The sequence below is a fragment of the Pedobacter sp. MC2016-24 genome, from assembly GCF_015223055.1.
Taxonomy (GTDB): Bacteria; Bacteroidota; Bacteroidia; order Sphingobacteriales; family Sphingobacteriaceae; genus Pedobacter.
The window spans coordinates 1-115,343 of sequence record NZ_JADFBX010000006.1 but is presented as its reverse complement, the minus strand read 5'-3'; the positions used below and the strand labels follow the sequence as shown (position 1 = coordinate 115,343).

General features: G+C 40.9%; 105 protein-coding genes and 2 pseudogenes (1 of these 107 running past the window's edge). 32 read left to right on the top strand and 75 right to left on the bottom strand.

All coding sequences use genetic code 11. The annotated features are described in order from the left end of the window. Nucleotides 1–146, top strand: the 3' portion of a protein-coding gene (locus tag IM797_RS15980; RefSeq protein WP_194128152.1) for a GIN domain-containing protein. The gene continues 424 nt to the left of window position 1, outside the view; 146 of the gene's 570 nt are visible here — the last part of the coding sequence; its start codon lies beyond the left edge, outside the window; its stop codon occupies nucleotides 144–146. A gap of 123 nt (nucleotides 147–269) precedes the next feature. Here IM797_RS15980 and IM797_RS15975 read toward each other — a convergent pair whose 3' ends face one another. The 3 genes from IM797_RS15975 to IM797_RS15965 form a co-directional block, all read right to left on the bottom strand. After that, nucleotides 270–485 carry a helix-turn-helix transcriptional regulator gene (locus tag IM797_RS15975; RefSeq protein WP_194128151.1) on the bottom strand — a complete coding sequence of 72 codons (216 nt, stop codon included), beginning with the start codon at nucleotides 483–485 and terminating at the stop codon, nucleotides 270–272. 1 nt (nucleotide 486) lies between these two features. Then, on the bottom strand, nucleotides 487–1,104 hold the full coding sequence (locus tag IM797_RS15970) for a DUF2975 domain-containing protein (protein WP_194128150.1): 618 nt from the start codon (nucleotides 1,102–1,104) through the stop codon (nucleotides 487–489). Between the two features lie 115 nt (nucleotides 1,105–1,219). Continuing rightward, on the bottom strand, nucleotides 1,220–1,702 hold the full coding sequence (locus IM797_RS15965) for a hypothetical protein (protein ID WP_194128149.1): 483 nt from the start codon (nucleotides 1,700–1,702) through the stop codon (nucleotides 1,220–1,222). Nucleotides 1,703–1,770: 68 nt separating this feature from the next. Here IM797_RS15965 and IM797_RS15960 point away from each other — a divergent pair, with 68 nt between their 5' ends. Then, complete coding sequence (locus tag IM797_RS15960) at nucleotides 1,771–2,121, top strand: VOC family protein (RefSeq protein WP_194128148.1); 351 nt, start codon at nucleotides 1,771–1,773, stop codon at nucleotides 2,119–2,121. Nucleotides 2,122–2,159: 38 nt separating this feature from the next. Here IM797_RS15960 and IM797_RS15955 read toward each other — a convergent pair whose 3' ends face one another. Together IM797_RS15955 and IM797_RS15950 are read right to left on the bottom strand one after the other, a co-directional pair. Next, nucleotides 2,160–3,257 (bottom strand): DUF6688 family protein, encoded by a 1,098-nt coding sequence (locus IM797_RS15955; RefSeq protein WP_228098899.1) that lies wholly within the window; start codon nucleotides 3,255–3,257, stop codon nucleotides 2,160–2,162. A 333-nt stretch (nucleotides 3,258–3,590) separates the two neighbouring features. Continuing rightward, nucleotides 3,591–4,241 carry a hypothetical protein gene (locus IM797_RS15950; protein ID WP_194128147.1) on the bottom strand — a complete coding sequence of 217 codons (651 nt, stop codon included), beginning with the start codon at nucleotides 4,239–4,241 and terminating at the stop codon, nucleotides 3,591–3,593. A gap of 198 nt (nucleotides 4,242–4,439) precedes the next feature. On the opposite strand from IM797_RS15950, the gene IM797_RS15945 reads away from it, so the two are divergent. The 3 genes from IM797_RS15945 (at nucleotide 4,440) to IM797_RS15935 (ending at nucleotide 7,604) form a co-directional block, all read left to right on the top strand. Then, nucleotides 4,440–5,639, top strand: a complete 1,200-nt coding sequence (locus IM797_RS15945) for an FAD-dependent monooxygenase (protein WP_194128146.1) — start codon at nucleotides 4,440–4,442, stop codon at nucleotides 5,637–5,639. Nucleotides 5,640–5,780: 141 nt separating this feature from the next. Further along, the gene (locus IM797_RS15940) at nucleotides 5,781–6,683 is read left to right on the top strand and encodes an AraC family transcriptional regulator (RefSeq protein WP_194128145.1); all 903 of its coding nucleotides are present in this window, start codon (nucleotides 5,781–5,783) and stop codon (nucleotides 6,681–6,683) included. Between the two features lie 60 nt (nucleotides 6,684–6,743). Further along, nucleotides 6,744–7,604, top strand: coding sequence for an SDR family NAD(P)-dependent oxidoreductase (locus IM797_RS15935; protein ID WP_228098898.1), 861 nt, complete (start codon nucleotides 6,744–6,746; stop codon nucleotides 7,602–7,604). Nucleotides 7,605–7,753: 149 nt separating this feature from the next. Here IM797_RS15935 and IM797_RS15930 read toward each other — a convergent pair whose 3' ends face one another. The 5 genes from IM797_RS15930 to IM797_RS15910 all read right to left on the bottom strand — a co-directional run bounded on the left by IM797_RS15930 (nucleotide 7,754) and on the right by IM797_RS15910 (nucleotide 12,615). Continuing rightward, complete coding sequence (locus IM797_RS15930; protein WP_194128144.1) at nucleotides 7,754–8,155, bottom strand: hypothetical protein; 402 nt, start codon at nucleotides 8,153–8,155, stop codon at nucleotides 7,754–7,756. A gap of 7 nt (nucleotides 8,156–8,162) precedes the next feature. Next, nucleotides 8,163–8,483 (bottom strand): hypothetical protein, encoded by a 321-nt coding sequence (locus tag IM797_RS15925; RefSeq protein WP_194128143.1) that lies wholly within the window; start codon nucleotides 8,481–8,483, stop codon nucleotides 8,163–8,165. Beyond that, nucleotides 8,458–9,234: a DNA-formamidopyrimidine glycosylase family protein gene (locus IM797_RS15920; protein ID WP_194128142.1), complete on the bottom strand. Its 777-nt coding sequence runs from the start codon at nucleotides 9,232–9,234 to the stop codon at nucleotides 8,458–8,460. Before IM797_RS15920 ends, IM797_RS15925 begins: the two co-directional genes overlap by 26 nt. Nucleotides 9,235–9,238: 4 nt before the next feature. Next, a complete protein-coding gene (locus IM797_RS15915) occupies nucleotides 9,239–9,403 on the bottom strand; it encodes a DUF3606 domain-containing protein (protein WP_194128141.1) in 165 nt (54 codons plus the stop codon). A 425-nt stretch (nucleotides 9,404–9,828) separates the two neighbouring features. Beyond that, on the bottom strand, nucleotides 9,829–12,615 hold the full coding sequence (locus IM797_RS15910) for a TonB-dependent receptor (protein ID WP_194128140.1): 2,787 nt from the start codon (nucleotides 12,613–12,615) through the stop codon (nucleotides 9,829–9,831). 237 nt (nucleotides 12,616–12,852) lie between these two features. Here IM797_RS15910 and IM797_RS15905 point away from each other — a divergent pair, with 237 nt between their 5' ends. After that, complete coding sequence (locus IM797_RS15905; protein ID WP_194128139.1) at nucleotides 12,853–13,587, top strand: DNA-formamidopyrimidine glycosylase family protein; 735 nt, start codon at nucleotides 12,853–12,855, stop codon at nucleotides 13,585–13,587. A gap of 6 nt (nucleotides 13,588–13,593) precedes the next feature. On the opposite strand, the gene IM797_RS15900 is transcribed toward IM797_RS15905, so the two are convergent. From IM797_RS15900 to IM797_RS15855, 10 genes are all read right to left on the bottom strand, one after another. After that, nucleotides 13,594–14,844, bottom strand: a complete 1,251-nt coding sequence (locus IM797_RS15900) for a YdcF family protein (RefSeq protein WP_194128138.1) — start codon at nucleotides 14,842–14,844, stop codon at nucleotides 13,594–13,596. A 157-nt stretch (nucleotides 14,845–15,001) separates the two neighbouring features. After that, a complete protein-coding gene (locus IM797_RS15895) occupies nucleotides 15,002–16,372 on the bottom strand; it encodes a RagB/SusD family nutrient uptake outer membrane protein (RefSeq protein WP_194128137.1) in 1,371 nt (456 codons plus the stop codon). A gap of 10 nt (nucleotides 16,373–16,382) precedes the next feature. Further along, nucleotides 16,383–19,679, bottom strand: a complete 3,297-nt coding sequence (locus IM797_RS15890; protein WP_194128136.1) for a TonB-dependent receptor — start codon at nucleotides 19,677–19,679, stop codon at nucleotides 16,383–16,385. Nucleotides 19,680–19,765: 86 nt separating this feature from the next. After that, nucleotides 19,766–20,791, bottom strand: a complete 1,026-nt coding sequence (locus IM797_RS15885; protein WP_194128135.1) for a FecR family protein — start codon at nucleotides 20,789–20,791, stop codon at nucleotides 19,766–19,768. A gap of 112 nt (nucleotides 20,792–20,903) precedes the next feature. Continuing rightward, nucleotides 20,904–21,452, bottom strand: a complete 549-nt coding sequence (locus IM797_RS15880; RefSeq protein ID WP_194128134.1) for an RNA polymerase sigma factor — start codon at nucleotides 21,450–21,452, stop codon at nucleotides 20,904–20,906. 303 nt (nucleotides 21,453–21,755) lie between these two features. Continuing rightward, nucleotides 21,756–22,739, bottom strand: a complete 984-nt coding sequence (locus IM797_RS15875; protein ID WP_228098897.1) for an ABC transporter permease — start codon at nucleotides 22,737–22,739, stop codon at nucleotides 21,756–21,758. 5 nt (nucleotides 22,740–22,744) lie between these two features. Then, nucleotides 22,745–23,692 carry an ABC transporter ATP-binding protein gene (locus IM797_RS15870; protein ID WP_194128133.1) on the bottom strand — a complete coding sequence of 316 codons (948 nt, stop codon included), beginning with the start codon at nucleotides 23,690–23,692 and terminating at the stop codon, nucleotides 22,745–22,747. 4 nt (nucleotides 23,693–23,696) lie between these two features. Continuing rightward, nucleotides 23,697–24,554 (bottom strand): NEW3 domain-containing protein, encoded by an 858-nt coding sequence (locus tag IM797_RS15865; RefSeq protein ID WP_194128132.1) that lies wholly within the window; start codon nucleotides 24,552–24,554, stop codon nucleotides 23,697–23,699. A 166-nt stretch (nucleotides 24,555–24,720) separates the two neighbouring features. Continuing rightward, nucleotides 24,721–24,993 (bottom strand): hypothetical protein, encoded by a 273-nt coding sequence (locus tag IM797_RS15860; protein WP_194128131.1) that lies wholly within the window; start codon nucleotides 24,991–24,993, stop codon nucleotides 24,721–24,723. A gap of 11 nt (nucleotides 24,994–25,004) precedes the next feature. Continuing rightward, entirely contained in the window at nucleotides 25,005–25,244 is a 240-nt protein-coding gene (locus IM797_RS15855; RefSeq protein ID WP_194128130.1) for a hypothetical protein, read from the bottom strand. A gap of 215 nt (nucleotides 25,245–25,459) precedes the next feature. On the opposite strand from IM797_RS15855, the gene IM797_RS28740 reads away from it, so the two are divergent. The 3 genes from IM797_RS28740 (at nucleotide 25,460) to IM797_RS15840 (ending at nucleotide 26,528) form a co-directional block, all read left to right on the top strand. Then, a complete protein-coding gene (locus IM797_RS28740; protein ID WP_194128129.1) occupies nucleotides 25,460–25,660 on the top strand; it encodes a PLDc N-terminal domain-containing protein in 201 nt (66 codons plus the stop codon). Nucleotides 25,661–25,796: 136 nt separating this feature from the next. Further along, the gene (locus IM797_RS15845; RefSeq protein WP_194128128.1) at nucleotides 25,797–26,240 is read left to right on the top strand and encodes a DoxX family membrane protein; all 444 of its coding nucleotides are present in this window, start codon (nucleotides 25,797–25,799) and stop codon (nucleotides 26,238–26,240) included. 84 nt (nucleotides 26,241–26,324) lie between these two features. Then, nucleotides 26,325–26,528 carry a DUF3606 domain-containing protein gene (locus IM797_RS15840; RefSeq protein ID WP_228098896.1) on the top strand — a complete coding sequence of 68 codons (204 nt, stop codon included), beginning with the start codon at nucleotides 26,325–26,327 and terminating at the stop codon, nucleotides 26,526–26,528. Between the two features lie 127 nt (nucleotides 26,529–26,655). On the opposite strand, the gene IM797_RS15835 is transcribed toward IM797_RS15840, so the two are convergent. From IM797_RS15835 to IM797_RS15780, 12 genes are all read right to left on the bottom strand, one after another. Beyond that, nucleotides 26,656–27,159 (bottom strand): hypothetical protein, encoded by a 504-nt coding sequence (locus IM797_RS15835; protein WP_194128127.1) that lies wholly within the window; start codon nucleotides 27,157–27,159, stop codon nucleotides 26,656–26,658. 43 nt (nucleotides 27,160–27,202) lie between these two features. Continuing rightward, nucleotides 27,203–28,669 carry a YgcG family protein gene (locus IM797_RS15830; RefSeq protein WP_194128126.1) on the bottom strand — a complete coding sequence of 489 codons (1,467 nt, stop codon included), beginning with the start codon at nucleotides 28,667–28,669 and terminating at the stop codon, nucleotides 27,203–27,205. A gap of 96 nt (nucleotides 28,670–28,765) precedes the next feature. After that, nucleotides 28,766–30,328 (bottom strand): glycoside hydrolase family 31 protein, encoded by a 1,563-nt coding sequence (locus IM797_RS15825; RefSeq protein WP_228098895.1) that lies wholly within the window; start codon nucleotides 30,326–30,328, stop codon nucleotides 28,766–28,768. 53 nt (nucleotides 30,329–30,381) lie between these two features. Further along, a complete protein-coding gene (locus IM797_RS15820) occupies nucleotides 30,382–31,932 on the bottom strand; it encodes a DUF4832 domain-containing protein (protein ID WP_194128124.1) in 1,551 nt (516 codons plus the stop codon). A 22-nt stretch (nucleotides 31,933–31,954) separates the two neighbouring features. Next, complete coding sequence (locus tag IM797_RS15815; protein WP_194128123.1) at nucleotides 31,955–33,079, bottom strand: acyltransferase family protein; 1,125 nt, start codon at nucleotides 33,077–33,079, stop codon at nucleotides 31,955–31,957. A gap of 11 nt (nucleotides 33,080–33,090) precedes the next feature. Beyond that, the gene (locus IM797_RS15810) at nucleotides 33,091–33,960 is read right to left on the bottom strand and encodes a PKD domain-containing protein (protein ID WP_228098894.1); all 870 of its coding nucleotides are present in this window, start codon (nucleotides 33,958–33,960) and stop codon (nucleotides 33,091–33,093) included. 27 nt (nucleotides 33,961–33,987) lie between these two features. Continuing rightward, the gene (locus IM797_RS15805; protein ID WP_194128122.1) at nucleotides 33,988–35,505 is read right to left on the bottom strand and encodes a RagB/SusD family nutrient uptake outer membrane protein; all 1,518 of its coding nucleotides are present in this window, start codon (nucleotides 35,503–35,505) and stop codon (nucleotides 33,988–33,990) included. 4 nt (nucleotides 35,506–35,509) lie between these two features. After that, nucleotides 35,510–38,782 carry a SusC/RagA family TonB-linked outer membrane protein gene (locus IM797_RS15800; protein ID WP_228098893.1) on the bottom strand — a complete coding sequence of 1,091 codons (3,273 nt, stop codon included), beginning with the start codon at nucleotides 38,780–38,782 and terminating at the stop codon, nucleotides 35,510–35,512. A gap of 315 nt (nucleotides 38,783–39,097) precedes the next feature. Then, complete coding sequence (locus tag IM797_RS15795) at nucleotides 39,098–40,222, bottom strand: FecR family protein (protein WP_194128121.1); 1,125 nt, start codon at nucleotides 40,220–40,222, stop codon at nucleotides 39,098–39,100. A 157-nt stretch (nucleotides 40,223–40,379) separates the two neighbouring features. After that, a complete protein-coding gene (locus IM797_RS15790) occupies nucleotides 40,380–40,967 on the bottom strand; it encodes an RNA polymerase sigma factor (protein WP_194128120.1) in 588 nt (195 codons plus the stop codon). A 224-nt stretch (nucleotides 40,968–41,191) separates the two neighbouring features. Continuing rightward, complete coding sequence (locus IM797_RS15785) at nucleotides 41,192–41,710, bottom strand: antibiotic biosynthesis monooxygenase (protein ID WP_194128119.1); 519 nt, start codon at nucleotides 41,708–41,710, stop codon at nucleotides 41,192–41,194. A 107-nt stretch (nucleotides 41,711–41,817) separates the two neighbouring features. Further along, entirely contained in the window at nucleotides 41,818–42,198 is a 381-nt protein-coding gene (locus IM797_RS15780) for a hypothetical protein (RefSeq protein ID WP_194128118.1), read from the bottom strand. Nucleotides 42,199–42,605: 407 nt separating this feature from the next. Here IM797_RS15780 and IM797_RS15775 point away from each other — a divergent pair, with 407 nt between their 5' ends. Beyond that, nucleotides 42,606–42,854 carry a hypothetical protein gene (locus tag IM797_RS15775; protein WP_194128117.1) on the top strand — a complete coding sequence of 83 codons (249 nt, stop codon included), beginning with the start codon at nucleotides 42,606–42,608 and terminating at the stop codon, nucleotides 42,852–42,854. Nucleotides 42,855–43,101: 247 nt separating this feature from the next. Here IM797_RS15775 and IM797_RS15770 read toward each other — a convergent pair whose 3' ends face one another. From IM797_RS15770 to IM797_RS15705, 14 genes are all read right to left on the bottom strand, one after another. After that, on the bottom strand, nucleotides 43,102–44,106 hold the full coding sequence (locus IM797_RS15770) for a GRP family sugar transporter (protein WP_194128116.1): 1,005 nt from the start codon (nucleotides 44,104–44,106) through the stop codon (nucleotides 43,102–43,104). A gap of 11 nt (nucleotides 44,107–44,117) precedes the next feature. After that, a complete protein-coding gene (rbsK, locus tag IM797_RS15765; protein ID WP_194128115.1) occupies nucleotides 44,118–45,077 on the bottom strand; it encodes a ribokinase in 960 nt (319 codons plus the stop codon). Nucleotides 45,078–45,111: 34 nt separating this feature from the next. Continuing rightward, nucleotides 45,112–49,323: a glycosyl hydrolase gene (locus IM797_RS15760; protein ID WP_194128114.1), complete on the bottom strand. Its 4,212-nt coding sequence runs from the start codon at nucleotides 49,321–49,323 to the stop codon at nucleotides 45,112–45,114. A gap of 9 nt (nucleotides 49,324–49,332) precedes the next feature. Beyond that, on the bottom strand, nucleotides 49,333–51,570 hold the full coding sequence (locus IM797_RS15755) for a hypothetical protein (RefSeq protein ID WP_194128113.1): 2,238 nt from the start codon (nucleotides 51,568–51,570) through the stop codon (nucleotides 49,333–49,335). A gap of 38 nt (nucleotides 51,571–51,608) precedes the next feature. Further along, the gene (locus IM797_RS15750; protein WP_194128112.1) at nucleotides 51,609–53,342 is read right to left on the bottom strand and encodes a RagB/SusD family nutrient uptake outer membrane protein; all 1,734 of its coding nucleotides are present in this window, start codon (nucleotides 53,340–53,342) and stop codon (nucleotides 51,609–51,611) included. A gap of 100 nt (nucleotides 53,343–53,442) precedes the next feature. Then, nucleotides 53,443–56,736, bottom strand: coding sequence for a TonB-dependent receptor (locus tag IM797_RS15745; protein WP_194128111.1), 3,294 nt, complete (start codon nucleotides 56,734–56,736; stop codon nucleotides 53,443–53,445). Between the two features lie 266 nt (nucleotides 56,737–57,002). Beyond that, nucleotides 57,003–58,184 carry a FecR family protein gene (locus IM797_RS15740; protein WP_194128110.1) on the bottom strand — a complete coding sequence of 394 codons (1,182 nt, stop codon included), beginning with the start codon at nucleotides 58,182–58,184 and terminating at the stop codon, nucleotides 57,003–57,005. A 55-nt stretch (nucleotides 58,185–58,239) separates the two neighbouring features. Continuing rightward, complete coding sequence (locus IM797_RS15735) at nucleotides 58,240–60,909, bottom strand: glycoside hydrolase family 78 protein (RefSeq protein WP_194128109.1); 2,670 nt, start codon at nucleotides 60,907–60,909, stop codon at nucleotides 58,240–58,242. Between the two features lie 61 nt (nucleotides 60,910–60,970). Beyond that, the gene (locus IM797_RS15730; protein ID WP_194128108.1) at nucleotides 60,971–61,561 is read right to left on the bottom strand and encodes an RNA polymerase sigma factor; all 591 of its coding nucleotides are present in this window, start codon (nucleotides 61,559–61,561) and stop codon (nucleotides 60,971–60,973) included. A 127-nt stretch (nucleotides 61,562–61,688) separates the two neighbouring features. Further along, nucleotides 61,689–62,270: a TetR/AcrR family transcriptional regulator gene (locus IM797_RS15725; protein ID WP_194128107.1), complete on the bottom strand. Its 582-nt coding sequence runs from the start codon at nucleotides 62,268–62,270 to the stop codon at nucleotides 61,689–61,691. A 70-nt stretch (nucleotides 62,271–62,340) separates the two neighbouring features. Then, nucleotides 62,341–63,090, bottom strand: a complete 750-nt coding sequence (locus IM797_RS15720) for an SDR family NAD(P)-dependent oxidoreductase (RefSeq protein WP_194128106.1) — start codon at nucleotides 63,088–63,090, stop codon at nucleotides 62,341–62,343. Between the two features lie 77 nt (nucleotides 63,091–63,167). Next, nucleotides 63,168–64,433 (bottom strand): RNA polymerase sigma factor, encoded by a 1,266-nt coding sequence (locus tag IM797_RS15715; RefSeq protein WP_228098892.1) that lies wholly within the window; start codon nucleotides 64,431–64,433, stop codon nucleotides 63,168–63,170. A 2-nt stretch (nucleotides 64,434–64,435) separates the two neighbouring features. Beyond that, entirely contained in the window at nucleotides 64,436–64,777 is a 342-nt protein-coding gene (locus tag IM797_RS15710) for a YciI family protein (RefSeq protein ID WP_194128105.1), read from the bottom strand. Between the two features lie 10 nt (nucleotides 64,778–64,787). Then, nucleotides 64,788–65,381, bottom strand: coding sequence for an FMN-dependent NADH-azoreductase (locus tag IM797_RS15705; protein WP_194128104.1), 594 nt, complete (start codon nucleotides 65,379–65,381; stop codon nucleotides 64,788–64,790). A gap of 368 nt (nucleotides 65,382–65,749) precedes the next feature. On the opposite strand from IM797_RS15705, the gene IM797_RS15700 reads away from it, so the two are divergent. The 3 genes from IM797_RS15700 to IM797_RS28735 all read left to right on the top strand — a co-directional run bounded on the left by IM797_RS15700 (nucleotide 65,750) and on the right by IM797_RS28735 (nucleotide 68,849). After that, nucleotides 65,750–66,208 (top strand): hypothetical protein, encoded by a 459-nt coding sequence (locus tag IM797_RS15700; protein WP_194128103.1) that lies wholly within the window; start codon nucleotides 65,750–65,752, stop codon nucleotides 66,206–66,208. Nucleotides 66,209–66,410: 202 nt separating this feature from the next. Continuing rightward, nucleotides 66,411–68,618 carry a hypothetical protein gene (locus IM797_RS15695; RefSeq protein WP_194128102.1) on the top strand — a complete coding sequence of 736 codons (2,208 nt, stop codon included), beginning with the start codon at nucleotides 66,411–66,413 and terminating at the stop codon, nucleotides 68,616–68,618. A 171-nt stretch (nucleotides 68,619–68,789) separates the two neighbouring features. Beyond that, nucleotides 68,790–68,849 (top strand): DUF6496 domain-containing protein, encoded by a 60-nt coding sequence (locus tag IM797_RS28735; protein ID WP_370583089.1) that lies wholly within the window; start codon nucleotides 68,790–68,792, stop codon nucleotides 68,847–68,849. A 14-nt stretch (nucleotides 68,850–68,863) separates the two neighbouring features. Here the strand turns inward: IM797_RS28735 and IM797_RS15690 are convergent, their stop codons facing one another. Further along, entirely contained in the window at nucleotides 68,864–69,262 is a 399-nt protein-coding gene (locus tag IM797_RS15690; protein WP_194128101.1) for a PleD family two-component system response regulator, read from the bottom strand. A gap of 312 nt (nucleotides 69,263–69,574) precedes the next feature. Here IM797_RS15690 and IM797_RS15685 point away from each other — a divergent pair, with 312 nt between their 5' ends. Then, nucleotides 69,575–69,922 carry a hypothetical protein gene (locus IM797_RS15685; RefSeq protein WP_194128100.1) on the top strand — a complete coding sequence of 116 codons (348 nt, stop codon included), beginning with the start codon at nucleotides 69,575–69,577 and terminating at the stop codon, nucleotides 69,920–69,922. Between the two features lie 123 nt (nucleotides 69,923–70,045). Here IM797_RS15685 and IM797_RS15680 read toward each other — a convergent pair whose 3' ends face one another. Further along, nucleotides 70,046–71,050 carry a hypothetical protein gene (locus IM797_RS15680; RefSeq protein ID WP_194128099.1) on the bottom strand — a complete coding sequence of 335 codons (1,005 nt, stop codon included), beginning with the start codon at nucleotides 71,048–71,050 and terminating at the stop codon, nucleotides 70,046–70,048. Nucleotides 71,051–71,252: 202 nt separating this feature from the next. On the opposite strand from IM797_RS15680, the gene IM797_RS15675 reads away from it, so the two are divergent. Beyond that, nucleotides 71,253–72,116, top strand: coding sequence for an AraC family transcriptional regulator (locus tag IM797_RS15675; RefSeq protein WP_194128098.1), 864 nt, complete (start codon nucleotides 71,253–71,255; stop codon nucleotides 72,114–72,116). A 73-nt stretch (nucleotides 72,117–72,189) separates the two neighbouring features. Next, nucleotides 72,190–72,906: an FAD-binding oxidoreductase gene (locus IM797_RS15670; protein ID WP_194128097.1), complete on the top strand. Its 717-nt coding sequence runs from the start codon at nucleotides 72,190–72,192 to the stop codon at nucleotides 72,904–72,906. Between the two features lie 77 nt (nucleotides 72,907–72,983). On the opposite strand, the gene IM797_RS15665 is transcribed toward IM797_RS15670, so the two are convergent. From IM797_RS15665 to dinB, 3 genes are all read right to left on the bottom strand, one after another. Beyond that, nucleotides 72,984–73,385 carry a hypothetical protein gene (locus IM797_RS15665; protein ID WP_194128096.1) on the bottom strand — a complete coding sequence of 134 codons (402 nt, stop codon included), beginning with the start codon at nucleotides 73,383–73,385 and terminating at the stop codon, nucleotides 72,984–72,986. Between the two features lie 106 nt (nucleotides 73,386–73,491). Further along, the gene (locus tag IM797_RS15660) at nucleotides 73,492–76,431 is read right to left on the bottom strand and encodes a DNA polymerase III subunit alpha (protein WP_194128095.1); all 2,940 of its coding nucleotides are present in this window, start codon (nucleotides 76,429–76,431) and stop codon (nucleotides 73,492–73,494) included. Nucleotides 76,432–76,435: 4 nt separating this feature from the next. After that, nucleotides 76,436–77,593 (bottom strand): DNA polymerase IV, encoded by a 1,158-nt coding sequence (dinB, locus tag IM797_RS15655; RefSeq protein WP_194128094.1) that lies wholly within the window; start codon nucleotides 77,591–77,593, stop codon nucleotides 76,436–76,438. A gap of 267 nt (nucleotides 77,594–77,860) precedes the next feature. Here dinB and IM797_RS15650 point away from each other — a divergent pair, with 267 nt between their 5' ends. Then, nucleotides 77,861–78,412: a ClbS/DfsB family four-helix bundle protein gene (locus tag IM797_RS15650; protein WP_194128093.1), complete on the top strand. Its 552-nt coding sequence runs from the start codon at nucleotides 77,861–77,863 to the stop codon at nucleotides 78,410–78,412. Between the two features lie 248 nt (nucleotides 78,413–78,660). Here IM797_RS15650 and IM797_RS15645 read toward each other — a convergent pair whose 3' ends face one another. Continuing rightward, nucleotides 78,661–79,635: a DUF6624 domain-containing protein gene (locus tag IM797_RS15645; RefSeq protein ID WP_194128092.1), complete on the bottom strand. Its 975-nt coding sequence runs from the start codon at nucleotides 79,633–79,635 to the stop codon at nucleotides 78,661–78,663. A 331-nt stretch (nucleotides 79,636–79,966) separates the two neighbouring features. Between IM797_RS15645 and IM797_RS15640 the strand changes: the two genes are divergently transcribed. After that, the gene (locus IM797_RS15640) at nucleotides 79,967–80,281 is read left to right on the top strand and encodes a hypothetical protein (protein ID WP_194128091.1); all 315 of its coding nucleotides are present in this window, start codon (nucleotides 79,967–79,969) and stop codon (nucleotides 80,279–80,281) included. Between the two features lie 40 nt (nucleotides 80,282–80,321). On the opposite strand, the gene IM797_RS15635 is transcribed toward IM797_RS15640, so the two are convergent. Then, nucleotides 80,322–80,846, bottom strand: coding sequence for a hypothetical protein (locus IM797_RS15635; protein ID WP_194128090.1), 525 nt, complete (start codon nucleotides 80,844–80,846; stop codon nucleotides 80,322–80,324). 276 nt (nucleotides 80,847–81,122) lie between these two features. Between IM797_RS15635 and IM797_RS15630 the strand changes: the two genes are divergently transcribed. The 3 genes from IM797_RS15630 (at nucleotide 81,123) to IM797_RS15620 (ending at nucleotide 83,619) form a co-directional block, all read left to right on the top strand. After that, entirely contained in the window at nucleotides 81,123–81,980 is an 858-nt protein-coding gene (locus IM797_RS15630) for a DUF695 domain-containing protein (protein WP_194128089.1), read from the top strand. A gap of 155 nt (nucleotides 81,981–82,135) precedes the next feature. Continuing rightward, nucleotides 82,136–82,693, top strand: coding sequence for a hypothetical protein (locus IM797_RS15625; protein WP_194128088.1), 558 nt, complete (start codon nucleotides 82,136–82,138; stop codon nucleotides 82,691–82,693). A gap of 161 nt (nucleotides 82,694–82,854) precedes the next feature. Next, the gene (locus tag IM797_RS15620; protein ID WP_194128087.1) at nucleotides 82,855–83,619 is read left to right on the top strand and encodes a hypothetical protein; all 765 of its coding nucleotides are present in this window, start codon (nucleotides 82,855–82,857) and stop codon (nucleotides 83,617–83,619) included. Nucleotides 83,620–83,819: 200 nt separating this feature from the next. Here IM797_RS15620 and IM797_RS15615 read toward each other — a convergent pair whose 3' ends face one another. Continuing rightward, the gene (locus tag IM797_RS15615; RefSeq protein WP_194128086.1) at nucleotides 83,820–84,311 is read right to left on the bottom strand and encodes a hypothetical protein; all 492 of its coding nucleotides are present in this window, start codon (nucleotides 84,309–84,311) and stop codon (nucleotides 83,820–83,822) included. Between the two features lie 245 nt (nucleotides 84,312–84,556). On the opposite strand from IM797_RS15615, the gene IM797_RS15610 reads away from it, so the two are divergent. Beyond that, nucleotides 84,557–85,135: a Crp/Fnr family transcriptional regulator gene (locus IM797_RS15610; protein WP_194128085.1), complete on the top strand. Its 579-nt coding sequence runs from the start codon at nucleotides 84,557–84,559 to the stop codon at nucleotides 85,133–85,135. A gap of 83 nt (nucleotides 85,136–85,218) precedes the next feature. Next, a complete protein-coding gene (locus tag IM797_RS15605; protein ID WP_194128084.1) occupies nucleotides 85,219–85,632 on the top strand; it encodes a VOC family protein in 414 nt (137 codons plus the stop codon). A 1-nt stretch (nucleotide 85,633) separates the two neighbouring features. Here IM797_RS15605 and IM797_RS15600 read toward each other — a convergent pair whose 3' ends face one another. After that, on the bottom strand, nucleotides 85,634–86,233 hold the full coding sequence (locus tag IM797_RS15600) for a DUF6266 family protein (RefSeq protein ID WP_194128083.1): 600 nt from the start codon (nucleotides 86,231–86,233) through the stop codon (nucleotides 85,634–85,636). Between the two features lie 565 nt (nucleotides 86,234–86,798). Beyond that, nucleotides 86,799–87,260, bottom strand: coding sequence for a hypothetical protein (locus IM797_RS15595; RefSeq protein ID WP_194128082.1), 462 nt, complete (start codon nucleotides 87,258–87,260; stop codon nucleotides 86,799–86,801). 266 nt (nucleotides 87,261–87,526) lie between these two features. On the opposite strand from IM797_RS15595, the gene IM797_RS15590 reads away from it, so the two are divergent. Continuing rightward, nucleotides 87,527–89,287 (top strand): hypothetical protein, encoded by a 1,761-nt coding sequence (locus IM797_RS15590; protein ID WP_194128081.1) that lies wholly within the window; start codon nucleotides 87,527–87,529, stop codon nucleotides 89,285–89,287. A gap of 369 nt (nucleotides 89,288–89,656) precedes the next feature. Here IM797_RS15590 and IM797_RS15585 read toward each other — a convergent pair whose 3' ends face one another. The 7 genes from IM797_RS15585 to IM797_RS15555 all read right to left on the bottom strand — a co-directional run bounded on the left by IM797_RS15585 (nucleotide 89,657) and on the right by IM797_RS15555 (nucleotide 100,620). Next, nucleotides 89,657–90,643, bottom strand: a complete 987-nt coding sequence (locus IM797_RS15585) for a glycoside hydrolase family 43 protein (protein WP_228098891.1) — start codon at nucleotides 90,641–90,643, stop codon at nucleotides 89,657–89,659. Between the two features lie 87 nt (nucleotides 90,644–90,730). Beyond that, the gene (locus IM797_RS15580; RefSeq protein WP_228098890.1) at nucleotides 90,731–91,933 is read right to left on the bottom strand and encodes a PQQ-dependent sugar dehydrogenase; all 1,203 of its coding nucleotides are present in this window, start codon (nucleotides 91,931–91,933) and stop codon (nucleotides 90,731–90,733) included. Between the two features lie 63 nt (nucleotides 91,934–91,996). Next, on the bottom strand, nucleotides 91,997–92,866 hold the full coding sequence (locus IM797_RS15575; RefSeq protein WP_194128080.1) for a sugar phosphate isomerase/epimerase: 870 nt from the start codon (nucleotides 92,864–92,866) through the stop codon (nucleotides 91,997–91,999). Nucleotides 92,867–92,892: 26 nt separating this feature from the next. Continuing rightward, nucleotides 92,893–94,239 (bottom strand): Gfo/Idh/MocA family protein, encoded by a 1,347-nt coding sequence (locus IM797_RS15570; protein WP_194128079.1) that lies wholly within the window; start codon nucleotides 94,237–94,239, stop codon nucleotides 92,893–92,895. 35 nt (nucleotides 94,240–94,274) lie between these two features. Next, nucleotides 94,275–95,924: a RagB/SusD family nutrient uptake outer membrane protein gene (locus IM797_RS15565; RefSeq protein WP_194128078.1), complete on the bottom strand. Its 1,650-nt coding sequence runs from the start codon at nucleotides 95,922–95,924 to the stop codon at nucleotides 94,275–94,277. A gap of 11 nt (nucleotides 95,925–95,935) precedes the next feature. After that, complete coding sequence (locus tag IM797_RS15560) at nucleotides 95,936–99,331, bottom strand: TonB-dependent receptor (protein WP_194128077.1); 3,396 nt, start codon at nucleotides 99,329–99,331, stop codon at nucleotides 95,936–95,938. Between the two features lie 134 nt (nucleotides 99,332–99,465). Beyond that, nucleotides 99,466–100,620, bottom strand: a complete 1,155-nt coding sequence (locus IM797_RS15555) for a FecR family protein (RefSeq protein ID WP_194128076.1) — start codon at nucleotides 100,618–100,620, stop codon at nucleotides 99,466–99,468. 260 nt (nucleotides 100,621–100,880) lie between these two features. Between IM797_RS15555 and IM797_RS15550 the strand changes: the two genes are divergently transcribed. Then, entirely contained in the window at nucleotides 100,881–101,471 is a 591-nt protein-coding gene (locus IM797_RS15550; protein ID WP_194128075.1) for an RNA polymerase sigma factor, read from the top strand. Between the two features lie 181 nt (nucleotides 101,472–101,652). Here the strand turns inward: IM797_RS15550 and IM797_RS15545 are convergent, their stop codons facing one another. Next, on the bottom strand, nucleotides 101,653–102,228 hold the full coding sequence (locus IM797_RS15545; protein ID WP_194128074.1) for a TetR/AcrR family transcriptional regulator: 576 nt from the start codon (nucleotides 102,226–102,228) through the stop codon (nucleotides 101,653–101,655). A gap of 214 nt (nucleotides 102,229–102,442) precedes the next feature. Between IM797_RS15545 and IM797_RS15540 the strand changes: the two genes are divergently transcribed. Continuing rightward, nucleotides 102,443–102,847, top strand: coding sequence for a DUF2147 domain-containing protein (locus IM797_RS15540; RefSeq protein ID WP_194128073.1), 405 nt, complete (start codon nucleotides 102,443–102,445; stop codon nucleotides 102,845–102,847). Nucleotides 102,848–102,895: 48 nt separating this feature from the next. Further along, nucleotides 102,896–104,467 carry a GMC oxidoreductase gene (locus IM797_RS15535; protein ID WP_194128072.1) on the top strand — a complete coding sequence of 524 codons (1,572 nt, stop codon included), beginning with the start codon at nucleotides 102,896–102,898 and terminating at the stop codon, nucleotides 104,465–104,467. Between the two features lie 259 nt (nucleotides 104,468–104,726). Here the strand turns inward: IM797_RS15535 and IM797_RS15530 are convergent, their stop codons facing one another. Further along, nucleotides 104,727–105,077: a helix-turn-helix domain-containing protein gene (locus tag IM797_RS15530; RefSeq protein ID WP_194128071.1), complete on the bottom strand. Its 351-nt coding sequence runs from the start codon at nucleotides 105,075–105,077 to the stop codon at nucleotides 104,727–104,729. A 104-nt stretch (nucleotides 105,078–105,181) separates the two neighbouring features. On the opposite strand from IM797_RS15530, the gene IM797_RS15525 reads away from it, so the two are divergent. Continuing rightward, the gene (locus IM797_RS15525) at nucleotides 105,182–105,925 is read left to right on the top strand and encodes an SDR family oxidoreductase (RefSeq protein WP_194128070.1); all 744 of its coding nucleotides are present in this window, start codon (nucleotides 105,182–105,184) and stop codon (nucleotides 105,923–105,925) included. A gap of 120 nt (nucleotides 105,926–106,045) precedes the next feature. On the opposite strand, the gene IM797_RS15520 is transcribed toward IM797_RS15525, so the two are convergent. From IM797_RS15520 to IM797_RS15490, 7 genes and pseudogenes are all read right to left on the bottom strand, one after another. After that, nucleotides 106,046–106,522: a CYTH domain-containing protein gene (locus tag IM797_RS15520; RefSeq protein WP_194128069.1), complete on the bottom strand. Its 477-nt coding sequence runs from the start codon at nucleotides 106,520–106,522 to the stop codon at nucleotides 106,046–106,048. Beyond that, nucleotides 106,513–107,283, bottom strand: a complete 771-nt coding sequence (locus tag IM797_RS15515) for a CHAD domain-containing protein (protein WP_194128068.1) — start codon at nucleotides 107,281–107,283, stop codon at nucleotides 106,513–106,515. Before IM797_RS15515 ends, IM797_RS15520 begins: the two co-directional genes overlap by 10 nt. Nucleotides 107,284–107,498: 215 nt before the next feature. Further along, on the bottom strand, nucleotides 107,499–108,260 hold the full coding sequence (locus tag IM797_RS15510; RefSeq protein WP_194128067.1) for a hypothetical protein: 762 nt from the start codon (nucleotides 108,258–108,260) through the stop codon (nucleotides 107,499–107,501). A gap of 238 nt (nucleotides 108,261–108,498) precedes the next feature. After that, the gene (locus IM797_RS15505; protein WP_194128066.1) at nucleotides 108,499–108,816 is read right to left on the bottom strand and encodes a MazG-like protein; all 318 of its coding nucleotides are present in this window, start codon (nucleotides 108,814–108,816) and stop codon (nucleotides 108,499–108,501) included. Nucleotides 108,817–108,836: 20 nt separating this feature from the next. Next, nucleotides 108,837–109,175 carry a nuclear transport factor 2 family protein gene (locus IM797_RS15500; RefSeq protein WP_194128065.1) on the bottom strand — a complete coding sequence of 113 codons (339 nt, stop codon included), beginning with the start codon at nucleotides 109,173–109,175 and terminating at the stop codon, nucleotides 108,837–108,839. 98 nt (nucleotides 109,176–109,273) lie between these two features. Further along, a pseudogene (locus IM797_RS15495) lies at nucleotides 109,274–109,462 on the bottom strand (helix-turn-helix domain-containing protein); the annotation flags it as partial. Between the two features lie 273 nt (nucleotides 109,463–109,735). Next, nucleotides 109,736–110,107 carry a helix-turn-helix domain-containing protein gene (locus IM797_RS15490; RefSeq protein WP_194128064.1) on the bottom strand — a complete coding sequence of 124 codons (372 nt, stop codon included), beginning with the start codon at nucleotides 110,105–110,107 and terminating at the stop codon, nucleotides 109,736–109,738. A 204-nt stretch (nucleotides 110,108–110,311) separates the two neighbouring features. Here IM797_RS15490 and IM797_RS15485 point away from each other — a divergent pair, with 204 nt between their 5' ends. The 3 genes from IM797_RS15485 to IM797_RS15475 all read left to right on the top strand — a co-directional run bounded on the left by IM797_RS15485 (nucleotide 110,312) and on the right by IM797_RS15475 (nucleotide 112,950). Next, the gene (locus IM797_RS15485) at nucleotides 110,312–110,659 is read left to right on the top strand and encodes a nuclear transport factor 2 family protein (protein WP_194128063.1); all 348 of its coding nucleotides are present in this window, start codon (nucleotides 110,312–110,314) and stop codon (nucleotides 110,657–110,659) included. Between the two features lie 303 nt (nucleotides 110,660–110,962). After that, entirely contained in the window at nucleotides 110,963–112,261 is a 1,299-nt protein-coding gene (locus tag IM797_RS15480) for an ATP/GTP-binding protein (RefSeq protein WP_194128062.1), read from the top strand. Continuing rightward, complete coding sequence (locus tag IM797_RS15475) at nucleotides 112,246–112,950, top strand: RloB family protein (RefSeq protein ID WP_194128061.1); 705 nt, start codon at nucleotides 112,246–112,248, stop codon at nucleotides 112,948–112,950. The genes IM797_RS15480 and IM797_RS15475 overlap by 16 nt, the downstream gene beginning before the upstream one ends. A 79-nt stretch (nucleotides 112,951–113,029) precedes the next feature. Here IM797_RS15475 and IM797_RS15470 read toward each other — a convergent pair whose 3' ends face one another. Beyond that, nucleotides 113,030–113,590: an NADPH-dependent FMN reductase gene (locus IM797_RS15470; RefSeq protein ID WP_194128060.1), complete on the bottom strand. Its 561-nt coding sequence runs from the start codon at nucleotides 113,588–113,590 to the stop codon at nucleotides 113,030–113,032. Between the two features lie 206 nt (nucleotides 113,591–113,796). On the opposite strand from IM797_RS15470, the gene IM797_RS15465 reads away from it, so the two are divergent. Then, nucleotides 113,797–114,390 carry a DUF4468 domain-containing protein gene (locus IM797_RS15465; protein WP_194128059.1) on the top strand — a complete coding sequence of 198 codons (594 nt, stop codon included), beginning with the start codon at nucleotides 113,797–113,799 and terminating at the stop codon, nucleotides 114,388–114,390. 351 nt (nucleotides 114,391–114,741) lie between these two features. Here IM797_RS15465 and IM797_RS28415 read toward each other — a convergent pair whose 3' ends face one another. Then, nucleotides 114,742–115,002: a YHS domain-containing protein gene (locus IM797_RS28415; protein ID WP_228098889.1), complete on the bottom strand. Its 261-nt coding sequence runs from the start codon at nucleotides 115,000–115,002 to the stop codon at nucleotides 114,742–114,744. Between the two features lie 19 nt (nucleotides 115,003–115,021). Further along, nucleotides 115,022–115,343, bottom strand: a pseudogene (locus tag IM797_RS15455) (transporter); the annotation flags it as partial.

Here is a 115,343-nt window from a genome sequence, read left to right as displayed (position 1 = left end):
TGTATACATCCATCAGCGATAATGCCCATCTAAAACTTAGCGGATCAACCACCGACCATAGACAGGCGATCGTTCCCACGCCAAATTTAAATCTTGACGATTTTGAAATATTGGACTTTATCCATCAAACCTTAGTTGAAAAATAGGTAAAAAAGTAAGCGGTGAATGATCCTCCAACCACTCACCGCTCAATCTAAATTAACGCTCTCGGATATAAGACGCTTATTTATCAGAAATATTGTGCAGCTGTTGAATTTAGTTTGATTAATTTACTTCATTTCTGAAGACACGTATTCCAGTATATCGCCAGGCTGACAATTCAATACCCGACAAATGGCAGACAGTGTATCCAACCTAACTGCTTTTGCCTTTCCTGTTTTTAAGATAGATAGGTTTGACATGGTAATTTCTACTTTGTCGCTAAGCTCGGTAAGTGACATCTTTCGCTTTGCCAGCATGACATCCAGATTTATTACAATAGGCATATTAAATCACCAAGTTTTGTTCCTGCTGTAAAGATACACCTTTCTTATAAACCTGAACAATAATATACACAATGACAATCGTGCCTATCGAAATATAGCCGAATGCGCCTGTACTAAAATTATATCTATAGGTCTTAGATGTCAGATCTGACACCAGCCAGTATAGGTAAAACGACCTTAAAGTAGTAAAAATCAAACCGACAATCATCACCTGATATAACCTTACCATCCAATTTGAAATGTCTTCATAAAAAGGCTGAAACAGATTAATCTCCTTAAAAATCCTGTAAGCGTAATAAACTACAAAAAGTGAAACCAGCAGACCAAAAAAATCAGTTGTTTGTCTTGGAAGAAACAACCATTCAACCAGATTTGCATTTTCATAATTTAGCCTCCCCATCAGCTTTACATCCGATAAAGGCTGAGCTGTGTCAACAACTCCAGCAATTCTATTAGACCTACCAATCACATTCAGTCCGATTGTTTCTGTAAACATTTGATAAAACGAAAAAATGAGTCCAATTAAATGGGCAGCAAGACTCATCGTTAATAAGATTTTGATAGATTTAACAAGCGCTCCAGCACCGCCCGGATGCTTTCTAAATTTTAAGGTTTCCATGATTTAGTAATATATTGTCAGACAAATATAAAACTATATATTATAAAACAATATTTATTTATTGAATTACAATAAATAATACATCCATATCAATATGAACTATTAAAAATAAACCCTAGTTTTTTAGGTGGGCCGGCTTGTGGTTAAGCTGTAACTGGCCATCATTTCCTTTTACAAGATATAGGTCTAAGCCCGGTCTGGATTTTGTATATTCCATTGGTGCCTCACATTCACCAGAATGCGCGATACTATCTGTATAAAAACGCACTTTTAAACTGTCAACAAAATAATATCTACCAAAAACAGTGGTAAAACAATCGTTACCATACCAAGCTTCATAGGCACTAACAAAATGTATGTTGTCCTTAAATCTTATGGTATTTCCAACCCATTCACCAGCCTGTTTTGCATCGATGAGTGTGTGATCTGAATCATCCACTGAAAGTCCGATTAGCTTTTCTGTGTGAAATTTTTTATTCATCAATGTATTTGGAAAATGTTTTTGCACAGCGGGAGCTGTATGATTTTTTTTCTCTGGCTTTGGTGTACACCCGTATGCGAAGGCGGCCAAAAATATTGTTGTGATGAATGTTTTCATAGATTTAAGATGCTCATTTTATTCTTAATCCATAATCATTTTTTATTTTGGTGCAAGATTTACAATTCATGAATGTTAAAAGAATCGTTACGAATATATCCACACATAACCTTGATGCAGCTAAACAATTCTACCAGGACATACTTGGACTGAATTTACTAATGGACCACGGTTGGATACAAACCTATGGATCTGATGAACTCCAAAGCATACAGATCAGCTTTGCCATGACAGGGGGATCTGGCACGCAGGTACCTGATTTATCTATTGAAGTGGACGATATTGCTGAAGTTCTTAAACGAATCAAAGAAGCCGGAATCCCCATTGAATATGGACCGCTTGATGAACCCTGGGGTGTTCGCAGATTTTTTGTGCGCGATCCTTTTAACAAATTAATCAACATATTGTCACACATTTAACCAATGACATCAAGGTGCTATAGCTTTCAGGGGTTGATTTAAGCAGGTGTTGACATTGCATATTGTCTGTTGATCCGCTGTTCAGGTTTTTCTGTAAAGAGGTATAAACAAATTAGAAAAAACCATTCTAAAGGTTTCATCAGCAGGTAAGTTAAGTTTGACATGCTTTCATTATTGATCCTTCTGGATAAATTATAACCATACACATCATAATTGCGTCGAATAACACGATGAATTGCTGGAGAAAAATCCTGGATCATTTCTTCAAAAGCATTTGCGATCAGCAATTGACGGTTTACCACAATCGTTCTGCCAGCCCTAAAACCCAGTCTGATGGGCTTTACTATTTTTGGATTTCCAGAAACGGCTACCGTACACAGGTAGTGTCCCCTATGGTCAAGAACCGGTGGATGCATTTGCCTTGAAAATCTCCAGGTAGTGGTTTCGGTGAACACCTTTACCATGGAATCCGGATCCTGGCCTAGTAATAAAAGCAGCACCGTAACAGCCAGCAAGAGCGGAATAATCAGGATTACTGCCCAAAATGGCAGATTACTTTTTTGAGCAAGAAAAAGATTCAACCTGTTCAGGAATTTATTGGTATACATCCGGTCATGCGCAGCAATCATACCTTTCTTCACAACCCCCACGATCAGAAGAATGGCTATAAAAATTCCCAAAACCGGCGTAAACACAAACAGCACCGCATGACCTGAACGACTATAACTTTCAATACTACTCGTATCATGAACCGAGACTTGTAGCAAGACCAATATGTTAATGACAATGCCCGTAATGATAAAACTGAGACAAAGTACATTAGCCAGTGGCGGTAATTGGCTTCCTTTAGTCCACAACAAGAATACTGCGGCATGAAAGGCCACAAAATAAGAGACTAAAGAGATGATGTGTTTCCCACCAAAAGGGATGTAACATAAACCATCCACCGGGTCTATCGCAGTATGATATTCTGCCTGGTGAATCATCAATCCGATACACATTGCCCCAATTGAAAGCAAATAGCAGGTAGCTAATATCAGCTCCGGAACCGGAATGTCCTTTTTTACGCCCTTTAGCGTGACCACGGTCACACTGAGGATTAAAACAAAGAAGAAGAAGATTAAAATAAAAATCATAGGTTTAACGCGTATAGTCAATTTTCAAATGCTCCGGCAGCAGAATTAAGCCATCTGGTCCGATGGCAAAACCATTGCTAAAAGAACCATTCAGGAGAGATTAGAACGTTTAGTCATTAACCTTGTAATCGTCTTGATGTTTCATTTTAGCAATGTAGTTTTGTTTCGGGAAGCACTTTGGCTTCAGAGCGCATTGTATTTTAGCAATTCTTATTAAAATTTGACAAATCGGATCTTGTTAAAACTCTGATAACAAATATAAGTTCCGATTTTAAAACTAAAGAATTTTATCTCACAATATTGTGAGATATATCTACAATACGTATTCCGGAGCTATCCGGCCAATACAATTTTTCTGAACATGAGCTTTTTACCATCAATGATATCAAAAACGTAAACAATGTTATGTTCGCCTTCACTGACATATTCTCCATCACTATCAGTCCCATTATTACGAAAGGCCATATTCAGTTGAAGCATTTTCGATTCCTCATCATAACTGGCATGCAAGGTGTATGGACTGGATGGATCTGGGAATTCATGAGTCGAAGCGTTGTGTTTTTGATATAAATCTGCCGATTTCAATTTCAATACGGCCCGAATAAATTTCGAATCAAAAATTTGCTGATAGCAGTGATCAAAATCCCTTTCATAAAATAACTCCGGATTGGGTACTTCCTGGTTTCGGGCATTGGTTTCCACGTCAGTTAATTTACAAAGCGCTAAAATGGAGGATCCCTCTGCAGTAAGAGGAAAACTAAAATAACCTTTTAGCTTCTCCTTATCTTTATGATATACTGCCATTCTGAAGTCTTTGAAGCTATCTATCCAATTTTCACTTAAACTATCGGCATTTGCTGTTGACCCCTGCAACTGACTGCCCGCCTGCACTGTATCTCTGTTGCTTTTGCTTTCCTTGTTAGCGGAGTTTCGACAGGAAGAGACCAGTATACAGCAGGTCAAGACCCAAACTATTTTTTTCATAATTCTAAACTTTAATGTTGAACAAGAACTCATGCTAATTTACACATCCTGAAGCAAACCTGGCATCATTCAATTTTCGGTACTTCATCAATGAAGAAAAACTTTATGGTATTTTTGGTGTTGAAGACAAATGTTCTGAATAAAAACAAATGGCTGCAGCACAACTAGCATACGAGCGAAATTTAAACAACCAGAAATATGAAAAATAAGGTAAAAAAAGTGTTGGTATCCGGAGCCAGTATCGCTGGTCCAACACTGGCTTTCTGGCTGACCAAATACGGATTTGATGTGACTTTGATAGAACGTTCAAAATCATTACGGCTTGGCGGCCAAAATTTGGACATCAGAGGTGCAGGACGTGCTATAGCAAGGATGATGGATATAGAAAAAGAAATCCTGAAAGCAAATACTGGTGAGATCGGTCTTCAATTTGTAAACCGTGACAACAAGATTGAAGCAGCATTTCCGATGGGTGACGGTGATAGCTTTACCAGCGAAGCTGAAATCCTGAGAGGCGACCTGGTCAATATTCTATACAACAGAACAAAAGACCAGGTAAACTATATTTTTGGTAAATACATTAAGACCATAAATCAGGATGATTCAAGCGTTAAGGTAACTTACAGCGATGGAGAAAATGCAGTATTTGATCTGCTCATTGCTGCAGATGGTGTCCGCTCTACCACAAGGCAACTCCTTTTTGGTGATGAACCTAAAATTAAATTTGTTGGGCTTTATAATGCATGGTATACCATCCCTAAAAAAGAAACAGATACAAAGTGGGCACGCTGGTACACAGCTCCAGGATCAAGGGTGTTGTTGATCCGACCAGATAATCATGGCACGATGCGGGCTTCGTTCTCTTTCCTTTCAGACCGTATGGGTTATCAAGAATTGCCAGACGGGGAACAGAAGCAATTATTAAAGGAAAAACTTTCAGGTGCCGGATGGGAAGAGCGCCGTTTAATGGAAGAGATCGAAAAAAACGATGACGTATATTTTGATGGTATCAGCCAGATACATGCCCCAAGATGGTTCAATGGCCGTTCAGGTATGATTGGCGATGCAGCTTATTGCCCTACTCCCCTAACGGGTATGGGCACCACGTTGGCCATGGTTGGCGCTTATTTATTAGCCGGAGAACTTTCCCGGCACGACAAACATGAGGATGCATTTCTTGCTTATGAAAAACGCATGCGTCCATATGTTGAAGACGTCCAGCAGCTACCGCCTGGGGTACCCTGGCTGGCTCATCCAAAAACCAGGTTTGGTGTATCGCTGGTTAATACCGTAGCCGGAATTATGGCAAGCCGTCCAGTAAAAATAATCAGCAAACTCTTTGTCAGTAAAGAAAAGGATATCACTAAAGACAAAATAGAATTACCAGATTTTAATTAAAACGTATGCTCTGACTGTAACCTAATATGAAAACCGTTGTTAGTGATAAAATCAGATCAACTCTCTTAAGTTAGCAATAGAAGTTTTATCATCAACCACAAGCTTTACTCAAATATAGTTTGAATTGTGTAACTTTGCCTCATGCCACGTAAGGAAACATTAGAAGATTTTTACAAACAAAAGTTTAATTGGTTGCCTGAGAATCTCAGTCAGGATATCGGGCACTTCAATGTCTTTAGGACTGAGGACTGCTATATGCCCGGAGCAAAGCCGGTCCAATACAGTCGTCGGGATTTTTATAAAATTAGTTTATTCATTGGTAAAGGCGTAGTACATTATGCCGATAAAAGTATAGAATTAGACGGAACAGCATTGATTTTCTTTAATCCAATCGTTCCCTATACTTTTGAGAACCTGAACAACACACATTCAGGCCGGTTCTGTATTTACAAAGAAGCTTTCTTTACCGAGGCGCAGCGCAACAATGTCAATCAATTGCCGATGTTTGCTCCCGGGGCAAATCCCATCTACATATTGAATGAAGCCCAGCAAGCGTTCGTATTTGCTATTTTCGACAAGATGATTGCAGAACTCAATTCTGACTACATCTATAAATACGATCTATTACGCAGTTATGTTACTGAATTGATCCACTATGCAATGAAGATACAACCTTCGGACCGGCTATATCAGCACCCGGATGCCAACTCGCGGATTACCTCGATCTTTACAGAGCTTCTTGAACGACAGTTTCCCATTGAATCCCCATCGCAAAGATTCGGGCTACGTTCAGCAAAGGATTTTGCAGACCAACTCTCTGTACACGTAAACCACCTCAACCGGGCTGTACGTCAAACGACTGGAAAAACCACAACGGACCATATTATGGAGCGGTTGGCCAGCGAAGCAAGGGCACTTTTACGCCATACAAACTGGAATGTTTCCGAAATCAGTTATTGTCTGGGCTTTGAAGCACCCACCCATTTCAACAACTTTTTCAAAAAACAGACCAACACTACTCCTTCGGCATTTCGAATTGTTTGAATTTCGTAACAATTGGTTTGATTGACGTATAGTTTATTTGTTGTTTCAGGGTACTTTTGTATGCTCAAAGCAATACGGAATATGAAGAACATCAGAACTTGGTTTATTACAGGCGCGTCTAAAGGACTTGGCCTAATCCTGGTAAAACAATTACTTGAAGCAGGTCAGAACGTTGCTGCAACCTCGCGCGACTTAGACGCACTGATCACTGCAGTGGGTATTACTGCACCCAACTTCCTCCCATTACAAGTTGACCTTGGCAATGAGGATAGCGTTGGATGCGCAATACATCAGGCTAATTTAGCCTTTAAAAGTATTGATGTTGTGATCAACAATGCCGGCTATGGCATAGGTGGCAGCATTGAAGAATTAAGCGATCGCGAGACGCGCAACAGCTTCGAAATAAATGTTTTCGGAACGTTGAATGTAATCAGGTTGGTAATGCCATACATGAGAAGCCAAATGTCAGGACACATCATCAATATATCATCAATAGCTGGCATAACAGCCATGACGGGCTGGTCAGTTTATGCAGCCACTAAATATTCGATTGTAGGATTATCTGAGGTTCTTGCTCAGGACGTTGCTGAATTTGGAGTCAAAGTTACTGTTGTTGCTCCAGGAGCATTCCGCACCAATTTCCTACATCCGGATTCCATCAACGTTGCAAAGCACACCATTTCGGAATATACCACAATGCATCGTGCACAGGAAATGCTACTGAAAAACGATGGTAAGCAAAGTGGCGATCCAGAAAAAGCTGCAGCTGCGATCATTGATACTGCTCATATGGAAAATCCACCACTGTATCTTTTGCTCGGCGAAGATGCATACAACCGTGCCATGGCCAAACTGGATAAGCTAAAGGCAGATTATTTACTGAATGAGGAGCTTTCTAAAGCAATGGCGTACAACGGATGAAACCTTATTAATATTAACGGCTTTGATTTCAATAGAAACCAACTACTCTCATAGCTGGCATCCTAATATCACGATGTTACTTTATCGCAAACGAATACATTTAGTATCTTGTTAAATTTATAGAGCGCCGTAATTGGTGTGTTCAAGTGTCAAAATTCGTCAGCAGTAGATCGTAATTCAAGTTCCATCAATGAAAACACAACTAGATTATTGACCGTATCCAATCTAAAATTGACCCTATCTTTTTTTAGAATATCGGTACGCGTTCCGGCGCAGGTATTGCTATATCCAAGGGTATACTCAAAAACAACCTGCCCTTTTCCGGTACTCGAATTTATAGAAGTATCATTGATTTCCAGTTTAACGATTTCCGGGAATTCGCTTTCTTTGATATGAAAGGATAACAATGCATTTTTTAACTTGACTAAACTTTCCTGATTCCCTTTTATAGCACCAAACAGCACTTCGTTTATTAGTCCCCTGAAATCCAGCCCCTGATTGAACAGCATTTGATGAAGATCTTCCGGACAGTTAAATTTTACTTGAGTCATTGGGACACTAAATTAGCGAAAAATACGGATCCATTACAATTTCGCTATCCTGACCGTTGTAATACAGTTCATGCATCAACGCCCTGTTCTGGTATATCCTAAAACAAACTTTCACGCCATTCATGGCATCAGCTTTCATAAGTGCTAAAGCATACGCATTCAATTTTTTAACAAAAACCGGTACCGTTACGCCGGTTCTAACATAAACATCAAAAGAGACGTCCCCGGAAAAAGAACTTACTTGTAAAATTTCATCAAAACGGTTAACCAGCAAAAGATTTAAATTCTCCGTGTGGTTTTCCTTAAACTGTGTATAACAATTGCTCATCGGTAAAATAAGTTTTTCTTGCACCTTTTTTCTCTATTTGAATCTCTGCCCCCGTCGGGCTCTTACTTAAATCTGAACGGTGAACCCTTAAAAAATCCTTTACTTCTCCGTTTAACGCTTCGCATAATTTTTTGCCGATGTCAACGGTTTCTTTACATAATACGTGGTTAATCGCCCGCAACAATTCATTTACAGCCGACTCGGGAATGAATTTAGCGATGGAAAAAGGAGATATTTTCGCTTCCCAAAGAATCTCATCTGCATAGGTATTGCCAATTCCTCTGATCAATTGCTGATCCATCAGTAAAGTTTTAATCTGCACTTTCTTTTTCCCTAACAATTCCCTTAGGTATCCCTCGTTCAAAGCAAGCGCATCCGGCACCTCAGACAGTTCCGGATTGAGTGTAGGGGTCGCCTGTTTTTGAAAGTCGCATAATGCAAAACCATCGCCACCTTTGAAATGAAAGGATACAATCTGGAATTTCACTTCCTCATCTGGGTTTAAGGGCCTAAGCTCACCATGAAGCATTAAGTGCAAACCCAATACAGCCTCATTTTTAAAATGTAACTGCAAAGTTTTTCCACTCCTGCTTACTTTTTCAAGCTGATGACCTTCCAGGGTATTCTTCAACTCCTGAATAGAAACATTCAATTTCTTAGCCACTTTAACTTCCAGGGTTTCCAGGGTTTTGCTTTTGAATCGTTTCTGCAGGTTGGCTGCAAAAACTTCCAGATCAGGTAATTCAGGCATGAGTTTACTTATTAAAATATTTTTGCACTTCGGCAACTTCATTACCCGTTGTTTTCATAATTTCCCGGAGCAGATTTGGACGGATACCAAATTTTACAGCCCAGTATTCCACCTGATAGTTCTCTGTAATGTTACCCATAAATGGGTTGATGTTCTTTTTGCGTTCCATATTCATAAATTTGGTTTCTCAATAACACCGAAAGCGTTCAGTTGTTTCCAATTATTTTCCTTGTCGGGGATAATCAATGAACCCATCCAATAGCATGTCACTTTTTATTTGGTATCCAAACAAAAGACATGGGTTGCATAACACTGTTTCCTGACAATCTTGTTGGTGATTTTCGCCAGAGCTTTTGTAAAACTGATGCCGATGAAGACCGAAACTCCGGTATACTGGAGGATGCGCTGGCTGAGTTTACATGTGATTTGTTCAAGATCATAGCGTTATGGTTTTACGTTAAATTGAAAACACAAATATAAACTAATATTATTAGTAATAAAATATTAAAACTAATTATTTTAGCATTTAAGATCTTGACAATTCTTTTCAAAAGTTATTGTAAATTCAATGATGGATTATTTAAAATAATGCGTTTAATCTGGGTCGACACGGAAGTTCCTTCCACCAAATCTGGATAAATTATAACTAAGGTTTAATGAAAACACCCGCGTTTGCTGCCTGTTGCGGCTATCCACAATCGTATTTCCGGAAACCGTCCGCGAAACATTATTACCCTGTCCAAGCAGGTCATTCCCACTAACTTTCATTTGCAGGGACTTGTCCTTTAAAAACCTTTTTCCCAAACCAACGTTGACCAGCAACGGATTTGAATTGGACAGTACATAACCATAGTTGAGCCTTTTTGTAGCTTCAAAATCTACAAAATAAGACTTCCTGATCGTCATCTGCCCAGATAAATTCATATTTATATCGCTATTGTCGCGGACAACCTGGTCAGCAGCGGCATCGTTGTGTCTGATATTGTAATTGATCCCAGCATTGACATTCAGTTTCTGAAGGTTTAAATTTCCACGTAAAGATGTTCCAATGGTTGTTGTTCTGAAAAAGGCTGGAGCACTAATCTGACCAATTCCGATAGACTGATATTCGGAAGATCCCAGCAAAGCGCCAGCACTGTTATTATTTGTTAAAGAATAGCTAAATTGAGTAGTCAACGAGATTTTTTTGAACGATAGATTGCCATTAACCCGTTGAGAGAAATTGAGCCCCCTACCATAGGTCTTTTGGTTGTTAAAAATGACAGCCCGATTTGAAAAACCCAGACTACCTGAGTAACCAATTGAATATCTGTTTTTCTTAATTGGTATATGCACAACATAATTGCCGCTAACCTGATAGTTGCCGTTTACATTCTCATACCGGGTAACCTGCTTTAAACTATTTAAGGTATCAGACAATAATGTCACGTGACTCATAATCTCGTTTTGGGTGACAGCTGCATTTATGGCAGTCTGGATAGAAACACCAGATTTGAGGTGGCTGTAATTAAAGCCCGTATTTAAATTGTGGTTAAATGACGGTTTGAGATCGGGATTACCGACCAGGATATTTTGAAGGCTCTGCGAATTTCTCAGGGGCTGTAACTGGTTAAGTGTTGGATTTTGGTTAGAGCCATTATAGCTCAGAGAAAGTATTTTCCCCGGAGTAATCGTTCGGCTAAAATTTATCGAAGGAGAATAATTGAATGTATTGTTTACTGTAGTTTCTCCCAGTCTCCTATCGCGATTGGTAAGCAAATTAGGGCTGGCATTGAAGCCGATGTTGTAGCGCATTTTTCGAGATCCATAGTTGTAATTTATTCCCAAACCCTGATTGAATGAAATGCTGTTAAAGGATGTACTCAAGGAGTCAACAAAAAAAACCTCATCACTCCTATTGTCAAAGACAAAAGTAGAAACCTGATTTTCAGACCAGACTGCTGCACCGCTGTAGTTGAAATTCAGGCTCTGATGGCCCATGCTGTCCTTAGGCTTTTTCAGACCAAGGCTGTACCTAAGAACGAAATTAATTCTGCGGTTACTGGTCTTACTATTCAAATCCCGCTTCAACAGTGAATCTTTGAGCACTGCATCTGTATTTTTGTCGTAATACAAAGTGTTCGTGCTGATCTGCTGGTTCCCCCGGGTGTTGTTCACCGAGAAGGAAGCCGTTACAGAAAATATGTTTTTTACGTTCTTCAGTTTTTTTGACAGCGCGATCCCTCCCATAATTGAGGGCGATGAGTTCTCAGCACTATTGCTATTTTTCAGATCCTGGCGCAGCAGCCCGGATTGCTGACTAAACGAAATATTTTGACTGGTTGAATTACCGTAACCACCATTCACATTTGCCTGAATAAAAATCTTCTTATCATTATAATCCATATTCCATCTGAGGTTGTGTTTGCTACCGCCATTGTCTCCGTCACTTTTGTTATTGTTGATAAAACTGCCCTCCGGTGTTATCGATTCCGTGACCTGTTCCCTTCCATAGGCAGTACCATTGTTGCTAAAATCATAACCAAAACCGCCCTTGCTATTTTTACCTAATTTATCATTATGGTTTAAGCCAAGTCCAAATGACCGGGCACGCCCAGCTCCATTATTTGAGGTACTGGCAGAAATATTTGCTGAACTCTGCTTATTATCATTCCAGAGATTCAGCCTGGAGTTTCCGCCGATCATATTGTTCGTTCCGCCATTACTGGATAAGCCCCCGAATACCCCTTTGTTCATCCCAGGTTTGGTAATGATGTTCAGCATCTTTATTGGCTCGCCCATTTTCAGACCGGTAAAATTCGCTTCGTCTCCGAAATCATCTATCACCTGGATTTTGGAAACAATACCAGCAGGAAGTTTTCCGATAAAGTCTTTCACATTATTCGTAAAAAAATCTTTGCCATTAATGCGCAGCTTGACCATTTCTTTATCCATCACTTTGACGTTGTATTCATCATCAACCTCCAGTCCTGGAAACTGTTTCAGCAGATCTGCCACATTATCGCCCTCATTAACCCGAAAGGCCGATGCATTATACTCAACCGTGTCCTGCATAAATCTAATCGGGTTGGGTTTGGCATTGATCACCACTTCCTTTAACATTTGGCTTGACATTTTTAACTGGACGGCATCCAGCCGTTTGTGCGTTTCCTTTTCAGCAAACGTATAGCTGGCATGAATCGCCTGATAACCGAAGGCCGAGATCTGAATCGAAAACCTTTCAGCGTTGATCTTCGATACATTAAATTTGCCGTCCTGGCCAGTCTCAGCCTTCAAAGTATCTTTACCTGTCACGATCAATACTTTAACATTTGGAATCCCGGTCCTGGTGCTGTCAGTAACTATACCTGAGACCCTCCGGTTATATTGTGCAGATAGCATGAATATGCTGCAACAGACCAATAAAAGTGTAAAAACACAGATTTTTTTTAACAAAACAGAGCGTATAAAGTCATTCGTCCAGAGAAGCTGATTCTTGCTCCACCGTTCGAAATGGGTGATTATTCTTCTAATATATCGTTTAATCCTGAAATTACAGATTCCAGCTATCATTTGATTCAAGATCCAACCGAAACTATCCAATCACTTAGTTGTTGTCCAATACCAAATATCACTTATATGCCAGAAGGACCATCTATAGTAATTTTAAGAGAACTCGTGGAAGCACTTCATTTGGAAGAACAACAAATTATTGCTGTTGGCGGAAATACCAAAATTGATAAAGAAAGGATGCTGCACCAAAAGGTAACTGCTTTTAGAAGCTGGGGCAAACATTTTTTGATTTGCTTTGAGGGATTTGCCTTACGAATCCATCTCATGATGTTTGGCAGCTATAGAATTAACGAGCGTAAAGAATCAGCAGCCAGACTAAACCTGTCTTTCGAAAACGCGGAGCTCAACTTTTACACATGCGCTTTGAAATATATAGAAGGTGACATCAATGAAAGCTACGATTGGTCTGCCGACATCATGTCCGATCAATGGGATCCTAAAAAAGCATTAAAGAAAATCAAAACCAAGCCAGAGGCACTGATCTGTGACATTTTACTAGATCAGCAGATTTTCTCCGGCCTGGGTAATATCATTAAAAATGAAGTATTGTACCGGGTGGGCATACAACCTTTAAGCGTTGTGCAGGCGATCCCAATTGCTAAGTTGAAGCTATTAATTACACAAGCCAGTCAATACAGCTTCGATTTCCTAAAATGGAAAAAAGCATATGTGCTTAAAAAACACTGGCTGGTAAATACTAAGAAATTATGTCCGCTCAGACATCCGTTGGAGAAAGGACATTTGGGAAAAACCAAAAGGAGGACATTCTTTTGCCCGATTTGCCAAAAGTTGTATGTATGAGATCATCTATGGATCCATAGGTTCATCATAATCAATCTGTAAGGACATTACATTCGGATAAAACTCTAATGCGGTGTCCGATAAACGGGCTCCAATCCGATATGGCTCGTAACCGAGCTCCGCAACACAGCGTTTCAGCATCACATCGCTGATATACATACTTTGCGACTTCACGGTTACCACAAGCGCCTTCTGATCCATGGGCATACCATATCGGAACATGATTCTGGCCGCATTACGTAAGTTTGTGGTGGTATGCCGTGCGTGTGGTTCCATAATAATGGCATTTTCAGGAATCTGCAAAGTTTGCATCAAAAACTTTTTCATCTCAAAAGCCTCACTGTATTTGGTTTTATATGGATGTACCCTTCCTCCTGAAACCATGATGAAAGGTGCAACTCCAGCCCGGTACTGGTTTGCAGCCAGACGACAGCGCAACATCCCGCCAGCACTCAGTTCAACATCACGTTCTTCAGGTCCTTCACCAGGTACCAATATCAAGCTATATTTATAGGCTGCGAAGTTTGTCTTCTTTATGGCCAGCAACGTAGCTTTATTCACTGTATTCACCATCGGCTCATAATCTGCTGCATCATTCCGCTCGTTGATTTCCAGGGCAATCAGGGAAAACTCCATGGAAGGCTCAAAAAACAACCCATCTTTAGTATTCAGGCTCAATAAGGCATTGGTGTTAACCAGTTCAGGATAGCTTTTATCTTTCACATCAAAACCGATCGAATCTATCTTCGGATAATTGGGTTTTGCCCCCTCTACATATACGCCAATAGAAAAGTTAATTGCCCTTGCATCTTGTTCCCAGGCTTTAAGCAACAAATCTAATGGTTTCAAATGCCCATACATACCATAACAACCAGATGGGATCACCTGGCTCTTTACCATGGTAGCCAATGCAGTGTTCTGCTTAAAAAGAAAACTCAATCGGTTACTCACAGCTGTAATTTCATCGGCAGTAAACTTAAAAGCAGCAGCAAAACAAGCTATATTGCTCTGGCAATTTTTTAGTGCATCCTTTATTTTTGCCTCCCTCACTTTAAATAAGTCGTTCATCCCCGGATCATTTTGAACCAGCTTTTTTACAGCCTGATCTTGTTGTAATAAAGTAAGCAGATAATAGTTTTTATACTGCACAGCATTATGGGTGCTTTGGAGCACATATTGCCTGCCAGGCCCCTCGGTTTGCGCCCATACATTCAGGGCACAAAGCCAGCAGCAAATCAAAAGGAAAAAAGATTTCATATCAGGTATTTTAGAATCCATTCAAATGTAAAATTAGGTAAATCGTTATGCTGTTATGTTATGCAACCATCATTCTGAATTCATTTCAGAATCTTTGAAGCTTGTTTAGCAGATAGTGAGAGGTGCTGAAATAAATTCAGAACCTCTCAGGCTTCACTTAATTATAACCTGTATTTTGCCAACCACTCTTATCATTAATGTTGTCAATTTCTACCTGCGGAACCGGATAAATACTCCTGAAAGTCGGGATGCCAGGAAAAATAGTACCCATTTGATTTGTCCTCACAATATCAAACCAGCGGTCAGCCTCCAGGGCCAGCTCCAATCGTCTTTCCAGATATACAGCAGTACGAAACTCAATCTGTGAAGTAAGCGTGGTTTGTGTTTTGATGGAAGCTCCAGCATTGGAACGTACTGCGTTTAGCGCTTTAAATGCTTCAGTATTTCCATAAGCAGTCTCATTCAGCGCTTCCGCATACATCAATAAAACATCTGCACAACGTACAACAGGAAAGTCGCTGCTGGTCTCATTGTTTGCCTGGGGTGCATTAAATTTACCTGGTCTGCCACCTGTACCTGTAATGGCTACAAGCGCCTTGCGGTTATCTGTAGCCTCAAATAAGGATTGAGGAATGCTAATGATGTTTGTATTGTTATTATTTCTGTAGCGATTATCCTGATGAACAAATTCTTTTACCCCACCTGCCAGGTATTGAACCGCAAAAATAACATCCTTGCTAGTTTTGAGGTTATTGGGAAAAGTGGTGCTTTGTGGTACAGTAGCCAATATTGTTCCGGCATAAATAGCTGCTACCACGGGTTGCAAAGTAGAAGCTACCAAATCAAATCTTTTCTGGTAAAGATACACCTTACCCAATAGTCCGGCCGCTGCATAACTGGTTGCCCTTCCCCTTTGTACATCCGGCCAGCTTGTTGGAAGTTTGACCGCAGCATCGGTTAAATCATCAATCACCTGCTGGTAAATTTGTGCAGCCGTAGCGCGTGAATTTTGCCTTGCCTCTTCGGTTTTTTGAACCTTCAGCACCAGGGGAACATTGCCCCACAAACGCGTAAGGTTAAAATAGTTTAAGGCCCTGATAAATTTTGCCTGCCCAATGATCTGATTTTTAGTGGTCTCATTCATGCTGATGGCAGGTGCCCGGTCTAAAATGATATTACAGCGATATATAGCCCGGTAACTACCCAGCCATGTTCCGGTAAGAATACTATTGGCAGATGTTTCAGAGAATACTTCAATCTGATTGCGGACGCCAGCTCCAGATCCAGGATCATTATCGATCAGGTTATCGCCTCTGAGTTCAGCTAAGGTTAACAGGTTATTTCCATAAAGACTGTCCGTTTGTAAAGCGTCATAGCAACTGATCAGCCCACCTTGTAATCCTTTTTCATCATTATAAAATGTGTCTTCAGTATAAGAATCAAGTGGCTTTAAGTCCAGAAATTTTTTGCAGGATGTAGCCGTCATCATTAAGCCACACGTAAGGATTGATATAATAAATGTTTTCATCTTTCTGATTTTATAAAGTAATGTTAATGCCTATTGATGTTGTTTTAGCTGTTGGATACACCCCATAATCTTCTCCGTTTGTAGTGGCATCGGAACGGTTGGTAACCTCTGGATTGTACCCTGTATACTTGGTAAAAGTAAAAGGATTTTGCATCGCCACATATACCCTGACTTTAGTCAGCGATATTTTTTTGATCAATCCCAAAGGCAAGGTATAACCCAGAGCAATGTTACGGATACGCAAATAAGATCCGTCTTCAATATGCCAGGTAGATGTGGTACCATTACTTCCTTTAGCTGCACGGTTGGCCCTTACATCCTGCCCACTTCCCGGATTACTTTCTGAAATCCAGCGGTCCAGCGAACTGACCATGTTATTCATGTTTCCTTCCTTATTGGCAAAATATCTACGGGAAAGGTTAAGGATTTGATTCCCATAAACACCTTGCATGGACACACCTACATCTATCCCTTTGTATTCTGCTGAAGTGGCAAAACCATAAGTAAACTTAGGCAGATAATTGCCAACAATTTCGCGGTCTTTGGTTAAATCAATAACCCCGTCACCATCAACATCCTTAAACTTAAAATCACCAGGTTTAGAAGTATTCAGATCATAGTTACCTTGTGTATCGGTATAATGCGGATAGGCATTTACTTCAGCCTGATTCTTGAATACGCCCAAAACTACCGGTAAATAATAAGAACCAATAGGTTCCCCCACCCTGGTAATAAAATAAGCATTGGCTACCGATCCTGTTTTAATGATATCGGCGTTTCCAGGTCCCAGTGCTACAACTTTATTTTTGTTTTTAGAAAAGTTCCCATTTGCACTCCATTTAACTGCACCAAATTGTTGCTGAGTACCTAAATTGATATCGATCCCTTTGTTATTCACTTTTCCAATGTTTTTCAATTCAGTAGAAAAACCGGTAGAAATTGGCACCGGTACATCCAAAAGCAGGTTATTGGTATTACTATTGTATACATCAACAGATAGCGTCAGTTGATTTTTAAAAAATGCAGCATCAAATCCAATATTCAACTGGGCTGTTTTTTCCCATTGCAGGTTATCATTTGGCTGGGCAATTGGTGCTACCCCATTTACAACACCAGGTGTCGTCCCACCGAATACATAACCATAATTGAGCATCGCACCTTGTGCAGCATAATTTGGTATGTTAAAATTACCGGTTAAACCGTAGCTGGCTCTTAATTTCAGATCTGAAATAAGTTCAGACGTCTTCAAAAACTCTTCTTCAGACAATCTCCAGCCAAGTGAGGCAGATGGGAAGTACCCCCATTTGTTATTCCTTCCAAATTTTGACGAACCATCAGCCCTTACCGAACCAGTAAATAGATATTTGCTTTTATAGCTGTATTGCAATCTGGCTATACCTGAGGCCAGTGCCCACTGTGTTCTGGTCGCGGTACCATTCGTTACAATACCGGCCTTTATAAATTCAACCTGATCACTAATAAATCCTTTGGAGGCAAAAGCGTAGTTACCACTTAAGTCATCCTTTTGTGTAGACCAGCCCACTAACGCGTTGATGCTATGGTCGCCAATAGTCTTGGCATAATTTAAGGTCTGCTCCAATAGCCAGTTTGTTTCTTTTGTGGTACGCGAAGAGCCAGTTGCATCTGACAATGGATTTCCTGCGGTATTAGACTGCGGGAAGGTAGACGGTCTGAAAGTATCCTCGGCACTGTTAAACAGGTCAATTCCCAGCTGGATTCTATATTTTAAATTCTTGATGACTTCGGCTTCCACAAAGGCACTACCGGTCATTCTGGTAGTAGCTACATCATCTTTTTGCAACATGGCCAGGGCTACCGGATTCCAGGCCTGTGTTTCTCCATTTCCACTTGCCGTGGTGTTGTTTGGCAAGGTGGTGATGGTGCCCGGACTCCAGGAGTTTTGGGCAAAATTATAACTGCCATCGGCATTGTATACTGGGAAAATTGGAGAATAATGCAATGCAGAGGCAACAATACCACCGCCATTAGCATTGTAAGCACCATTGGCATTTACCTTTTTTTCATTGATGACCGAAGGACTGAAGTTAACACCATATTTGAAAACCCCTTTTTTTCCTTCCAGATTTAACCTGCCGCTGTAACGCTTAAAGCCGCTATTTAAAATAATCCCATCCTGGTTAAAATATTCCAGGGAGCCGTAATATTTTAACAACTCACTTCCACCTGCTGCAGAAATAGAATGGTTTTGTACAGGGGCTGTCCTAAAAACCTGATCCTGCCAATCGGTATTGGTTAAACCCTGCTGCCCTTGCAGATAAGGCAAAACCTCCAGCGGCATCACCGTATTTGTATTATTGGCTGTATTAAACAGGCGAACGCCATTATTGTCGCTTACACTAAAGCTAACTACAGGCAAGCCCAAAGCCACATTTTTTCTATTGATGGCTTCCATGGCATCAGTATAAGAATTGTTTCTTGAATCCAGAACCATTTGTGCATACTGGTAGGCATCCATCATTTTTATTTTATGCGCCAGTGTCTGCCATCCCGTATAGCTGTTTACACTGATCGTTGACACCCCATTCTGGCCCTGCTTGGTTGTAATCAGTACCACACCATTAGAGCCTCTTGAGCCATAAATCGCTGCAGATGATGCATCCTTTAAAACCTCTATAGAAGCGATATCGTTTGTATTCAGTGAATTGATATTGTCGTTTGAAATCGGCACTCCATCAATTACGTACAAAGGATTAGAACCGGCTGTGATCGTTCCAACCCCGCGCACTTTTATAGACAGTGCACCACCAGGTGCTCCGGATCCTTGTGACACCTGTACACCGGCCATTTTCCCAACCATGGCCTCCGCCGCGTTACTGATGGGCTGGTTTTCCAGGTCGCTGGCCTTGATGCTGGCAATCGACGTAGTTACGTCCTTCTTTTTCTGACTACCATACCCCACAACAACCACATCTGATAATGAATTTGAGGCAGGATTAAGCTGGATCAGCAAGGTTGCCTGTTCTCCAGCTTTCAGGATATAATTGTCAATGGTTTTTGTGGTAAAACCGATAAAGGAGGCACTGATGGTGTAAGGTACATTTGCAGAAAGGCCTTTGATTAAAAACTTGCCTTCGCTATTCACCATTACCCCGCGCTTTTCGTTGGTTTTTGTGTTGAGTAAAAGTATGGAGGCCCCTAATAATGGCTGCCCGGTTTCATCTTTTACAATCCCGGTGATCTCTGATGTTTGTTGAGCCCAGGTCTTTGCCGAAACTGATAACATCAGTAGGCAAAAGAACAAATGTGTAGTAAGTTTTCTAATCATAATTTGTTGTATTTGGTTTTTTTGGCAAAAAGATTCCCATTACTGCTTTTTTTAGCAGTTCAGTTGTGTTTAATATTTTTCTGGTTTTACTTTCTAATCAGGTAACCTTCGGCTGTTTTAATTTGATTCAGATTGTTTAGTTCGGCTATTTCTTCAAGTATGGATGCTATGGATTGTGTTGGCTTTAAACTTCCTGTAAACGACATCTCAGCTACATCACTGCGGTCGTAAATGATTTTAACTTTATATTGTTTTTCAAGCCTGGCAAAAACATCAACTAAAGAAGCCTGCGTAAAGTTTAGCTCCCTCAGTGCATTTTCCGCTTTAATAGATAAATTTCTGGAATCTGAAACTTTTATGGTATTGATCAACTTATTGTACACCAGTTCTTTCCCGGGCAACAACACCTTACTAAAGGCAGAAATCTGATGTACAGAATCCACGTTTTTTACCCAAACCTTACCTGTGTGCAACTGTACCTTAATAAACCTGCTCTTTTCTAAAGCTGTAATGGTAAAAGATGTGCCTAGCGCAGTGGTAGAAATTCCTTTAGCATACACTACAAACGGATGTTCCTTGTCTTTTGTAACCTGGAAAAAGCTTTTTCCATTTAAATACACTTCCCGTTTATTTTTCACAAAAGGAACAGCATATCTCAATTCGGCTCCCGGATATATTTTAACCGTCGAATGGTCCGGCAGGGTAAAGAATTGATTATGCTCTGTATAATTCATGACAGACTTCCAGTTTATCGTACTTGTTTTATCGATGCTTACCGGCTTGTTTTTAGCCAGGCCAATAGGTGCTTCCTTGCGTTTGAAATTGAACAAGCCAACTGTGAGTACGGCAGCCACAATCGCTGCAGCCGATGCTACCTTAATCCATTTCAGGCGATAAACTTTGCCAAAAGTCTCTTTTTTTATTGCGTGAAGCATCTCCCCGGTTTTCAGCTCGTCTATTGTAGCATCAGCTGTCTGATCCCATTCATCTTTGCTTAATAAATGAGCAGGCAGGTCGTCTACTTTATTCAAATAGGCCATTACCTGCAGCTTTTCTTGAGGGCTACATTGTCCTTTAAAAAATTTATCCAACAGTTGATCAGACGCGCTCATATTACCAATACGATTCAATTCGGCATAAACCCGTAACGGATAAAAAATATTTTTTTAAAATCGGCGGGATTATCTTTTCAGCGTATTAAAGCATTGAAAACTTTGAGCACAGCTACCGGAGATATTTGACAACAAGGATAAACATGGGCAAATAGGCATAACCATTAAGCTGCTTTAAGGCTAGTGAAATATGCTTTTCTACGGTTCTGGGAGAAATAGAAAGTTGCTCTGAAATTTCTTTATAAGAATAGCCCTGCAAACGGTTTAAAATGAAAACTTTTTTACGTGTTGGTGGTAGCAGACTTAAAGCCACTTCCAATTGCTGATTGGTTTCAAAATTTTGATTCTGGTCAGCAGCGTCTTCAGAAAGCCGGTTGTAGTAAAGTTTAAGATTCCGTTCATCATTTGCCTGCTTTTTAAAATAATCCAGCAGCGTGGTTTTCGCGATCCGGAACAATTGATGGTCAAGCTCAATCGTTTCAGACAGCGTATGTTTAAACCCCCATAATTTTATAAAAGCAAGCTGGGTTAGTTCCTGAGCCATGTCTTCCGAAGCCGTCTTTTTCAAAAAATAAGCATATAGTTTTTTATGAAACAGTTTAAACACCATTTCAAAAGCCAGATGATCACCCTTTTTAATATTTTGGATATAGTTTAACATCACTGCTCAAAACTATTTGGTATATGTAATCTTAAATTAAATATAGTGTTAATTTTAGTTTAAATTACAATTCTGTTCATCCAAAAAATTGCTATGCTAAGTTTATCTCAGGATTTAAAAAAAGAAAGGCCAATATGCATGGCGAAATACGAGTGCTAACATCCCTGCTTGCGACGGGATAACGGCAATTTTGACAAGCATTATATCGTCATTATGAACACAATCGACACTCGACACGGGCGTCTTCCTGAGTTTGGCTCAAGACCTCAATATCACGTTTGCACCCTTACTCCGACATACCTATTAGCTTCTGATCTCACGACGCATAAACAAGTAATAAGACAGGGCAAAACAAGCTATTGTTGCAGCAATTAACCCCGTTACTTGTGGCCATACGATTACAAGGCTTTCTCTGAAAGGCAGCGGAGCAGGTATTGCCCCAGACATTTGTTCCATAGTCATGGGACCAAGACTTCGAACTGAGGGCATCAGCATGGTGGTAACGGCATCTGTATAAAGCTGGTTGGGAGCTATCCGCAACAGATTCAGAATCATTTCATTGTACCACTGTATTTGCTCCTGCGACAGAAAAGCCGGATCAGGTAAAAAGGACCTGATCAAAAGGTTGATGACAATTTGGTAAAACACAGTAAAAAAAAGCCATACACCTATAGCCGTAAGCGCAGAAGTTGCCGCTTGCCTGAATTTAATGGAAAGTACAATCGATAAGCTCAACCAAAATGCAACATACGTAACACTGATCACAATGAAACCAATTATCCGCATGAGTTCTTGCGGCTCTATCCTCACTCCCGTTAAAACCAGGCCCCCTCCTATCATCAGCATGGATAAAACCAAAAACAAAGCCCCAACCATAATCAAACCACTCACAAATTTAGCCAGCAACACATTGTCCCTGTAAATTGGCTGTGCCATCAGTCTGGTAAGCGTACCACCGTTCTGCTCCGCATTAATCGCATCAAAACCTAAACTGATACCTAATAAAGGTGCCAGAAAACTTAGAAACACATGAAAAGGTGGAATAGAATTATCAGTAGTAGTTAGTAGTTTAAGATATAAATAAGTACGATCCGGATCATTGGCATTGCCCATTGCCGAGCGGATATTCCCAATAGATACATACATTGATGCCACAAAGGTCAGGGCAATCAACCCAATTAGTACGATAAATCGCCAGCTCCGGATATGATCGGCCATTTCCTTACGAAGCATGACACTAAAAGGGCTGGCAGCACGAAGTTTTAAAGCATGTAGTTGACTGTTCATTGTCTTCAGTTAATGTCCTCAAAATATTTCTGATAGATGTCATCCAGACCATAATCTTTTTGATGTACACTCAGGATGTTATACCCCTGCTCCACAAAAAAACGAACCAGGGCCGGTGTAATTAACTGCTTACACTCAAATTCTATGGTATCATTGTCGATGGTGATCCGGCGTATTGTTTCCCATTGCCTCAGTTCTTTTTCCATCGGCCAGGATTGGGGAATGGAGTTTGCTAACTTAATCGAAACGATAGGCCCACTATGGCCAAACAAACGATCAGACAGGCTATCAATATTGCCTTGAGCTAATAGCTTTCCTTTCACAAAAATACCCACCCGATCACAAACTTGTTGTACATGATGTAAGTGGTGTGAGGAAAGCAGAACAGTCAAGCCCTGTTCTTTACTCAATCGCTTAATCAGCGTCAAAAAATCCCTTACACCACTTGGATCAATTCCCAGCGTAGGCTCATCAAGAATGATTACCTCAGGCTGCTTAATCAATACTTCGGCAAGCCCCAAACGCTGTTTCATCCCCCTTGAGAAAGCTGAAGTTTTCTTGTGCAAAGCCGAAGAGAGCCCTACCACCGCCATCAACTCTGTGCTCCGTTTAACTACGTCATTTTCAGGCAGCCCATTTAACCTTGCAATGTATACCAGGTTTTCAAGTGCAGTCATATGGTCATAAAAGCCTAAACTATCTGGCATGTAGCCCACTTTTTTCTTCACAGAAATGGGATTACGAGTAGCATTGAAGCCACAAACGAAAGCAGATCCGTTTGTTGGATCGGTTAGCCCGAGCATCATCAGTATTGTTGTCGTTTTTCCAGCACCATTTGGTCCCAATAATCCGAAAATCTCACCCTTATGAATGTCAAGATTCAAATCTTCAACGGCTCTTTGTGAGCCGTAACATTTCGTTAGGCTCTTAAGTTGTATAATAGCATCTTTCATCGCTCTATCGTCTACCGTACTTACGGATCAGATAATAAACCAGTGTAACTGCCAGCAGGATCACCAAAATACCGATCCAGCCAGAAAGCAATGAAGTTGTCACTACCATCCTAAATGCGGCCGGTGAATTCGCATTGCTATTTGTTGCGGTAAAGGTAGCGGCATAATCTCCTGCAATTGTCTTATCAGGAACTTTAATCTTCGCCGTTACGGCCATGCTTTTTCCAGGCTCCAATTGCTTGATCTTCGCAGGTTCAAAAGTAGCTTCCCAGCTTGCAGGTAATTGAGCGGATAAGTCGATATCATTTAAACGCAGTGTGCCGGAATTTTTAATATCCAAATGAATTTCCTTGTGACTACCGGAAGTAAGTTCTTCACTCAACTTTCCCGAGGGTGTACTCAAGGTCAGTCCATAGGAGCCTTTAACCACCGCCTCCAGATTCAGCGAGAGGGTGTCCGCGTTCGACATTGCCTTAACCGGCAGGCTATATTTACCAGGTGAAGTACTTGCTGTTGCATTCACTTCAACAGCTACATCTCTTGAAGCTCCCGGATCCAGGTTTAGCGAAGTAACCTGGCTTCCATCAACCTTGTAACTAATCATCCAACCAATGGGCAGGTTTGTTTTAAATTCAAAAACGGCCGCTTTAGCAGATCCATTATGTAAAGTTGCATTATAACGAAACGTTTCGCTTGTCGCCCCCTCGATATTGAGCAGCTTTGCTGTAAAAGAAGATTTCCCGTCGATATTAATGACCGGATTCTGGGCGCGTACAGTCAGGCTAAATACAAAAATAACCAGGAAAAATAATAGGGCCTTAGGAATTGATAGATGGTGGCTAAGTGAGAAATTTGTTAACATAATCCAAACACTAGAATTTATAATAATAGCTTAAAAAAAATGTTTTGTTCAATGGTTTAATTTGACAGAACAAATCAAAAAAACAAAACATTTTTTTCAAATAGATTTAACATTTTTTAACAAAATTCTATGCGGATTGGATCATCAGAACCGTTCTTACCGTAAATTATATATTCTTAGGATTATAAGCTCCTTGTTCGCGATCACTTTTGTAATTCATCGCATCGTCCCCCTCGGTATTCTCCCTGTCACCAGGCTGATCTGCCAGCTTTGTTGGTTTCTCTTCTTTGTTTATTTGATCATCACCACGGGCTTTTGCTTTCTTTGAATCGCCGGTATACGCGTCATCACGCAATGAATCTGCACCCTGTGTCCCTGTATTATCAAGACCGTCCCTTGGACCATCTGGTAAAGAAAGATTAACTGCTTTTTTAGTCATAACTTTAAATTTTACACCTCATTATCCATAGGATGGTGATTAGACCCCGGATTCGTGCCATCCAATTCACCCAAACCCTGATTTTTCTCTGTTCCCTGTTCCAGTTGATCCTGCTCGGCTACCGGCGTAAAACCAGGATCAATTTCGCCATTTTCAAAAACCGCATCATTATTCAAAATTACCGATGCATCATCTTTTACTTGGTCATCAGGAGCAATGTTCTCTCTTTCTTTATCTTCTTGATTTTTCATTTCGAATGTATTTACTTCTACATTAACAAATGATTTGGTGCAATGTTTCATTCTGAATTTAAACCCTGGAATTCGATTTAATAGAAATGATCTGTTAAAGCTTTTTAATGTTAAAAAGTGAGATAAATTCGAGATTTTATATCAATCCAAGGTTTAGCTACATTATTTAACAAAATTGATCTGTCAAAAGCAACATATTTTGTAAATTAGATCCTATGACCGATTTCAGTAATCTTATTTATTTCCTGGTGATTATTAGTGCTGTACTTAATCTTTTTACAGTATTTCAGATCTCAAAACTACCCGATAGTGATCATCGTTTTAAACGTTATTGGACAAATATCGTCTTGTTCTTGCCAATATTCGGTGCGCTTATTTACCATTTCAATAAAAAGACAAATAATGAAAATGATTAGCGTGTAATCCTATAATTTATTTTCACCACACATCTGCAAAAAATAACCAGATGGATATTCAGGTTTAATTTCTTAAACTGGTTTAAGTTTTCCAGAATGGAAAGCCATTACCTTTATCGATCTTAAACTTAGATAAATGAAAACGAATTTGATTCAGTTGTTTGTAAGGTTCGCCGTAGCAACAGCTTTTTTATCCGCAGTCGCTGACCGTTTAGGTTACTGGGGTGCGCCAGGAAGCAATAATGTTTCTTGGGGAAACTGGGAAAACTTCGTCTCCTATTCAAATCAACTAAATTTCTTCGTGCCTCAACAATTTGGGTTATTGTTAGCAATTTCCGCCACGGTTCTGGAATTTGTTTTAGCCATATTACTAATTATAGGCTATCAGACACGACGCTCTGCTATAATTGCTGGGATACTATTGCTACTTTTTGCGACGTCAATGACTTTTTCATTGGGCATCAAGTCTACCTTTAATTATTCTGTTTGGATAGGCGCAAGCGCCTGTTTTTTATTGGGAACGATTGAAAGTTATTTGTATAGCCTGGACAATTACTTCTTAAAAAAACAAAAACAATAGTTTCAATCGGAATCAAAGTCTAAATCTGCTTCTTTAAAAAAGATAAAAAAACCGGTCACGCTGGATAAAACAAGTTGCCCCAGTATGGTGTTAACTAGGAAACGAGTGGAAATGGGTAAAGATAAAAAAACTAAAAAAACTGGAAGTTATACAATTGACCTAGGCCAGGAATATGAACTTAAATATTGGACAAGTCAGTTGAAAGTGACCAATGACCAACTGAAAGAAGCGGTCGCCGAAGTGGGAAACTCGATCGATGCGGTTAAAGTTTATCTCGGTAAAGCTTAATTATTAGGGACATTAGTGGGTATTTTCAAGTTTTACCATCAATCAAATTTTCAACGGCAGTCAGATATCTAGATATTTTTAAACCTAGACCTCAACAACTCCGCCTTTACATTCTATAATCAGAAAACTATAAATGCTTGAAATATTCTGTGATTTCATAAATCCAATCACCACCGTAAGCAAATAAAATAGAAACAATAAAGAGGATGACCAGGTATACAACGATTTGTTTGAGTAGTTTGTGTTTTTTGGCATCCCTGAAAAAGTAAAAATTAACGATCATGAAGATTAAAGCTGTAATAATGCCTGAAGGAATGCCTAGCCAAATTGCAATAAAGACTGTGAATAGGGAAACCGGAAAAGCGACATAAAAAAAGATAGCACCAATGATTGAACTGAGCGCCAGAAACAAAAGCCCTCTAAAAGTATGCCTCCCCATTAGCCCGAACATCAACAAAAACAGCGCAATAGCTAAGGTTAAATAAGTATATCCAAATTCTTCTATCAAACTAGCTTTGCTGTACTCTACAGGAAAAATAACGCAGGTACTGATCAGTAATGTAAAGAGACCTGCAATCAGTAAAACTTTTCTTGTAGTCGAAATTTTGGTAAATAAACTGATTATTCTCATATGCATTGATTTTACAACAGACCAAGATAGCATTTAACTTTTACTACCAGCTACTTCCGGAGCCACCGCCGCCGGAAGATCCTCCTCCCCAATTGCCAGAAGAGCTTGAAGAACCCAAAGAACTGCTTGATTCACTTGATGACGAGGCATTAGAACCGCCGACCGAAGAACTGCCAGCCAGCATGCCTTTAAAGAAATTCCTATTAGGTTTTCTTGAAGTCGACTCTTTAACAACTCCAATCCAACCACAAACCTGACAGGTATATTCAATTGTTGCCAGTCCACCACGCGTTGAACTTGCCTTTTGTTCAACCACGCTGTTTGTTTTCGTAGCAGTCATGCTCCGGCATTTTTTACAACGTCGGACTTTGGTGAGCTGGTTTGCATAAGCTAGTTTCATCACCCCCGCATTTCCCGCGCCCTGCCATAGGTCGTAGGAAACCGAACCGAGCTGTTCCTCCATTTGCTCTGTTTTGCTAAGTTGCTGATTCCTACCCTCCCTGACCAATGTCATTTGGCCTGTTCCGTCAGGAGATTCGTAAGGTTCATAACGTAACTTTCTTAATCTACTTTTCATCACAATGTAGCTGATAATCAGAAAAGGTAGCGGAAATAGCATGACATAAAAAGCAATATTTCTGGTAACCAGGTTTAGGTTTTGATATTGTTGAATACGGGTATCTCCGCGCTGGCCCAGCTTTAACACTTTACTCAAAGCGAAACTAAAAAAGATACTCCAGCAGCAATAGGTAATCAACAAAAACAAACTCCACCTCACAATAACTGGTGTTGCAAGGCTTAAAACAGCCACAATAATCAAGGGCATAAATAACAAAAATGGAAGCCATAAAAAGGAGTTGGCATGCGTAACATATTTTCCTTTTTCGGATAAAGCATACCAGCTAAAAATCATGATGTAAACCAGAAAAAACAGGATATCCTGAAATACAATCCACCCCATCTCCGGATAGAGATGATCTTGATCTAAGGACTGATCTATCCCAGTGTTGATGATAGAGACCACCAATTCAAGTCCTTTTACCACCCCTGTATTATAATCGCCCTTCTTAAAATATGGGACCATCAAACCTTCCTGAATTCTTTTGCAAGTCATATCCGGAAGCACACCTTCCAAACCATAGCCAATCTCAAATTCGATCCTGCGCTGATCTTTGACAATCAAGACAAGTAAGCCATTGTTCTTTTTACGGTTACCTACGCCCCACTTTCTGAGTAATGCTGTGGCAAAGTCTTTAGGCAATTGGTTGCCAATAGAGTTAAGTAAAACCACCGCGACCTGTGCCTTGTCCCGCTGATCCAGAGGTTTAAGTAGCAGATTTAGTTTTAAAACAGTCTGTTCATCGATAATATCGTCTGCATTACTTACATAACCAGTTCCATTTGGATAAGGATTGACTACCTTATCCAATCCATCCTGAGCATTTACAGGAAAACTAAAGAAAAACAGGATCAATAACAGTACTGGTGTAAAAATGTTGCGTAACGCCATCAAAAAATCATGAAATACCAAATCCAAACTTACTTACAAATTATGATCTTATGATCTCATTTTTGCATTATTTGCACCGGTATCTTTGAGAACAAATCAGTTCTGATTTAATCGTTCAAATACCGGCAACCTATCCTGTGCTACTTCCGTAGTCATGGTTCGCGGACCTTTGATCTTCTTACCTAAATCATCCCTCCATGTCCCTTTTGGAAGATAAATCTTTTTTGTATCACCTATGGCAAGTACCGGAGCAACCAGATATTTGTTACCCAACATAAACTGTCCATTTACATCTGCAAAGCCCTGATTGGGGAATTCGTATTCCATATTGCGGACAATAGGTTCGCCCGTTGCGGCGGACTGCTCTGCCAACTGTAGAATGTAGGGCGTATATTTTGCACGAATATCAACAGCCTTTTTAACAGCCGCCAGATTCTCCTTCGACAATATCCTCCAGGGCGCAACCGAGAACTGCATCATTGGCATCAATGCTGCACACTGGGCCGACCGTACCACCAAGGCTTCGTCCAGTTTATCTTTACCGATGAATGAGCCATACTCCCCACCACCGATCATATCCGGACAGGTAAACTGGTACCCCAGTAAGCCAGCGGTAGTCAAATGTGGTATTAACTTTTGCAGATCTTCCCAATTGTGTTTTTTATCACGTAAACGTTGAACCAGTGGCTCGCCGCCCATCTTCCACATCGCACGATACTCGTTAAGTGGATAGTACAAACCCATTTCGCCCCAAAGCCTGCTGTGCTCATTTGGTGTCACTTTTTTAAATGCCAGACCATTCGAAGGATAAAAATCAGCATCCCCGGCATCAAACTTAAAGCCATCTAAATGGTAAGTATTTACCATGTGATCTAAACGACCTTTAAACCATTTTCTGGAATCCGGATTGGTAAAATCAAGAACCGAGCTGTAGCCATTCCACCAGGGAATCAATGCAACCTTCTCTGCCTTTTCCCAAGTTCTCCCGCTGTCTCCTTCGTTATCAAACAGCAGAAACTTCCTGGCCAGCAACTCCCTAAAAACCTCGGTATCGGGCGATACAAAAGGGCTCACCCACAACATCACTTTAAAACCCAAATGATGTAGCGTATCGATCATGGCGGTTGCATTGCTAAACCTATCCGATCTAAAATCAAACCGACCATAATAATCGGCCCAATTGTCATCGATCATGATCACCCCAGGTGGAAATCCATGATCAATGATCGCCCTGGCATAACTCAAAATATCTGTTTGGTTTTGATTATAAACCAGCTCTATCCAGGTGTTGTACTGGGGTTTGCTAAACAACAAAGTATCAGGCAATTTATTTTTTGAGGGGAAGAACCGTTTGCAAGCATGGCCAAATGCTTCACGCAGATTTCTTCCAGCAGAATCAATCGTTATCGCAGCATTCACATTGCTGATGAGCAACTTATTGCCACTAAAAGCAAACTTAAAAGGCTCCTCACTCCAAATGAATCTGCCTTTAGTAGATACCAACAAAGGCACAGCCTGGTTTCCACGGGTATCGCCGTACATATCCAGACTGTAACCGTCTTTAAAAGGCATCAGTTGACCATCGTTTACAGCTCCACCATACCATTTCTCGCCATCTTTAATGGTCACGATGGTCTGTGCGCTAAGCTTCATAGCCATAAGGCCTGTTATCACCAATAAAAATAAACCCTTTATCAAGACCCTTCTCATATTTATTGAACTTTTAGCATATGATTCAACTTATTGTAACCCGTTGCCGCTTCCCAAACCTCAAGATTAGCCAAACGAATGCTAAACTCCGGCTTTGCTGCAATACTTGCATAGGCATCTGGCAGACTCAGCAATAGCTCATAATCACCGGCAGGAAAATCAGAAGGAATTTTAATGCTTTCTGTTATCTTATTATCACCACTATACCATTTCCTGACATCCGCAGCCAGGTCAAATGACTTTACTTCTCCTGTTTTTGAATTTCGTAACATCAGTTTTGCCGGGCGCTTATTATAAGGTGATGCATACCCTGCATTTTTGATGTTCAAGATAAAATTTAAGTCGGTACCTTTAACCACCTGATCAGGCAGCAACGCAGTTTGTAGTACAAAACGATAACCCAGATTTCGCTTAATGTTATCCATGCAACCACCATCCTGCCAATCGTTGTTGACAGCGGTATTGTAATGCGCATTAATAAAGCTATAATGCAATGCGGCAAACTCCGCCTGTATCTTTCCGGCCGGCTCACAATCATTGGCAGGACTGTAATCGTTAGAACAGGTTTCACCGCCAACAACAACAAACTTGCTATCCGCCTTAAAATAATCTTTTAAGGTATTGAGCACAGTGCCATCAGATGTCCGTGGGCTTGAGCTGTTACCATAATCCTCATAAGTACCAAAATCGTTCGCACTGGCCATGAAACAATCGTTGTGATGACCTAAACGGGCAATATCCGTTCCGGTAAATGCACCGCTTTCTGTTAATGCCGCAGAAGTAAGTGCTGAGTTCACTCCATACACATAACGTTGTTTCAATTGCGGATAACGCAACTGAATCATCCGATCAGCTGGTACAGCATCAAGCATGGCTTTGATCACTTCGATCCTGTCTTTCCAATTGTTATCTGTCAGCCTATTACCCTGACCGCCGTTATTAGAAGCATCGCCAAAAAAGTCGCTATAATATTGCTCACCCCAGGTACCAATAAAACCCAGTTGCACACAGGCAATCACATCGGCATTATCGTGCAAAACAGGTTTCAGTTGTCCAATGTGGTTCAAAATGACAGCCTTTGGTGCATCACCATATAAGGGGCAAATAAAACCTTCCGGACAGTTCCCTGGTTTTGCAGTAGCCGTGTATACAAAACGCGGAATGAGTTTAACGCCAGCTGCACGCGAGGCTTCAAAATCTTTTTTTATATTGGTTAGGAAAGATGCGGAGATGGCCTTATTCACGACGTCATCCAAAATGTAATACCTAAAAACCAGTGTGCTTGACACTTTGTATTTTGCGTTTTGAATAGACTGAGGAGAACGATAGCCTTTTAGCTCCGCCTCGTTCAACACGCTATAGTTGCTGGAATGTACTTCAGAATAGCGATAAAAACCACGCTCCGGGTTGGGAAAATCTTCGTTGCTTTCAGTGTAAGTCACGTTGATCCTTTCTACTTTAACCAAATCACCTTCCTTGTTCTTACATGAAATAAACAGCAATACTACGCCTAAACAGGCTCGTATTGCATAGTCTGTATATTTTTTGATCATGATGATATTTTTTAGGTTTACTTTATAATTTAAAAAAAATGTTTCTTTTGTATAGCCAGTAACACAGTCCCCACTCGGTAATTAGTGCTGCAATGGCGGATAGCACTGCCGAAATACCTAATGGGACATTCAAAAATAGATGCAGGACATCACCGGTAAAAATGGCGACTTTCGCATTTAGCCACTGCACACCGAGTGTCTCAAAGAATAAATAGATGAATATGGCGTTCATCCCAACTACAGTAAAAATCCAGGCATATCGGGTATTTCGTTTTACATCTACCAGCCAGTAAACCGCTGCCAAAATTAACAACACCCAACCTGCTGATACCAATGTAAATGCACTTGTGCTGATGCGTTTAATGATCGGGCTAATGCCCGACAGATCCAGGCTATAGCCAATAATCAGCCCGATAATCCCCGCTAAAACCAAAGCCTTTATTTTGTAAGCAATGGTCTGGTTAGAGATCAGCAGTTTACCTGCCAGTACGCCCCAAATTGTATGCGCTGCTGTAGGAATGCAATTGATGGTTACCCAACCGTCAGCATTTATTTTTCCCATCAGCAACGTATCTACATACGCACCAAAGTTTTTTCCTGCCACAAAAGGCTGGTCGAAACCGGGTATCCCGGCACTTTGGTATAAAACTTCAGTCAACACCAATAAACCAATGCTAAATGCAAACTGCCAGCTATAAGACTTATCTATGATCAAATAGGCCAGCAAAATGGTGAAAGACAATTGGGTCAACACGTTCCACAGTTCCCAAACAGGTTTACCAGCATACACGCAATGTAGTGCCACTCCACAAATGAAAAGCTTTAGACAGCGAATCAGAATGTGCTTCAGGTTCTTGCCCCAACTTTCGCCTTTTGTCAGTTTCCGATGGTAAGAAATATACATCGCTGTGCCAGCCATAAACATAAATGCAGGCTGCACCAAATCCCAAAAATACAACCCGTGCCAGGGATGATGAAAGAACTGGGTAATTAGACCAGTGCCAGGATGTACCGGATCTACGTGTTTTATGGCTTCGTAAATCCTGCAGCTCTCCGCACAAAGCAAGATCATGATCATACCGCGCATGACATCTAAGGACACTAAACGTCCATCAGCCAACGGATTGGCAGTTGAAATCTTTACCATAAGTATTAGATTTATTCGCTCATATCGAAGAAGAAACTCGAAGTTCCGTCATCAGGAGCATTGCCTAAAGTTACTGACCAGTCATTTTTAATCGCCTGCAAAGCAATTCGTAAGCCCGAACCTGATAAACCTTTAAGTTTACCCCTTGCAAAACGGACTTCAAACTTCACCAGCCCCCCCTCTTCTTTTACAGTACCCAGGGTGTAAGCCTCAGATATGGATTGTTGCGCAAATGAAAATGCATTCTGATTGGTACTGTTGTGGTAAAAAATATCTAGGCCCGCAGTAAGCAATTGGCCTTCCAATAAAATATCATAACCACCATCGGTAAATGTCCCTGTCAGTAAACCAGTAGCCGGATTGTGATCAGAATCCAGATAAATGTCAAAGATAACGGCATCTGCCCTTTTCCCGGTCATCTCGCCGTATAAGTATACATAGTTGCCATCATAGTCCAGTTTCACCAAGTTAAAAATACCTTTTCGTGTCCCTAAAGGGATTACATCTTTAGTTACTGCTGCCCAATCATCCAGCGTATTGTCATTGAATTTTACGGGAGATGTTTTGGCAATCCGCAGCACTGTCGAAGCTTCCGCACTTTTACCTTTTACAGATGCCGTCAATGTCGGTACATATTTGCCCTTACCAGGATAGGTATGTGTTGGTTTAGCATCTGTTGAAGATTTACCATCACCAAAATCCCATTTGTAATTGGTTACGCCTTCGGTTTTAATGGTAAAGGTTGCAGTCGGACCATCAACTGCTACCTCATATAATAAATCTGTTTTGATTTCTGTGTCGTCCTTTTTGCAGGAGCTAACTATCGAGCTTGCCATCGCTATCAACAGCATGAACATGTAAGCTTTTAAATTTTTCATCATTTTATATATTACAAAGTGATCATTAAACTATGGATTCTGTGTAGCCAGCGGATTGCTTAAGGTCTCATCAATCGGTAAATAGTAGATGATGCGAGAACTTGTATAGGGCACACTTAAGTTCGGATAGCCTACAGGTGTTTTTGACAAATCCACATCAGTCTCTTTTAAACCCGTCAAATGATATCCCCAATAGGCTTTGTTAAGGCTTCTTTTATTGCGAAACACATCGTATGACCGGTGCCCTTCAAATGCCATCTCTATCCGTTTTTCGGCTAAAACCACATCTAAAGCCGTACTACCTGCAGGCACCACCTTATTGTAAAGTGAAGCTTCCAGACCGCGGTTCTTCCTGATCATGTCCACATCATCCAGGGCTGCCGTACCGGCTCCTGTTTTAGCCTCAGCTTCCGCACGTATCAGGTACATTTCTGCCAACCTGAACATAATTGGCGAACTTAAATTCGGCCGGTCGTTCTGAAAAGAGAACTTGCTGATGTAGTACACTTCAATACCGTTTTTCTTTTGTACTACACCACCCGCATCCTTTAAAGGAACGATGTAGGACCAGCGAATATCCTCTGGATGTGCAGACATTAAAGCCCGTAGCGAAGACGAAACATATTCTTCGCCCCAACCAGAGTTACCGTCTGAATAAATCATGGAAGCAATTGAACCAAATTTACCATAATCATCAACATCAGTAAATGCAATACAGAAAATGGTTTCGCTGCCAGTAGTTGCATTGGCAAATAAGCTTGGATAAGTGGCTTTTGTAGTTAACGTAAACCGACCCGCTCCAATTACTTTACCGGCATAATCAATGGCTTGTGTATTGTCTTCTTTGTAAAGGCTAACCCGCGCAAGTAATGACCATGCGGCTTCTTTTGAGGCATATTGAACACCTCTTGACAGGGTCATTAAGCCTGCCGCCTTTTCCGCATCAGCAATAACTGAATCGTAAACTTCTTTAACGGTTGATCTTGCTTTCCTGGAAGGATCGGTTAGGTTAGTGCGCAGGATGATACCCGGCGAATTCGGATCTACCGAGTAAGGTTTACCAAATAACCGAACCAGATTAAAGTGGCAAAACGCACGCAAAAAGTAACATTCGCCTAATAGCTGGTTGGTGGTAGCATCTTTTTTACCAGATTTTTCAACGGCATCAATAACGGTATTTACGCCATTGATGATCTTGTACGACACGTACCAAAAATAACGCGTATTACTTTGTGATGGTGAATGATCCAGACTAAAACTATAGTATAATGGATCTGTTGTAACCTGTCCGCAAACAATATCGTCACTGGCAAAGTCAGATAACTGATAAAACTGGCGCAGATACATATTGTTCTGATCAGTTATGCCGTTAAAAAGAATATGATCCTTAAACAAAGCATATGCCCCATTTAAAGCATTGGTTAAGCCATCTGTTGTAGTTAACAAAGTGCCTGTGCTCATCGCATCACTTGGGTTAACCTCCAGTTTTTTACAACTGCTTATTGCGATGAAGAACAGAACAAATAGAGTGGATACAATTTTCTTCATTTCCTTAAAAATTAAAATTGACAGTGAACAAATATTGCCTGTTGTTTGGATATTTAAAATCAGATACCCCTGGAGTTGCATAACTGCCCGGCGTGATGGTTGTTTGAGGATCCTGACCTAAGAAGTTAGAAAACGTAACCACGTTATCGGCAGTTACACCAAGCGTTATATTATCCATACTGATCGTCTTAGCCCATGTTACCGGTAAAGTGTACGAGAAAGCGATGTTCCTGATCGTGAAATAGCTTCCATTTCGCAGGTAGCGGGTAGATGTTTCGGTAGAGTTAGCCGAGTTTTGTGGACTTGGTTCCGTTGCCTGGGTATCTCCCGGTCCGGTCCAGATCTTTGAACCTTTAGGCAATTTAATCTGATTATAATAGGGTTCATGGCCATCGTTCATCATAAACCGCAAATTGTTACTAAACACCTTGTTCCCGTAATTAAAATAGGTGCTTACCCTAAGGTTAAAGCTTTTATATCTAAAGCTGTTATTAAAACCGCCCTGGTACTTAGGCAAAGCTGAACCAACTTCCTGATTGGTTGCCTGTGCATAATCAGATGTCTTTTCGCTTGCCACGGCCTGCCCCGCTGTATTGTAGATAATTTTCTCCCAGACAGGTGCACCTGTCTGCGCATCAACCCCTAGCCATTTGGGCATATAAAACTCAAACAGATTACCTCCATTGCGATAAATCTGTGAGATGCTCCAGGCCCCTGTTTTGATAATGTCTGAAGGGAAACCCGATAAGGTATTTTTATTAAAATTTAAGGTGAAATCTGTACTCCAGTCAAAATCTTTCGTGCTGATATTTGTGGAGTTAATCCCCAGTTCAATTCCTTTGTTCGTTACCGTTCCTGCATTTTCCCACTTGGTTTCGAAACCGACGGATAGCGGCTGCGATACCTGGAGCAACAAGTTTTTAGTGTCGTTCCGGTAAACGTCCAGCGTTAGATTAACCCGCTTAAATAAACCGATATCCATACCGGCATTTAACTGGTGTTTACTTTCCCAGGTCAGATTGGGATTTGCCAATTGGTAAGGCACTGCACCTACCAATGAATTATATTGATCGGTGAGAGAAAACAAACCAAGATACCGTGAGGCACCAATATCCTGTGTACCCGTAATACCATAACTGGCCCGTATTTTTAAGTTACTGATAACGTCGTTATCTGTCAGAAAATCTTCGTTGCTGGCTAACCAGGCACCAGATACAGATGGGAAGCCCCCATACTGTTTGCTTGGAGCAAAATTAGATGAGCCATCATACCTGAATGATCCGGAAACAAAATACTTATTTTTGTAGTTATAATTGACCTGCGACAATAAAGATTGTAAAATGTAATTGTTGTTGTTTCCATTTACCAGTTGGTTATTTGAAACTACATTCAGCACCTTCAATCCTTCTGGCAAGCCCTTGCCCGAAGCACCAGAATATTCGTTTTTACTGCTTTCAAAAGCTGCACCAGCAAAGCCACTTAAGCTATGCTCACCAAATTTAAAATCAAATTTAAATAACTGATTGCTAATTACGCCATAATTTAAGGTGTTTAGTTCATTGATAAAACCTGTATTGTGATAGGTACCTGCAGCAAGCGGCGATACATAGTTTGTGCTTTTATCAAACGACGCGGATACCCTGTTTGTACTGGCAAAGGTCAGCCAATCTGTAATGCGGTAGTTCAAACCCAAGTCATAGTTCACATTGAATCCTTTGTAAACGTGATCTGAATTTTGCACCGTGTTGATCGGGTTTATTTTATCCCTCGACCACCATTTAAACGTTGAGTTGCCATCTACATAAATGGGGTTCTTACCTTCATCATATGGATTATCCCATGGCATATTCAGGAAAGAATAGTACATGTCCATGTAGTCATAACTTCTACCTTGTGATGCACTGATGTTGATGTTATTGGTCACATCAAACTTTTTTGAAAAGTGGTAGGTTGAATTGCCGCGTAAATTCACACGTTCAAAATTGGTATTGATAAACGTCCCCTTCTCTTTATAATAGGATGCGCCTACATAATAGTCATTCTTCTCTGTTTTCCCCATGGCGGACAGGTAGAAGTTATATAAAGGTGCGCTTTTAAATGACTCTTTAGACCAGTCATAATCCTGGTCACGTAAGGATAAAGGACGTTCTGCATAGAACTTTATCAAGTCAATCTTATAAGAATTATCGGTAGCCCCTACAATATAATCGCGATAAAACTCCTTCTGATAGTCATAAAGTTCATTACTGTTCATCAGTTTCATCTTGCCAAAATCGGCCGTTCTAAAACCTGTTGAAACTTTGGCCTCAAACCTGGTTTCCGCTAGTTTAGCTCTTTTGGTAGTTACAATAATCACACCTGCATTGGCCTGCGAGCCATATAGCGCTGTGGCCCCCGCATCTTTCAATATGGTTACACTTTCCACGTCATTGGGATCATAATTACCACCAATAATACCATCAACCACAAAAAGAGGGCTTTGGTTGGCATTCACAGAAGATACCCCGCGGAGCCTGATTTCGGCAATGGCACCAGGCGCGCCAGAACTGTTCACCACCTGCAAACCGGCAACTTTCCCTTGTAACATAGAGCCGATGTTATTGGATGTTACATCCTTTAATTTTTCCGAAGAAACCACAGATACGGCACTTGTCAGCTCGCTTTGTTTCCTGGAATCGTACCCCACAACAACAATATCGTTAAGCTGGCTCACGTCCTCTGCAAGTACAATATCTATCGTAAGTTGTCCATTAACTGGGACCTCTTTTCTTATATAGCCAACAAAAGAAGCAATCAATACCGCCTGCTCATCTACATTTTTTAGTAAAAAATTTCCATTAGCATCGGTACTTACAACTTTAGCCTGTCCTTTAATACTCACCGATGCACCAGGCAAAGGCTTACCCTGCTTGTCAAGTACTTTCCCTTTGACATCGATTTCTTTAAAAATGACATTGCTGCGCTGCTGGAAGGTAGCCGGCCTAAGTTTGATCAATATGGTCTTACGTTCAACTTTATAGGTTAGGTTCTGGTCTTTCAATAAAGCTTCCATGACCTGATCCAATTCCAAATCTTTAAAGTTGGCATTAATTTTCATTTGACTGTTTACATTTTGATCAGAATACAAAACTCTAAAACCTGTTTGTTTTTTGATCTCCATAAATACCTGTTGCAGCGTAGTATTCTGTTTTACATAGTTGACTTTTTGAGCAAGACCTGCTGCACTGACTTGCAATAAGCAGGCTGTCATGATGGCTATAATCAAATTAACTCTCATTAGTAATCTTCTTTTATTTGTTGCCAGCGATTTCGCAACAACAAAATTCATAATTAATAAAAGTTTAGGCAGCAGCCATCGGCATAGCATACCTAGGTTAAAAGCATTTAATTTCATACTTTTGTTAGATTGGGTTAATACGTGAACGGATCTCAAATTTGTTTTTTGGGTTAACTCAGATATTTGCCATGGAAGTGCTGATACACTTTCATGGCTTTTTTTCTTACAAACCACCTGAAGTATTAACCTGCTTTTTCTTTGATCTTTTTCATTTTGTTTAGTTTAGTTTTGTTTTATTAGTTGGTTAGTTATTATTTATCTCGTAAGTACGCGTATCTGCTTTCCTTCAATAGAAAAACGCACATTACTGGTTTCTTCCAGCATATTCAACACACTGGAAACATTTTCAAATCTCGAAACTGAGCCCGTAAATGTAGGTACTTGTACAGGCATATTTGCGTAAACGATTTCGACATCATACCAGCGGGCAACTTTCTTTAAGATGCTGGTTAAAGTTTCATTACTGAATACAAATTCCCCATTTTTCCAGTCTACAGCATCATTTACATTGACTTCTTTCACATCGAATTTTCCCGCCATCAGCACAGATTGTTCACCAGGTCTTAAAATGAGCTGTTTATTTAATTTCACTGATCCCTCTAATAAGGTAGTCTTAATTGCCTGTTCATCCGGATAAGCATTCACATCAAAATGAGTGCCCAGAACTTCTACTTCCTGACCTTTGCTTTTTACAATAAAAGGATGCCCTTTATCTTTAGCCACTTCAAAATAAGCCTCGCCTATCAATTCTACACTTCGTGCTTTCAAGGCATAAAAGGAAGCTGGATATTTTAAAGAAGATGCTGAATTGAGCCAAACTTTGGTACCATCCGGTAAATGCAGTTCATACTGACCTCCCCTTGGCGTTTCTATGCTATTGTACTGATCACTTGATTTCTTTCCCCCGTCAGCAATGGTATAAATCAATTGTCCATCTGCAGTTTTAGTAATTTTCACCCCAGATTCCACAGCAAGTGTACCATGGGTAGAACCATTAAGCAAAATTTTCTTCCCACTGGCTAAAGTAAGGTAAGCTTTGTTGCTTCCTGCGGGAATATCATTTGTATAAGCCTGAACTGCTTTGGAAAGATCAGCAGCACGGTTTTGGTAAAAATACAAGCCTAAGCCCAGGATCAAAGTCACCGAAGCAGCAGCAGCCAGAGAAATCCACAATCTCCTTGACTTTTGCCCTTGTTCTTTTCTATGCTGAACTACCTGCAGCCACATTTGGTCACTTAACTCATTAAGTTCTCCTTCAGAAAGACCAGCTTCATCATTTTGATGGAGTTGATGCAACCAAAGTTTAGCTATAGTTTCTTCCTCCTGATTGGAGGTACCCAAACTTACTTTATCTAGTACCTTTTTTACATCCTTCTTCATCAGTATATCATTTCATTTTAAGGGCTATAAAGCCATGAATGTTTTATAGTTATTGGTTAATAAAAGTTAGAGGCGATTTAAAATCATCGACTAGGTACATCAGTGAAAATAAAAATTAAGAAAAACACATAAAACACTGATAAACAATAGCATAATTTTAAATGAAATACATTTTAAGCAACAAAAAAATGTAAATTATCATACCAATTTTTAACCGGAGGTGTTTTAAAGCTCTCTTGAGCTGAGTAGATACGGTATGTTCAGAAAGCCCCAATTGTCCGGCAATTTCTTTGGTACTTAAATAATCCTTTCTCTTCAAGGTATAGATTTCCCTCATTTTTGGTGGCATCGTGGCAATTTCACGTTCTATCAATGCGGTAATATCTTTTTCACGAATGAGGTAATCCGTCTCTACAGCGTTTAATTCTATATAATGCGCCCCACTTTCCGCGTATTTTTTAATGATACCTTTATGTTTAAAAATATCGAAGATTTTATAAAGTACGGCTTTATATAAATACCCGGATAAGCCTCCTGTTAAATGAATTCCATTGCGATTATTTAACAACCAGGTAAAAACATCCTGGATAACATCTTTGGCCTCCTCACGATTCCTTAACTTTTTAAAGGCATATAAATATAAAAGTTTATCATACCGCAAATAAATCTCCCTAAATGCAGTGTCATCGCCTTCTTTCCATAAAACAATCAGTTCACTGTCAGTATAGGTATCATAGTTGGCCATATGGACTACAAGTTATTGAATTTATTAAGAAAAATAAAATTAACTTCATTCGAGAGGAAATCGCTTCCAGAAAATAAATACATTAAAAGTATTTAAAACACCACTTAATAAAATCTTGCGGTGTTTTTTAATACGTAAAAAAGTAATGCGGTCGGATATCAAATGATGTGAGACCTTCATCATTTGATATCCGACCGCAGAAGCTGTGTCAACACCATATCCAGTTAAGACCTAATCCAGCCCTTCATAAGCTTAGTTAAAAAAGGCATCACCAGCCATGTCAACAAACCAACCATTGCAGCAGCCGTAATCAAAAGACGCAGCGGAACCGGAAGGTCCTTCATAAAAGGACCAATCGTAAAAAATAAAAAAACACTGGTCGGAAAAACACCGCACAAAGTAACCACGGCCATTTTCCAACGAGGCGGAGCCGCCGGGTAACGAAACCAGGCTTCCAAGCCATTCAATTCTCGATAAACCGGGGTCTCAGTAATCGTAGAGGCATAGGCCTCCCAATCCTGAAACCGCTTCGAAGCATAGAACGCATCTCTTTCTTTTTCGTCTTTAAAGGTTCTCAGGATACCGACAGTACCCTCATCCACACCTGGAAGCCCGGTGATCATACTAGCTCCATGTACACCCTGATGGTCAAAAGAATCGCCCATAAACTGATGCAACGCTGCTTTAAATTCTTCTTCTTTTCCAGGTAAAACTTTACGGGTAATGGCAATGTGAATAGACATATCTTTGTTCTTTAACCAAATTTAAAAAAAAGATCCATAGGCAGTTAAAATAATCTAATTCGGTCATTGCGCCACGATTATCAAGCTGATTTACACACCTGTTCGCTCTAAACAAGTATATTTTTTAATGTATCAAACCACATCTGGTTGTTTGTTTTTAATCCATTGTAATCTATCACCATGTAAACGGCTTTATTACCATTAAATTTAACTCGGATAGGCTGCCAAAAGAGACCAAAGTTTTTGACTGTCGAAGCCGGAAAGATCTCATCAAAGCCTAAATAAACCTCTTCAATAGAAGGAAGTGGGATAGTAAGTTCTTCCTCACCTAAAAACAACAATTCATTTTTGGTAAGAATTGCCATGCCGGAATGTTGGTGCATAGGTGCTGCAAAGGAGAAGAGCCCCATGATATTCTTGAGCCAGCCCATTTTTTGGTCCAGCTCATTATCGTATCCCCAGTAAACCTGTCCTTCAAGTATTGTCATAAATAAATATACAAACCAAATTACATACTAAAAAAGGAATTATAGCCCAGACAATAATTTATCGAGCCTCCCTTAATCGAGAGGTTTAAAAAGCATAAACTCAATTTGCATTACAAAGCATATACACTTCTATCTTAGTTACCCACAAATCTAAAAGACACTCTTTGTTGAATTTGCTTTAATGAAGATTCAAGTCAAGAATAGATCGCAATACATTAACCTGTTGATAACATTATGTTGTCGTATTTTTTACATATCAATTAAAGACCTAAACCTAAGAAACAAACATCCGCTATCAAAACTCCGAAACATAATCGCCACAAACGTGTTATAAAACCTAAACAACAATACTACGGAAAAGAATTCGGAGAGTTTTCTGGTAAATCCATTACAAAAAAAATAAGATCATGAACAAATTCTTCAGAGGTATCATCGCAGCCTGGGGTGCCAAAAAACTAGGGGGCGGCTGCCTATCCACCATCATCATCTTCATTTTGATTTATACCCTACTCGGCAAATGCAATAACAAAGCCCGTGCAGCACAAAATGACGCCGATCATTCAAAGCCGGCAAAAATATCGACTCCAGTAAAATCCTATCCAAATTATTCCAGACCGGATTCTAACACCAAATTTTTCAAGGTAAACAGGATATAAATTACTCATCCAGCGCAAATTTGCAAATTCCTGGCATGCCAAGCCCAGAAATAAGAAAACGGCAAACGGCCCGTCCGACCATTCACCGCGATCTAATTAACGCTCAATCTTACAACGACTTATCTCGCTAAATGTTTAAAAAATAAAACTTTATTTTTTCTTACCGCTAACATCCTACTTTTCTAGCCCCTTAAAATGAGTCCGCTTATTTCAATTAGGTTAAGGCGCTTAAGCCCTGGCGATGGATTTAAGCTCCTGCAAAGACGAGTAAAACGAGTCCCGTGATAAAAAAACAGAACATTGCAACCAATAAGCCACTCGTTCCTTTTGGTGAATTACGAAATTCTTTCCAAATGAAAACACCCCATAATGCAGCAATCAAGGTGGCTCCCTGCCCCAATCCATACGAAATAGCAGGGCCCGCCTTTCCTGCAGCAATTAAATTTAGTGAATTCCCCAAACCCCAAATCAAACCACCCAATACACCTGTTAAATGCGTGCTGAAACTTCCTAGAAAATAAGCCTTATAACTAGTTGGCTCACCCACAATCGGTTTTCTGATCAGAATCGTATTAAATACAAAATTACTTAACAAAATGCCCACTGAAAAAATAAATACCGCTGTATAAGGGGTCATTTTACCAGCAGCGGGCGATACAAAATGATCAAGATCCATAGATGCCGCAATAAAACGGTAAAAGAAAGACATCAGTAAACCAGCTGTGATACAGATTAAAATACCTTTTGCTGAAACCTTCTTCTGCTCCCCCATGCTCTTCCTTTTATAAGCAATGGCATTTAGAAATATCGCCACTACTATTAATGCCACGCCAACAAATAAAAAAACAGGATCTCCCTTCTGTGCACTGGTGTAATTAATCAATACACCCAAAACCAATGCTAAGCCTATCGCCAGTGGAAAAGCAACAGACATTCCTGCGATAGCAATGGCTGCCGAAAGTAAGATATTTGCAGCATTAAAAATGACGCCCCCAACCAACGCACTAACAATGTTTGAGTAATCTGCCTGCTTGATATCTGTCAAAAAATCGCGTCCCTGATGACCAAAACTACCTATAGTAAAAGCAGAAAACATGGAAAAAAGTAAAATACCGATTACATAATCCCAATAAAACAGTTCAAACCGCCATGTTTTAGCAGCCATTTTTTGTGTATTAGCCCATGATCCCCAACATACCATCGTGATCAGGCAAAATACAACCGCAAGTGAATAATTTTCAATGATAAACATAATATAGTTTTTTAGATTTGGTGGCCAGAACAGTTTAAAAATGATACATTTTCCTCGATTTCGTTTCTAAACGGGGCTGATGACTGTGCGCCCATGCGGGTCACAGCTACTGCAGAGGCCTTACAGGCAAAAATCACGGCTTCTTCAATACTTTTATTCTCTGCCAAAGCAACAGCAAAAGCACCGTTAAACACATCGCCGGCAGCAGTAGTGTCAATGGCTTCCACTTCGGTTGCCAGGATATGCGTAAATTCATGATGATGTAATACCAAAGCACCCTCCCTTCCTAAAGTAATGATCACCGTCTCCACACCTTTCTCCTTGATAATCTGAGCAGCTTGCTTTGCACCATCGATGTCGTTGACAACAATACCCGATAACATTTCGGCCTCCGTTCTATTGGGCGTAATAACCGAAACATTCCGCAACAAAGCATCCGACAAGACGCAGGCAGGAGCAGGATTAAGAATCACCTTTTTACCCTTATTTGCGGCAATCTCCACCACCCAAGCCACGGTCTCCAACGAAATTTCCAACTGAACCAAAATGATCTTCGCTTGTTCAATCAGGGGTTCAGCTGCTGCAAGGTCATTAATATTAAGCGTTGCATTTGCCCCGGACGCAACAACAATACAATTTTCCCCATGCTGGTCTACCGTAATTAACGCCACACCTGAAGGATGTTCATGATCTACAAACACGTAGTCGGTATCAATTCCTTCATTCAGGAAGATTTGCTTAGACTGGCTTCCAAAAGCATCATTCCCTATTTTACATATCAATGTTACATCTCCGCCAAGCCTGGCAGCTGCAACTGCCTGATTTGCGCCTTTTCCTCCAGGATTCATAAAAAATACGCCTCCTAAAACCGTCTCTCCCGCAACAGGCAAATGTGCAGCTTTGATCACCATATCTGTATTCGAACTTCCCACGACTAAAATCATAGCGTTCGTTTTTTCATCTCTTTTCATTTATTCTAAATAGATTTAGTGTATTTATAATTTTTTAGTAGCGCAGCTTCAGCACATTCACCGGGCCAATTAAACCGGATTGCTCATATTTGCTATCCGTAGAAATATGGATTACGTCCGTATGGGTTAACCTGTCTTTCAAATCAAGTTTGCTATCTCCTATTAACCGGTTTGTCCAGGTATTTACCACTTCTATCTCCACTTTATTCAATCCCGTTTTGATCACTTTTGAAATATCAACCTGCCATGGGGCAGTCCAAACCGTCCCAAGTGCTTTACCATTTACGGTAACCTTGGCCATTCCCTGGATAGGCCCTGTATTTAAAAGGATGGTTTCTCCCGGATACAATTTAGTCATGTTAAAACTGTTGCTATAAATGGCAGAGCCCGAGAAGTTTTTAATGCGCTCATCCTTGTGCTCATCCCAGCTGATCAACCGGTCAAAAACAACGGTTTGATCGGGACCTCCTGGTATCTCCTGGTTCAAAAATTTAACTTGCCATGGTGCTTTCAATGCAAGAAGTTGTTCTGCAATCGGAAAATTAGCTCCGCTATTGGTTGCAGCTATTGCTTCTCCCTTATTGAAAACAACAAAACCACTCTGATTGGTCTCCAGTTTAAAATCGATAACGGTGTGTCCTTCAGCAGACTTAAAAACAGGTAAATTTCTCATCACGCCAGTAACCGGATCCCACCAATACGGCACCGCATCAGTAACCCTGAATGACCCGGAAAAACCCAGCTCATGATCGGATTGATTGGTCATAAAATACAGTTCCTGCTCTAGGGTACTTCTGTGCGTATAAAGTATTTTCTGCCCAGCATTGGTTTTAAAATCCGGACTCACACCCATATAATCCAGGGCCTCTTGCATAGTTAGCCCATCCATCACCAATCCTTTCCCATATTTCCTTATTCCCTTTTGTAAAACAGGTCTATCCCACATCATTGCTGCCAGCGCCTTAACACGCTGGTCGGCTTTCGGATAATCTGCTAAACTCGGAGAATTTTCAGGTGCAGGGCCTAAAATTACCGCACCTTCACGTACAAGAGACCCGATTTTTTCGAGTAGTTCAGGACGCATGGTTTTAAGTGGCGGTAGCACTAATATCTTATACTGTACCCCGTCAGGCAGTATAAATTTACCGTCTTTAACGGTTAGCCTGTTTAAGATAACCTCGGCATTGACATAATCATAACCATATCCTTCCGGCAGTTCGGGATTCCGGATACCCGTCATTTTAGGTGCATCCTCGCCAATAAAATAGGCCACATCATTTACAGGACTGCCTTCCTGAAGTAAATAATTACATCTTCTCAAGTAATCAATAAAAGCCTCACCCTGGTAAAACCAGGTGTTTTTCCGATTAAACTCGGTGCTAAACCAGGCATTTAAACCCGGATAATTGGTTTCATCTGGCTGGTGAATATACAAGTGTAATAAGGTTTGGTTTACACCTTCTGTGAACGACCAGTCTCCCCGCTTCTTTAACAAACCAGGATACCTGCTATAAGCGCCACCACCAGCTGTAAAAGATTCTGCCCAAACTCTGCGTTTACCATAAGTATGAGCAGCAGAAGAAGCAGATTTGTTTTCTATGTTACCCAACTCTCCTTCATTCCAAAATTCACCGGCAACTTCATCAGATGCGCCTCCATACTTTAAGAACTCGGAAGGAAAACCCCAATGTCCATAATTTTCCAGCCACAGCTTCAATCCCTGTTTATTGCCCAGTGCCTTTAAACCGCCTACATACTCCGTAGCTACCTGGTCTGCCACCAATCTTCTCAGGTCCCATAAAAACCGGTCAGACTGATCTGCACTGCCCACTATATTTCCAGCAAGTACCGGTAGCCAGGGCAACGGATCGTATCCGTAAATTTGCTGAAATGTCTGCTGCAAACTATCGGTCCAGTTCTGAGAACCCATTTCATAACTATCGGCAACCAAATACTTAAAAGCTTTCCTTTTTTCTTTTGGAATACGGGCAAGTATCTTTCCAATAAAGGAATCAAAATGCAAATCCAGCTTTTTACGGTCCATTTTATCCACTTCCAAACCTCTTCCTTCCGGCGCAGCAGGGCTATTTGTAACCCCTGTTGGTGCCAGCTTATAATTGATCAAAAGCCATTTACCAGGCGGAACTTTCCATTTCAATATCCCATCCTGGCTAACAAATGATTTTAAATTGATTACTTTTTGCGGATCGATCAGCAACCCCTGCGCTTCAGGTTCAGTTTGCCGCTGCCACTGATATTCTGGCCAGAGCGGTAAGGGCGTAGCATACATCTTCGCCAGTTGTTTCTCCATATAACGTTCCAGGTAAACGGCTGGTGATAAACTGATTTCTTTAAACCCAATCTCCCCTTCAATGTGTTCAAATACGAGTCTGAACGCTGTTGAACTCAGGGGATCAAAATTGACAGCAACTGGTGCATCAGGGATAAAACCCACTTGCTTACTCGGATTGATCCGGTTGATATTGAAAGTTTTTACCGTTTCCATTTTACCATTACGCCATACCTGCAACTGCACATCCGCAGAAAACGGAACATCAGCAGGATACAGAACCAGGCTTCGGATCGTTAAAGTCTTGACCAGCCTCACATCAACATTAAAGCTTTTGGTATTTGTTTTAAACCTGCTGACTGTTGATAAATTACCATCCATCACATGTGCTATATCTGCTGTAACTGCGTCCGTTGATAGTTTAGGTTGATAAGTCTGGATCTTAAAATCGGTGTATTCCGGAGCAGGCATAGCCAACGTAAACAAATAACTGGTGTCGGCGTTTCCTGGCATGACATTCATGGAAAAATCCTGGCCTCCGGTTACCTGTAAACTGCTACTGCTCACATAGCGCATAGATGATGCAGGCTTAATCCATGGTCCGCCACTCTGGCTCCATCCCGGACCGTTAAACATACCTAAAGTCATCCCGTTATTTGTTGCAGTTTCCATAGCAGCCTCGGTAGCCTTCCACCATGGTTCAGAGAACAGTTTCACAGATCCATAAGAAGTACCTTCGGCTTTAGTTAACCCTATATTGCCTATAAAAGCTCCGCCAATGCCAACCTTTTTCATAGCTTCCAGGTCTTTGATTACCCCGGTCGAGGAAATGTGGTCGTTGATCCAATACCAGTAGACATAGGGTCTGATCGAATCTGGCGGGGCTAAAAATCCTTTCGACCGCCTGGCAGTCTCCCCCTTAAGCGGCGAAGCCATAATTAATTCGACATAACGGTTTTTTATTTTTATACCTTCAGCTCTGTCTGGCGTTTGCAGGAAATGATGAAGTCCATCCTTTTCCTTTCTAAACTGCGTATACCCCTGTTCATCCACTATAAATTTACCTGCTACACTTTGCTTAAAATATTGGTCCGATTTTTCCAACGCAAACAACACCGCACTAAGGTCCCAGGTTTCCCTGTCATATGGCATAGCCATATATTCTTTATACGCGGTCACCAATGGTTGATGCCCGCTATACCCCAGATTGGCTTCGATGGCAGCAGCTGGAAAATGTACACTTGCTCCCACCTCAAACGGACTGATATAAATTTTGGTCGGCCAACGGCCGAATAATTTCCTTGCAGCCGGAAGATCACTGACCACATTGAATTCTTTTTGCCTCGGACTGCTGAAGTTCCCTGCCATGGTACTCAGAAATTTCACCTTCTGCTTAACCAGTTCCAAACCATTTAACTTAGTATACTGATCGGCTTTAGATGCGATCAATGCCGAGAGGTTTGTAGAAAAACCCACTGAAATGATCACCACCGAATGATCCTTCGCTTTAGCCAGCATACGCCGGTAAAAATGAACTGAGCTTTCCACATCCGCATAACTTTTGATTTGACTACCATACATCAACTGCCCTTGCTCTTTATAATCCATCGCCTTCCTGGCAAAACTTTTGGCCTCATTTTCACCTGCTACGCCATTTCGCACTGTTGCTATCGGCAATTGATCATAACCATATTGTTTTCGCATCAGGTCTATAAACTGCAATGAGCTGAGACTTTGTTTATTATTGCTAATCCCAAGTAAATTAACCTTACCCTGATCCGCATATCTGAACACCATGGCAAGGGCGAGCCCATCGTCTACATCATTTCCCATATCTGTTTCAAAAATTACAGGAATGGGCGTGTTTTTTTGCGCTTGCCCGGGACTGGCTATGGCCAGCCCCAGTACAAGAATAGTATAAAATATATAGGCTGATTTCAATTTTATCATACTCATAATGCCTCCTTAATTAACCATTTTAATATATTGAATCTGGAAAGATCCATTTACAGGTGCGCCAGGCGTAGCGTTGGAAGGGTCAATCCGCAACTGCTTTAATGTACCAGTCCATCCCGGAACGGCACTCATGTCAATGGTGTAAGTAGTAAAATCACTATAGGGATTTAGGGCAAAAGACACTTGTTTTGCATTACTCCATGCCAGGTCTGTATTCGTGGTAAAATAGACTTGTCCGATCGTTTGCGGAGAAGCATTCTTCATCCTGAGCACTACATACCGGCTGTTTGAAAGACTGATATTTAAGTTATCCGCAGACCGTATAAAAGCATCAGCCCCAGTTATTTTTCCACCTATATAATTGCCCGCAATGGCAGTCCAGCCAAAGCTATTGATCTGCTGTCCTGCTGTCCAACCTGCTGCATCGGACATAAAATTCCAGCCCTGGCTTCCTACATGAATATAATCCATGCTAAAGCTCCCCGAAGTAGCACTTCCCGGAACCGCATTGGAAGGATCAATCCTCAACTGCTTAAGTGTGCCTTGCCAGGTTGAAACATCAGCCATATTGATGGTATAATTGGTCAGTGAACTGTTCGCAACCATGGTAAAATCCTTTCTTTTATCCTCCGACCAGCCTGTACTTGCTGTCGTTGTGAAATAAACCTGTCCAACAGTACTAGTAGAAGAATTACTGATGCCAATCCGAATCAGCTTTTCTGTCCCCAGATTGTATCCTATTGAATTTGCCGAAAGTATAAAGGCATCATTCCCGCTAAGGGCACCTCCGATCTTACCTGCATTGTTCCGGCCGAAATCACTGATATCGTTTTCCGGGGTCCATCCTTCAGTATCCGCAGCAAATGACCAGACTTTGACCTCGTTACCCAACCATTTTTTTGCAGCCTGTACAAATGGGCTCGCTGTGCTATGCGATACAGCAAAAGCGGAACTGGCAGGTTCTCTTCCCCAACCAAATACGGAAACTATCGAAGCCCCATGGCCAAACATATCACCAAAATAAGCATCTGCCTGTGCAAAAGACCCATCTATGCCAATACTATAACCCTCCACACTACCAAAATTGGTCTGCTGTGCATCTACGAGATTAATCTCCGCTTTTAACGTATTCAGGTTATAAGGACAACTTACCGGCGAAAGTGTAAAACCTGGTGTCGAATAATTGTTAACAGCGGTCCAGATCGGTGGTGCAAAGGTGGTAGATAAACCAGGCTGGCTTGACTTTACACCCACAATATGTGAAAATATTTTTTCCCTCGGTATTCCGGTATCATAGGCCGTTTTGGCCAAAAACTCTGAATAATCATGGATAACCTGGTACAACCGCTCCTTATTGTAAGTCGTATAACCAAGGGTATGCAATGCTGCATAACCGTATTTGCCAGCTTCCCAGCTCTGCATCTGATCACCTAAATTTACATTTACCGGTAACGAAGCAGGGTTTACGTTGTATAGCGTATTGTCAGCCGAATAATCAGGAATATGTGTCTCCCAGCCTATGGCCATTCCCGCAAAAAGGTAACCTTTGCCGTTTGCTTTTAATTGGTTATAACGCGTGTTGAGTACGGACAATACGCCGTTTTCAAGCTGACTTTTCACAAAAGCCCTGAAACCAGGTGATTGTAAATTTGGAAAGGCTTTGGCATGCATCCAGGCTCCCCAGTTGAACCAGAAATAAGGCAGACGACCGTTAGACTGCCCGCCCCAGGTTTCTGCACCCGAGGGAAATGATACCCACTCACACCAGGAAGGATCATCGTAAAATTTAGGTGCAGCACCGCCGCCAAACTCAGTCGTATAATTATTGATGTCATCAAGCTGAAAATAAACCGGAACATTGTATTTCTCTGCGATATCAAAAGCTTTATTCACCTGGTACTGCATCTGCTGAACGGATTGGGTTAATAACATTGGCCCGGACAAGCCAAATGCATATTTGTAGGGCGCATCAGCAGTCACTGGTCCAAAAATCTGGGGCAGTTCCCCTACAAAAGTATAAGCCGAATTGGCATCTTTACCTGTATTTTCGCTATCGGCCTGATCAACACTGGTATTGGTCAGAAAAAAAACGATATAACGTTCCTGTGCAGGGCTTAGTGACACTCCGGCCGTTTTTTGTACTTCGTTAGCTTTAATATTTTCTTTATTGTCTACTACAGCCTTTTTACAACCCAAAGCAGTGGCTAGTACCAGCGTTAAGCTGATATAAAATTTGATTGCAATCATGATGATTTGATTTAAGTTTACATTCGTTCAGATGAGGTTTACCAACCCGGATTTTGGTTGAGATTAAAGTCAGGAATGATCGCTGTTTCCTTGATCGGTATTGGCATAATCAGGAACTTATCCGTCCAGGCATTCCTACGTTCCGTTACAAATCTCGCGTAGCTGAAGCTATTGTTTGCTTGCTTGGTAATCTCCATACCGGTAACGAGCCGATCCGTCTGGTCCAGTATTTTCCACCGGCGTACATCCCAAAAACGATGTTCCTCAAAAGCAAGTTCTACCCTGCGCTCCTTACGGATCCGATCCTGAAAATCCTGTTGCGATAAAGTAACCGGAAAATTAGGCATATTTGCCCTAAATCTGATTTTATTTACTGCATTTTGCGCTATAGATGTAGGGCCATGAGCTTCATTTTCTGCTTCTGCAAGATTAAGATAAAGCTCAGCCAGGCGGTATTTTTTCCATCGGGTATCTTCCGGCTGGCCAGATTGCAAACGCGGGTCAATGAATTTACGTAAATAATAACCTGTCCTGGTAAATGCCCAACCGATTGGGGCCTTTAACAACTGATCTGCACCGCCTATATAGGTTTCCATGATATGCACACTTCCGGCAATATTATCATATGCAGCACCATTGTGCCAAACCGTTGCATAAAACCTTGGATCCCGCCCGAGGTAAGGTTGTGCAGGATTATATCCCGATGCCGGGTTTAGAATAGGCTGTGTATGATCCGAGTCCTGATATCCCTTGATGACCGGTTCTCCTGTAGCTTGCATATCATAACTATCCACCAATTCCTGACTCGGTGTAGCGCCAACCTTGAACATACCCGGTTTGCTGGGTATACTGTTGATGATACTAAATACAGGATCTATCTGTGGTTCAAATATTTCATAAATGGTTTCTTTATCTCTGGGCGAACTGCTGATATCAGTCTTGCTTAAAAAATAGTCACCGTAATTGTCAACCAGACTATATCCCTGCGTTGTCAATACGTTGATGGCTTGCTGTGCCGCCAAAGATGCCGCTTCCCATTTGGTTTTATCGTTCCCAGCATTCCATAAAGGACTAGCATTGTACAACAAAGCCTGAGATTTTACGGCATAAGCAACAGCCTTGCTGAACCGGCCACGTTCGGCTTCGGTAGTAATCCTGATGGGCATACTGCCATTTGCAATCACTTCATCACACTCCTTTACAATAAAATTCACACAATCCTGAAAAGCCGGACGTTTCAGCGTGGTATAATCAAAATCATTCGTAAAAGGAGCCGTCACCACTGGCATCGGGCCATACTCTTTGACCAGTTCCCAGAAATAAAAAACCCTTAACATCTGCGCTTCTCCGCGAAAACGTGCCCTATTGGTAGCACTTGGGATACTTGCAGTCTCCACGTTTTGAAGAAATACATTCGCATCCCGGATACCTGCCCAAAACGTACCATAATGATAGGAGCCCTGCCCTCTTTCCTGATGAATATGCAAAGGGTTACCGCTGGCATTCAGGCTACCCGCCGACCAAGCCATTACGCCACCACTGTAAGCATAAGCCTCATCAGAATATGGTGCCAGGAAATCAAAGAAACCGTACTTCCAAAAGTAGCTTGGCATTTGTCCGTAAACTCTGTTCAGATAAGCCTCAGTCCGTTTCTCATCTTTAAATATATCATCAAGTGTTGTCCTGCCATCCGGTGTGATGTTCAGATAATCTTTCGTACAACCTGCTACCAGTAAAACCAGCAACATCAAGATTCTTAATATGTTTTTCATTAGAATATAATTTGATTTTTAAAGGTTATGAAGCTATCATAAGCATATTCATTACTGTTTGTAAGCAGTATGCTTAGGATGGTCTCATCTTATCTAAGGATTAAAAAGTGAAGTTTACTCCAAAATTATATAGCCTCGTAATCGGGTAATCCCGACTGTTCGTCAACTCCGGATCAAACTCTTTTGTAGGCAGTTTGTCCCAGGTAAAAAGGTTCAATCCATTGGCATAAATACGCAACCGCTTTGCCCCAATTGTATTGCTCCATTTAGCGGGTAAACTATAACCGATCTCCATATTCTTCAACCTCACATAGCTCGCATCCAGAATAAAGAAGGAATTTGGCCTTTCATTGGGGTTAGACTGCGTAGAAATACGGGGATAGTTTATTGGCATTCCGCTGGCCGCGCGTTCTTCGGTCCAGCTTTCCAGGTGCCTGGACACATAGTTTTTATCTGCAAAAACACCCTGGTCACTATAATAGTTAGAAACATTCGAAATCCCTTGTAACAGCACACTAAAATCTAATCCTTTATAAGTCAGGTTAAATGCCGCTCCAAACTGATATTCAGGAACTGCCGAATAGCCAATCGGCGCCATATCCCTTTCATTGATCAGGTTATCGTTGTTCAGATCCTTATATTTAAAATCACCCGGTCTGGACTCATGTCCACCTACATTTTGTACCGGAGAACTGGCAATATCTTTCTGATCGGTGAAATACCGGTCTACAACGTACCCGAACATCTGCCCAATCCGGTAACCGGTTTCCCGATACCGGTAGGCATAATCTGCAGGCAGCAAAGGTTCATCTGCATAGATTTGCCTATTCGTCGCATAATTCAGGTTCACACGAGCCAATACCGACAAGTCTTTATTGAAGGATTTCTTATAGTTCAGTTCAATTTCAAAACCTTTGTTTTCTACCACACCAATATTTACCGGCGGTAATACGGAAATGGGCAGTCCATTAAGTTCGGGGATGGTGCCCCTGTTGCGTAGAATATTGTCCCTCTTTTCATAAAATGCATCAGCCACCAGGTTAACCTGATTAAACAAACCAATTTCCAACCCAAGGTTGTATTTCTTTGCGACCTCCCATTGTAACTGGGCATTTTTTAACAGGTTATAATTGATCGTTTGTGCATTTCCCAAACTACCGGAAAACCCAGCCCCTACAACCTGAATGTCATCCAGATATAAAAACCTTCGGTCTCCGATGCGGTCATTCCCCACTTTACCAACAGAACCCCTTAATTTCAACAAGTTAACGACCGGGTTATTTTGTAAAAATGATTCATTAGAGATGAGCCAACTGGCAGAAACTGCCGGAAAAAAACCAAAGCGCTGCCCCTCGGCAAATTGCTCAGAACCGTTGTAACCGGCATTAAATTCCAGGAAATACCGCGAGTTATAGCCATAAGTAAATCTCGAGGCCAGACCCATTAACTTAAACGGCAACTCATTATTGATCACATTATTTTGTTGCTGATACAACAACATACCTGAAAAATCATGCTTACCAATAGTTTTCGCATAGTTTACAAAACCCTGGAAATTAGATAGGGTTTCAAAATTACGCCCTCCTCCAATCGCTAAAGGGGTATTCTGATCATTATTGAATGGCCGGTAATACACGCTGTCCCTGCCGTCAGCCCCTTGTAAATTGGGATTAATGATCTGTACATATTTTTCGTATTTCCTTGTGGCTTCCAAATTATTGATTGTACGTGCATCAAACGAAACTACCGCCCTTGCCGATAAACCTTTGGTAATGAAGTCAAGATTTTGCTCCATACCATAGGTAGCCAATACATTACTTCTTTTTTGTTGCGTATAACCAGATCGGTTAATCAGACCATACGCAGGGTTGTCAATATCAGCATAAGTAATTACCTGTCCATCAGGCGTGAGCGGACCGGGCACAACAGCTGGCATGCGGTTCATGAAGTAAATAATCCAATCTGTTGGATTATCTCCGCCCAAAGCATAAGGACTATTCCGTTGCTCCAGGTAGCCCGCCACATTTAGAAATGCCTTTAAATTCTTATTCAGTTGGATATCAATATTGGATCTGAAATTATAGCGGTTAAGCTTAAAGCTTGGATCATAGCTAAGGTCTTTCTCCGTATTAAACTGTCCACCCTGACTCAGGTAGCCTGCATTTACAAAATATTTGGTTGTTTTACTTGCGCCAGAAACATTCAGGTTATATCGCTGCTGATAAGAATAATCTTTAACCAGCAGTTTACGCCAGTCTGTATTTGCGTAACGCAACGGATCTTCCTGAGTTTTATAATAGGCCAACGATTGAGCAGAATACTCAGCAGGTAAACCATCATTGGTCAGTGCCAGGTTTTTTAGCGTTGCAAAGTCATAAGCATTAACGGGACTGATAAAGCGCGGAAAATCCTGTGCGCCCACCTCGGTTACAAAATTGATTTCAGGAATCTCAGAAGTACCTCTTTTTGTGGTGACTAAAATCACACCATTAGCTCCTCTAACCCCAAAAATAGCGGTAGATGAAGCATCCTTCAATATCGTTACAGACTCTACCTCATTGGGATCGATATAGGTCAGATCGCGTTCAATTCCATCTACAAGGATGATTGGGCTTTGTGCGTTTACAGTCCCCTGTCCTCTGATGAACAACTGTGTAATGTCTCGACCAGGTTGACCACTGCGTTGAATAGAAGTTAAGCCAGGCAATCTTCCGGCCAGTGTTACCGCCAAATTTGCAGCAGGACTTTGTTTAATTTCCTTGGTTTTGATAGACGAAATCGCTCCGGTAACTGTTTCCTTTTTTTGCGTTCCATAAGCAACCACCACCACCTCGTCAAGGCCACCCACAACAGCAGTCAGCGAGACGTTAATATTCGTTTCTGCACCTACTGTAATCTCCTGCGTTTGGTAACCAATGTAACTAAATACCAGCACTGCTCCGGGATCAGCCTGAATGGTATAGCTTCCCTCCGAATTGGTCACAGTTCCTATTTTTGTTCCTTTTAGTTGTACAGATACACCGATCAGGGTCTCCCCGGTTTCATCCTTCACCACACCTGTAATGGGCTTTTGCACCAACTTTACAAGCTGTTTATCCAATGCAGGTTTGATGATCACTGTTTTATCTTTGATCTGGTAAATCAATGGTTGTGCTGTAAAAATTTTGCTCAGCGCCTCCTCAATGGTTACATCATTTAGCTCCGCATTTACTGGTTTGGCTCTGCTCATCACATCTTTTTTAATGTACAGAAAATTATAGCCGCTTTGTTTCCTCAGCTGTGCAATGACATCCTGCAGATCGGCATTCTTTGAAGAAAGATTTATGCGCTGGGCAACACTATTAGCGCTTACCTGCATCAGGCCCATCAGCAATAAAAACACAGTTATTCTCATAACTAATAATATTTTTTTATATCGGCCAGCTATGGGCATAGCTGTCTTGATAAAAGCATTTAAATTCATACTTTTGGTTGTTTGGGTTTATTCAAGATTTCTTTTCGATTTTTTTATCCGGATATGATCCAGGTATTGAATAGCCCAGGCTTATGACGTGGAAGTGGTGAGACACTTTCACGTTTTTTTTGCACTAAGCTTCCTTTAAAAGGAGGTCAGGTAGGTTTTATTTTCATACATCGTTTAATATTTGGTTAAATATTTGGTTATTTGCTTACTATAATTTTGTTTTTACTAATGCTGAACTTAACGAGACCCGTTGACTGTAACATATCCAGTAATTGGGTGATATCTTTATAACGGGACAAAGTTCCCTCTAAACCGCTTTGCGGAATATCCCCTTTATATATTACCTCTACATCATACCACCGCGCTACTTTGCGCATGATGCTCTCAATGTTTTCATCCTGGAATTTAAAAAAGCCCATTTTCCAGGCTATTGCTTCCTCCAGGTCTGCTTTGCGAACATCAAGCCCCTGATTTGACAAAACCGACTGTTCGCCCGGCTTTAAGATGGCTTGTTCCATTTCTAAGGCTCCAGTTAAACTAACGCTTTGTACATTTACACGGCCTTCTATTAGGGTCGTTTTAACATTATTTTCATTGGGATAAGCACTCACATTAAAATGTGTTCCTAGCACTTCAACCCGCTGTCCTTTACTCTCCACGACAAAAGGATGCTTTTTATCCTTAGCAATTTCGAAATAAGCCTCGCCAAGCAATTCGACCTTTCTTGTCGCGTATTTTTGAAAACTCACCGGATATTTAATTGTTGAGGCCGCGTTAAGCCAAACCTCACTCTGGTCAGGTAAACGGATCCGATATGTTTCTCCATTTGCAGTAGAAAGTACATTCACCTGATCTGAATTTGAAGCTGAACCGATGATTTCATAAATAATCTGGCCATCTGCCGATTTTGAAATCTTTACGCCAGCCTCTTTCGCCAGTTCACCATTTGCAGCATCAGAAAGGACAATTTTCTTCCCGTTAGCGAGCGTAAGCGTCGCACTATTTTTGCCCGGTACAATGCGATGTGACACAGTAACCTGATGTTGAGGCAAAGAGAATTCCTGGTTAAAAAAGAACAAGCCAGCGGCCAATATAATCAAGCTACAGGCAGCAGCAAATATATATTTGTAAGTCAATGATTTTTTAGGCCTTGGTAAGCTATGCGAAAGAATGTTAGTCAGGATCTCCTGTTCATTTCTGATTTGCAAAACAGATTTATCTTCTGCCAGCACCTCATCCCATTGCTGATCCCAATGCATTTTAAGTGCCTGCTCTGCCCATTCATCCTGCAGCAACAGATCAAACTCCTTCTGTTCATCTTCAGAAGCTGTTTTTTGTTTGATCTTATCATACAGAAATATAATTCTATTTGGTTCCATTGTTATAAAGACACCATACAACCAGGCATCGGGGGTATTGAAAATAAATTAAAAATTATTTAGCCTCAGATTTCATACTGCATTCAAAATGATAACTACCAGAACCGATCTCCACACTACGGCTATTCCCATGGACATCTGACTTCAATGGATGCGGTAAAGTAACCGTGGCCCTGGTATTTACCGGAATTTGCACATCCAGTTTAAATAAACCGTTCTCTATTTTCCAGGACGAAACTACCCATCCATAAGGGGTATTTAGCTCAGCCCTGGCACTATTCAGACCTCCCCCTGGTTTGGGCTGGATCATCATTTTCTTATAACCGGGAGCATCCGGATCCGATTGAATACCCGCCACGTTCCGATACATCCAGTCACCTATAGCGCCATAAGCATAGTGATTATAAGAATTCATGTCGGGCGTTTGAAAACTTCCATTGGGTTTAATCCCATCCCATCTTTCCCAAATTGTTGTTGCTCCCATTTTTACAGGATATAGCCAGGAAGGATAGCTTTCCTGCATAAGCAGATCATAAGCCACATCTTCGTATCCATAACTGCTCAGCACATGACAGAGGTAAGGTGTTCCTAAAAACCCTGTAGTCAGATGATTTCCATAACTTTTGATATCTGCAACCAGCCGATCTGCTGCCGATGTGCGAAATGCTTCAGGGAGCAAATTAAATTGCAATGCCAATACATAGGCTGTTTGTGTACTTGAAACCAGCCTTCCATTTCCAGTCATATATTCTTTTACAAATGCAAGCTTTACATCATTAAGCAATCCGGTATATTGACTAACATCCTTGCTTTTACCCAATACCTGTGCTGCATTGATCAGGATTTGAACAGAATGCGCATAAAAGGCCTGTGCTATCAGGTATTTATCAGTCACCGCAGCCCTTCCATCATTATCATCATCCGGACGGTAAAATAGCCAGTCGCCGAAATGGAATCCTGTATTCCACAGGTTATTAATGGATTTAGACCTCATGTAACCAACCCATTTCTTCATACTTTCATATTGATCCTCCAGTAGGCGCTGATCACCATAAGCTACATACATGTCCCATGGCACAATGGTCGATACATCTGCCCACCCGGCAGAGGCACCATCAGTCCCACCCAGCACATTTGGGATCACATGAGGCACTAATCCATCCGCCTGCTGGTCAGCACTTAGATCTTTTAGCCATTTGCTAAAAAAACCAGCTACATCCATATTGTAAGCAGCCGTTTTAGCAAAAGCCTGTGCATCTCCTGTCCAACCCAAACGTTCATCACGTTGCGGACAATCAGTAGGTACATCTACAAAATTGCCCTTTTGTCCCCACTGTATGTTATGCTGCAATTGATTTAATAAAGGATCCGATGTAGAGAACCGCCCAGTTTCCTCCATATCCGAATAAAGCGCTACAGCGGTAAGCTGCTCTGGCTTTAACTCACCCGGGTATCCTTCAATCTTTACATACCTAAAACCCTGAAACGTAAAATGAGGTTCCAATACCTGTGTTGTATTTCCCTTAAGGATATAAGTATTTTGAGCTTTGGCTGTTCTCAGGTTTAAGGTGTAAAAATTACCATCCTTATCCAATATTTCTGCATGGCTTAGGGTAATCCTGGTTCCTGCCGGACCATTCGCCTTCAGCATTACCCAGCCCACCATGTTTTGTCCAAAGTCGGCCACTGTTTCACCTTTAGGCGTTTTAAATATTTTTAAAGCGCTAAATTGCTCGTGTTTTTTTACCGGGGCGCTGCTCATGCCGATCAGCTCTTCAGTGCCCTTTTTCAGCACGCTTACATTTTGCCAGGAAGAATCTTCGGTATACACTGGTTCTGACCAGCCGGTCTTTTCTAGTCTGGCATCGTAACATTCCCCATCATAAATATCGGCCGACATAATCGGCCCGTATGCGCTCTTCCAATCTTCATTCGTATTGATCGTTTCCTTTGTACCATCCGTATATGCGATTTCCAGTTGCATCAACAATGCCCTGGTATCTCCGTAAAAGCTGTGTTGTTTACCAAAGCCAATTCTCCCTTTATACCAGCCATCCCCAAGGGTCACCCCAATTGCATTTACACCATTTATTAAGGACGCAGTTACATCATAAACCTGATATTGAAGGCGCTTTCTATAGCTTGTCCAACCAGGTGAAAGATAGCTATCACCCAACCGCTTCCCATTAATATGAGCTTCATACAGCCCTTTTGCAGTAATGTACATGGTGGCAAACCTTATTTTCTTTTTTACGGTAAATGCTTTTCGGAAGAGCGGACTTCTTGCCGAAGTATCTTTTCCATAAACAGCTATCCAACTGGCAGTCCATTCTGAAGGCTTAATCCCCATTTGCCAAAACTTAACTTCGCTCCAGGCAGATGTATGCCCGTGGTTATCTTTGACCCTGACTTGCCAGAAATAGCGTTTTTTTGATTGCAATTGAGCTCCCGAATAGGGTACAAGAATAGATTGCTCAGTTTTGAGTTGATTACTCCAGACCAGTTCCTTAGTCAAATTTAGCTTTTCTGTCCCCACCCTGATTTCATACGCTGTCTGAAAAGTATTTTTGTCCGCTGATTTGATCTTCCAGCTAAATCTGGGGGTTGCTGTTTCTACCGACAAAGGGTTGTCTTCATGTTCAACCCTAAGCTCAGCTACACTAATCTGCTGAGCAAAACTGGCGGAACCCATTGTTAAAAATAACACCAGGATTAAATTTTTCATAGAAATGCGCTTCATACTTTATAAAGACACCAGCTGGTATACCACAGGGGGTATCCGAAGATTAAAAAAGTTTTATAATGATCAATACGGTTGCCAGTCCCGTGTGATTCCGCATGGTATTCCTTACAGAACGCAATGCAATTTTCATGTAGGACTGTACAGTCAAAACAGAAAGATTAAGCTGCCTGGCAGCCTCTTCATACTTAAGCCCCTGCACCTGGCACAGGTTATATACCTCACGCTGTTGCGCAGGCAACCTTGCGATGGCTTCTTCCAATAGGCCTTTGGCATCATTTAGCAGGATCGTTTCTTCAGTTTCATTACTCTCTTCCTGCCAATCTTCTGCAGCTGTTTTATTTTTACCAAGCTCCCGCCTCAATTTTCGCAATTGATTGTAACAACGATTCTTACACATCACCCGCAGGTAATTTCCAATGTGGTCTATCTTAAGCAATTCGTCACCTAACATCCATATCTTCAACATTACTTCCTGAACCAATTCTTCAGCAAGTTCCTCAGCGTCAAGAATACGATAGGCAAAAAGATAAACCGTTTTATGGTATCTGTAATAGAATAAGGTAAAGGCATGCTCATCACCCGCCGCTATCTTCTGAAGCAGTTCTTCATCGCTATAAAGCGGTTTTAAAACCATATAAAATAATATTTGGCATAAATGAGCATAAAGGCATAAACAACAAATCTATACATTTTTAAACAATGATACTTATTATTCGCCAAAAGTACATGAGCAGTAGTGTCTGCTAACCAGAGCTATTGGCTTAATCCAGCACGGTGACCGTTAGCTTAATGATATTCGAAAAGCTGGTAGCATCCGCGCTAGATTTTGCTGTTACCTGCATCCCCTTTACCGCATTGAAGATAAACTTAGCCAGAACCAAAGCATCCTGATTATTTTTAATTTCTCCTGTTTGCTGACCTTTTTTAATTACCTGAAAAAAAGCAGTTTCCATTTGTTTTTCATTTTGGCAAACCAGTTTACTTACCTCCTGATCATGTGGTGCCACCTCTATTTCAGCATTGACCATAAAACAGCCCTTTTGCTGTTTGTCACCCACTAATTCGTTGGTGGCCAACTCCATTAATTTAATCACCGTTTCTTTTGCAGATGTGGATTGATTGACAATTTCGTTAATTTTCACATTCCCAGCCCGCTGATAGCTTTCTAACGCTTTAAGAAACAGGGTGTGTTTATCAATATAGGTATCATACAAACTGGAACGACTAATACCCAGTGTATCCACTAAATCTTGCATCGATGTCGCGTTGTAGCCTTTGTGCCAAAAAAGTTGAATTGCTTTGGTCAGCACCTCATTCTCATCAAAATCTTTCGTTCTTGCCATAACCAGAAATAGCTTTGCTTAATACAGCAAAGCTATTCATTTTAAACTAAATTTCCTTAAACGGAGGTCATTACCTCACGCCACCACTTGCGATCAGGATTTCACCGGTCAACCACCGCGAATCTTCTGATGCAAGAAATACAGCGATATCAGCAATATCATCTGGATTACCACCACGGCCCAGTGGCGTAGAGGCAATAGCTTCTTTCTGGAAATCGCTACCAATAAAACCCGCAGTATGTGTACCTTCAGTTTCTACCATACCCGGATTGATTGAGTTGACACGGATATTTTTATTACCAAGTTCTTTAGCCAATACCTGTGTGATGGAGTCAACTGCACCTTTGGTTGCGGTATAAATTGAACTTGCCACTGGCGTAATGGCCGTTACAGCTGATCCGATATTGATGATACTACCGCCAGCTGCATTAAAATGCTTCAATGCGCCTTGTGTACTCAATAATAAACCAAGCACATTGGTATCAAACTGGCGGTGAAAATCTTCTGCTGTAATTTCTTCAATTGCACCAAATTGATAAACGCCCGCATTATTTACTAAGATATCAACCGGACCGAACGCTGTATTGGTTTCTCCAAATAACCGGGCTAGATCTGTCGCACTTGTTACATTGCCCTGAATGGCAACTGCTCTCCCACCCGCTGCGGTTATTTCTTCAACTACCTTATCTGCACCTGCTTTTGCCGAAGCGTAATTTACAACTACACTTGCACCCGCAGCAGCAAGACTTTTAGCGATACCGGCACCAATACCTTTCGATGCTCCTGTTATAACAGCAATTTTATTAACTAATTTTTTCATGTCTATCTTCTACCATCCCTTTATTGGAATAATCGTTCCACAAATATATAAGCTAATTTGGAACGATTGTTCCGTTATTATTTATTATTATTTAGGGATGACAAAAGCGTGTTTAACCGTTCTATTTCCTGTCTGAGTGTGTGCCGTTCTGTTTTGGATTTGGTCAAATCAATTGCCCTGGTATAATGCTGAACCGATAGGTTTATATCAATACCGGAATATAAATAGCCCAATAATTCGTGATAATAATTGCTCTCTGACAGATTTATTTTTTCCACTTCCCGAATTGCTTTCTCACAACTGTAAATTTTGGAGCATGCAAATGCCCTGTTCAGAGCAGTAACAGGCGAGTACTCAAGGAGCAAGAGTTGATCGTATAAAGGCAAAATATGCCTCCATTTAATTTCATCGACGGCTGCTGTATGCCAGTAAGCTATAGCTGCTTCCAAATGGTACCTTGAAATTTCCATGCCACAGCATGCATTCACCAAATGGTAATTCCCTCTATCAATAAGTGACCTGTCCCACAAGCTTTTGTCCTGTTTATCAAAAAGAATCCCTACCCCATTACGATCTGTCCTGGCATCCAATCTAGAACTCTGAAAGCACATCAATGCCAGTAAAGCATTGACATCTGGGGTATTGGTCAACACGTTTTCAGTTAGTAAGAGCGTCAACCTTACAGCTTCCGAGCAAAGGTCTTTTCTAATTAACAGGTTATTGGTCTTAGAAAAGTGGCCTTCATTGAAAAGTAAGTAAAGCGTTTTTAAAACGGTATCCAGTCCTGATCTGATATCCGCCTCGCCTAAAGGCCTGATCTGGAAATTTTCATTACGGAGCACGGTCCTCGCCCTATGCAAACGTTTTTTTATAGTTTCGTTCTTTGTCAAAAAAGCACAGGCTATTTCTTCTACGCTGAAACCGCATAGAATTTGAAGCACGAGACAAATCTGTGTCTGGGCAGAACTTGTTGTACCGCAAACTGTAAAAATCATTGACAACTGGCTATCGGCAATAATCTCGCTACTAAAATCAAAATCTCCCTCTATTTCAAACCCGCTAGCTTTTATATTTTCTTTGACCTGTAGTTCAAAAACGGCAATATGTTTAAAATAATCTTTGGTTTTGTTTTTAGCGACAGTATAAAGCCAGGCAACCGGGTTCTCGGGAACTCCATGGATTGCCCAATTTTCAGAAGCTTTCATAAAAGTATCACTCGCTATATCTTCAGCGACCTCTATGTGCTCCAATCCGAAATGACGGCACAAAACAGCCGTCATTTTAGCATATTCCTGCCGGAATAAATGTGGTAAAATATCTTGATGTGATGTTGCTTCTTCCAATACTAATCACGCTTTAAAACTTCTCGCACTTCTATATTTCCGCCGACCTTAAAAATCGGATTGCCCTTCGCCATTTCTACAGCTTCATCGATATCATCAACCTTGACAATGATATAACCAACTACAAATTCCTTAATTTCCGTATACGGGCCGTCGGTTACAACACTGTCGGATTTCACGGTTTTGGCACTTCCCCGAACAGGTAACAGCGTATTGCCTTTGTCCACTAATTTGTGCTGCGCAGCAATTCCGGCCAGCCAGTTCATCCTTTCCTGCATTTGTTCCGGCGAGGGTTTAAAGTCGGCAATATCTTTTAATCTGAAGATCAACATAAATTCTTTCATTTTTTCTTAATTATAAGTTTTTTAAAATTTCTTCATAGTTTTCTCTAAAATCAGGACTTGCAGTTCCTTCTATCCTGTAGGTGCAAAAATCGGTAATTCCAGTGTATGCATTGAAAACGGATTTGAGATACGGTTCAGTATAATCACTGCCACCGTCACTGTCCGATACCTTACCGCCAGAGGCAATTGCTAAAAATACCTTTTTTCCACCCAGATAACCGGTTCGTTGCCCATCGCTGTGATATCCATAAGTGACACCAAACCTGATCAGCTGATCAATCCAAGCCTTCAAGGGTGCAGAAATTCCTAAATTATGTACAGGAGTACCGATGACTATAAAATCTGCATTCTTAATTTCGTTAAGAATGGCATTGGCATACTGGAGTAGCAAATGATCATCGTTACTCATTGTACCCGGGTTCTTATAAAATACTTCAATCAGAGCCCGGTCTATAAATGGCGGAAAATCCGCTGCCAGGTTCCTTTCGACTATCGTATTTACCAATCGTTTATCTGTTAGTTTTTTAACAATGGCCGAGCTTAATCCCTGACTATAGGATCTGCTTCCCCGCGCACTAGAAATGATATGTAAAACATTTTTCATCCTTTTAAATTTTGTTATTTTGCGCTATAACGATTGGATTTTCGAAAAGGGGACAAGTCAATTATACATAATTTCGGAGTCAGGATAATCGAAACGCGAAATTTCACATTAACGGTTACTAAAAATACAGATAGCCAACGAGTCAATATGAAGATGCAAGTTAAAAAAGTAGCAACGAAAATTTTGTTGTGCCCTGCACATCCATAAAGCGACTACGTGATAAATGTTTTTTATCATAGTAAGTTTTATAAATACGAATACTTAAAACGGAGCATATTGATAGGTATTGAACCAAACTATTTTTTCTTACGGGATTTTTAATCATATTGCCTTCAATGAGCGCGTCGTAAACTGTTTAAACTAAGAGCATGCCTACCAAAAAAATTAAAAAGTGGATATTTATATTGCCTTGCCTGTTTTTAATCAACTGTAATACCCATGGCGATAATAAAAACCACTCAGGCAAAAAATCTGCTCAGGATACTGTGAAATCACCCGGTTCCGAATTCCAGGGAGAATTTTCATCAACGGTAGAAACGGAAGAGACGACTTCAGGAACTGCCAACATTACCTACAATTTTGTGATAAATTCTACTGTTGCAGTTTTGACAACGAACACCTATCATGAACCGATCAGATGTAACGGCAATTATAAGATCATTGAGAAAAACAGCATCCTGGAATTGTATTATGCAGGCAATGACAAAAATTGCAAATCGGAAAACGCCAACTTCAAGATCAAGAAAGAAAATGATAAGTATTTCATTAAGGGCTTAGGAGGAGAAGCCACAATCAATGACTGGATCCCATGTAGTAAAAGCAGATAAGTAACCTTTTAACTGCTACGATGTTATATTGGAACCACTATTAGCCGAATTTCATATCCAATTTTATAGCTAAGTAAAAAACCATTTTCAACCCTTAAAACTTATGCAGCGCATTTGATTTATAAAAAAAATAATAATTTGAAACAAAGCCCCCGGATCGATGTTCTTCAGCATCGAAATCAACCTTTGAATCTAGCTTGTTATGAATGGATTATCTCCCTGGGCATTATCCGCAAGTTCTGAATTAGCGGAAAGCCAAACGGCAATTTACAGCACAGCTGCCGGAAGTTTTGAATTTAAAGTGTACCAGACCACAGATTCCATCTGGCTTGTGGCCGGGTTGCCCAATGGAGGAAACGCTGCTTTCCGCGCAGCATTTAGTCCCGGCGGAAAACTCGAAGTAAAAAAAGCCGCAGAAAACGACCAGGGCATTTACATTGAATTACAAAGTGAAACTGGAAAACAAGAGGTCGAGATCAACATCAGTCAAAAAGAAACCCTTCCGGTACTCCGCTACACGACTACCCTAAAGCCAAAAAAAGATCTGCTGATCCCATATTGGCCAAAGGACATTCTGATGAACAGTAAATATGGTCCAGAAAACACAGCTGGAAAAATCCACATCAGCCAGGAAGGGACCCGTACAGGATTAATTTACTTCACGCAGACCAGGCCAAAGACAGCCTCCATCCTATACTTGCAAAACCTGACTGCCCTAAACGATTACTGCCAGCAAACTCAAACCTCCTGCGCCAATACCGTAGGCGGCAACTGGCCTGAAATGGGTTTTGCATTACCTGCGACAAAAGATCAACCCTTAAAAGCCGGCAAAGCAGTGATCATCAACGATGCCTTTATCGCATTCGATGATCAGTCGCCAAAAGACCAGTTTGCAACCAACCGCCTGTTTTTAAACCTGCTGGCCAGCATTTACCTACTACTTCCAAGACCAGAAACCAATTACCAAAACTGGCCGGAAATTCTGGATAGAGGATTAAAAGACCTGATCGAAAGTCCAGGATGCTGGAGCCAGGTAGCGGGACACAAGTACTTCAATGCCTATGTGAGCGACTATAACACGCCACCAGAAATCATGGTACAGCTTGCAGTGCTATTACCTCTGGTCGATTACGTAGAATGGAGCAAAACTGAACTTGAAGTTATCCAAACCGTTAAAAAAGGACTACCCGGGTTTTATGATCCCAAACTTGGCGTGATCAGCCGCTGGTTACCTGCAGCAGAAAATCAACTAGAGGGTGAAGAAGAACAAAAGGAACCTGGCGTCATGGACTCCTGGTACCTACATCACCCCCTTTTGAATCTTAGCAGACTTGCCCTCAAAGGTGACAAAATTGCTGAAAAACTATTCAAAGATTCGCTTGATTTCACCATCAAAGTCGCCCATCATTTCAATTACCATTGGCCTGTATTTTATAAAATCGATACGCTGGAAGTGCTTAAGGCGGAAACTTCCAAAGGCAAAGGCGGAGAAAAAGATGTAGCGGGATTATATGCCCACGTAATGCTTCAGGCATGGGAACTCACCAAAGAAAAACGCTATTTAAATGAAGCCGAAAAAGCGGCAAAAACATTACAGGAATACGGCTTTGATATCTTTTATCAAGCCAACAATACCGCATTCGCATCCGGTGCCCTTTTACGTTTGTACAAAATCACAAAAAATGAACTTTATCTGGAGCTAAGTTACCAATGCCTGGCTGCAATATTTAGAAATACACAAATCTGGGATTGCAATTATGGATATGGCAGGAACTTCCCAAAATTCTTTTCGCTGTTCCCATTAAACGATGCCCCTTACACTGCCGTATACGAAGAACAAGAAGTATTCTGTGCCATACATGACTATCTGAAACACGCCGAAGATGTAGAAATCCTGCCTTCCCTAAAACTACTTCTGGCCGAATACATCCGATATTTGGTAGATCGCGCCGTATACTACTACCCTACTATGCTACCCAAAGAAATGTTGGAAGAAAAGCCAAAAATTGGAGAAGTCGATCCTGAACTCTGGATCGCGCTGGAAGACTTGCAAGACGGCTGGGGAAAATCAGGCACCGTTGGGCAAGAAGTGTACGGTGCAGGCAATGCCTTTGGTATTCTCCCACGTCATTACATGCAAGTACCCGGCGAACCTTTCTTAATTTATGTAGACTACCCCACCTCCGGTTACAAAGCCATCAAGGGAAAGGATATTCATTTCTCTATTCTTGGCGACAAGCGCCTTCCCTGCAGATTGATGATTGTTAAAACAAAAAGCACCAAACTGCCGGCGCTTAAAATTAGCGTCAAAGGCGAAAAGGAACCCATAAAAGGTATCCAAACCAAAGATGGTCACCTGGAATATCAGCTGACAGGAGATAAGCAGGTTAGCATTCAATGGACTCACTAAAAACGTGTCAACTTAAAAATCATTGTTATAAAAGAAAAATCCCTATGAAAAATGAACAACAATCCTCACAAAATCCGGCGGAAAAATATCCGCGACCAGCTTTCCCCAAACAAGACCAGCCCGCACTCTAAAAAACGGAACAGGTAAAAATTCACCTCAAAAAAACAGGGTATCGCCATCGGCTTATCCGAAGCAAAAAAAGAAGGCGCAAAAGTACCAAAGAAAAAATGAACCAAAGCCGGCAATTAAACCGTTGGTAAAAGCGAGTTTATCTTTTGGACAAGTTCATCCAGATCAAAAGGCTTAGGGATAAACAAATCACAACCATAATCCCCCAAAGACAAAAAAGCCTTAGGTGCAGCAGAATAAATAATCACCGGGATATCCTGAGTACCAGATACACTTTTCAGCTGACTACAAAGCTCACCGCCATTAATCCGTGGCAACACGAAATCCAGCAGCACCAGGTCTGGCTGATACTCATCTACCAGAGGAAGAATATCCAATACATCATTAAAGATCGTATACCGATATCCTTCCTCTTCAAAAACCTCTTCCAATATATCTATAAGACTCTGATCATTTTCAACCACCAAAATCTTATAAGCAGAAGTTTTCGTTCTTTTATCGTTAATAACTAACATAGTTTAAAAATGGCAATAAACACATTTCGCAGACTATAACATTCCTTTTAGCAGATTGTTTGAGATTTTCATGGCCCATCACCATATCTGTCGTTTGAGGAACTGAACCACTTAAAATATGCAAATCAGTCTTTTTTAGTTAATTGAGCAACTTTGCCCAAGATCAACTAGGCAGATGATTTTTAACGTTTTAAAGCTGAAAGACAATTTTTTCAGCAAAATTTCACAAAATATAAAAAATACCCGCTCAACACCTTATAAATGGCACAATACATGCTCAGAGGCCTCCTATACACAATCCTGAACCAAAAAATGAACACGTTAAATTTCAATTGCCATTCCTTTTTAGACAACAAAACCATAAGTCTGTTGGAAATTTCCATCAAAGACAACTCAACTCATGCCCCAACAATCATTTTTCATTGGTTACTCATCAACAAACAAAGCCTCAAAGTCAACAGCTTACAACTCAGATCAAGAGACGATTCAGACTCCATCCAGGAAAGATTCTTTGATTTAGGATACTTAAAATACGATTCCATTACCGGCGTCTTCATCAGTCAAAAAACCCATGAACTACACACGCTAGAAAACACAAACTGTCATCATGTACCAGGTCCGCTGTTACAAGCGGTAGAAAGCTATCTCAGCAAGCGCTAAAACAGGACATGCCTTTATGGCGAGACGCAATTCAAGCTGATCCGCCAGAAAATGCGGCAATTCTTCTTTCAACTGACCAGGGTTCTGGCAAATATGCAAGTCTAAATCATGTAATCAGCTTCATTATTTTCTTACATATTTTATGGTAAAAACATGATCCTGCACTTGCTGGGTATATTTTTCTACCCATTCCTTATAATAATATTCTGCATATAAAGTTTTGTCTTTAAGTACAAATTTTGCAAAAGGCTTGCCAATTTGGGGAACTTTTTTTAGGCCGAAAGTTTCTCTGGTTCCATTGTCAAATTTGCAATCCATATCCCTCGCCCATATCATTTCAAATTCGGTATCGCTTATTTTTTTCACGGGATAGAAATACACGCATTGGCCGTGGTACTCAAAAGCCAGCGAGGATTCGCCAATATTAAGCACCACCATATCGTTTTGCCATTTACCCGTAAAACCTATTTGCTCTTGAATACCGCGCACAAAACTATCATAATCAAAGCCCTCCATATAGTTTATTTTCCACTGGTTATTTTCTTTAACGGCTTTAATGTTATACGGTGTACCACCACTGCCGTCGCCCCAGTTGTAAAATATACCTTTATCTTCTGCCTGTAAGTGCATAATATATAGCTTTGTTAAAAAATCATCTGGTACATCCTGGCAGTTGCACCAAGGATTTGCGCCATTGCCAAAAGGTGGCAATTCGCCAATGATCCATTGTAGGGTGCCGTCTTTCATGTTCGCATCAATAAGCAAGGCAATTTTGTTGTAATTGGAAATAAAGGTTTCTGTAAAAAGACCCGAACGCTTTATGGCTTCGAGTTTTTGCTTGTGCAAATTCATATCAAGACCTGCATATACTGTATCCGTTGTTTCTTTTTGTAAGGGGCTGAAGAAATCATCGTTGTTACCGGTTTGATTCCACTTGTAAAGGTCTTTGGTGAGCTTAAGCAAGGCAACGCTATCTTGTGCTGAATAAGACATTGACTTTTGGGGTACGGCTACAGCATCCAGCTTAACCTCCTGAGGCGAAGCGGGCTGCTTACTTTTGCCCTTTTCATTACAGCTAGAAATTACGATCAGTATAAAAGAAGCTAGCCAGCAAAATTTCATTTCCATTCTCATTTTTTTTATTGCTTTTTACTTAGCCAATCAATATCCAAAAATATTTATTCAAATTCCGTGTTTTTATCACAATTTTGAAATAACAGTAAGATTTTCATACATGAACTTGCCATTAAAATCTGTATCCGGCATGCACGTTACCGTGAATAACTAAATTGGTCAAAAAAACTAACTTTACAAACAGACAAAACTCCCAATGAAAAACAAAGCACAATCCATTCCGGTCAAGCAAATCGCTGAAGTGTTCGAAAATGGAATTGTCGTTGGCCAGATTCCGCCCGACATGGCGCCATATCTTGAAGTAGAGACCGAGCTTGCGCACCGTCATGATGCTCATTTTTTTGCATTACATGAACGAGGTGAAATGGAAATGGAAATTGATTTTGAACGCTACAAAGCAGATACCCCCTCGCTGTTGTATATCCATCCAAATCAGGTGCACCGGCTATTTCAAGTTGGAGCAGATGTGGTAGCTTACATTTTAGCAATAGGCAATGAAAGTATAAGTGCACAGTACCTGACACTATTGGAGGAAATTACACCAACAAAACCCATACAATTGGATGATCGTAATTTTACCGATCTGCGTCAGGCGATGTTGTTATGCATCAGCCTGTTCGAAAGAAAAAAAGACAGGCTCTATGACTCCATATTGAAAGAAAGTTGCAATGCATTTATCGGGCTTATCATTTCCCAGTATTTGGAAAGCTCCGCCCCTGCAGATAAACTTTCTCGTTTTGACATGGTAACCAGAGCATTTAAAGTAGCGCTGGGGCTGCATTTTCTGAAAAAAAAGAGACCGGCAGATTATGCAAATGAATTGAACATATCTATCGCCTATTTGAATGAATGTGTGAAAAACACGACTGGATTATCGGTCTCTCAACATATCCAGCAACGTCTCATTTTAGAGGCCAAACGTTTGCTCTACCATTCCAACAAATCGATCAAAGAGATTGCCATTGAATTGGGTTACGACGACTATGCGTACTTTTCAAGGTTATTTAAAAAAGCAAGTGGGATGACCGCCCTGACATTCAGAAACAAAAACCGCGATTAGTCCAGTAACCACATCTTTGCGTCCTTTTCTCTGAGCGTAGTTTTCCCGTTCTTTGGCATCAAATTTCAACATTATGCCAAGTGCACCTAAATGGTTATTCGATGCAGTAGACCTGTTTATATCCAAGTTACCCGATGTAGTGGTAAATGAGACCGAATTGATATCGCAAACGGTCAAGAGAGTCCGCTTGAGCGGCAACTTCAGAGACCTCAATTTCCCTGTAGGCTGTTACATTGACTTTCGGGTAAGTGATACTGAAGCCAGGCGGTACACAGTATCGCACGCAGACAAAGACCACGGCTTTTTGGAATTGGTTGTCCACCTACACGGCTCAGGATCCGGAAGTCAGTTCATGCAAGACCTGAAGCCAGAAGACGAGATTAAAATGAATAAACCCAGGACAGAACGTAATTATTATGATCGGTCTGCCGCTGGCTATGTCATCTTTGGCGACGAAACTTCATTAGCATTGGCCTGTTCATTTTTACCCGTACTGAAACAAAACAAACAGCAATTTCAATTCATTTTTGAACTGGACGATCAAAATAAAAAGGCACCTGAATTATTGGGTCTGGAAAACTACATGGTATTCGCGAAAAACGGGTCATTCAGAAACGAAGAATGGGTAAATCAACTTCCCCTGTTTCAAACACCAGACTTCCAAAAAGCCAGCTTTGTTTTAACCGGTAACGCAAAGTCTGCCCAGACATTCAGAAAAGTGGCCAAAAGCAAAGGGGCACAAAAGATATACTTACACGGATATTGGCTTGACGGTAAAAAAGGGTTATAACTTTTTATCCATCGCTAGCAGATAAAAAGGGAATAAGATTAAAAATAGAGATTTCGTAAGCTAAACACTTAACCTAATTACTTAACCTTTATAAACTTATTTTCAACACCTTCGAATGCGATGGTCAACGTATCGTTCTTAATCGCATACTTTACTTCCGTTTTTTCCTTAGTTTGCTTGTCTGTGGAGACTATTTTATCATTTTCTACTTCATAGCTTGATTCAATCGTATTTTGCGTCTTCCCTTTACCCATGTGTTGTAGAAAATCACCGTTCTTTGTAAATTCGAAAACAATTTTTTCTATTGAACTTCCCGTTTGTAGATCCTTAAGGGAACCGTCCCATTTACCAATAAGCTGCTCATCCATCTTCTTCTGAGGACTGCAACTAAACACTAAAAAACACCCCAAAATAACTAACAATTGCTTCATTTTATTTTTTTGAATAAACATACGGTTTCTTAAATTTAATTTAATCATAATTAACCACTTACTCTTATGTACTTTTAACTTCTTTTTCCTGACCGACGCAAGAAACTGCCAATGGCAGAATGGCAATTTAAGAAATAAAACATTATTTCAACCATCACTCCATGACCGGATTACCCTGTATTTCCAGTTTAGCAAACTTGGCTACCTCAATACTGGGAAAGCCAAAATCCACCACCACCTTGCCCAAAATCAGGTAGCAACCTGTGCCTCTGAACGGATAAACAGATGTATTGTTTGGGAAATGCGTGGTATCAAAGAAATTCCCATCCGCATCTAAAAATGTCCCGAACCACATTTTCTTGTTGTTTTTCGTATGTACTGTTTTCTCACAAACATATAAGCCTACCATCCTCACCGTCTGTCCCACATACCGGGTCAAATCATTCGTGCGGATATCTCCGCGATACGCTGTTTTGAGTAAATCAAACATAGAGAGCGTCAAAGGAAAACCCAAAAGCTCCAGCTCATGATAGGCATCCTCCAGTTTGGTATTGACCAGATCCGGCATCACATAATTTTTAGTGGGTACCTGGAACAGCTCCGCATGGTTACTGGGCTTTGCCTTTTGCCCAAGCATCGTATGCACATCCCAAAGCAAAGCTTTTTTACTCTTACCGATAAATCGAAGCGCCCCGCAGCGGATCAGGATGATCACCTGCTCCAAACTCATCTCCGTACGCCGGACAAAATCCTCCAGATCCAGGTAATCTCCGTTCAACCTCCTTTCTTCAGGAATCCGCTCCATCAACTTATTTTCCAAACCCTGAATCCCTACAAAACCCAAATAAGCATCAGTGCCCTGAATAGAAACTACTGCACTGCTCCGGTTTACGCAAGGCAAGTGCACTGTTGCTCCTGCCCTTTTCAGCTCATGTACATACAGCCACCGGGTGTAAAAACCTCCGTAATTGTTCAACACGCCCACCATAAACTCCACTGGGTAATACGTTTTCAGGTACAAACTCTGGTAACTCTCCACCGCAAAACTGGCAGAATGTGCTTTCGAAAAACTATAACCCGCAAAAGAAGACACCTGCCGCCAAACCTCTTTAGTGATGTCCACCGGTCTGCCCAGCAATGCTGCCCCCTCATGAAACTTCTCAATCAAACGATCAAACTCTACCCGTGAACGGTATTTCCCGCTCATTCCCCTTCTTAATATATCTGCATCCATACCATCCATGCCACCATAATAGATACAAATCTTAATCACATCTTCCTGGTATACCATCACGCCAAATGTCTCTTTCAATTGCTCTTCCATCACCGGGTGCAGGTATTTCACCTGGTCTGGCGTATGGAAATTCTGAATGTAGGTCTTCATCATCCCCGACTGCGCTACCCCCGGCCTGATGATAGAACTGGCAGCGACCAGTGTTAAATAGTTATCGCAAACCAATTTGGTCAGCAGTTGCCGCATGGCGGGCGACTCAATGTAAAAACAGCCAATGGTGTTCCCGGTTTTTAACCTTTTGTTCAGGTTAGCATCCAGCATAAAATCCCTTACCTGGTGGATATCGATAGTCTTACCCAGGTTTTGCTGCACCAGCTTTACCGCTTCCTTGATGTGACCAATCCCACGTTGCGATAAAATATCATATTTGTCATAGCCAATATCATCGGCCTCGTACATATCCCATTGTACAGTCGGCATCCCTTTAGGGGGCAGATCTAAAGCAGTATAATAAGTGATCGGCTCTTCTGAAATCAGTACACCCCCCGCATGGATACTCCTCTGGTTGGGCATTTTACCCATCAGCTCATAAATGGCCATGATTTTTTTAAAGGTATCGTTTTCCCGGTTCTGCGCAGCACGACTGGGATCGGTAAAGCCATCAATCTCAGTTTTGGGCAAGCCCATCACCTTTCCGATCTCCCGGATCACAGAACGGTCCTTGAAGGTGGACATGGTGCCCAGTAAAGCCGTATGTTCCCGACCATAACGCTTAAAGATATAACCCTGCACATCTTCGCGCTCATCCCAACTGTAATCAATATCGAAGTCGGGCGGGCTGCTCCGCTCTGAATTTAAAAATCGTTCAAAATACAAATCCAGTTCTATCGGATCTACATCGGTAATCCGCAGGCAATAGGCCACAATGCTGTTCGCGCCAGATCCTCTGCCCACATGGTAATAGCCCCTGCGCATGGAATACTGGATGATGTCATTGGTGATCAAAAAGTAAGCGCAAAAATTCAAGTCTACAATCACTTCTAATTCTTTCTTCAATCTTTTGGCTGCCTCTCTATTCCCAGTACCATACCGATAGCGCATTCCTTCCATCGCCAGCTTTTCCAGTAGCGCTTTATCGTCGTTGATATCTCCGGTAAATGTTTTCTTATTGAGTTTCACCTTACCTTCTGGATAATCCATCACACAACTATCCATGAGTTTACGCGTATTATCCAGAATAAAAGGATACTTGAAAAACTTGGCTTCCAGCTCCACTGGCTTTAAAAACAGGTCGGTATCTTTACATTTATCTTCCGGCTCCACCATTGTAATCAGCGTATTCAGGTCAATGCCCCTCAAATATTCATGCAGGCGATAACCGATCCTATCGGCCACAAATACAGGCTGCAATACCACCAGCTTGTCTGGATGCTGGAGTTCTTTATTGTAAAATTGGTGCAGCTCATCAAACCTGACGCCAATGTATTCATTTGATTTCAACACAGTTTTATGACCAAAGGGATAAACTACGTAAGCGTTTTGAAACACCCAGGGCTCATCCGGCAATTGCTTTTGTTCCAGGTTATGATGACTCAGAAAATCGTTGAGTTCCTTCATCCCTTCCTTGTTCTTTGCAATTCCGATATACAATAACTTCTTATCTCTGCGGAACTCCATTCCACCAATGGGTTTGATCTTCTCCTTTCGACATTCCCGCATAAATTCCATCACGCCGGTAGAATTGTTGATGTCAGTGATCACCATTTGGGTGATCCCGCGCGCTTTGGCTTCTTTCACCAAAGTTTTAATCGCCATGGTGCCATAACGCAGGCTGTATTGAGAATGAACATTCAAGTACATGATCTTATAATTTAATGTCCATTACCGCAGCCCGGGTTACTGCGTCTGATCCAAACCTGCGACGGATCTTATCCAAAGCCTGAACCAGGCTATATTGCTCCTGGGATTCGCTATACAGGTCAATCTGTTCAAAACCAGTAACCAGGTTAGAAAGTCTGACACCGACCAACCTGAGCAGCATCCTGCGGTTATACATTTTCTTGAACAAGTCTTTTGCCGTAGCAATGAGCACGCTATCCAGAGAAGTATAACCAATAGCCATTTGTTTAGTCTCCGTTTCAAAATTGGCGTAACGGATGGTCACTGTGACACAGGCTGTCAGCTTCTTTTTCTCTCTCAACTGGAAAGCGATGTCCATCACCTGCGCCACCAACAGGTTATTGATCATTTCAATATCGATCGAATCGGCATGAAAGGTACATTGGGTACCGATGGATTTCTGCTCTGAATATGGGATCACCGGACTATTGTCTATGCCCTGCGCTTTCTGGAGCAGTGACAAGCCGGATTTGCCCAGTAAAAAGTTCATCTGCTCGGGATGGATCTGCGATAAGGTGTAGATCTTCTTGATGCCCATGTCACTAAGCTTAATAAATGTCTTCTCCCCCAGTCCAGGTATTTTACGGATGGACAACGGGTTTAAAAAATCGCGTACTCCAGGCTGCGCCACATTCAGCTCCCCGTTGGGCTTACATTCGTTGGTAGCCATTTTGGATACGGTCTTATTGATCGATAAGCCAAAGGAAATCGGCAGCCCGGTTTCTTTGATTACCAGTGTCCTCAACTCATGCGCGTATTTTTCGGTGCTGTGAAAGCGGTCCATACCGGTCATATCAATATAGTGCTCATCAATACTGGCCTTTTCAATTAGGGGAACACGATCTTTTAAAATATTCGTAATTTCATGGGAGGCTTTGGAGTATTCATCCATATTGCCCCTGATGAATACGGCATGTGGACAGAGCATTTTGGCCATACGCGATGACATCGCCGAATGTACACCGAACTTCCGTGCTTCATAGCTACAGGAAGCGACCACCCCACGGTCTGAGGTTCCGCCGATAATGACTGGTTTGCCGATTAATGATGCATCTTTTTTCACCTCAACGGACACAAAAAAGGCATCCTGATCCATATGTATGATCTGCTTTTCTGTTGACATGACGTTGTATTTTGGTAAGGGCAAATATACACTAATATTTTTGGTAAAAAGAATTAAAAGCTAATTATATTAGTAATTAAACTGCGATTACCATTTATTAACCAAACCCATTGTCAATTTTCCGCCACCCCAGGGTGTTCCTCCAATAGCAATAGATATCTTCCGGCGGGCGTTTTCGTCTTTAGATCAGAGAAAAATCTAATGAATTGTTTAGTCATTCATTTTTGAATAGATTTGATTTTTTATGGTCACACCTAATTAACGCCTATGCCAATACCTCATAATAAAGCTTCTCTTTTGTTAGAAATTGAACAGTCTTATATTTTGCTCAAATTAGATTTGCAGTTGATTTCGGCTGAACAGGCCAGATCTTTAGAATTGGAGGGGCATGCTAAAGGTACTTTAATGAATGTCCATAACCTGGTTAGTTACTTGATTGGCTGGGGAACTTTGGTTTTGAAATGGCAACGCTTGAAGTCTAAGCAATTGCCCTGTGATTTTCCGGAAACGGGCTTTAAATGGAATGAATTGGGCAAGTTGGCCCAGAAGTTTTATATTGATTACCAGGAGCTGAGTTACGGGGATTTGTTAATTAAACTTGACGATACGGTAAAAGGTATTATTTTGCTTGTGGATAGCCTTGATGATGATGTGTTATATCACTTGCCTTTCCATGGTAAATGGCCCTTGGGGAGACTCATTCAATTTAACAGCGCTTCGCCTTATAAAAATGCGAGAGCACGGTTGAGGAAATGGAAAAAGCAGACATGCCTGGAAGAGAAAACACCTCAATCGGGCTGCTATAGTTACAGGATTTAGGATTGGGAATTGATATTAAAATAACTTAAAAGACGTAGAAGCTCTCCTATCCCGTCAAGCGGAATTCTAAAAGTTTTCCAGAGGACTTTATAGTTAACCAAAGAGATGAAAAAGGTAAGTACTTTCATCACACGATAGCGTTAACTGCATTGACAAGGGCGTAATTTCCGAACAACTAATAGCTATTGATTTATATACAAAGACGCTTTTTTAATGATTATTTTGTGTGGTGGCTATTCTTTTATTCATCAGGGAAAATCTTTAATATGCTGCTCAGCGCTCCAAATAATCCCCCACCTGCTAACGTATGTACTAAGAGGTGACAGCCCTATTTTAGCACGTCTGTTATCAACATTATTAGGATCCTCCAATGGCAGTACATAATATTTACCAGTTTTAGTATTCAGTCTTAACTGGCTCCCATAAATTTGTTTCATCCCTTGGCTTATGGCTATACGATCTTCCAGCAATGCAAGATTTGAAGCCCGAGCCTTTCCTGTACTCACAGCATTTCTTAATAACGGAAGATATTTCAATTGCATAGTTAAGCCAGCATGTTGAATAACAAGAAATAACGCAAGGTTTCCGTTAGCACCAACCTCATCCTGCCCTAACCACCCATATTTATCCAATATAAGTTTGACTTTCTCCAGATTTATAGAATCTTGTAAAGAAATTTGTTTCCTTAAAATATCCAACTCTACTGAAGTTGGCCCTAGTGTTTTCTCAACATCTTCGAATTTATTTCTATACTTCTGATCATCATTTAGTATGGTATCTAATTTCGCTGCTAATAGGTTATTACTAATTGCAACTGTCGTTTGAATTTCTTTCTCTGGATCCGGATTTTTGTTCTCAACTAATTTCAAAAGACGCGCCCATCTTGGGTCTTTCCATAAAATCCGAAATGAAGAATCATTTGAAAATTTTGTAAATTGATTATAATATTTTGGTAGAATTTTATCTAGCTGATAAAATGCAGAATCAATCTGTCCTCCCAATGCCCAACAAATTGCGGCTTCATAACGATGATCAACACGGCCAAGGTTATGATTAGACGAAAATGCTTTTGAATAATATTCGGCAGCTTTAATATACTCTTTGTTTAGGTAAGATTTCTTCCCTAAAGCCAAATTAACATCATAAGATCCTTGTGCAAGGCTATTTTTTGGCAAACATGAAATAAATAAATACAGAAGCAAACACATTTTAAAATATTTCATGATTATTTATTTTACTAGATCACATTAAGATGAAATTAACACTCCATAGTCCGAACTATAACACTGGATGAAGATATTAAAAGTTTTTTCAGCCATACCAAGATTTTCAATAATCAAGTTACTTAAAAGTATAAAATTTCGACGAAATTTATTTCGTCAATTATAGCTTCACAACTAAACTCCCATAATTTTAACCAGTCTAAAATACTATTATCCGAACTCCACATATATTTTGTTATTTTAGCAATAAAAGATCTCTAACATCAAAAAGAAAACTTTTGTCTAATTAATCATATTCGAAAAAGAACGATCTGCAACATAAAATAAACACATGGAATCTTACTTAGAAAAAGCTTGGGGAGAGTCAATAGACAATGTCCGTATAACCGACGTGATTACAGCAATTACAGAAACACTCAACATGGATGATGAGCATGGGGCGTTCTGGGTTGGTGTGGTAGAACACGAAGAAACTGTGCTTGAAACGGATAAGGATCTGTGCGTAGTAGGAATATTCACAGATGGAACAGAAATCAAAGCTAAATTCGCTAACCGTAAACAAGTAGAGGGACTCTATCAGTTATTGTTAGACTTAGAATTTGAGCAGGTAAAAGAAATCTTGAAGGCAAACCAGAATACACAATAATATATTTGATCGTTATATCAGCGTAAGACCGGCGCTGGGCTTAATCATGATCTGTTTTATAAAAAACTGTAAATTTATCTTTTTCAGTAGATGTATAGCCAACCTCATCTACCAACACGTTCCAAGGTAGCAAAATTTGGCCGCTCGTTGGAGAGCTTTGTTTAAGGGGTTTATACCAGACCATTAACGCAGCGTCCGCTTCAGCAATTGTGATTTCGTTAATTGGCTCACCTTTAATTCCGCCGTGCAGGTTATCGAACTCAAACTTATAAAAAAGACTGTCTTTATAAGATACATAAATCGCATAACGAAGCGTCCTTTGATTCGGAATTTCATAGCGCTTACCTTTAAAAAAGGTGGTTGCCATTGTTGTACCATCGTCCTTAAGCAGCTCAACATTCACCTTAACGTCTTTTTTGAGCACGCTATCGCCCTTCACAACAAATGCAGGCTCCTCAGTCGTACAACTCGAAAGCAGCACGATACCCACAACAACCTTTGCAAGTCGTCTAAAAGTCAAGAATGTAGGTTGGAAAAAGCGAATGATCAGATCTATTTTCTTCATATTATACCTTTGAAAAGCAGGATTAAACTAACTGGACAAGTACTTGATTTAGCTATTAGTCCAACAGAAGCCAGATAATAGAAAAAAAGAAGCGGTGAATAGTCCTCCGACCACTCACCGCTTATCTAAATTAACGCTCTCACATATAAAGACGCTTTTTTATTGATTATATTGTATAGCGGTCGTTTTTTATTTACTTCTTGATACATATATTTAGGCCATCCCGTACCGGATCTAATTATTTTTTTATCTTCGTATAACAACAATTAGCGCAATATGAATCTCTTTTCCCGACTGCCCTTGCTTACTTTGTCCGCGCTTTTCACTTTATTTTTTTCTTGTAAAAACAAGGTCTATAATGAAATACCACTTAAACAAATTGAGGATTTTTATACAGATATGAAGGAAAAAGGTGTAAACACTGATACGACTATGTTATATGGTTATTTCTTCACCAATGAAACTGGGAAACCTTTGGAAGCAGCAGCAGAGGAACTAAAAAAGAAGGATTTTCAATTTGTAAAAATCTATCAAAGCGAAGATAACACTTACTGGTTACACGTTGAGCGAAAAGAAAAACACAACGGTCACACGTTATATGCTTTAAATAAGGAACTCTATGATCTTGCATCAAGGTACAATCTACAATCCTATGATGGATATGATGTTGGAAATGTTGATCCAAACAAATCGATCCAAACAGATAGCTATTTTGTTCCAGAGGATTTTTCGGCAAGCGATTTTGTTAAAGATGGACATCCTTTTGTCATCGTTATGAACAACGCATTTGAGAAATTCATACATAAGGAAGAATTTTGCTATTTCATAAAAGTAAAGTGCAAATATGAGATAGTTGACGAGCGTAAGCTTCCCAGCGATACACAATTAAACGCTATGGATAACCTGGATCATGCAATTGAGGGTTTATTGAAAGCCAAAAACATTAAAAACTACTATGTTTTTAGAACCACTCACATGACTGATAGAAATTGTTTCATAGCAATTAGTGATAAAGAAGCGGCTGATCAAGCCATGAGGAGCTTTCAGAAAACATCAAAAATATTCCCCTTTAACTACGAAATTATTAAAGATAAAAAGTGGAAAAATTACAAACTTGCTAAAAAGTCGCACTAGAATATTATTACAACCGCACAAGGTGGTCATTTTATATACTAAAGATTGCGTAGCTTGAATGAAATAAGTTCAGAAGAATAACTTAAATCAATCCATGTCATGGCTTGGTTGGTACAGGTGCGTTCTTTATCTTAGTAAAACTTAATCAACCTGATATGAAATCCTCACTGATATTCAACAGAATAATAGACCACCTGAACTGCAGGATATCCTGCACCCTATTTAGGAAGGTCGGTCGTAACTCCATCAAAAAAGATTATGGATATATTGTAGACTTTAATGAGGATTTTGTGGTTCTTCAGGAAATCGACGATTTTAATTTGAATGGCTATCGAATCTTTGCTACATCCACTATCTCAAAAATCCGTTATAACGACTACGACATGTATTACAACGATATTATGGAGTGGGAAGGTATTACCGATAAAGTAATCTATCCTCATTCCATTGACTTAACCAATTGGAATACCATATTTCAATCCGTAAAAGCACTTGGATTGAATGCGATTATCGAAAATGAGAAACCTGGAAAAGAGATTTTCGCAATTGGTCCGATAATCAAAGTAACAGATAAATCTGTGAGCATAAACTCTTTTGATCCAACAGGCCTTTTGGATAAAGAGCTGACCAAATTTAAGTGGAAAGATATTACAATCATGCAACTTGACAATAGGTACATCAATGTGTTCAGCAAATACTTGAGAACCTCATAATCGTATTTTGTGATTTTAACGATGGCCACTAAAAGATTGTTAAAATGCTATCGTAAACCAAATCCTATTAATTGCAGATGGTTTCACACTTCGCGGATTTTGTTTTCTAAATTAGAGGAAATGGATTAATTAAGAAACAGCTTAAAAAAAGACAAGCGCTAATGAAAAAAACAGCATTACTATTTGCAATTTTGCTCCTTTTAAATTCTTGTAAAAACAGACCTGGAAAAAATGCAGAGAAAAGTAGTAATTCTGGAGAAAAAAAATCAGCTCAGAAACGCGTTCCAACAGTATCTGAACGCAAAAAAACAGAACCAGATTTTAACAAATCAGACACACTTATCAAAACTAGCAGACCTTTTGTAATTAACGGTGTAAAATGCTACTGGAAAATTGCTCTTATTGTTCCTCCCGGAGATGAAACTGGAGATAGAACATTGGAATTAAAAAACCTAAGTACCAACAAAATAATATTAAGCAATTTTGATGAGCAATATGACAAGCATAGCTTCAATACCATTGATTTTGAAAATTTAAACAAAGACAATCTTGAAGATCTGAACTTTGACGGGTACAAAGATTTCAAGTTTTTTGATAAAGCTGCATCAGGAACTGCAGGGACATATTCCAGCGCATATATTTTCAACAGCAAAAAGCAATCTTTTGAATTCATAGAAGATCTGTCTGGTTATGAATTAACAGTCAACGTAAAAGACAAAATGCTTTCAACTTATGGAAAAAATGGTGCATATTGGAATTTAAAAAAAATTCATCATTTCGGTAAAGGTGGAAAGATCAGGTATACCGAAATCACTAAAAATGAAGTCATTTCCAAAGACACAAAAAGATTCTTAAAAACAACCTACGAAAGGATTGTTAATGACAAAATCATTAAAATAAAAATCGACACAAATAAACTTCAGTAGTGATAACTTGGAACAAAGCACCTTTATTGCTCCAAGGATAAAGCAGATGAAAAGTCCTGGGGCAATCTGGTGATAATGGTGAGGGCATCCGTGTGGTAAAAAGCTGTCGTAAAAAATGCTATGATGTAATCTTAACTGATGTCGAACCGCTCTGCTACCGAGAATCTAAAATTAATTAATCCGCTAAAGCTATTTGATAATTAAATTTCCTCATTATAATCCACCCAGGTCAGTGCCTGATTGAATTTCGGAACCATGGCCTGGACCTGGCTGGGCGTAAGGCCAGCGGTTAGGATAAACTTCCAGGTTTTTCCCTGGTCTCCACTAACGCCAAACATGTGCCAGCGACTGATAAACCTACCCTTTCGGATGTTCCATTCTATCGTACAATGTAACTCTTTGCCTGCTTTATAGATCTTCGATACCTTTCCAAGAGATTCTTTTTTATTGATATTGAAGCCCATTAACTGTGCTTGTTTATCGTTTTCCTGGATTTGCTTGATGAATGCTGCCTTACCTCCCCGCATCTTGATATCGCCAGGATAAAAATAGTCGACATACGTGTCGTAGTCCTTTTTGTCTTTGGCTTTAAGCATGGCTGTTGCAGTCTCTTTTACAGTTTGAGCATATTGACCGAAACTGGAGTTGCAAAAGAGGGTGAAAACGAAAAGTATAATCAGGAGCTTTTTCATGGTTGCGTTAAATTTTGGTACAAAGTAGCAAATGGAATAGTATTCCCCAAACAACTATCATAAGAAGCTAAAAGAAACTGGGTATACTATGCCATTAAGTATCTTCTCCTTAACCACTGCCGATCATAAAATCATGGGGCTGGATGCTCCAGTTTCTTATCTTACGCTCGGACCATGAATAGATCTCAGCTAAATATTTCATTTTTTAAATCTCAAAACAATTAACTTTACCCAAAAGGCGTCATATGGATACGGAACTTTTCTTTCAAAAAATACGGAGCTATTATCCCATTTCACCAGAGGCAGAAGCGGCCTGGGCGGCATTGCTTCGCGAGAAAAGCTACCATAAAGGAGAAAACTTTATCAATGAAGGCCAGATCCCCAGAAAAGTAGCTTTCGTTGCCCATGGCTTGTTTTCACAATACTATGCATCTGAGAAAGGAGAAACGGTCATCAAATATTTTTTTCCCGAAGGTCGTCTGGCGGCGTCGGTAACGGCCATGCTCACAGAAAAACCAAGCCTGTTTACCATTACTGCTATTGAGACCTCAACCGTACTGGAATATGATTTTTTTGCGTTTAAAAAGCTTTTAAACGATCACCTGGATATCGCGCTATTCTACATCAGGTATTTAGAACAACACTGGATAATTGAGAAAGAACCTTTGGAGATATCATTCCGGGCAGATACCGCAAAAACCAAATACCAGGAATTTCTCAATACCTATCCGCAACTGGTCACCCGGCTGAAAAAGCACCACATCGCTTCATTTTTAGGTATTACACCGACGCAACTCAGCAGGATATTTTTCGCTAATAAATAATTTCGTTTTCTCAACAAATGTAAATGTTATTTGAAAATGGCAGCCCGAACTTTGGATGATTATAACACTAAAAATTCAAAATTATGGCAACCAAAGTATTTATTAACCTACCAGTAAAAGATCTGGAAAAATCGATCTCATTTTTCAATGGCCTTGGCTTCAGCTTCAACCCGCAGTTTACCGACGAGAAAGCCGGCTGTATGGTCATCTCTGACAGCATTTTCGTCATGCTTTTGACCGAGCCTTACTTTGCAACTTTCACAAAAAAATCGGTCTGCGATGCAAAAAGTCACACCGAGGTATTGATCACACTCGATGCTGAATCTAAAGACGCCGTTGAGCAAATTATTTCCAAAGCAAAAGCACTTGGCGGCTCCACCTACAGCGAGCCGCAGGACCATGGCTGGATGTACCAGCATGCCTTTGCAGATCTTGACGGCCACCAATGGGAAATCGCGTATATGGATGCCTCACAACTCCCTCAACAGGAATCCTAATTCACTTGTCGGCAACACATAGCAAATCAACAATTTGAGACTGTAGAAAAGTACCTGGAGCGTGTTCCAGGTACCAATCTGTATAACAACGAATTGTCCTTTTGTGCCTTGTCCGTCTAAATACCCCGGTCCCTTCCCTGCTTCCGTTTTTTGAGGTATCGGTTCCATCAATCTTCTTGCTGTCCTGCTCCACATGGTCCCAGCTAAACTTCACTTTACTTGCAGCGATGGAATCGACCAGGACCGACTGTGCCATCTCCAGGTTACCCGTGCTGAAACGGAGTTTGGTATAATCGAACGTAAAGTTCGGGCTTACACCTGCCACCGCATTTGTCAGGTGATACTTCACGGCCTCGTTCACAGCCGTCGTAATTTTTGAACCAGGTAAAGCATAGCCCACATCAACTAAACTATCAATACGACTGATAATTCCTGTGACCAGGGCAAACTTAAATCGCTGGTCTTTTTGCACCTGTGTAGGCGCTTTGTTTGTTTTGCGAGGTAAGGCACGAATCGTGTCCTGCCCCCTGTGATAAGCGCCTACAACGGCGCCGGTTTTGTTGGCAAAACCGCCAAGTACTCCTTGTTTGATAATTCCCATTTTCTCAAAATGATTTGTTTATAAATTTGTTATTTCGTCAATCGCCTCAGAACCTGCAGTATCCATCTCCGATCAACACCACAAAGTAACAACATCAATCGCCCATGGATCAAGTCCCCCGGGGTTCGAGACCCCCTGTCCTATAACTCCGAAAAATCACAGCCTAAACTACTTTCTATACGGCTTCATTTTCCTAAAAAAAATTATTCGGATAGCAATTCACGATTTTGTGACTCAAAATCCAATCCAGATGAATCCCATTCCAAGCTTTACAAAATGTGGAGAGGAATTTAGTTTAGGATATTCACTTTAAGCTGGTGATGAGGATTTTTTTATAACTTAGGTTAAGAAAACATAGGCTATTCTTTAATCTTGTAATGAATGAGCATATTATTTAGAATTGCGGACCGTTCCGACATTCAACAAATGCAGGTCGTACGGCACTTGGTAGAGGAAAATAAATTGGTCACGATCCCAATGGAGCAATTCAGTTTCAATTGAACTACCACAGCTGGGTGCAAAAAGCTGGGAGATAAGCCTGGCTACAGACTAATTTTTCTTGAGTTTATAGGTGATTAGACACGAATTCCCATCTTTTCAGAATTTTATCTCTATTCATAAATAAAATTGAAGATCCATTGCTCCTATTCAAGACTTCAACCCGATGATTTGCAGCGTCATAATCAGAAAATTTGTATAAGCCTATAATTTTATATAATTCCTGATCTTCATTTGAAACTAGCTTTTCCATACTGAAGAGATAGCCCGTTCCATCATTTTTTTTATAAATTGAGTAGGTCAGGCTATCATTTTCTTTGATTTTATTTGATTGTATGAAAGTATAAGTATTGAGTTCATCTCCTGAATAAAAATTCTTTCCAACAAAGAGCTCATCTTCACGCCTTGTTTCGCTAAGAGCAGCATTTGATGCTGTTTCCGTAGAAATTGTCTTCCTTTTATTTGGTTCAGTACAATTACTGAGGATCAGGATTACAAAAATCCCCGTCAATTTAAATATAGTTTTCATGGCTCATTTTCTTTTTTAAGGAATCCATTAAGATCACAGGTTTCCACAGCTAACTTCGGTGAAAAATACATCAAATAGCGCTTACCTTTTAAAAAAATTATTTCATCCCATATTTTTGAGGACCATGTAAGATTAGAAAGCAGAGGAAATTGACCCGAAAGTGTTGCTCTATGGCGAATATCAAACTAAAGATTTGGTTATTCAAACCGAAAAGCAATTTACTTGTTTATGAATTACAAATTTATCATCCAAATTTAGTCCTTAAGATGAATGAGAATCCCTACAAAAAAGCACGGATGACGAACTGGTTTCAACCCGCTATGCTGTTGAATGTCGCCCTTAAATCTGTAATCTCGGGAACGTTTGGTAACTATGCAGATCGGCGTGAGCTACAGGCCGCATTAAGTAAAGATAGCGATGAAGATTCGCGCCAGCTCCGGGAACGGCTTGTTACCGAGCGGCAGGAAATCTGGATTGATTTTATTTGCGATACCGGTGATGGCTTTGATTCGACCTATTCGGTTGCCAAAAAGGCCGCACAGAGACAGCTTGTAGTTCAGACCGAGGACGAAAAATCCGGGCCTTTTACCACCATACGCGGTGATGTTTTGATTCTTGGCGGCGATGAAGTTTACCCATTTCCAACACTTGATAACTACACTAACAAATTCAAGGTCCCATTTGAGGCAGCAGGTGATCAAAACGAAGTCTTCTCAGAGTTGAACCGTCCCCTGCTCTTTGCCATCCCTGGAAATCATGACTGGTACGACGGACTTGGGAACTTCATGAAATTATTTTGCCAGCAGCGCAGCATAGGCATCTGGCGGACCGTTCAGAAACGAAGCTATTTCGCAATTCCCCTACCCAATAATTACTGGATCTGGGCTACCGATATCCAACTAAATTCCAATATCGATCAACCTCAGCTGGATTACTTTACGCGTATAGCCAAGGAAGAAATGCTGGAAGGGGACAAAATTATTCTAGTCACTGCTGAACCTGCCTGGGTATATAAAGAAATCCGCAAAAACGATCAGTCCTTTGACCGTTTGGATTTTTTCATTGCAAGGCATATCAGAGACGAGCACCAGCTAATCGGAAAAAAATTCAAACTTGCCATTAATATCACCGGTGATCTGCACCATTATTCTCGTTATTCCCGAAAAGAAAATGGTCACCAATACATCACCTCAGGAGGCGGAGGTGCATTTCTGCATCTCACTCACAACCTACCCCCTGTACTCAACGCCATTGCTGGAGATCGTGCAGAAGAAAACATTACCCGCAAAGCGATCTTCCCGAGCGCGTCAGACGCTAAGCGACTGCTGTTGGGCAACCTCCTTTTTCCGTTTAAGAACCCGGCGTTCATCAGTCTAGCCTGTTTAGTTTATGTTTATTTATTCTGGCTTTTACAAAGCCATCAGGCAATCATGAACGGCACCTTTTTTCTGAGCAGGTTTACAGGCATTTCCCTTGCCGGATTTTTCGAAACCATTGGCATTTACTTTCTTGGCGCACCATCGATAGCCCTGAGCATCGGTGCATTATTTGGTGGTTTCTGGCTGTTTGTAGACCGGGTGGCAAAGAAACCCGGGAGTTTCATCATTGGATTTGTGCACGCTTCGGGTCAAACGATGATGCTTTTCGCTACCATGTTCTGGCTGGCCCAGACCGAGTTGATGTCCTTTTGGGGAAGCTGGTGGGGAAACGCAATGATCGTAATCATTTTTGGTTTGGTTGGTGGAACGCTTTCCTCATTCTTAATGGGTGTATACCTGTATCTTTCAAATCGACTGCTGGCCATGCATGAAGATGAATCTTCATCGGCCCTGGCCAATCCAAATTTCAAGAACTTTACCAGAATGAGGATTCACGATCAGGGAATCGACATCTATCCGGTCGGCATCAAAAAAGTTCAGAACTGGACTGTTAGCGGTACCCAAAAGACACTACGCGTTGAGGGTGAAGATTTTGAAACCATACTGATCGAACCGCCCATTCATGTACTTGACGCCGAACTTGAATAAAGCATTTGCCTACCCAATAAAATCCAGGCAACCATCAAATCAATCAAAAGACAGGCACATCTAGCCAAATCCTAAATACATTAAATTTCTCCTATGAAATCAGCGTTTTATTGCTCATTATTAGTTATCATCATGACGTCTTCTTGCCGCGACAGTAAAAAGACACCAACATCCAACAAATCGGAAATATTTGATATTATAGGAAGAGCAGAGCCACTGCGTTTGCGAGAGCGCATACCGATGTACTCCTCAGTTATGCGAATGGCTTCATCGAGTTCGGACAGTTCAAATTCCTTCGCATCACCCGGACTCAGGATGATAGTTTTAACCCCATCTGTACCGGAACCGGGTCATTTGGTCTGATTGCGCTTATCTTATCGGATCAGCAGCTACCCCATCAAAGGTTATGGTCACTGGTTTAATCAATCCCTTTGCATCAAATTCCATTTTCTCGATACAGGTTACCCTATGGTTACCGTTGCTTTCACCCAATGGTCTCCGGTGATAGACGATGTAATATTCATCTTTTTTAGGGTGTTTGATCACAGAATGATGGCCCGCACCGGTAGCAACTTTAGGATCCTGTTTCAAGATTTTATCGATTCTCTTAAATGGCCCCATAGGTGAATCTGCTACGGCGTAAGCAACAGAATAATCCGGTCCTGTCCAGCCACCCTCAGACCACATAAAGTAATATTTGCCATCTTTAATAAACATGTATGGTCCTTCCACATAACCCTCAGGAGTAACTTCCTTAAAGATCCTGCCGTCTTCAAAAGGGATAAATCCCGTGAAATCCTCGTTCAGTTTGGCCACATTACAATGCCTCCAACCACCATAATACAGATAGTACTGGCCATCCTTGTCCTTAAATACAAACTGATCTATCGGTTGTGCTCCGTTGTAAAATTTATCAACAAGCGGTTTACCTAAGTGGTCTTTGAACGGACCTTCAGGAGCATCGGAGATACCCACACCGATGCCCCCAACTTCATTGTCATTCTGAATGTCATTGGCGCCGAAAAACAAGTAATATTTTTTATATTTTTTAATGATAGAGGGTGCCCAGACCGCCTTTTTTGCCCACTTGAAATTTGCGGTGTCTACTACACGTTCATGTTTTTCCCATTTCACCAGGTCCTTGGAAGAGAAGGCATCCATAAAAACCTGATCTTCATATTTAGCTGAATATGTTGGGTATATCCAATAGGTTTTACCAAATACAGTTCCTTCCGGATCGGCATACCAGCCAGAAAAAACCGGATTTCCTGAGGTTTTCTTTTTCTTCTGCCCATGGACTGGCATAGTCAGCGCTAAACAGGCAATAGCGATCAAAAAACGTGTTATGTGTTTCATTCTACATTACTTTTATAGATAACTTTCCCTTCCAAATATAATATAGATTTATTCGCATCATACATAAGTATTTATTTTAGGTCTACATTACTTCTTGCTTATTTTATAGAGCTTGCCGCTATCGGTACCGGCGTAAAGGTTGCCGTCTTTACCAACAGCCATGCAGCGCCAGCGTTCCATCCTACTCTCCAGCAAACGCTCCTCCCCCACAACTCTATTGTTTCTGATGACCAAACGGGCAATATGCACACCACCCAGGCCACCTAGTAAAATATTGTTTTTCCACTCCGCAATGTTACCCGTGTAAAAAATCATACAACCCGGTGAAATACTGGGATCCCAATAATAAACCGGTTGGATAGTACCCTCTTTCTGCTGAATGCCTTCGTACACTTTCTCGCCACTATACTCAATGCCATAAGTGACCACAGGCCAACCGTAATTTCCCCCAGCTTTGATCAGGTTCAGCTCATCGCCACCACGGGGCCCAAACTCAGCCTCCCACAAATCTCCTGTAACAGGATGAATAGCCAAACCATCCGGATTACGGAAACCCAAAGCATAGATTTCGGGCCTGGCATCTTTCTTTCCGATGAATGGATTGTTGGCAACAGGCTTGCCCTCCTTGGTGATATGGATCATCTTGCCTGTTGTAGCGCTCAGATCCTGCGCCTTTTGACGAATATTGTTCGCACTACGATCTCCCGAACTCACAAAAATATTGCCTTTTCTGTCAAATACCAATCGTGAACCGTACTGCCCACCACCTTTGTGGCGGGGTACAGCCTCAAATATTACACTTACATCTGCTAACCTGGTCTCATCAGCAGATAATCTGCCTTTAGCAACAGCCAATGCCGCACCATTTTCACCAGGCTGGGCATAAGTCCAATATACCATGCGGTTGATTTTAAAATTCGGATCAATGTTTACGTCGAGTAAACCGCCCTGCCCCTGGTAATGTACTTTAGGGAAACCTGTGATCGTTTTTACGATTTTACCCGCAGTAGTCAATATTTGCATGGTACCTGATTTGCCGCTAATCAGTAAACGTCCGTCAGGCAATACGCAAATACCCCATGGATCTTTCAGATCGGTATTGATCACCTCATCTTTATATCCGGTTTTGCTTTTAACGCTACCTATTCTGGTCTGGCCTTTAAAGGCAGGTTTGTAATCGGCGTTGGCTTGCCTGGTCTCTACCGGGGCGCCAGTCTGGGCCATGCCAGAAATACACACTGACAATAGTGCAATGCCCAATGCCAGTGTTTTATAAGGTTTTAATAACATAAAATAGTCGTGGTTGATAATTCTGGGTAAGTTTCAATGTTTGTGCTCATCTTGTTTATGGGTTCAGTCTTTTTTTAGGCCATTCAGATATTTGATACTTTCAGGCACCTGACTAAGGGATGAACTGCTTTCATCCTCAATGTAATAATGTTTTACGCCGGCTTTGCGCGCCGCTTTTATCACTGCCGGGATATCAATTTGTCCGGTGCCTAAAATCACATCGTTATCCTTCGCAGTATTACCTGAAAGGCTGCCGCGTTCAATGCCCTTTTTCAAATCTTTCATATGCAATGCTTTATAACGAGAACCGTACTTAATCAGCAATTGCGCCGGATCCTGGCCAGGCAAAAATGCCCACAGGATATCCAGTTCCATGCTCACATATTTGGGGTCGGTATTTTTAAGCAGGTAGTCGTAAAGCGTGCCATCCTGATAAGGCTGGAACTCGAAACCATGATTATGATAAATGAAAGTAAGGCCATAGGTATCTTTCAGCAGCTTACCAGATTTATTAAAGTCGGCAACCGCCTGCCTGGCATTTTCCAGGATAAAAGTACCTTTGTAAGGAATTCCGGCTATGCGGACAAAAGATGCACCCAATATTCGGGCGGTCTTTCCGACCTCCTCGGTCTTGTTTACCAGGTCCTCATAACTTACTCCGTACGATGAGCATTTCAGTCCTCTTGCATCGCACATTTTGCGCAAGTCCTCAGGCGTTTGTTTGAATAGGCTCGAAAACTCGATATCTGTTATACCATTGGCTTTGATTAAATCCAGCGTGCCGGGCACATCTTTGGCAAATTGGTTTCGATAGGTATACGATACAATACCCGGGGCCTCAGGAAATAGTTTTTTCTGGGCTATTACCTGGCTGCTTACCAGGCCGCCTGCCAAACCTAGGGTTAGCAGTGGTTTTTTTAAAAAATGGATCATGTGAAATTGTTATTGATCAACTAATATTAAACTTTAGGTTCCCAACCTGGCTCGTAGCTACGTTTCCATAGCTTTTGCGCCTGAGGATCATTTAGAATATGACCGTTCTTCGGGTCAAGATGAAGTTCCCGGCCTACACGCCAGGCTATATTGCTTAACTGCATCCCGATGATGCTTTTATGCCCGGTCTCCACATCGCAATTCGGTTTACGGTTATTGCGTATTGCATCCAGGAAATCAGCCACATGCATGCCATCCAGACTCAGGCTTACGCTGGCTGTATTGCGACCCTGTACCGGCTCTTCCTTGGTTTTAGGACCAACATCTTTCAGCAGTTTACCTTTCAGGTCAAACACTTTGTAAGCATCAGTCCCCGTGCTTAAGCTTCCATTCTCACCATAAAAAATAATCCCGCGCTCATCACCTTCAATTCTTCGGCCGTTCGCACTGCTGCTTTCCCACATGATCATTTTCTTCTCGGGATATTCCAACGTTACAACCTGCGTATCCGGCGTTTCCCAATCGTCCTTATAGGCATAGCGTCCGCCTGACGAGGTTACTTTTACAGGGTAGTCAACTCCTAATCCCCAACGGGCGATATCTACTTCGTGCGTCCCATTGTTTAACGCTTCACCAGTACCCCAATGCCAAAACCAATGCCAGTTGTAATGGATCAAGCCATCCTGGTAAGCCAGTCGTGGTGCAGGTCCTTGCCACAGGTCATAATTTAGCGCTGGCGGCGTAGTGCCGCGTTTTAGAAAAGTAGGCTTACGGTCATTCGTGTACCAGGTTTTTGCATAATAAACCCGACCAATAATACCTTCGTGTAATTGTTGTATCCCCTCCGTGAGTATTGGGGCTGAACGGCGCTGTGCCCCCATCTGCACAACCCGGTTATATTTACGGGCAGCAGCAATTGCAAGTTCGCCCTCATGCGGGTTATGGCTTAAAGGCTTTTCTACGTATACATGTTTTCCTGACTGGCACCCCATGATCGTAAGGGGCGTGTGCCAATGATCGGGCGTAGCAATATAGATGGCGTCAATATTTTTATCCTGCATCACCTTGCGGCAATCGCCCTCTATTTTAGGAACGGTTATTTGCTTATTATCGGCTACAGCTTTTAGCGCTTTTGCAAAAACCCGGGTATCAACATCACAAAGTGTCAGTATCTCTGCATCCTTTTGTCGCGCGAAGGTGCTTGCCATGCTAGTGCCCCGGCCATTTAAACCGATGATCGCGACATGGATTCGTTCATTGGCACCAATGATATTGCGGTAACTTTTCGCGCTCATCCCAAACAGACTGTTGCCTGCCAGGACTCCTGCCGATGTTATCGCTAGTTTCTTAATAAAATCTCTTCGTTTTTCCATAAACTGGTTAAATAGTTGTAATAGTTTGCTAAAGGCTAAAAGCCATCATTTTGCGGATATTTATTACCTGTGATAATCCGGTCGATCTGACTTTGAGGTATAGGTCTTAAAACATGTTTCTGCTGGATATTGGGGCCGGCATCAGGATTGTATAGCTTGACACGCTCTACGAGTTTATTTGTTCTTACAAGATCCAGCCAGCGGGTTTGTTCTCCACATAACTCACGGGCACGCTCATCGAGAATATAGTCAAGCGTAATCTGCGCTGGTGTTACGTTCATTGCAGCAACATCACCATTGGGAAAAGCTGCACGCGCCCTGACCACATTGATGTATTTTGCCGCATTGGTATTGTCATTCAGATTGACAGCTGCTTCAGCAGCCAGCAGATAGGTCTCCGCCAGACGATAAACGATAATCGGTCTAACCGAGGGATCATTGATGCCCGCCCGTTTTGTATCCTGGTATTTGGTCATAGTCGGATATAACTGTAAGGTATAGTTTCGCGGAGGAACCAACAAGTAACGGGTTGCATTGATCTTCGCATTCGTCACATCCACTCCTGGCATGTAAATAGCCGTATCACCTAAGGCGTATTTAGGTACCCCGTTAACCTTTGGAATTTTATCAGCCGAGTTAGACAGCCATACAGACTGAAAGGTTTTGTAGTACCTGGTATCATTGGTTTTGTCAGCAAAACAAACATTTCCCAGCCAGCTGGTCAATTGAACACGGCCATATGGTCGTCCGTAAGCCATAGAGCGGACCAGCCCAGGATAGTTCTCATACCCCATCACGTAATGAAAATTCAATTCACTACTAACACCATTATAAGTCAGGTTAGCAGTATGCTGAACACTCCAAAGGACCTCCCGGTTGGCCTCATTGCCTTCCGAAAAAACGGAGCTAAAATCCGGCAACAATCCCAGGTTCAATGTTCCTACGTTATCGATTAGCGCTTTGGCAGTATTGTAAGCATTTTGGAAGTCGTCCGGTTGTTTGGCAGATGAATATGCCCTGGTCAGGTAGACTTTCGCCAGCAAATGGGAAGCCGCAGCAGCGGTTGCCTTACCCGGTAATACACCGTTGAGCGTCGGACTTGGGGGAAGGCCCGCAACGGCATCCTTCAGATCCTGCACAATAAAATCATAAACCTCTGCAATTGGTGCCCGATCAGCGCTGGTGCTGGGTTCACTGATGAATTTTTTGCTCAAGGTAACCGGACCGAAAAATCTAAGCAGTAAAAAATAGTAATTGGCACGTAGAAATTTAGCTTCTGCGATTTTCTGTTTAACGGAGTTGGCATCAAGACCGGTTACTGTTGCGCCATTATCAATGATTCCGTTGCAGGTATTGATATAGGTATAACATGGATTCCAGACACCGTATAAAAATTCACTGCTGGCGTCATAACTGCTTGCATACACATTAAAACTGGAGTTACCACCCCCTCCGGATTTGAATTCATCAGTTCCCGGCACGGTCATGGTCATCAGCTTTTCTGATCCCCATAAATTACGGTTGCCCGCATACGCAGCATCCAGCCCGGATTGAAATCCTTGGGCTGTTTGGAAATATTGTGGTGTAAGTGAAGATTTTGGATCTTCAATCAATTGCTTGTTGCAACTGGAAATGACGATAGCCATTGACGTGATCGCAAAAATGCGATATAAAAATGAGCTCATGTGCGAATCAATTAAAATGAAACATTCAGACCAAATAGCAAGGATTTAACCGGGGGCGTATCCACACCAAGCGTCCCTGCAGATTCAGGATCAGCCCCACTGAACCGGTTATGCAGTGGAGAAAACAAGATGATCGCATCGTTCAGGGACGCGTGAAGCCTCAAAGACTTCGCTTTAATCTTCGATGCGATTAGCTGAGGAAATGTATATCCTAAACTGATAGTCCTGATTTTAAGATAGGAAGCATTATAGTAACCCAATAAATCCCCATAAGCGGGTGACCCTACGTTAAAATTAGGTTTTGGATATTTGTTTGCATGATTTGATGGCGTCCAATAATCCACATTCAGGTTATTGGCTTTACCGTTCAGCGCATTGACATTACTGGCGGGTTGTAGCCAGGTTGCTATCTGAGTGCCCCCTACGCGGTAAGATCCGACAACTGCCAGATCAATACCCCGGTAACTAAAGCGGTTGGTAAATCCACCGAAAAATTTAGGTTGACGAGTACCTACTATGGTCCGGTCCAGGGAATTGATCACACCATCTCCATTTAGGTCTGCCACCCTGATGGTGCCAATCACAGAAGCCGCTCCGGTCATGGTCAGATTCAGACGCCTGGCTTCAGTGGAGTCAGCTTTTGTATTTTGCCAGATGCCTACCCGCTGGTAATTGTAAAGCGAACTTATAGGCGATCCGACAAATCTGTTATTGCCAACATCTTCGGTAACACCATTTTGTAATGCCGTAATCTTGTTACGGTTAAATGTCATATTGAAACCGGTTGTCCAGCCGAACGCGTTCCTGGAGCTTGCCTTTACATTTACCGTATTAATCGTGATTTCCAAACCTTTATTTTCCGTTTTGCCTACGTTGGCCAGGAACTGGGAGGTATAACCGGTGGTGATCGGAAGATTTTGGGGAAGAATCAGATCACTGGTTTTTTGCTGATAAACGTCTACCGTACCACTTACCCGATCTTTGAACAAGCCGAAATCAACCCCCAAGTTCAATGATGCTGTGTACTCCCAACCTAACTTCGGATTGGGCACATTATTGGGGTAAGTACCCGTAACGTAAGTTGTACCATAATTGTAATTGATAATCCCCAGACCACCGAGCGTTTGGTAAGGGCTAACCGCTGCATTACCAACTATTCCATACCCAACACGCAGTTTCAAGCTCGATACTGCATTGATTCCTTTCATGAAATTCTCTTCAGAAATATTCCAGCCAGCTGCTGCAGAGGGGAACAAATGATATTTATTTCCGGGCGCCAGTGTGGATGAACCATCAGACCTCATGGTTAGCGTTAACAGGTATTTACTCTTGTAATCATAGTTAATCCGGCCCATGAAGGAGACAATAGAAAATTTGGAATATGTGCCCGTCCCCTTAAAATTAGAACCCAGTTCCGGGTTGTAATATTGTACATCATCAGCCAGAATGTTGTTATAGGTCAAGGTCGTACTGTACTTGTTATCCTGCTGGTAACTGAAAAGTCCGGTACCTGTAACATGGTGGTTTTGGGCAAATGTATTCTCGTAAACCACAAGGTTTTCCACAGTAAAATTCCTGTAGTCATAATTACTGTTTCTGGCTGTTGAAGGGCCGCTGAGATTCTGAAAAGTAGTACTGCCATAGAAATCCCCGTAAGTCTCAGGTGTCAGTTCCACACCACCATTAAATCTATACTTAAGATGAGGTGTAAACTGTGCTTCGGCATACAGGGTGGTGAACGTGTTGTAACGGGTTCGGTTCTGAACAACCGCGCCCGGAATAAGATTGGCAAGCGGATTATAAATTAAGGAGCCACCACCTGGAAATGGGATCAGATTGCCAGCTGCATCATATGGAACGGTTAGTGGGCTGGATTGTAAAGCCTGAGATACCGGGTTTATCCCTTCACCATTAATCCGGCTAACTGAGTTAAGTGAGCTGATCCCTACTTTGAAGATTTTTCCCAATTGCTGGTCAATACTTACCTTGAAGCTGAAACGATGAAAAGAAAGACCAGGAAAAACACCCGTTTCACCAAAATAACCTGCCGAAATCGCATACTTTGTCTGTTCAGTACCACCCGACAAACCCAACTGATGATTGGTCCGGAAACCATTTTTGAAGATCAGCTTTTGCCAGTTTGTATTGGTTCCGTTCTGTAGGCCGGCAAGTTCAGCTGGCAGAAAAGTTATTCCATCAGTGTAAAACTTTGGATCGTCAATACCATTGTAGGGGTTTGGCGCGTTAGCTACATTCGGATTATTTGCATGGTAGCTTCCCCATTTTTTATAGACCTGATAATCATCAGGCTCCATCACATCATAATAACCTAAAGGTTTCATAACCCCGGCATAGCTACTATAAGATATAGCAGGGGCTCCCATTTTACCGCGCCGGGTAGAAATAAGTATCACACCATTTGCCCCTCTTGAGCCATAAATAGCGGTTGCTGAAGCATCTTTCAGGATCTGAACGGACACCACATCATCCTGGTTCAGGTCATTAATATAAGTACCATTAAAAGGAATGCCGTCTACCACATAAAGTACATCATTCGTTGCACCCAACGATCGCTGTCCACGAATGGATATAGATGGAGTGGCTCCGGGATGGCTATTGCCGCCGCTTTTTTGAATATCAAGACCAGGTGTCTGACTTTGTAGTGCACTGACCAGGTTGCTTACAGGTACACTTTTCAATGCCTCTTCATTAACGGAGGCAATTGAGCCCGTCACATCAGCCTTTTTCTGGGAGCCATAACCCACTACCACCACATCATTCATTGTAGATACCTTTTCCTTTAACGTCACATCTATTCGCGTTCGGTTGTTCACGGCTACCTCCAATGTTTCATACCCTATGGCCGAGAAAATGAGCGTTTGGCTACCGTCTGGTAACTTCAAAGTATACATCCCATTGGAATCGCTACTGGTACCGATTGTGCCCCCTTTTGCCCTGACATTTACCCGGGGCAGGATTTCACCTTTAGCATCCCTGATGGCACCTGTTACCACAATGTCAGCGATCTCTTGATCAGGTAGCTGAGGTTTCCTTTTGATCACAACGGTCTTCTCATAAATGGTATAGGAAAGGGCCTGGTTGGCAAAACATTTATCTAGAAAATCTTTCAGTTCTGCTTTTTTTACTGAAATATTTACCGGAACACTTTCGCTGATCATCGCGGAATTGTACAGAAAAGCATAACCGGTTTGGTTATGAAGCAATTCAAAAACCCGGGATAATGAAGTATTGTTCACAGATATGCTGACCTGCTGGGCATAACTTGCCGCATTGACCTGCAAAATAGCAGTTAGTAAAAAAGGGATCGTAAGTTTCACCACCAGACCGATTTTTGACGACATACAGGAACCAGACCTGCATGGAAATGCATGGAAAAATTTATACATTTGGTTAGAGTTAATTTATAACTGATCGTTTCAAGGATTATAGTAAGTTGCTCAAGCTTAATTGGCTAAAACCGGCGGCGCTCCAACGCTTCCGGTTTTTTTCTTTCAGCAAATCTTGTCATAAAGTTGCGGCACTATGGCATAACAGTTACCCTCCTTCCATCAATTTTAAAATGAACGGTACCGGTTAATTCAAGTGTGGTTAAGAGTTGAGAAATGTCTTTAAACATCGGTACCGTACCGCCGAAATTCTGACGTTTTAGATTTCCCTTATAACTGATATCTACATCATACCAGCGCGCAACCTTGCGCATAATGGTTTCGATATTTTCGTTATCAAATTTAAAAAACCCATTTTTCCAGGCGATTACATTTTCTGTATTCACGGCACGTACACTAAAACCTGATGCGCCCTTGCTTAAAACGCCCTGTTGGTTCGGCATTAGCATCGTGCTGCTGCCATCTTTAATTAGCTTGACCGAGCCTTCCAGCAAGGTTGTTTCAATTGTATTTTCATCATGGTAAGCCATTACATTAAAGTGTGTCCCTAAAACCTGTACTTTCATTCCATTGAGCGCTACACTAAATGGCTTCTCTTTGTTCTTTGCAACCTGGAAATAAGCCTCGCCGGTTAATTCAACTGTCCGTTCCGCAGCGGTGAAGGTAGTAGGATATTTTAATGATGAACCAGCATTCAACCATACAACTGTACCATCGGTCAACGTAAGTTGATATTGACTGCCAAGCGGTGTTTCTATCGTGTTATAGGTAACTATATTTTGATCTGGCCTATTCGTATTGTTTCCATAAACCACTTTGCCATCAGCAGTTTTGCTCACTATGGATGCGCCCTGCCTGGATATGATTCCCGTTTGGGTATCGTCAAGATCTAATTTTTTACCATTTGCGAGCGTTAAAATAGCCCGATTTCGGCCGGGAGCATGAATCGTTTGTATTGATTTGGACTGAACAATTTGAGGCTGATTTTTCTGCTTGTCTTTTTCATACAGCCAAAGCGATATACCGGCTGCAAGGAATATAAACACAGATGCCGCTGCAACCCAATAGCGGAAACTATTGCGGCGCGTGATCTCCTCAGCCGATATTTCTGACCTTAGTTTTTCAAGGATTTGCTGTCTGACTTCGTCGGAATTACCCATTTCCGCCGACCACTGTTTAACAGTCAACTCAAAATCATCTTGATAATTTTCCAGCTGCACCAACTCTTCAGGACTACAATATCCCGACGCGCATTTCTCGAAAAGTGTTATAAACTGCTCTTTGGTCATAAATGGTTAAATTATTAGGGCTATATAATAGTGCAGTGCTCAGCTGCACGGCCTCAATAAATGTATAGAGACTTTTTTTAAAGGCTAACTCACATACAACTCATGTTTTTTTTTTAAAATTATGTAAATAGGTGTCGTGCACACAGGCTGTATACATTCTTTAGTATAAACACATTGATCATTTCGTTTTATCTTTTTCAGTATTAAAAAAGAGTATAAAATTTAATGGGTATTTTTGTTAATTTAGCATAACCAATTATATGCTTGATAGAAATACCCCCGATGATGAACTATGGGAAGCCATAAAGTTTGGAAGCATCCCTTCTTTCGAATTACTTTTCGATCGTTACTGGCAGGCAGTATATACCACGGCATTTTCTTTTTTAAATGATGCAGAGTCGGCAGCTGAAATTGCCAACGATACCTTTCTGAATATCTGGAGGAAGAGGGATACACTGATTATTGGCTCATTCAAAAATTATCTGACTACCAGCGCACGTTATCATACCTATAAAGTATTGAAGACTAGAAAAAAGATGCGGTTGGCCTATGTTGAGAATTACGATCAACTCCCAATTTCCGGAACATTGGTGAACAATGAGGGTGAAGAAAAAATCAGGTACCTTAACTTACAAGAGGACATAGAGCATGTTTTACTTGACCTGCCGAAGCGTTGCCGAGAAATTTTTCTTTTAAGCAGGATAGCAAATCTAACCAATGGCGAAATAGCAGAAAGACTCTCCATATCCAAACGAACGGTCGAAAACCAAATATGCATTGCTCAAAAATATCTACAGGATAACATGAAACACATTGCATTAACATTGCTGCTTGCCAGTATTTTGAAATAAATATTTGGTGTCACTATTGTAACATGCAATAAGGGTCATCAGCCACCAGATCCTTCCACCAAGCTCCGGCAGTAAAATTTTCCACTGGAGTCTCTAACACCAGCAGGTAATAAATCTCACCATATCGCTCGGTCAAATCTTTCAAGCCCAACTACACATTCAATCATGGAAATTGCCTGATTTAAGTTTTATCAATTTTACTTTTAAAAGCACCTACAGATCCATTGATACTTTGGATTAAAAAAGAAATAACTTCTGCTGTAGCTTCAGCAGATTCTTTAAAACCACCAACTACCCAATCTCTCATTAAAGCAATTGTGCCCTGTTCCCCGAATAAATAGACTTTATCCAATAAAGATTGCTGCAAGCCGCCGTTCTTCTGTGCAGCAATCTCAGTATTCCTGAAGGATGACAGTGCCTTGGAAAGCAGGTTGCTGGAGTCAGACTCAGAAAAAATGATTACGCTCATTTTTTTATCACTTTCCAGCGTCCTGCACGCAGCCAGAATAATATCGTTGACATTGTTGATGTCTTTAATAGAAACCATGAGCGCATTTAAGATCTCGTTTTCCATTTCCCGTATCATTTCATACGGTGTGCTGTAGTGATTATAAAAAGTATTCCGGTTAACGTCTGCCGCTTTGCAAAGTTCAGTAATTGATATCTGATTGAGGGGCTTGCTATTCAGCAAGTCCAGCATGGATTCGCGCAATACCATTTTAGTATAGCGAATGCGTCTGTCATTAGATCCTTTCATATCTACAATTTTTATCTCCTGTTATACTTACCGAACAATCTGGCCCCCATTTGCCTATTAATGATCAATCACATGGAAAATTGAAAATAAAATTATCCATGTTGGCTTTTAAATTGCAAGCTGCTACAAAAGTAACACATTGCCTATTTATAAGCAAGCTGTATACATAGTGACAAAGATTTAGAATTTTAAATATTACAACCTATTCGTAGTTATGGAAACAAAAAAAAGATCAGTTAGCAAATTCTGTTTCATTGCAGTTTTGCTCATGTCAGGCACCCTTTGTGCCCAGGCCCAGGATTTGCAGGGAATTTGGCTTACCAAGAACAGCATCAGCAAGATTGAGATTTACAAGGCAAAAGATGGATTGTACAATGGAAAATTAATATGGACAAAAGACCAGAGCGAGAAGGCTAAGAAATTTCACGGAGCGCTGATCCTGACCGGGCTTAAAAAGAAAAGTGATCTTGAATACCAGGGTGAAGCGCATGATCCGGAACAGGATAAAACATATAGCTGCACCATCAAAGTAAAAAGCGCTAAAGAACTGGACCTGAGGGGTTACATTGGCATCTCACTTATCGGAAGGACCGAAAGGTGGACACGCGTTTCTAAATAGACGTTTTCAAGCCGTGTTTTGTAAGGATATCTAAAGCAACTATGCATCATGGATAAAACAAAAAACATCTTTTCGGGTATATTGAATACAGGCAGGTCATGGTTTTCGAAATCAACCTCCCTTTCGGGAGCGCAGCCGAGTACAAGCGGGATAGAAACCAACAGGCCTATTATCATCATCGGTTCCGGATACGGGGCTGCTGTTGCCGCTTTGCGTCTTTGTGAAGCAGGAAAAAAAGTATTGATCCTGGAAATGGGGGTCGACTGGGCTAAGTCAGGGATCAAATACTCCAGCTTATTAAAACCCGGGAAAAGTGCGGCCTGGCTAAAAAATAAAACCATTGCCCCATTCATGAATATTTTTCCATTACGCCCCTTCACGGGAGCTTTAGACAGGTTTAGTTTCAAAAATATCGACATTTGGGTTGGCAGAGGCGTTGGAGGTGGATCAATAGTAAATGGTGGGATGGCTGTAATACCTAAAAAGAGCTATTTTAAAGAAATTTTTCCAAGTCTCGATGCCGAAAAATTTTATAATTTTTATTTCCCATTGGCAAGCCAGGAGCTAAAAGTGAATGGTATCGATGAACAATTTTTAAAAGATTGCCCTTATTATAAATATACCCGCGTAGGAGAATCTGAAGCCCGTAATGCCGGCTTTAAGACCGTAAGAGTACCAAATGTTTACGATTTCAAATACATGGAAAAGGAATATAAAAATGAGGTACCAAGGTCTGCCCTGAATGCCGAAGTAATTTATGGCAACAATTACGGCAAAAACAGCTTGGACAAGACCTATCTTGAAAAAGCATTGGCTACAGGCAACCTGGAAATCCTGGAACTGCACTGTGCTGATGCAATCACAAGAAATGACGATAACAGCTACAGCATAAATGTTAGACAGCTCAATACCTTAGGAAAAACTGTTGCCGATAAAACTTTTCATTGCACTAAGTTGGTACTCGGTGCCGGTACCATGGGAACCCTAAAGCTACTCCTGCACTCCCAGGCTTCCAATAACTTTCCTCTTGATCCATCTGTAGGAAAGAACTGGGGAAACAACGGAAATTTTATGACGGGAAGAAACTGGGTCAAGCCATTCTCCGGAGGCACGGGAGCGCAGCAATCCACCATTCCTGTAGGCGGAGTTGACAACTGGGATGATGATGAACATCCATTTTTTACAGAAATTGCACCTTTACCACTTGGTATGGATGTGGCTACAGCACTTTACCTGCTCATCAACCGAGTGGATAAAAAAGGGTTGGTAGGACACGATAAAGCGAGTGGCCGACTTGTATTAGAATGGGATAAAAGCCATACATTAAAGATGAAAGCGAATGCAAACTATTTTGTCCGCAAAATGAACCGGGCTAACGGGGGAACGAGAAGCCGTCTGCTGTTTAGGAATGGTTTCGGTGCCAACATTTGCTATCACCCACTAGGGGGTTGTGTATTAGCCGAATCCACCAATTTATATGGCAAACTCAAAGGGCATGACAACCTCTATGTCGTAGACGGATCATTAATCCCGGGAACCATTGGTGTAAATCCCCTGATGACTATCACAGCAATTGCTGAGTATTGTATCGAAAACCTTATTCAGCAGGGAGAGTTATGACAGTTTTAAAGCAATACCAGGTGAAACAGATGCAGATAAAAATGATGCCTTAGTAAGTTATACCCGAAAAGGTATAAAAGTTCCATTTACACATAAAATATACCCTATCGGGTACTATTTAAATTATTTTCACTAAAATCGTACCCGATAGGGTATAAAATAACGTTATTAAAGTTTAAAACAGGCATTTTCAGCATTCGTCAGCTACTGGACGACGAAGCTGATCTTTATAAATCGATGCGTTTAAGCATGATCAATTCTATTTACCTATAATTACTTTACGGTGCGCTATTCCCCATTCTGCCAGGTTGTTGATAATGGTCTTTAACGTCATGCCATATTCTGTCAATTGATATTGCACAGATATAGGCTGAGTATCTAATACAGTACGCGTGATCAATTTATTGATCTCCAATTCCTTTAATTCTTTACTCAACATTTTATTCGATATGCCCTTTACGTCATTCAGAATGTCGGAAAATCTTCTTTTGTTATAATAGCAAATGGACGAAATGATGGAAATTTTCCATTTCCCGTTCAAAATGTCCATCGCATCGTGGACAGCCATAATCTCTTTTTTGTGCCCCAACTGGCATTCATTTTCAGTCATAAGTTACCTTGTTACCCAAAAGTTACTGTTACTTTTCGTTACAAAGTAACCTAAATAAATTTAGCTATTCTAACTTTGCACCATAAATATTTAAAAATTTAACCATGGACTTTACAAATAAAAACGTCGTTATTACAGGTGGAACTACCGGAATAGGCTTAGCAACAGCAAAAGCATTTATCAATGCAGGCGCAAGCGTGTGGATTACAGGTAGAAATGCTGAAAATCTACAAAAAGCAAGAGCAGAAATAAACAATCCGAAATTGATTACTGTACTATCCGACACTTCAAAAATCGAAGATATTTCAATTCTGGAAAAAGCAGTTGCAGAAAGCGGAAACAAATTAGATGTCCTTTTCCTAAATGCGGGAATTGCGACCTTTGAGCCCATAGAAAAAGTAACTGAGGCAAATTTTGATGCACAATTCAATACCAATGTCAAGGGACATTTCTTCACATTGCAAAAATTACTCCCCCACCTTGCAGATGGAGCTGCGGTGGTATTCACTTCTTCAACCGTAGCCACAGCGGCAAATTCGGGTGCCAGCATATATTCTGCAACCAAAGGAGCATTGAATAAAATTGCCCAGATTTCAGCCAACGAATTGGCGGGAAGAAAAATCCGTGTCAATATCGTTAGTCCAGGACCCATTTTAACCCCTGGTTTAGAAAATGCCGTACCATCAGAAGCAAAAGCGTTTTTAGCTCAGGCTACAGCGCTGCAACGACTTGGTGATCCTGATGAAATTGCAAAAACAGTTTTATTCCTGGCTTCCGACGCCGCAAGTTTTATTACCGGAACAGAGATCATCGCAGATGGTGGTTACCTTAACTACGCATTAAAATAATCCGTAAAAACCGGGTAAAATGCTATAATCATGGATAATCGCTAATCATTAGGCAAAAAAACGTCGCTTTTCTTATCGAAAAACGGCGTTTTGCTTTTGATTAAGATTGTCGGTGCTATTCTATTCACTATTCGGGACTATAGGGCGCAAGGCTAAACTGGAATTCGAATACCGATCATCTTCCGTAACTTCCCTGCCCAGCCAATCTGGTCGGGAAAACTGCTGATCCTCAAAATTAAGCTCGATTTCAGCAACGATGAGACCTTGATTCGCTCCTAAGAATTCATCCACTTCCCAGACCAGGCCGCTATCCTCCGGGATTCGATACCTGATTTTCTCAGTTCCTTCTGGTTTGAACCGATACAGCATCTCCTGAACATCAGACTTTGGTATCTCATATTCATACTCCAGCCTGGTAATCGCTTCTCCGGCACCCTTGACCGTTATAAATCCCTGATCTCCAGCCACCCTAATACGAACTACCCGATCCTCCCCGTTCAGTAAATAACCCTGTCGATAGTGCTTTCCATCCGGTTTGTCCAGAGCATACCACAATTTTTTATCCACTAAAAATTTCCGTTCAATTTCTACCCCCATGACTTATTCTTTTTTTCTATCAACGCTTTACCAGCAGTAGTAGCCCGGGCCTGAAAATTTTCAGTTGCTGTTTTAACTTTCCTAAGCATCCGTTGAGTATTGCTTTTTAGTTCGGGAAACAGAACCGCTGCCAGTACCTGATCGTGCCAGTCGCCAATAGCGGTCTGCACCTGCTGCAGATATTCTTCATTGAAAGGTTCACGCAATGCGTCCTCCACCAGCGGAAAATTGTACAGGAGGACTTTCAGCCGCTTTCTACAGTCATGCATCTCCTCCACTCCGGCACTCGAGACTAAACACTCCCCGATGCCCAGAAGCTCCCTTTCATAAAAATCCCTGACTTTTTTGTCTTTCACTCTCGGAATGTGCTTAAGTAACTTTTTCTCCGCACGGCGCAGCATTGAGAGATGGAGAGGCCGGTCTTTACGCAGTTTTCGAGCCGCCTTTTTCATTGACCGTTTTTCCGCCGAAAGATATTTTTTATCTGCCGCCGGCAAGGTCTGGGCCAGTTGGAGATGTAAGTAACTGTCTCTGACCATTCCACTGAGCTGATAGGTTTCTTTCACCGGCTTTAGTTTATTCCTGATATCGGTCTTGGCATTGGTCGTTTCAATCAAAGAAGCCACAGCACGCAGCTTCTTGATGCCTACCCTAAACTTGTGCAACTTATCCTGATCCCCTTTTTTCATAAACCCACGCAAAGCGCGTTTCGCTGATTTGCCTTCTTTCCTGATCTGAGCTCTAATTTTTTTCTTCTCCATAAACCCTTTTAAAATACATGCGCTATTACTAAACACAAGACCACCATAAAGGTTTAGCACAACCATATCAAACCAGATCATGGATATCTTTGTTATCTTGTAGTACCCCCTCCTTCGCGAACCGCTTTGCCATGCTCGCGATAAATTCGGAAATTCCTGGATGCTACTCAACGAGCATTAAGTTGAATGGTATATACAAAGCACAAAACTGCGCTCTATCCCTGTCGATATATTACTTCCCATGCTGGCTCAAATTCTAATTTGTCAAAGTCAAATTCGTGCATATTTTTTCCCTCATAAATGCCGTTACTAAAAGTATCTTGAATCCAATTATTAAAAGTCCACCTTCCAGCTTTCTCAGGTTTGCCCCATTTTCTTGTCTTCAATATTGTTGCCTTTGCGTTAATTCTTTCAGATAACGCTTTTAATATAGGTTTGGAATCGATCTTTAAATTCTTTCCAATTGCAATGACTATGAAATATCCGAATTTAATGTCGCGCTCTTTTTCGAAATCTCTTTCATTGGATATGGTAATATAAATATCCGGTGGTGATTGTCTTTTGTCGCAAATTGTCCAAATGGGATTCCAAAGTTCAAAGTTGAGAAAATAGTTTTCAATGTTATCAGGTGTTGTCCATTTCTCGTGTGATTTTTCATCCCATTTCAGTCGTCCAAGTTTTATGTCTGAGTGATATATAAACTCTCTGTTATCCCTTTTAGATACTCGTTTTTCAGGTTTGTATTTTACGACCCTAATTCCTGTTTCTCTGATATTTTCAGTTTGTTTTATGAGTAAGTCAAAATAGGATTCAAAGTCAGATTTCCAATTGACTGTTATCCAGGGTGATTCATTCTCGTCGATCTGTCCGAAAATCAGGTAGAAGTCATAGGGTCTGTTCTCCCAACTTGAACTGGCATGAGTAGCGTCTGCGAAAATGTCACTAAATATATTTCTCAATTTCTTTATTAATTTCATATGCTGTCAGCTCTTCCTGGTTTCCTAATGATGGCGCAAACGTGCTGGGACTACATTGGGTTTGAGACGAAATTAAGCCCATTCTTTGGATTTATCAAATCATAACTGTTCTCCATACGCATGAGATGTATACCTCCCAATATCTGCTGAACAGGCCCTTCTTTTACTGTAGGCCCGCTCGATAATGAAGGTGCAGCTTTGCCTATACTGCTGCAGATTGGAATAAGCCTTCAAGGTCTTAAAGCAGTTTTTCAGTCTTTGTTAAAAATTTATGAACTGCCGCTTTGATGTCAATTCCGGACCTTTCAGCAAGAATGATCAACCACCAGATATTTTCGCCCAATTTATGTTCTAGCTCTTCCTCAGAGCCGGCTTTGGGCCAGCGCCGCTGTTGAGACATTATGTTACGCCCTACTAATCCTGCATCAGTAAGATAAGCCAATGCATCTTCTTCTACCGTCCATTCGCTTCCATGATGTGTCAGCTCCAGCTCATGATATTTCTTTCTAATTTCCAGAGATTTCCGGATAATTTCATCGAAATTTTCTTTACTCATAACCTTGTTATTTTTATATTTTAGTGAATCAAATCTGCCATTACGTATGCAATTTTGCCGTCTTTGAATTTGAAATCAAAAGTCCCGCGAATTTTACCTTCGGGAAAATCTCCTGTGAACTGCACTTCCAAATGGGCATTTTCGTCATCAAATATTTTAATCTTCAATTGCGCTGTCTGTGTATTGTATCCGATAAAGTAGCTGTCAAAATATTTCTTAATTCCTTTATGACCTTCAAATTTTCTGCCCACCGAGGGATCGTTTAAAATCGCGTCGGGTAGGTAAAATTCAAGATATTTTTCCGTGTCGAATGCATTGCTTGCAGCAATCCAATTCCCAATAAAGATTTCTATATTCATACTAAATTTTTATATTCATCATGAATCGGAAATCCATAATGATTGTCATGATAATTTTGGTGAAGGCTGTAACCAAATACAGGGATAATTATGGTCAGTTAGTTCAGTAAGCTCTTCTTGTAATCAGAGGGAGAAAAGGAAGTCTTGCTTTTAAATAGTTTATTGAATGATTGAGGATGTTCGAAGCCTAAACGATAAGCGATTTCGGCTATAGTAAGTTCATCTTGTGCAAGATATTCTTTTGCCTTTTCAATTACTTTTTCGTGGATGAACTGCTGTGTGTTCAAGATTCTCATCACCATGCTCATCACAAAAGTTAGTATACGCCAAAATCGCGCTCAACACCTTGGGGTAGTTTAGCTCAGCTGTCTTTAGATCAGGTTCCATCACGTTTCTTAATAGCATAAGGGTAATTTCTTAAAATCTTACTATTCCGCCATATTTAAAAGTATCGTCTCTGGTCCAGACTTATGCAATAAAACTTCCCCTCCTGCTCGGTGAACAGATCAGAATGATATTCCAACAGCTCATCCGGCAAACCAGGCGTATGTCCTGCCTTTTCAGGTATTGCATAGGTTCAACAATTTTTTGTGGCTTGTGCCCCAAACTTCTAATTCCATGATAACTGGCTTCAATGCGTATCCGATTTCTGTCAGCTCATATTCCACACGTGGCGGTACTTCTGCATAAACCGTCCGGCTGATTATTTTATGCTCTTCGAGCTTACGCAGTTGCAAGGTCAACATCCTTTCAGTAATTCCAGGTAATTTCTTCCTTAGTTCTCCAAATCTAAGTTTACCACTTAATAACCACGAACAGATTACTAATGTCCATTGTCCACCGATGATATTTGAGGCATATGCTTCCGAACATTCATCGCTCAGCGCAAGCTTATTGGAGAAGTTGGTTGATGATTGCTTGATCTCACTCATTACTTACATTATTTATAGTACCTAACAATTGGTGGGCAATATACAAAAGTTTACAGGCAACCTTAACTTTGTCTTACGTATACGAATCATTGATAACTTAATCAGGATATGCTGAATACAATTTAACAAGGGCACAAAATTGAGCATGACTATTAAGATTATTAAAGCATTACTGAATCTATTCACATTCAAAAACAAACAAAAATGAAAAACGCAACGATATTACACAAAGCCAACGAATTCGTTAAAAAGGGAAACTATGAAAGTTTTCTAGACTATTGTACACAGGATACCAAATGGTTTTTTGTAGGCGAACGTATCCTTGAGGGTAGAGATAAAGTACGAGCCTATATGAAAGAATTCTATTTGGAACCTCCCGTATTCACCGTCGAAAATACAATTGAGGATGGTAGCTATGTAACTGTGACAGGTGAAATCACCTTGAAGGCTGCAAATGGAACCTATAACCACTATGATTATTGCGACGTCTGGCGTTTCGAAAATGGAAAGATTGCAGAATTGAAAGCTTTTGTCATTGAAAAAAAATCTTAAAAAAAATAGCAAAAAATCATACGTAAGTAGCTGACAAATAAGCCAAATTGTAACAAATACAATAATTATGTGTCTAAACATCATGCTAACTTTAAATATAAATTCATAAAAGAAATATCAGGAAAGAAAGGTTCTGAATATACACGAGATGAGCTTAAATCAAGGCATTTATTGGCTTAAGGGTGCAAATGGCATCTAATACATCTTTATAAAACGATTTAAAGTGAGATAATTTCTCATTTATAATCGTTTTACTAATTTTAATTGGTTATTTTTGAGAAGTATTCTCATAAATTCCACAATATGCTAATAGAATTCACAGTCGCTAATTTTCTATCCTTTCGAGACAAAAAAACAATTAGCTTTAATGCTACGGCAATAAAAGAATATACGGACACCAATTTAATCCACGATGGAAAGCATACTTTATTAAAAGGTGGTGTCATCTACGGCGCTAATTCCAGTGGCAAAAGTAACCTCATTAAGGCAATGTCTACTATGCGTAGATTAGTTTTACAAACTTTCGAAAGATCATCAACATCAGAACTGGAGGTAACTCCATTTTTATTGCAAGTTGAAAATGAAGAATTGCCCTCTTTTTTTGAAGTATTATTCTTGGTAAAAGGTATTAGATATCGTTATGGATTTGAGGTTACTAATCAAGATGTTAGAGCAGAATGGTTGTTTGAGGCAAAAAAAAACTCAGAGAAAGCACTATTCATTCGCGAAGGCGATGGAATAGAAGTTATGAAAGGTTTCACCGAGGGAAGGAATTTGGAAGAGAAGACCAGAGATAATGTCTTATTTCTTTCTGTTGTCGATCAGTTTAACGGCAAAGTGGCCAAATCCATAATGGCCTGGTTTGATAATTTTGTGACGATCTCTGGGCTTAGCCACGAACGTTATACAGGCGTGACTTTTAGTTTGCTTGATAACGATGACACTAATCAGCTATTACAAGATTTCTATAACACGACCGACCTTGGCTTTGATAAGGTGAAAATTTATAAAAAGGAATTTGACATTTCTGGATTACCAAAAGATCTTCCTGAATCAATAATGCAAGAGGTTAGTACAAAACTGCAAGGAAAGATGATGGTCAATGCACGTACTTTACATAAGAAATACGATAATCAGAACAAAGTCATTGGCTCTGTCGAATTTGACATGGACAGCCAAGAATCCTCAGGCACCAATAAGGTATTCAATATCTCGGGGCCAGTATTTGATGTCCTTAAAGATGGTGGGGTTTTGGTAATAGATGAATTAGATGCCAGTCTTCATCCGCTGTTAACCTTAGCGGTGACTAGGCTTTTCAATTCTAGAGAACTTAACCCCAAAGATGCCCAACTTATTTTTGCCACCCACGATACTAACTTATTATCTTACGGCAATTACCGTAGAGATCAGATTTATTTCGTAGAAAAGGATCAATACGGTGCTTCAGACCTTTATTCCCTGGTTGAATATAAAGAAGATGGCACCTTAAAAGCAATCCGGAAAGATAGGTCCTTTGAGAAGGATTACATCCAGGGTCGCTACGGTGCCATTCCTTTTATCGGAAACTTAACAAACATCGCAAAGGAATGGCAAGAAAAATAAAAATACCTAACGAACATCTCAAAAGGTTTGCCAGAGCAGAACAAAGGCGTGCACAAAATACACGTTCCAAGCGAAAGTATTACCTGATTGTATGTGAGGGCGCTAAAACTGAGCCTAATTATTTTGAAGGTCTAAAGCAGGACTTGCCCAAAGGTGTATTAACCGCCTTTCAAATTGATGTGGAGGGAACAGGGAGAAACACGATGTCGTTAATAGACGAAGCGATCAGGTTGAAAGGAGTATATGAAATGCAGACAAACCGGCCAATAGATAAACTTTGGACCGTTTTTGATAGGGATAGTTTTTCAGCAAACGACTTTAATAATGCTGTTATGCGTTGTAAAAATGCGACCCCAGAGATTGGTTGTGCCTGGAGCAATGAAGCATTCGAGTTATGGTACCTCTTGCATTTCCATTATTATAACAATGTAATGAGCAGAAGGGAATATCAACGACTGATAGAAGAAAACCTTAAACCGGTGGTTGGAGATGGTTATCGATATCAAAAGAACAGTACAGAAATGTACACTCTTTTAAAGGAACATGGAAGTATTGAAAATGCGATAAGAAATGCAAATCGGCTTGCAAGTAATTATCAGGGCAGGGAAGATTATGCTAACCATAATCCAGGTACGATGGTACACAAATTGGTAGAAGAGTTATTATCCTTAAAGGACCAGGCACATTAATAAAAAAATCCCGACAATTTAATTATAGTGAAATGGACTATCCTAACAAGAACTACCCGATCCTCCTTGTTCCAGTATACTATGCCCGCATAATCGATTCGCGAAGTGCAGACCCAAGGCCCATCAAGGAAATAAGCAGTTCATTGTCGTTCAGCACGCCCCCTTCATCAAATTTGCCTTTGATACCAGGGATGATCAGTTCTGTCCCCTCCGACAATCTTGCTCCAAGTGTTTCCATGATCAACCTCAACTGAGCATGGCCCTGCTGACCATCAGCCGAGGCTGTGATCAAGGCAACTGGCTTATCGAGGAATACCGTGGTCGACACACACCATTCCAAAAGATTTTTAAGCCTCGCGGGAATACTGAAGATATACTCGGGAGAGCAAAATATGACCGCTGGAGCAACTGCAACTCTTCCAAGTAGCTCAGCAACTCGTACGGGCAAAGATTCGGACTTCGAGGGATCAAAATGCGGCAGTGATCCAAGATCATCGAAAATAGTAAACAGCAAATCATCAGACATCATCGCCGCGAGCAACTCCATCAGCTTGGCATTAGACGATGCGCTGCTTGCACTGCCAATGATAACCAGCACATTCGGTTTATCAGAACTGAAGTCAGATGTGGTATAAGTCATGCGGCAAACTTAAGAAAACAGATGATCAAAATTACAATCAAATATCAGCACCACCATCAGGAACTTCTGGCTTTAGCTTATCATTTTATTTATTCTTACGCTCAGGAGCTTGTTTATTTTACCTTATTTTTGTTAGTTTAGGACACTTAAAAGGTAAACAATTCTGCATTTAAAACATCCTTATCAATTTATAAAACACTACCAACATGAAAAAGACATTGATTATTACCATATTATTGCTTGTCTCACAGTTAAGTTTTGCGCAATATTTTAAATTAACTCCGGGTGGATTTGTATCCAGTGATAATAGCGATTATACTGTGGTGGATGCACCCAATGTAAAAAAAATGGATTTGTACAAGAATGTGCTCAATGCCATTAATACGATATACAGAAATCCACAAAAAGGACTTAGTGTCGTTGAAGGTGAAAGCATCAGTATAACGGCGTATGAAGAAGGAGTTCTACCTGTAAAACTTTCTAATGGGCTCGGAAAAACACTTCGTAAATATGATTTATCATATAAACTATCCTTTCTTTTTAAAGATGGCAAGATTCGGATCAACAGTCCTGATTTTGAAGCTAAAAGATATGTTGAAGGCACTTACAGAGGTGCAAGTGGTTGGACTGGGGATGAATGGGTTACGCTACGTCTGAAAAAAGTCGGAAAATCTAAATTATATCTTTTTGAAGATGATGGAAAAGTGAGATTTGAAGATGCCTATACTGGTTTAAATAATCATTTCAATTCGCTTTTAAAGCAAATTATTGAAAAATCAAATAAGATAAATAATTGGTAAAGTAGATTTACGCCAAGGAAACTCTTCTTTTAAAACTACTTTCTACGCGGCTTCAGTTCCCCAATGAAAACTCATTTGGATTACAATTCCTTACTTGTATTTCGAGATCTTTCAATATCCAGAAAAACTTCATCATTACCAAGGCGAAAGCAACCATAAGTTTCGATGACTTTAAGCGTTCAGGGATATTTCATAACGGGTTTTTTAATTTTGTAACAAAACAAACCCAATTTGAATCCCTTTACGTTTTCGTTACAGTTTTTATGAGGAAGATGTGTTGAAGGCACTTGCAGAGGTGCAAGTGCTATCCCGAACGCTTTTTTTTCATTCTACTGATCGCTTACTATAAAATTACTTTTTCAGGTATTTTTCGGGCTGTTTGACGAACGACTTTTTGCAACCTTCAGAACAAAAACCATAAACAGTTTTATAATGAACGTGAGTTCTTGTAATACCCGCCTTAACTTTCATTTTACAAACTGGATCAATGTCATCTTTTCTCAGCGTATCCATTGCCATACGTTGAGAAAAACAATCGGCATTTGCATGAATAGGAACGGCTACATCAAATGCCAGTAAAATTGCGACTGCGGCAAAAAAATATTTTTTCATGTTATTTCGGTTAATTAAATTAAAAAGGTAAAGACACGTGAACCATTACACGATTTCCTGCATATGCTCTGCCTGCAGCAAGTTCCTGCGAACGTACATTTTGATAATTGGCACCGAAAGAAAGTCCATTTATGGCCACCTCAACACCACCAACGGCAGATAAGGAATACCCACCCGAAACAGCCACATCATATTTTTCACTTTCTACGTCTTTAGTCGCAGTTTCATATAAAATACCAATATTCGGCGCTACAGTTACTTTGTGAGCGAACCTGAATTTATGATAAACAAGTACATTTGAAGTGAATTTATTACCGTAACGGTATTCATATTTGTTTTCG

What these genes read in the sequence shown, in the direction of transcription:
- IM797_RS15600 (WP_194128083.1), bottom strand. Translation starts at nt 86,233, where the DNA reads ATGGGAATTATCAAACAAGGAGTACTTGGCGGTTTTGCCAACAAAACC.
- IM797_RS15540 (WP_194128073.1), top strand. Translation starts at nt 102,443, where the DNA reads ATGGAAACAAAAAAAAGATCAGTTAGCAAATTCTGTTTCATTGCAGTT.
- IM797_RS15935 (WP_228098898.1), top strand. Translation starts at nt 6,744, where the DNA reads ATGCTCAAAGCAATACGGAATATGAAGAACATCAGAACTTGGTTTATT.
- IM797_RS15775 (WP_194128117.1), top strand. Translation starts at nt 42,606, where the DNA reads ATGAACAAATTCTTCAGAGGTATCATCGCAGCCTGGGGTGCCAAAAAA.
- IM797_RS15510 (WP_194128067.1), bottom strand. Translation starts at nt 108,260, where the DNA reads ATGAAATTAATAAAGAAATTGAGAAATATATTTAGTGACATTTTCGCA.
- IM797_RS15665 (WP_194128096.1), bottom strand. Translation starts at nt 73,385, where the DNA reads ATGATTAAATTAAATTTAAGAAACCGTATGTTTATTCAAAAAAATAAA.
- IM797_RS15840 (WP_228098896.1), top strand. Translation starts at nt 26,325, where the DNA reads ATGGTGTTAACTAGGAAACGAGTGGAAATGGGTAAAGATAAAAAAACT.
- IM797_RS15810 (WP_228098894.1), bottom strand. Translation starts at nt 33,960, where the DNA reads ATGATGAAAAATTTAAAAGCTTACATGTTCATGCTGTTGATAGCGATG.
- IM797_RS15805 (WP_194128122.1), bottom strand. Translation starts at nt 35,505, where the DNA reads ATGAAGAAAATTGTATCCACTCTATTTGTTCTGTTCTTCATCGCAATA.
- IM797_RS15945 (WP_194128146.1), top strand. Translation starts at nt 4,440, where the DNA reads ATGAAAAATAAGGTAAAAAAAGTGTTGGTATCCGGAGCCAGTATCGCT.
- IM797_RS15960 (WP_194128148.1), top strand. Translation starts at nt 1,771, where the DNA reads ATGAATGTTAAAAGAATCGTTACGAATATATCCACACATAACCTTGAT.
- IM797_RS15915 (WP_194128141.1), bottom strand. Translation starts at nt 9,403, where the DNA reads ATGGAACGCAAAAAGAACATCAACCCATTTATGGGTAACATTACAGAG.
- IM797_RS15580 (WP_228098890.1), bottom strand. Translation starts at nt 91,933, where the DNA reads ATGTTATTAAAACCTTATAAAACACTGGCATTGGGCATTGCACTATTG.
- IM797_RS15785 (WP_194128119.1), bottom strand. Translation starts at nt 41,710, where the DNA reads ATGTCTATTCACATTGCCATTACCCGTAAAGTTTTACCTGGAAAAGAA.
- IM797_RS15740 (WP_194128110.1), bottom strand. Translation starts at nt 58,184, where the DNA reads ATGGAACCAAATAGAATTATATTTCTGTATGATAAGATCAAACAAAAA.
- IM797_RS15500 (WP_194128065.1), bottom strand. Translation starts at nt 109,175, where the DNA reads ATGAATATAGAAATCTTTATTGGGAATTGGATTGCTGCAAGCAATGCA.
- IM797_RS15630 (WP_194128089.1), top strand. Translation starts at nt 81,123, where the DNA reads ATGAATCTCTTTTCCCGACTGCCCTTGCTTACTTTGTCCGCGCTTTTC.
- IM797_RS15520 (WP_194128069.1), bottom strand. Translation starts at nt 106,522, where the DNA reads ATGGGGGTAGAAATTGAACGGAAATTTTTAGTGGATAAAAAATTGTGG.
- IM797_RS15820 (WP_194128124.1), bottom strand. Translation starts at nt 31,932, where the DNA reads ATGATCAAAAAATATACAGACTATGCAATACGAGCCTGTTTAGGCGTA.
- IM797_RS15725 (WP_194128107.1), bottom strand. Translation starts at nt 62,270, where the DNA reads ATGGCAAGAACGAAAGATTTTGATGAGAATGAGGTGCTGACCAAAGCA.
- IM797_RS15955 (WP_228098899.1), bottom strand. Translation starts at nt 3,257, where the DNA reads ATGATTTTTATTTTAATCTTCTTCTTCTTTGTTTTAATCCTCAGTGTG.
- IM797_RS15910 (WP_194128140.1), bottom strand. Translation starts at nt 12,615, where the DNA reads ATGCTATCTGCACAATATAACCGGAGGGTCTCAGGTATAGTTACTGAC.
- IM797_RS15470 (WP_194128060.1), bottom strand. Translation starts at nt 113,590, where the DNA reads ATGACTTATACCACATCTGACTTCAGTTCTGATAAACCGAATGTGCTG.
- IM797_RS15490 (WP_194128064.1), bottom strand. Translation starts at nt 110,107, where the DNA reads ATGAGTGAGATCAAGCAATCATCAACCAACTTCTCCAATAAGCTTGCG.
- IM797_RS15815 (WP_194128123.1), bottom strand. Translation starts at nt 33,079, where the DNA reads ATGGTAAAGATTTCAACTGCCAATCCGTTGGCTGATGGACGTTTAGTG.
- IM797_RS15530 (WP_194128071.1), bottom strand. Translation starts at nt 105,077, where the DNA reads ATGACTGAAAATGAATGCCAGTTGGGGCACAAAAAAGAGATTATGGCT.
- IM797_RS15670 (WP_194128097.1), top strand. Translation starts at nt 72,190, where the DNA reads ATGCCAAGTGCACCTAAATGGTTATTCGATGCAGTAGACCTGTTTATA.
- IM797_RS15550 (WP_194128075.1), top strand. Translation starts at nt 100,881, where the DNA reads ATGCTTGATAGAAATACCCCCGATGATGAACTATGGGAAGCCATAAAG.
- IM797_RS15790 (WP_194128120.1), bottom strand. Translation starts at nt 40,967, where the DNA reads ATGGCCAACTATGATACCTATACTGACAGTGAACTGATTGTTTTATGG.
- IM797_RS15750 (WP_194128112.1), bottom strand. Translation starts at nt 53,342, where the DNA reads ATGAAAAACATATTAAGAATCTTGATGTTGCTGGTTTTACTGGTAGCA.
- IM797_RS15615 (WP_194128086.1), bottom strand. Translation starts at nt 84,311, where the DNA reads ATGAAAAAGCTCCTGATTATACTTTTCGTTTTCACCCTCTTTTGCAAC.
- IM797_RS15525 (WP_194128070.1), top strand. Translation starts at nt 105,182, where the DNA reads ATGGACTTTACAAATAAAAACGTCGTTATTACAGGTGGAACTACCGGA.
- IM797_RS15650 (WP_194128093.1), top strand. Translation starts at nt 77,861, where the DNA reads ATGCCAATACCTCATAATAAAGCTTCTCTTTTGTTAGAAATTGAACAG.
- IM797_RS28740 (WP_194128129.1), top strand. Translation starts at nt 25,460, where the DNA reads ATGACCGATTTCAGTAATCTTATTTATTTCCTGGTGATTATTAGTGCT.
- rbsK (WP_194128115.1), bottom strand. Translation starts at nt 45,077, where the DNA reads ATGAAAAGAGATGAAAAAACGAACGCTATGATTTTAGTCGTGGGAAGT.
- IM797_RS15830 (WP_194128126.1), bottom strand. Translation starts at nt 28,669, where the DNA reads ATGGCGTTACGCAACATTTTTACACCAGTACTGTTATTGATCCTGTTT.
- IM797_RS15465 (WP_194128059.1), top strand. Translation starts at nt 113,797, where the DNA reads ATGAAAAAGACATTGATTATTACCATATTATTGCTTGTCTCACAGTTA.
- IM797_RS15685 (WP_194128100.1), top strand. Translation starts at nt 69,575, where the DNA reads ATGAACACGTTAAATTTCAATTGCCATTCCTTTTTAGACAACAAAACC.
- IM797_RS15675 (WP_194128098.1), top strand. Translation starts at nt 71,253, where the DNA reads ATGAAAAACAAAGCACAATCCATTCCGGTCAAGCAAATCGCTGAAGTG.
- IM797_RS15560 (WP_194128077.1), bottom strand. Translation starts at nt 99,331, where the DNA reads ATGTATAAATTTTTCCATGCATTTCCATGCAGGTCTGGTTCCTGTATG.
- IM797_RS15875 (WP_228098897.1), bottom strand. Translation starts at nt 22,739, where the DNA reads ATGAACAGTCAACTACATGCTTTAAAACTTCGTGCTGCCAGCCCTTTT.
- IM797_RS15895 (WP_194128137.1), bottom strand. Translation starts at nt 16,372, where the DNA reads ATGAAAACATTTATTATATCAATCCTTACGTGTGGCTTAATGATGACG.
- IM797_RS15835 (WP_194128127.1), bottom strand. Translation starts at nt 27,159, where the DNA reads ATGAGAATAATCAGTTTATTTACCAAAATTTCGACTACAAGAAAAGTT.
- IM797_RS15695 (WP_194128102.1), top strand. Translation starts at nt 66,411, where the DNA reads ATGAATGGATTATCTCCCTGGGCATTATCCGCAAGTTCTGAATTAGCG.
- IM797_RS15710 (WP_194128105.1), bottom strand. Translation starts at nt 64,777, where the DNA reads ATGAAAGAATTTATGTTGATCTTCAGATTAAAAGATATTGCCGACTTT.
- IM797_RS15605 (WP_194128084.1), top strand. Translation starts at nt 85,219, where the DNA reads ATGGCAACCAAAGTATTTATTAACCTACCAGTAAAAGATCTGGAAAAA.
- IM797_RS15755 (WP_194128113.1), bottom strand. Translation starts at nt 51,570, where the DNA reads ATGATTGCAATCAAATTTTATATCAGCTTAACGCTGGTACTAGCCACT.
- IM797_RS15905 (WP_194128139.1), top strand. Translation starts at nt 12,853, where the DNA reads ATGCCAGAAGGACCATCTATAGTAATTTTAAGAGAACTCGTGGAAGCA.
- IM797_RS15640 (WP_194128091.1), top strand. Translation starts at nt 79,967, where the DNA reads ATGGAATCTTACTTAGAAAAAGCTTGGGGAGAGTCAATAGACAATGTC.
- IM797_RS15860 (WP_194128131.1), bottom strand. Translation starts at nt 24,993, where the DNA reads ATGACTAAAAAAGCAGTTAATCTTTCTTTACCAGATGGTCCAAGGGAC.
- IM797_RS15515 (WP_194128068.1), bottom strand. Translation starts at nt 107,283, where the DNA reads ATGGAGAAGAAAAAAATTAGAGCTCAGATCAGGAAAGAAGGCAAATCA.
- IM797_RS15950 (WP_194128147.1), bottom strand. Translation starts at nt 4,241, where the DNA reads ATGAAAAAAATAGTTTGGGTCTTGACCTGCTGTATACTGGTCTCTTCC.
- IM797_RS15585 (WP_228098891.1), bottom strand. Translation starts at nt 90,643, where the DNA reads ATGAAACACATAACACGTTTTTTGATCGCTATTGCCTGTTTAGCGCTG.
- IM797_RS15485 (WP_194128063.1), top strand. Translation starts at nt 110,312, where the DNA reads ATGAAAAACGCAACGATATTACACAAAGCCAACGAATTCGTTAAAAAG.
- IM797_RS15925 (WP_194128143.1), bottom strand. Translation starts at nt 8,483, where the DNA reads ATGAGCAATTGTTATACACAGTTTAAGGAAAACCACACGGAGAATTTA.
- IM797_RS15535 (WP_194128072.1), top strand. Translation starts at nt 102,896, where the DNA reads ATGGATAAAACAAAAAACATCTTTTCGGGTATATTGAATACAGGCAGG.
- IM797_RS15475 (WP_194128061.1), top strand. Translation starts at nt 112,246, where the DNA reads ATGGCAAGAAAAATAAAAATACCTAACGAACATCTCAAAAGGTTTGCC.
- IM797_RS15920 (WP_194128142.1), bottom strand. Translation starts at nt 9,234, where the DNA reads ATGCCTGAATTACCTGATCTGGAAGTTTTTGCAGCCAACCTGCAGAAA.
- IM797_RS15975 (WP_194128151.1), bottom strand. Translation starts at nt 485, where the DNA reads ATGCCTATTGTAATAAATCTGGATGTCATGCTGGCAAAGCGAAAGATG.
- IM797_RS15575 (WP_194128080.1), bottom strand. Translation starts at nt 92,866, where the DNA reads ATGATCCATTTTTTAAAAAAACCACTGCTAACCCTAGGTTTGGCAGGC.
- IM797_RS15635 (WP_194128090.1), bottom strand. Translation starts at nt 80,846, where the DNA reads ATGAAGAAAATAGATCTGATCATTCGCTTTTTCCAACCTACATTCTTG.
- IM797_RS15660 (WP_194128095.1), bottom strand. Translation starts at nt 76,431, where the DNA reads ATGTACTTGAATGTTCATTCTCAATACAGCCTGCGTTATGGCACCATG.
- IM797_RS15745 (WP_194128111.1), bottom strand. Translation starts at nt 56,736, where the DNA reads ATGAGAATAACTGTGTTTTTATTGCTGATGGGCCTGATGCAGGTAAGC.
- IM797_RS15700 (WP_194128103.1), top strand. Translation starts at nt 65,750, where the DNA reads ATGCCTACCAAAAAAATTAAAAAGTGGATATTTATATTGCCTTGCCTG.
- IM797_RS15965 (WP_194128149.1), bottom strand. Translation starts at nt 1,702, where the DNA reads ATGAAAACATTCATCACAACAATATTTTTGGCCGCCTTCGCATACGGG.
- IM797_RS15645 (WP_194128092.1), bottom strand. Translation starts at nt 79,635, where the DNA reads ATGAAATATTTTAAAATGTGTTTGCTTCTGTATTTATTTATTTCATGT.
- IM797_RS15800 (WP_228098893.1), bottom strand. Translation starts at nt 38,782, where the DNA reads ATGAGAGTTAATTTGATTATAGCCATCATGACAGCCTGCTTATTGCAA.
- dinB (WP_194128094.1), bottom strand. Translation starts at nt 77,593, where the DNA reads ATGTCAACAGAAAAGCAGATCATACATATGGATCAGGATGCCTTTTTT.
- IM797_RS15760 (WP_194128114.1), bottom strand. Translation starts at nt 49,323, where the DNA reads ATGAGTATGATAAAATTGAAATCAGCCTATATATTTTATACTATTCTT.
- IM797_RS15855 (WP_194128130.1), bottom strand. Translation starts at nt 25,244, where the DNA reads ATGAAAAATCAAGAAGATAAAGAAAGAGAGAACATTGCTCCTGATGAC.
- IM797_RS28415 (WP_228098889.1), bottom strand. Translation starts at nt 115,002, where the DNA reads ATGAAAAAATATTTTTTTGCCGCAGTCGCAATTTTACTGGCATTTGAT.
- IM797_RS15940 (WP_194128145.1), top strand. Translation starts at nt 5,781, where the DNA reads ATGCCACGTAAGGAAACATTAGAAGATTTTTACAAACAAAAGTTTAAT.
- IM797_RS15565 (WP_194128078.1), bottom strand. Translation starts at nt 95,924, where the DNA reads ATGAGCTCATTTTTATATCGCATTTTTGCGATCACGTCAATGGCTATC.
- IM797_RS15865 (WP_194128132.1), bottom strand. Translation starts at nt 24,554, where the DNA reads ATGTTAACAAATTTCTCACTTAGCCACCATCTATCAATTCCTAAGGCC.
- IM797_RS15570 (WP_194128079.1), bottom strand. Translation starts at nt 94,239, where the DNA reads ATGGAAAAACGAAGAGATTTTATTAAGAAACTAGCGATAACATCGGCA.
- IM797_RS15770 (WP_194128116.1), bottom strand. Translation starts at nt 44,106, where the DNA reads ATGTTTATCATTGAAAATTATTCACTTGCGGTTGTATTTTGCCTGATC.
- IM797_RS15900 (WP_194128138.1), bottom strand. Translation starts at nt 14,844, where the DNA reads ATGAAATCTTTTTTCCTTTTGATTTGCTGCTGGCTTTGTGCCCTGAAT.
- IM797_RS15720 (WP_194128106.1), bottom strand. Translation starts at nt 63,090, where the DNA reads ATGAAAAAATTAGTTAATAAAATTGCTGTTATAACAGGAGCATCGAAA.
- IM797_RS15870 (WP_194128133.1), bottom strand. Translation starts at nt 23,692, where the DNA reads ATGAAAGATGCTATTATACAACTTAAGAGCCTAACGAAATGTTACGGC.
- IM797_RS15880 (WP_194128134.1), bottom strand. Translation starts at nt 21,452, where the DNA reads ATGTTAAACTATATCCAAAATATTAAAAAGGGTGATCATCTGGCTTTT.
- IM797_RS15590 (WP_194128081.1), top strand. Translation starts at nt 87,527, where the DNA reads ATGAATGAGAATCCCTACAAAAAAGCACGGATGACGAACTGGTTTCAA.
- IM797_RS15690 (WP_194128101.1), bottom strand. Translation starts at nt 69,262, where the DNA reads ATGTTAGTTATTAACGATAAAAGAACGAAAACTTCTGCTTATAAGATT.
- IM797_RS15555 (WP_194128076.1), bottom strand. Translation starts at nt 100,620, where the DNA reads ATGACCAAAGAGCAGTTTATAACACTTTTCGAGAAATGCGCGTCGGGA.
- IM797_RS15970 (WP_194128150.1), bottom strand. Translation starts at nt 1,104, where the DNA reads ATGGAAACCTTAAAATTTAGAAAGCATCCGGGCGGTGCTGGAGCGCTT.
- IM797_RS15795 (WP_194128121.1), bottom strand. Translation starts at nt 40,222, where the DNA reads ATGAAGAAGGATGTAAAAAAGGTACTAGATAAAGTAAGTTTGGGTACC.
- IM797_RS15480 (WP_194128062.1), top strand. Translation starts at nt 110,963, where the DNA reads ATGCTAATAGAATTCACAGTCGCTAATTTTCTATCCTTTCGAGACAAA.
- IM797_RS15610 (WP_194128085.1), top strand. Translation starts at nt 84,557, where the DNA reads ATGGATACGGAACTTTTCTTTCAAAAAATACGGAGCTATTATCCCATT.
- IM797_RS15505 (WP_194128066.1), bottom strand. Translation starts at nt 108,816, where the DNA reads ATGAGTAAAGAAAATTTCGATGAAATTATCCGGAAATCTCTGGAAATT.
- IM797_RS15730 (WP_194128108.1), bottom strand. Translation starts at nt 61,561, where the DNA reads ATGGTTTTAAAACCGCTTTATAGCGATGAAGAACTGCTTCAGAAGATA.
- IM797_RS15930 (WP_194128144.1), bottom strand. Translation starts at nt 8,155, where the DNA reads ATGACTCAAGTAAAATTTAACTGTCCGGAAGATCTTCATCAAATGCTG.
- IM797_RS15625 (WP_194128088.1), top strand. Translation starts at nt 82,136, where the DNA reads ATGAAATCCTCACTGATATTCAACAGAATAATAGACCACCTGAACTGC.
- IM797_RS15735 (WP_194128109.1), bottom strand. Translation starts at nt 60,909, where the DNA reads ATGAAAAATTTAATCCTGGTGTTATTTTTAACAATGGGTTCCGCCAGT.
- IM797_RS15885 (WP_194128135.1), bottom strand. Translation starts at nt 20,791, where the DNA reads ATGAGCGCGTCTGATCAACTGTTGGATAAATTTTTTAAAGGACAATGT.
- IM797_RS15545 (WP_194128074.1), bottom strand. Translation starts at nt 102,228, where the DNA reads ATGAAAGGATCTAATGACAGACGCATTCGCTATACTAAAATGGTATTG.
- IM797_RS15845 (WP_194128128.1), top strand. Translation starts at nt 25,797, where the DNA reads ATGAAAACGAATTTGATTCAGTTGTTTGTAAGGTTCGCCGTAGCAACA.
- IM797_RS15620 (WP_194128087.1), top strand. Translation starts at nt 82,855, where the DNA reads ATGAAAAAAACAGCATTACTATTTGCAATTTTGCTCCTTTTAAATTCT.
- IM797_RS15825 (WP_228098895.1), bottom strand. Translation starts at nt 30,328, where the DNA reads ATGGCTATGAAGCTTAGCGCACAGACCATCGTGACCATTAAAGATGGC.
- IM797_RS15595 (WP_194128082.1), bottom strand. Translation starts at nt 87,260, where the DNA reads ATGAAAACTATATTTAAATTGACGGGGATTTTTGTAATCCTGATCCTC.
- IM797_RS15680 (WP_194128099.1), bottom strand. Translation starts at nt 71,050, where the DNA reads ATGGAAATGAAATTTTGCTGGCTAGCTTCTTTTATACTGATCGTAATT.
- IM797_RS15890 (WP_194128136.1), bottom strand. Translation starts at nt 19,679, where the DNA reads ATGATTAGAAAACTTACTACACATTTGTTCTTTTGCCTACTGATGTTA.
- IM797_RS15780 (WP_194128118.1), bottom strand. Translation starts at nt 42,198, where the DNA reads ATGACAATACTTGAAGGACAGGTTTACTGGGGATACGATAATGAGCTG.
- IM797_RS15705 (WP_194128104.1), bottom strand. Translation starts at nt 65,381, where the DNA reads ATGAAAAATGTTTTACATATCATTTCTAGTGCGCGGGGAAGCAGATCC.